Below are 111,690 nucleotides of genomic sequence, written 5' to 3'. Positions count from 1 at the left end.
GTGCGCGAACTCATCGATTTCGAGCGGCCCCTCGGCGTGATTTTCAGCGGCGTCCTGCACCACCTCAACGATTCCGAGCGGCCCGCCGATCCGGTGCGCTGGTGGGCCGACCGGGTGCCCGGCGGCAGCCTGTTCTACATCTCGCACTTCCGCTCCGGCGAAAACGGCGAGGCCCGGGTCCTGGAACAGAAGCTCCAGGCCAGCCTCGGCCGCGGACGCTGGCGCACCGACGAGGAGATCACCGCCCTGTTCGGCGGCCTCGACGTGCTGGAGCCGGGCCTGGTCCCCTGCTCGCTCTGGCGGCCGGACAACGCCGGACCGGACGGCGCCGGACGACCGGGCGCGGACGAGCGCGAGCTGACGGTGTGGGAGCAGCTGATCTCCTGCGCCCTGGCCCGCAAGGCCTGACGAGCTTGACGAGCTTGACGGGCCTGCCATGTGACGCATCGTCAGTGGACAGCGTTTCGAGCCGTCCGGCGGCGGGGATCGTGGGGCGCAGCGGGGGTGGTGACGCGGCGGCGCCCCGGGCGCCGAGGGAAGGGCGGGGCGATGCGGCGCTGGCTGATAACGGGATGTTCCTCGGGACTGGGGCGGGCACTGGCCCTCGCCGCGGCCGGGGCGGGCGACCAGGTGGCGGCCACCGCCCGGAAGCCGGCCGCACTTGAGGAGTTGGTCCGGGCCCATCCCGGGCGGATCACGCCGATCGCGCTGGACGTGCGCGACGCCGAGCAGTGCGAGCGGGCCGCGCGGACGGCCGCCGACCGGCTCGGCGGGATCGACGTGCTGGTCAACAACGCCGGCTCGGGGTTGTTCGGCGCGGTCGAGGAGGTCGGTGACGCCGAACTGCGCGAGCAGCTGGAGGTGTTGCTGGTGGGCCCGTGGCGGCTGGCCCGCCTGGTGCTGCCGCTGATGCGCGCGCAGCGCTCCGGACACATCGTCAACGTGTCCTCGTTGGCGGGGCGGATGGCCTTCCCGGGGCTGGCCGCCTACGTCACCGGCAAGTTCGCGCTGGAGGGCATGAGCCAGGCGCTGGCGGGCGAGGTCGCCGAGCACGGCATCCGGGTGACGGTGGTCGAGCCCGGCGGGTTCGCCACCGACTACGGCAACGCGCTGGTCGAGTCCGCGACCCGGCTGCCGGCGTACGCGGCCTCGACGGGCGCCGCGCTGGACGGCTTCCGGACCATGGCGGACAACCAGGAGCTGGGCCGTCCCGAGGAGTTCGCCGACGCGGTGCTGCGGGTGGTGCGGGACGGCGGGGCGTCCGGGCCGCTGCGGGTGCCGATCGGCCCGGACGCCTACACCTACCTGGCGGCCGCCGAGCGGGCCGCGCAGGAGGAACTCGCCGCGGCCCGCGCCCTGGTGCGGCCCGAGCCGTCGGCCTGATGCCGCAACTCCCGGCCTACCAGCTGTCGTTCAGTGTGCCGTTGCCCGAGGCGCCGGTGGTGAAGGAGTGGTTGTTGCCGGGCTCCCAGGTGATCGAGCCGTCCGCGTTCTTGACGAAGTACTTGTACTCGACGTAGGTGCCGGCCGGCAGCGTCACCGTGCCGCTCCACGCCGGGTAGCCGGCGGAGGAGAGCGGGACGGCCTGGCTGGTGTTCCAGCCGCCCAGCGCGGGGACCGAGCCGACCAGGTACACGTTCTGGCCCCAGCTGGTGGTCTCGTTCACGCTGAAGGCCTGCCCGACGGTGCCGGCGGCGGCGCTCGGCGCGTAGAGGGCGACGGCGTCCATCGCGGGGACGGTGACGGTCGCGGTGCCGTTGGTGCCCACGGTCACGGTCGCCCCGGAGCAGGCCCCGGTGCTCGGGGTGAGGTCGCCGTGGATGACGTCGCAGTAGCTGCCGGCCGCGAGGCCCGTCTCGACGGTGACGGTCTTGGCGCTGCTCTCGTTGTTGATGGCGATCCAGCCGCGGTTGCCGCGGCTGAAGGCGATCAGGTTGCTGCCGTCGTCGTACCAGTTGGCGACCTGCTGGCCCGCGGTCGCGTTGTGCCAACCGACCATGTTGGCGATGCCCTGGTTGCGGTCGGTGCAGAACCAGCCGTTCGAGCAGTCGGTGCCGGTGACGTAGCCGTTGGCGTCGGAGGGCGGGGAGTCGTCGCTGTTGGTCCAGGTGAAGCTGGCGTACACCTGCGGAACGTCGTAGCCCCAGGCGAGTTCGAAGAGGTTGGCCAGGATGTAGGGGGCGCCGCTCTTGTAGTTGAGCGTGCTGCCGTTGCGCTCGGTGTCGTGGTTGGTCACCATCGAGGTCGAGCTGGCCGGCGGTTCCAGGCCCCAACTGGAGCCGAAGGTCTTGAGGTTGGCGATGTTGCCGGTGAACTGGGCCTTGAGGTCCTGGGCGTAGGTGAACTCGATGACGCTGCCGTTGGACTCGAAGGCGCCCGGGGCCAGCGAGCCGGAGCTGCCCGGTATGACCTCCTGGTAGACGTAGGGCCGCGAGCCGGTCCAGGTGGTGGGGTTCACCTGGGCGAGGATGGCCGCCATGTCGGCCTGCGCGATGTGCTTGGCGGCGTCCATCCGGAAGCCGTCCACACCCAGCGAGACCAGGCTGTTGAGGTAGCCGGCCTCCTGCTGGCGCACGTGGGCGCCCTCCGTGTAGAGGTCCTCCAGGTTCGACAGGTCGCACTCCTGGACCTGCTGGACGCTGTTCCAGTCGCTGATCGACAGGTCGGAGTTGGGGCAGTTCGCCGGGTAGGCATGGAAGTCGGCCGAGGTGTAGCCGGGCTGGGAGTAGGAGTACGCCGAGGAGTTGAAGGCGTCGCCGCCGTAGGAGTCGGTGCTGGTGTTGTTGTTGCCGGCCATGTGGTTGAGCACGGCGTCCGCGTACACCTTGACGCCCGCGTTGTGGCAGGTCGTCACCATCGCGGCGAACTGGGCGCTGGTGCCCATCCGGGAGTTCAGGTCGTAGCCGATCGGCTGGTAGACCTCCCACCACGGGTGGCTGGTCTGGTTGAGCCGGATCGAGTCCTCGGGCGGGGCGACCTCGACCGCCCCGTAGCCCTTGGGGCCGAGCTCCGTGGTGCACTCGTTGGCCACCGACGGCCAGTTCCACTCGAAGAGGTTGGCGATCACGTCACCCGAGTTGGGGGCGCTCGCGTGGGCGACGCCCTGCGCGGTGAGCGGCAGGACGGCGGCGGTCAGCAGGGTGCCGACCGCCAACAGGGCGGTGCGGCCGCGCGGGTGGACACGCGTCATGTCGGGCTCTCTCCTGGCGATGCGGGCCCGACCACGGGCAGGCCGGCGCGCAGCGCAGGGCGGGCTGGTAGGCGCACCGTCGCGCGGGAGGTAACCGGGAGGCCGTGGGGAGCCGGCGGGTGGGGGGGTTGCGCCCCGGGCCGCTCGCGAGGCCGCCCGGAACACGGTGACCGCCCGGCGCCCCCGGGGTCCCGCCCGGAGGTGCCGGTGGCCGGGGAACCGGCCGGTGGCGAACCGCCCGGCTCCCGGATCGCGGCACCACCCGGGAACCCCGGGATCGGCCGCGCAGCAGACTTTCCCCCGGCTGGTGGCGCGCCGTCAAGACCATTGGCGCCATTCTTTCTGAAACTTGCAGCAAACCGTTACGTGCGACCGTACGTCAGGAGACGAGCACGTCAGGACGGCACGTCAGGAGGCGGGCACGTCCGCCGGGCTGTGGATGACCCGGTCGACCAGGCCGTACTCCGCCGCCTCGGCCGCCGAGAACCAGCGGTCCCGGTCGAAGTCCTCGGTGATCCGGTCCACGCTCTGCCCGCTGTGCGCCGCGATGAGTTCGGCGATCAGCCGCTTGCTGCGGACCAGCCGCTCGGCCTGCACCCGGATGTCGCTCGCGGAGCCGCCCAGGCCGGCGGAGGGCTGGTGCATCAGCACCTCGGCGTTCGGCAGCGCGTACCGCTTGCCCTTGGCGCCGGCGGTCAGCAGCACCTGGCCCATCGAGGCGGCCATGCCGCTGACGATCGTCACCACGTCGTTCTTGATGTACTGCATGGTGTCGTAGATCGCCATGCCCGCGGTGACCGATCCGCCCGGCGAGTTGATGTAGAGGTAGATGTCCTTCTCCGACTCCGCTGCCAGCAGCAGGAGTTGGGCGGTGATCCGGTTGGCGGAGTCGTCGTCGACCTCCTGGCCGAGGAAGACGATGCGCTCCCCCAGCAGTCGGTTGAAGACCAGCTCGCCGGCGCCGTCGTGTGCCGTCGTCATGAATCCACCCGTCGTCAGGTCGTGGTGAGGCCTTGGTGAGGCCGTGTCGAGGTTCGGCGGCGGTCCGCGCGGTGCCCGCCACTCGCCCGACAGTAGCCAGCGGTCGCGCCGGTTCCCCTCCCCTTTCCGGACGTTCAGCCGTCAGCTGGACCTGTTCGCTGTGAGCTCAGGGCAGGCCCAGCGCGTGCCCAGTGCAGGCTCAGGGCTCGCGCCGCAGGGCGAGCACGGCCGCGTCGTCGCCCAGCCCGCCCTCGGCCCACGACCGCACGTCGGCCAGCAGCTGGCCGAGCAGCACGTCGGGCTCCTGGGCGGTGATGGCGGTGGCCAGGCGGGCGGCGAGCGGGTAGAACTCGCCGGCCGCATTGCGCGCCTCGGCCACCCCGTCGGTGTAGAGCAGCAGCAGGTCGCCGCGGTCGAGCTCGAAGCTGCGCCCGCGGTAGGGCTCACCGGTCAAGTCCCGCAGTGCCAGCGGCGGCGCGAAGCCGGGCGGCTCCAGCGCCGTCACCCGCTGCGAGCGGTGGCGCAGCAGCGGCGGCGGGTGGCCGCAGTTGACCACCTCGGCCGGGCCGGCCCCGACGGGGAAGCCGAGCAGGACGGCGGTGACGAACCGCTCCCCCGCCGGCCGGTGCGCCAGCGCGGCGTCCAGGCGCTCGGCCAGCCGGGCCAGGTCCGGCTCGGTGCGGGCCGCCTCGCGGAAGGCGCCGAGCACGTCGGCGGCGGTCTCCACCGCCGCCAGCCCCTTGCCCTGGACGTCGCCGAGCAGGATCCGGATCCCGTGCTCGGTCTCCAGCACCTCGTACAGGTCCCCGCCGATCCGCGCCTCGGCGGCGGCGGCCACGTAGCGCACGGCGATCCGCAGCGGCCCGGCCCGCGCGGGGACGGGGCGCAGCAGCGCCCGCTGGGCGGCCTCGGCGACGGTGCGGACCTGGAGGAGTTCGCGTTCGCGGGCCCTGGCCAGCACCGCGTTGGCCATGCTGGCCAGGGTCACGGCGGCGATCGCCGTCAGGGTGGCCAGGTGGACGGCGAGCGGCACCTCCTGGTTGGCGAGCGCGAGCAGTCCGGCCCCGGCCGCGGCCAGCACCCCGGCGGTCGCCGGGACCTTCGGGGAGCGGCTACCCGCGCCGGCCAGCACCGGGACGCAGGCGAGCACCGGCGAGAGGGTGGTGTTCGGGCCGGTGGTCAGGTCGACCAGCACCGCGAGGGCGATCAGTGCGTAGGAGACGAGCACCAGGGTCCGCAGGCGGCCGGGCACGCCCCGGGGCAGCAGCCCGCGTCCGGTGTCCGGCTCGGACATGGTCGCCTCCCGGTGGCTGCGGCGGACCGCCTCCTTCTCACTCTGGTGCGCGGGACGGGCCGCGGCCACCGGACCGGCGCGGCCGTCCCGGAGGCCGTCCGATCAGCTGCGCCGGGCGCCCTCCGTCCGCCGTCCGGTCAGGGGAACAGCCGCCCCGCGCTGGGGTGGTCCTGGGCGGCGTCGACGCAGATGTTGGCGCCGTTGATGCCGCTGGCCCGGGGCGAGAGCAGGAAGCAGGCGACGTCGGTGACCTCGCGCAGCTCGACCAGGCGGCCGCGGGGGAAGTCCTCGCGGGCGAAGCGCTCGAACTTCTCGGGGTGGTTGTCCTGGAACCACTCCCAGCCGCCACCCTCGAAGAGCACCGAGCCGGGGCTGAGCGCGTTGACCCGGATGTTGCGCGGGCCGAGCTCCTGGCCGAGCGCGGCGGCCAGGTGGATCTCGGCGGCCTTGGCGGAGGCGTAGGACGACTTGGGGCCGGGCTTCCAGCCGGTGATCGAGGCGATCACCACCGCGCTGCCGCCGCCCTGGCGATCGAAGTGCGGCACGGCGGTGCGGATGGCGTGCGCCGCGTGCAGCACGTTGATCGCGTAGGTCTGCGCCCAGTCCTCCGGGGTCGAGTCGAGCAGGCCGCCGCCGTACGCGCCGCCGGCGTTGGCCACCAGCAGGTCGAGGCCGCCGAGCAGCTCGGCGGCCTGGTCGACGGCCCGGCCCAGCTGCTCGGGGTCGGTCACGTCGGCCTGGAAGCCGGGCACCCCGGCCGCTGCCAGCCGCTCCGCGTCCCGCCCGCAGACCGCCACCTGGGCGCCCTCCGCGACCAGTGCCCGGGCGACGGCGAGCCCGATTCCCTGCGTTCCACCGGTGATGAACGCCTTCTTGCCATTGAGTCCAAGATCCACAGTGCCAAGATCGCACCTGACAGGGGTTCAGGGCAATGGCCGTGGGCCGGGCAGCTCAGCCGGTCCGGGGCAGCGTCCAGGCCGGGGAGTGCGCAGGCGGGAGCGGGCGGGCCTCCCAGTCGGAGCGGTCGGCCAGCGGGCTCCACGACCGCACCTCGTCGTAGTACAGCTCCAGTGCCCAGTACCCGGGCGGCTCGTGGCAGACCAGGTCGGGGTACGGCTCGAACTCGACCTCGGCCCAGGCGTCGTTGATCCGGGCCACCGCTTCGGCCCGGTCGATGCCCAGGCGCTCGACCATCTCGTCGGCGATCCTGGCGAAGAACCGCAGCATGTCACCGTCGGCCTCCAGGACGAACTCCCCTGCCACCGTGCCACCTCACCTCGACGATCGGATCGTGCCGACATCATAGGGAGGCGGGGCCATGACGAGCGGGACCGCCGTCGACGACGTCCCGGCGTGCAACCACCTCGCCGGCCCGCCGCTTGGTGGGAAGAGGTGAACACCCCGAGGTAGCAGACCGCATGACGTCGCGTCAGAGAACGGCCGCGATCCGGGGGCGCGCGGGCTCGCCACTCGCGCGCCGGAGCCTTCCAGCGGCGCCGCCTGGACCGGTCCTTCGCTGACGGTCCATCAACCCTGCAGCCAGGGGCCACCGGGCCTCCGTAGAACGGACGGTGATCATCCTTCGACAGGTTCATGAAGACCTAATTCGCCGTTCCGCCACGATCTTGCCTAAATCCCCCTTAAGCTCGCCCGCAAGGCGGTTCTCCGCCATCTCGTGTAGTCCCTCAAGAAGTTGGGCCTCAAGAAGAAGTCGGGCATCGGCCCCTTCTGAACGATGAGAGCAGGGGATGACAGACACAAGTGATCAAGTAGCGGGCAGCGCGCGCGGACCGGGCCGGCGATGGCCGGGCAAGCCGGGCCTGCGCGCGACGGGCGGCGTCGCGGCGCTCGTCCTGGGGCTCGGCAGTTGCTCGTTGGTGTTGGCGCCGCAGGCGTACCCGCAGTCTGGGGACGGCTCGGTGACGGTCCGGGTGATCCGGGCCGTCGACACCAGCGGCAGCTGGACCCCCGGCCTCGAACCGGGCATCGGCGGTGTCACCGTGACCCTCACCGACGACGCCGGCACCAGCATCGACGGGGTCACGGCGGCCGACGGCACGGTCACCCTGGCGCCGGCCCAGAGCAAGGCCACCGGCGGCAAGTACCGTGTGCAGGTGGTGAATCCGCAGCCGGGGGTGCTGTTCCCGGCCTTCGCCTCGCCGCAGGGCCTGGACGGTGCGCCGACCACGCTGAGCAGCAACGAGGAGTTCGTCGACCTCTCCGGCAAGAAGTCCGTCTCCTACACCACCGGGCTGTGGAACCCCGGTGACTACTGCCAGAAGAACGCGCCGCTGGTGGCGAGCTGCCAGCCGCCCAACACCGCGGGCGGGGACCAGCGCACGCTGGTCTCCTTCCCGTACAGCGCGCGCGGCCAGGAGGGTCCCGGCGGCGACATCACCGCGACGACCCTGGCCACCAACGCCGACACCGGCACGGTGTACGGCCTCGCCTGGAACAAGGCCGACAAGCGGCTCTTCTCCTCGGCGGTGGCCAAGCGCGGCACCAAGTACGGCCCGGACGGCCCGGGCGCGGTCTACGTCACCGATCCCGCGACGCAGAAGACGACGCTGTTCACCACCGTGCCGGACGCGGGTAGCACCGTGCACGGCCCGGGGACGGACGACGCCTTCCTCGACGTGCCCGGGAAGGAGAGCCTCGGCGGCATCGAGACCACCGACGACGGCAAGGACCTCTTCGTCGTCAACCTCAACGACCGCAAGCTGTACCGGTACGACGCCTCGCTGCCGACGGCCTCGGCGCCGACCGCGGTCTACTCGATCCCGGACCCGGGCTGCCCGGCGGACGGGGACTGGCGGCCGTTCGGTCTCGGCATGCAGGACGGCACCGGCTACGTCGGCGGGGTCTGTTCCGGCCAGTCGACCGACAAGCTGACGGACATGCGCGCCGTGGTGCTGCCGTTCGACCTCGCCACGGGGACGTTCCACAAGGCGGTGCTGGACCAGCCGCTGGACTACCCGCGCAAGTCGTCGGTCGGCTCGGGTCCGTGCGACGGCGCGGGCTGGTTCCCGTGGACCAGCACGTACCCGACCACGCAGAACGGCAAGGCGTGCGGCACCTCGACCATGGCCAACCCCGAACCGGAGTTGGGCAAGGTCATCATCGAGACCGACGGCTCGATGGTGCTCGCCTTCCGCGACCGCTTCGCCGACCGGGAGCCGGGCGCACCCGCGCCGGGCTCGGTCTTCAACGTCATGTCCGGCGGTGACCTCAACAAGGCCTGCCTCGCCAACGGCATGTACGTGATGGACACCAACAACGGCTGCGGGGAGACCGTCCGGGGCACCAGGTTCTTCAACGTCGCCTGGGCCGCCGTGGGTCACAACAACACGGCGTTCGCCGGCATGGCGCTCTCGAAGGTCGAGAGCACCATCGCGGTCTCCTCCTTCGACCCCGACCACACCCCGGTCGGCTACGGCACCTCCTTCCTGGAGCGCGCGAACGGCGCCCAGGATCCGCAGTTCGGCCTGCGGCTGACCCCGAAGGGGACCAGCGCACCGTTCGGCAAGGGCGCCTCGATGGGCGACCTGGAGGTGCTCTGCGACCAGGCTCCGCTGCAGATCGGCAACCGGGTCTGGTACGACCCGCAGCGGACCGGCCTGCAGGATCCGGGCCAGCTCCCGGTGGTCGGGGTGACGATGCACCTGTACGACGGTTCGGGCAAGTTGGTCGGCACGACGAAGACGACGGCGCGCGGCGAGTACTACTTCGACGACTCCGACGTCACCGGCGGGCTCAAGCCGAAGACCGACTACACCATCAAGATCGACAACCCGGCCGACTACGCCAAGGGCGGTCCGCTCTACGAGTGGGTGCCGACCGACGCGAACGTCGGGACCAACCACTTCATCGACTCCAAGGGGACCGTGCCGCCCGGTACGGCCTACCCCGTGAAGGCGCTGACCACCGGTGGCCCCGGCGAGAACAACCACACCTACGACTTCGGCTTCCGGCAGCAGGAGGGCGTCCTGCGCGTGCTCAAGCACGACCAGGACGGCAACCCGCTGCCCGGCGCCCAGTTCCAACTGTGGAAGGAGACCAACGGCACCGACGGCCTGCAGACCGACGGGTCGAAGCCGGACACCAAGGTGGGTGACGTCTGCACCACCGGTGCCGACGGCGTCTGCCAGGGCAGCGGCACGGTCGGGACGTACTACTGGCAGGAGGTCAGCCCGCCCGCGGGCTACAGCGCGCCGGACACCACGGTCTTCGGACCGCTGGTGCTGACCGCCGACAACCTCGCCACCGGCGTCTCGGTGACGGCCGTCAACACGAAGATCCCCACCCCGACGCCGTCCCCCACGCCGACGCCGACGCCGAGCCAGTCTCCGGCGCCGACGCCCACGCCGGCTCCGGTCGCGCCGGGCCCGGGCACCCCGCCCGGCTCGCACCTGGCCTTCACCGGCATGGGCGAGGTGGTTCCGCTGGCCCTGGTCGGCGGCGCCGCGTTCACCGCGGTCGGCGCGACGATGCTCGTGCTGATGCGCAAGCGCAAGGCGGCACAGCACAGTTAGCCCCGTGAGGGGCGGCCGGCACCGGTGCTCCCGGAGCCGGATCGGGCGGGTTCGCCGGTCACTGGCCGGCGAACCCGCCCGACTGCGTGACCCGATCGACCGCGCCCCGCGGTCAACCCGACGAGAGAAGACGAGAGAAGGCGACGACCGCATGGCTCGCAGGACCAGGACCGACCGCCCCGCGCCGCGCCAGGACGGCCCCACCCCGCGCCGGACCCGCTGGCTCCGGGCCCTGGTCGCGCTCGCGGTGTGCGGCGCCGCGGTCGGCGGCGTGGCCGCCTACCGCGGTCTGTCCGGCGGCGGCGAGCGGCCGGTGACGATGGACGAGGCGTCCCGGCTGGCGCTCTCCCGGCTGAACCTCTACCAGGCCAGCCCCGTGGCGGTGACCCTGACGGCAGCCGAGGGCGGCGGCGTGGTGCTGCGGGTCAGCGGGGTGGTGGACTACCGGACCCACCACGCCGTCGGCAGCTACACGACCACCGGGGCCGGCTCCCCCGGCCCCGCCGCGGCCGCCGGCGCCAGCGCCGCCCCGCAGCTCGACCACGGCCTGATCGTCTGGGACGCCGACGGCCTCGGCCTCGCGCCCGCGCTGGACGGCACCCCGCCCTGGCAGCAGGCCGAGCACATCCCCCGCTCGGGCTGGTCGCCGCGCCCCTACACCACCGACCCGCTGGACGCCGGGCTGCAACTGCTCATCCAGCTCGCCGCGGACCGGCCCGACAACCCGCTGCTGCTCGCCCAGTCCGGCGCCCGCTGGCTGGGCCGCGCCCGGATCGACGGCCGCGAGTACGACGAGCTCTCCGGCCCGCGCGCCACCGGCACCACCCCGGGCACCGGCCCCGACGGCGGGAAGTCGCCGCTGACCTACTGGGTGGACGCCGACGGCGGGCTGCGCCGGGTGACGATGCGGATGCCGGGCCTGGGCACCCCGACCACCCTGGAGTTCACCGGGCACGACGCGGCCGCGAAGCTCCCGGACGCGCCGTGGGCCACCGACTGACGTTCGCGCGCAAAGATATGACGGTCCGTCAGTGCGCGGCCGGGACCGCACCGGCGTCCACCGGCAGCGGGTAGGCGTCCGGATCGACGGTCCCCGGCAGCCCGGTCGCCGGGGCGGCCGGGACCGTCGGATCGGGCATCGACGGCTGCGCGGGCGGCGCCGGCACCTGGCTGAACGGCACCCCGGGCGGCGCCTGCACCACGGCCGCCTCACCGCTCGGCAGACTGCCCCGACCGCCCGCCCCGCAGCCCGCGAGGCCCTCCAGCCCGGCCGGACTCTGGGTGGCCGGCTGGTTGCCGCTGAAGCAGTTGCTCGGGTCGGCGGCGGCCAGCACCAGGTCCGCTCCGTTGCCGGTGACCCGGTTCCCCTGCACCTGGTCGTCGCTCGCCGGGTGCCCGGGCGGGTCGGTGACGATCACGCCCGCCGCCGTGTTGCCCCGCACCAGGTTGCGCTGCACCCGGTCCCCGGTGCCGCCCCCGATGCCGATGCCGATCCCGAAGCCGCCGTCGGCCTGTTCGGGCGTGTCGGCGGCGTTGTTGTCGGCGACCACGTTGCCCGCCAGCACCGCGCCGTGCTGCGGGGCCAACGCCTCCTGGTCGTTGGAGTTGATGGTGATCCCGACCCGGTTGCCGGTGACCAGGTTGCCCAGCACCGAGACGCCCTCGGAGGCGTTGGTGATCTCGATGCCGACCGCGTTGCCCGCCATGGTGTTGCCGCGCACCAGGGTGTCGCAGGGCCGGCACTGGCCGACGTAGATGCCCGAGTCGGCCTGCCCGGAGGCGTAGGAGTCCTCGATCACGCCGCCGTGCGCGTCGAACGCGTAGATGCCGTAGAGCCCGTTGTCGTACGAGGTCACCCGGCTGGCCCGGAAGCCCTGCACGGCCGGGAAGCGGGTGGTGTCCAGCGGGTTGTAGGCCGAGCCGCCGGCCCCGCGCTGCTGGAGCTTCTGGTCGGTGACACCGGTGAACAGCACGCCGTTCGCCAGGTAGCCGTGCACGGTGAGGTTCTCCACCACCGAGCCGGCGCCGGTCACGGTGATGCCGTTGACCAGCCGCACGCCGCCGTCGAAGACCACGGCGTTGCGGTCGGTGCCGCGCAGCACCAGGTCGGGCTTGGCGACCTGCACGCTCTCCTTGTACACGCCCGGGCCGATCAGCACCGTGTCGCCCGACCTGGCGACGTCGACCGCCTGCTGCACCGTGCGGAAGTCCTGCGGCACCCGCAGCACCGTGCCGGCCGGATGCTTGGCGTCCGTGGAGGCCGACCCCGACGAGGAGCACCCGGCGGCCGCCAGGGCCACCGCCGCGACCAGTACGCCCACCGTTTGTGGACCCACCGGTCGGATCTTATGGCGACTCAACACACGCTCGGCAGACAGCATTTGCATGACAGGTGTTCTATCGTCTCCAATAGCCGTATGCCCACCGAACCGGAAAACGCGCAGGATCCGAGCCACCCCGCGGCCGCCGGATTCGGGCGGCGCGGCGCCCTGCTCGCCGCCGGCGCGGCGCTCGCCGCCGGCCTCGGTGCGGCGGCGGACGACCTGGCGCGCAAGGAGTTGACGGGCCGTCACCACCCCACCCCGGCCGCCCCGCCCGCCGAGGCCGCGGCCCCCTTCCACGGGCCCCGCCAGGCCGGTGTGACGGCGCCCCAGCAGCCGGCCACCCAGTTGCTCGCCTTCGACCTCCCGCAGACCTCCGCCGCCGCCGACCGGCAGACCCTGCGCACCGTCCTCGACGCGCTGACCCGCACCCTCGCCGCGGCCGCCTCCGACGCCCCGTCAGATGCCCGCCTCCAGAGCCTCGGCACCACCCGGCTGACCTCGCTGGTCGGCGTCGGCCCCGGCCTGGCCACCCGGCTCGGCCTCGACGTCCCCGCCGCGCTCGCCGACCTGCCGACCTTCCCCGGCGACCGGCTCGACCCGGCCCGCAGCGGCGGCGACCTGCTGCTCCAGCTCTGCGCCGCCGACCGCTGGACGCTGACCGTGGTCGCCGAACTCGTCGCCACGGCCGCCGGGTCCGCCGGCGCGACCCCGCGCTGGAGCCAGTCCGGCTTCCTGCCCGTGACCACCCCGGGCACCACCCCGCGCAACCTGTTCGGCTTCAAGGACGGCACCTCCAACCCCGCCCCGGCCGAGGACGAGCAGTTCGTCTGGGGCCCGCCCGGCGCCCACCACGACGGCACGGTGCTGGTCTACCGCCGGATCCGGATGGACGTCGCCGGGTTCGCCGGCCTGCCGGCCGACCAGCGCGAGCGGACCATCGGCCGCCGCCAGGGCGACGGCGTCCCGCTCACCGGCACCGCCGAGCACGACGACCCGGACATCTACGCCAAGAACCCCGACGGCTCCTACGTCATCCCCGCCAACGCCCACGTCCGCCTCACCAGCCCCCGCCTCGACGGCGGCACCCGCATGCTGCGCCGCGGCTACAGCTACGACGACGCCCCGACCGACCGCGGCCTCCTGTTCTGCGCCTTCATGCGCGACCCCGCCCAGTTCACCCGCGTCCAGAACCGCCTGGCCACCCGCGACGCCCTCACCCCCTACCTCCAGCACCAGGCCTCAGCCGTCGCCTACGTCCTCCCGGGCTGCGCCCCCGGCGGCAGCCTCGGCGAACGGCTCTGGACCTGACGCTCCCTCAGCCCCGACGGAGGACATCGTGCAACCGATCCTGGTGACCGGAGCCGCGGGCCGGGTCGGCGCCGTCGGCCGTCTGGTGGTCGAGGAGCTGCGCCGCCGCGACCTGCCGGTGCGGGCCATGGTGCGCCGCGCGGACGACCGCGCCGAGGCGCTGCGGGCCACCGGCGCCCAGGTCCTGGTCGGCGACCTGACCCGCACCGACGACATCGCCGCCGCGCTCGACGGCTGCACGCGGGTGTACTTCGGCATGGCCGTCTCGGACCAGTACCTCCAGGCCGCCGTCACCACCGCGGCCGTGGCCCGGCAGGCCGGGCAGCTGGAGGCGTTGGTGAACATGTCCCAGCTGACCGTCTCCGAGCTGGGCGTGGCGAGCACCGGCGAGTCGCACCAGCACCGCCAGCAGTGGCTGGTGGAACAGGTGCTCGGCTGGTCGGGCCTGCCGGTGGTCGAGATCAGGCCCACCGTCTTCCAGCAGAACCCGCTCTTCCGGGTCGGCCTGTCCACCGTCGCGGCCCACGGCACCCTCCGACTGCCGCTCGGCCGGGCGAGGACCTCCCCGGTCGCCGCCGAGGACGTCGCCGCCGTGGTGGCCCAGGTACTGGCCGACCCGGCCCCGCACCTCGGCCGGGTGCACGAACTGACCGGCCCGCGCTCTCAGGACGGCCCCGCCCTGGCCGCCGAGCTGTCGGCAGCACTCGGCCGACCCGTCGAGTACACCGACGTCCCGCTCCAGGACTGGCTCGACCACGACCTCGCACCACTGCGGCTACCAGAGCACGTCGCTCAGCACATCACCACAATGGCCCAGTTGCACGCGGCCAACCGCTACGACCGCCACACCGACGGCGTCCGCCAGGTGCTCGGCCGCGCCCCACTGGGCATCGGCGAGCTGGCCCGCCGCCACCCGGAGCTCCTGACCGGAGGGTAGGCGCGGGGCCTACACCTGGTGCAGGGGCATGACGTACACCCCCTGGTCGAGATGCGAGAAGCCGTGCCGCTCCCACGCTCGGCGAAGCCTCTCGACGGCCTCCTCGTCCGGGCGCCGGACCTCGGGGTCGTCGGACTCGTAGGCGCAGGGTTCATCCGGCCCGTGGTCGTGGATCGGTGCCGGGTAGCAGACGGCCAGCGTCCGGGGCACAGCGAGCCGCCGCAGAGCCTCGACGGCCAGCCGCATCCCCACGCCCTTCCCGCGCCAGTCGTCCTTCACCTCCACCGACTCCAGCAGGAAGGTAGGAACCCAGCGGACCACCTGGCGAGCACGTTGCACGGCCTTGCACGGATTCACCCGAGGGCGGCTATTGCCGATGTGATGAGCGCACGCGCCTGGGCACCGTAGACCGCGAGGCGCTGCAACTCGCCGAACGCCCGGACGTAGTCAGCGATCTCACGGGGTTGCGTGACGTTGACCTCAGCCGTCAGTGTCTCCACGACGGCATGCCGGTCGTCGTACAGATAGAACGCCTCCAAGGGCCACATGCCGCGCTGTGCGGTGGATGGGATGACCCCGAGCGACAGCGAGGCCAGCGGCATCACTGCCAGGAGGTGGCCGAGCTGACCGGCCATGGTCTCCGCATCGCCGATCCGGGAGCGGAGCACCCATTCCTCCATCAGCACCGCGAACCTGTGCCTGCCCTCGTGCAGCAGCCGCCCCCGCGCCACTCGTGCGGCGACGGCGTCGGCCACGTCATCAGGAGTGCCCTGGAACTCCGTGATGGAGCGCATCAGGGCAGTCGCGTACTCGGGTGTCTGGAGGAAGCCGGGAACGACGTTGGACACGTAGGTCCGGGACAACCGCGCTCGTTCGTGGAGCAGGTAGAAGTCCTCTTGCACCTGGCGCATCCCCGCGCGGTGCAGCCGACGCCACTCCAGGTACATCGATTCGACCGCCCTCGATGCGGCGATCAGGTCGTCCGCCTGGTCGGCCGCTGAGCACGCAGCGCACCACGCCCGAATGTCGGAGTCGGCCGGCGGGGTCCGTGCGCTCTGGATCCGGGACACCTTCGAAGGGTTCCACCCGCACCGGAACGCCAGCTGTTTGCCCGTCAGGCCGGCGTCTTTGCGCAGATCGACGAGGCGGTTGGCAAGGGCAAGACGCGCCGCATGCGCGCTTGATGACGGAGACGTCGGCATATGTCTAGCGGTCCGGTGCTCGCAGGGTAGGGGCGGGTCAGACGCTGTACTTGTCGTGCGGAGTGCCCCGCTCCCAGACGGTTTCGAACGCGGAGGAGACGAGGCGAACCGTCGCGGGATCCTCGGAGAAGGCGAACCCCGGCTCGGCCCAGTCTCCGTACCCCGTGAAGAAGTGGAACAGGACCAGCCTGTCGTCGATCAGCCAGAAGTCGTTGCCGGGCAGCGCGATGTCCGACGCCTGGCTCCTCGGCAGCCAGCGGACCAGCTCTCCGGCTGCCAGGTTCATCGGGGTGACCGCGTGCTCCCACCGGATGTAGTCGGTCACCGGCTCGGACACGATCCTGGCCCGGCGCACGACCACGCCACGGTCGATCGTCTCGCGGACGAGGCCCAACCACTCGGGCCACCACGACGCTTCGGGATCCAACTCGATCTCGCCGGTGCGGGCGAAGCGGTCGATCTCCTCGGCCTCATCACCCACCGCGTAGGCGTCACGCATCTCCAGGTGTACGGCGCTCCGCTGAGCGCTCCTCAGCAGTGCGGCGAAGTCGGGCACGTTCGACACGTTCGATTGCCTCCTTCAGGATCGGCACCATGCGTGCCGGGATACGGATCACGGACTCGTGAGCGGGGATCCCGACCGCGTGCCCGGGAACCCACTCGGTCCCCGCGATCTTCTCGCAGAGCGCGGCGTCGGCCGTCTGGCTCTGCACGATGATCTCCTCCTCCTCGTCCTCGACCCACACGGTGGGCGAGCCTCCGCCACCGGTGGTCGGGTCGATGCCCACGAAACCTAGTGCCACGACGATCTCCAACGTCTAGGGAGTTGCGGGGACATGCATCACCGTCAGCCCTGCGAATGAGAAGCACAACCCCGCGTGCACGGAATTGCGCGAACCCGAGCTGAGTCGCCCCGAAAACCATTGGCACACAACCCCGCCACCCCCCACCATGGTGCGCATGACCCAGTACGCCATCGCCGAGAACCCCGCAGTCGCGGGGGCGGTGGCTGCTGCCCAGGCATTCGCTCCGGCATTCGCAGCCGCCGCAATCGACGGCGCACGAAGCTGACCTTCCCCGGGTTCGTCCATCCCGGGACCTCGTCCGGGGAAGGTGGCTCGTGGCTGAGGTCCCGTCAGCAGGCTGACGAATCACGGAGAATGGGAACATGGCCAAGCAGGCCTTCGTGCGCACCAAGCCGCACCTGAACATCGGCACCATGGGTCACGTCGACCACGGCAAGACCACCCTCACCGCCGCCATCACCAAGGTGCTGGCCGATCGCGGGACGGGTGCCTTCGTGCCGTTCGACCGGATCGACCGGGCCCCGGAGGAGAGTGCCCGCGGCATCACCATCAACATCTCGCACGTCGAGTACGAGACGGCCACCCGGCACTACGCGCACGTGGACATGCCCGGGCACGCCGACTTCGTGAAGAACATGATCACCGGCGCCGCCCAGCTGGACGGCGCGATCCTGGTGGTCTCCGCGCAGGACGGTGTGATGCCGCAGACCGCCGAGCACGTGCTGCTGGCCCGTCAGGTCGGCGTCGAGCACGTGGTGGTGGCGCTCAACAAGGCGGACGGCGCCGACCCGGAGCTGCTGGAGCTGATCGAGTTGGAGGTGCGCGAGTTGCTCTCCGCTCACGGCTACGACGGCGCCGGTCTGCCCGTGGTGCCGGTCTCCGGGCTGCGCGCGCTGAACGGCGACGGGTTCTGGGCCGACGCCCTGCTCCGCCTGCTGGACGAGATCGACGCGTACGTGCCGACCCCGGTGCGCTACACCGAGGCCCCGTTCCTGCTCCCGATCGAGAACGTGCTCACCATCACCGGCCGCGGCACCGTGGTGACCGGCGCGGTCGAGCGCGGGCGGGTCAGGCTCGGCGACAAGGTGACGGTGCTCGGCTACGACTCGCAGCTGGAGTCGACGGTCACCGGGGTGGAGACCTTCGGGCGCACCATGGACTCGGCGGAGGCCGGCGACAACGTCGCGCTGCTGCTGCGCGGGGTGCAGCGCGCCGAGGTGCGCCGCGGGCAGGTGGTGGCGGCGCCGGGCACCGTCGAGGTGCACACCCGCTTCACGGCCCGGCTGCACCTGCTGGACACCGCTCAGGGCGGGCGCCGCACCGGGATCACCGGCGGGTACCGTCCGCAGTTCTACCTGCGCACCGGTGACGTGGTCGGCGAGGTCGAACTGCCGGAGGGCACCGGCCTGGTGCTCCCCGGCGAGACGGTCGAGGCCACGGTGACGCTCGGTCAGGCGGTCCCGCTGGAGCGCGGACTGACCTTCGCCGTGCGCGAGGGCGGGCGCACGGTCGCGGCGGGGGCGGTGCGCGAGGTCCTCAACTAGCAGCGCCGGGGTCGACGGCGGCCCAGTCGATGAACGAGCCGCCGTCGAGCACCCGCAGCGCGGTCCGGGCCGCCGTCCCGTCGGCGGTCCGGGCCAGCGCCTCCAGGGCCGGCCGGTCGGCCTGCGCGCACAGGGCGCGCAGGTCCCCGGTCGGGTCCAGGCCGATCTGCTCCCAGATCCAGTCGGCGATCACCACCGCGTCCGCGACCACCGCCGGGTCGGCGGCGATCTCCGGGCCGAGGTGCTCCAGGCCGCCGTCGTTGGCGCCCAGCGCGAGCGCCAGCGCCACCATGCTCCAGCGCGCCGCCCGGTCGCCCGGATCACGCCGCAGGCGTTCGGCGGCGTGGCAGTGCAGGTTGTACGGCGAGACCTGGCGGTCCGGCCGGTCGCGCCAGAACCCGTCGTCGTCGGGCAGTGCGGCCAGCGCCGTCGCGGCCTCGGTCAGCGCCCGCACCATGCGGGCGGCGAACTCGGTGTGGCCGGTGTCGGCGCCGGACTGCCGGAGCTGGTCGAGCTGGGTCTGGAGCATCCGGTCATCATGCCGGGACCGCGCACGGTCCGTCGAACGGGTTGTCCGGCCTCGGGCCGGCGTACGACACGGCTGACGGTCCGTCACCCGTCCGAGTGCAGTTGGGGCCCGGCCCACGGCGGTGCCGGGATACCGGCCCGGCGGCCCGGGAATCCTGGCGCCATCCGGCCCGGGGCCGCACCGCCCGGCGGCCGCCCGAGACCCGAGGCCCGACACCGGGATGGTGGCATGACCGTTCAGGACACCTCGACCGCCGGCCGCACCCGGCACGGCGACTTCGCCGAACTCCACCGGCGGGTCTCCCGAGCCCGTCTGCTGCGCGACCGACCGCTCTCCTACGCGGCCCGCAGCGCGGCGCTGCCGGCCGTGCTGGGACTGCTGCTGGCCGGCTTCGACCGGCGCGGCGCCGGCTGGGCGGCGGTCGGCGGCCTGCTGATCGGGCACTACCGGGCCGTCGCGGGGGTGCTCCGATGACTGACGGTCAACCGATGTACAACGGACGAGTTCTGACGGACAGCCTCGCCACCGTCTTCGTGCCCGGCACCGAACCCGGCGCCGAGACCGCCGTGTTCCTGCACGGGCTGGGCGGCTGGACCCAGAACTGGGCCGCGCTGATCGAGCGGCTGCACGGCTCGGTGCACTGCCTGGCCCTGGACCTGCCGGGGTTCGGGCGATCGGCGCCCCCGCCCGACGGCCGGGTCACCGTCGGGAGTCAGGCCGCCGCCGTCGCCGACCACCTCGACCGGGGCGGGCACCGACCGGTGCACCTGGTCGGCAACTCGCTGGGCGGCCTGGCCGCGCTCCGCCTCGCCGCCGAACGCCCGGACCTGGTGCGGACGTTGACCCTGGTCTCGCCCGTGCTGCCGACCCTGCCGGCCGCGCCGGCGCTGGGCGTCGCCCTGCTCGGACTGCCCGGGGCACCGCGCCTGTACGCACGGGTGATGGCGGCGCAGAGCCCCGAGCGGCAGGTGGACGACGTCTACCGGGTGATCTACGGCGACCCCGCGCTGGTCCGCCCCGAGCAGCGTGCGACGGAGGCCCGCGAGCGCCGACGCCGCGCCGAACTGCCCCACAGCGTGCAGATGCTGGCCGGCGGTGTGCGGGCCGTGGTGCGCTCCTTCGTGGCCACCGACGAGTCCTCGGCCTGGCGCCAGGCCCGCGGGGTCGCCGCGCCGGTCCTGCTCGTCTACGGCGAGCGGGACCGGCTGGTCCCGCTCCGCACCGCGCCCCGGGCGTACTCCGCCTTCCGCGACGCCCGGCTGCTCACCCTCCCGGGGGTCGGCCACGTCGCCATGCAGGAGCGCCCCGGTCCGGTGGCCGAGGCCCTGCTCGCGCTGATCGAGGAGGCACGCAGTCCGACCTGACACCCAGTCAGTCGAAGTACCCGCTCGGCGTGCTCCCCAGCGCGCGGCGGAACATCGCGCTGAACGCGCTGGGCGTGGCGTAGCCCAGCTCCCCGGCGACGGCGGTCACCGGCCGGCCGCGGGCCAGCAGGATCACCGCGTGCAGCAGCCGGGCCTGCTGCACCCAGTGCGCCAGGGTCATCCCGGTGGCCGCCGGGAAGCGGCGCTGCAGGGTGCGCGGGCTCAGGTGGGTGCGGGCCGCCGCGTCGGCGGTGCTCCACGGTGCGCCCGGGTCGGCCTGGATCGCGGCGCACAGTGCGGCGAGCTCCGGGTCGGCGGGCACGGGCAGGTGCAGCGCGGGCACCCGGTGCGGCTCCAGTTCGAGCAGCAGCAGGTCCATCAGCCGGCCGTCCCGCCCGTCCAGCGCGTACTCCAGCGGGATCCGGGTGGCGGCCTCGATCAGCTCGCGCAGCAGCGGGGAGACCGAGACGACGGTGGGTTCGTCGGTGAGCCCGGGCGCGGCGCTCGGTTCGACGTACAGGGTGCGCATCCGCACCTCGCCCGTGCAGGTCATCGCGTGCACGGTGCGCGGCGGCACCCAGACGCCCCGGGTCGCGGGCACCACCCAGCTGCCCCGGTCGGTGACGACCGTGATGGCGCCGCTGGTGCCGTAGATCAGCTGGGCCCGGCGGTGCTGGTGGGGCGGGATGTGGTGGCCGTCGGGCAGGTCGCGCGCCATCGCGGCCAGCGGCCTGGGCACGTGCTGGTAGTCCTCGCGGTTCTCGCTCTTGCCATGCATGGCGCTCTCTCGACAGTCGACGGCGTTCGCGCGACAGCATGCCAGGCCGGGGCTGCCTAGCGTGGACCCACGTGATCGACTCCGCTCCCGCACTCCCCCGGTCCGGCCCGGCCGCCGCCGCCCCGGACCGCCCGCCGACCCTGCTGCTGGCCGCCGCCAGCGCGGTGACCGCCGCCAACGTCTACCTCAGCCAGCCGCTGCTCGGCGCCGCCGCCCACTCGCTGCACACCGCGCCCGCCGAGCTGGGCGCCGTCCCCACCGCCACCCAGCTCGGCTACGCCGCCGGGATCGCGCTGCTGGTCCCGGCGGGCGACTGCGCCGACCGGCGGCGGCTGATCTGCGCGCTCGGCGCGGCCTCCGCACTCGCGCTCGCCGCCTGCGCGCTGGCGCCCGGCACGGGCTGGCTGGTCGCCGCCGGGTTCCTGCTCGGCCTGGTCTCCCCCGTGCCGCAGCTGGTCGCGCCGCTGGCGGTGGCGCTGGCCGGCGGGCAGCGGGCCGGGCGCACGGTGGGCCTGGTGCAGACCGGGCTGCTGGTCGGCGTGCTGGGGGCCCGGGCCTACTCGGGCGCGCTGGCCGCCGCGGCCGGGTGGCGGACGGTCTTCTGGTGCTCCTGCGGGCTGACCGTGCTGCTCACCCTGGTGCTCCGGCGGGCGCTGCCCGCGCTGCCGCCGACCGGGGGGATCCGCTACCGCGCGGCGCTGGCCTCGCTGCCCCGGCTCTTCGCCGACCAGCCGCTGGTCCGGCGGGTGACCCTCTCCGGCGCCCTCGTCGGGGTCTCGTTCGGCGCGTTCTGGACGGCGCTGACCTTCCTGCTCGACCAGCACTACCGGTTCGGCTCCACCGTGGTCGGCCTGTTCGGGCTGGTCGCGGCTGCGAGCGCGCTGCTGTCGCCGGCCGCGGGCCGGCTCGCGGACGCGCTCGGCGCCCGGCGGGGACCGGCGGTGCTCGTCGCGGCCGTGCTCGCGGGGTGGGCGCTGCTGCTGGCCGGCGGCACCTCGCTCGGCTGGCTGACGGCCGGCGTGGTGCTGCTGGACGTGGCCACCTGGTCCAACCAAGTCGCCTGCCAGGGCGCCCTGTTCACCTTGGACCCGGGCGCCCACAGCCGGCTCAACACCTGCTACTTCACGCTGCGCTTCGCCGGCATCGCCGTCGGCTCCACGCTCGGCTCGATCGCCTGGGCCACCGGCGGCTGGCCCGCCGTGACCGCCGTGGGCGCGACGGCGACGGCCGGCGCCCTGCTGCTGACGCTCCGTCGGACGGCCTGAACCCCCGTCACACCCGTCGCCCCTTTCACCCCCGTCAGCCCCGCCAACCCCGTCAGACCGCAGCGCCCCCGTTCAGGTCCCGCCCGGCGACGGAGCGCACGTGCTCCTCGAAGAACCACCGCGGGTCCCCGCCCATCCGGGCCAGCATCACCAGCGCCGACAGCGCCACGTCGCAGGTCTCCTTGCGCACGTCGTCCCACCCGTGCGAGAACCCCTTGCGCGGGTTCGCCCCCAGCGCGCCGATCACCGCCTCGGCAACCTCCCCCGCCTCCTCCTGGAGCTTCAGCGCCTGCACCGTCCAGCGTTCCTCGTCGCTCCGCTGGAAGTGCGAATCGAGCTTGCCCGCAAGAGAGTTGACCGTCTCCCAGATCTGATCCATGGCTGAGGATCCTGCCCCTGTTCGAGTCGCTCGATCAAGCCACGGCGGTTCTCGGCGGTTCTCGGCGAGCCCGGGTCGAAGCCGCCGTTTTCGATTCCCCCGGCCACCCGCGACCCGTCCCACCCCGCTGTCGGACCCGTCCACTACGGTCACGCCATGCCCGATGCCTTCACCGTCCTGTGGACCCACGACACCTGCCGCGCCCTGCGCAACGGCGGCCGGGTGGGCGAGCGCCCCACCGTCGCCTTCAGCGGCAGCCACACCTCGCTGCCCGCCTGGACGGCCGCCCGCCCCGGCGACGAGGTGTACGCCCTGCACGTCAACCGGTGCGAGGTCTTCGTGGTGAGCCGGATGCGCGTGCTCGACCTGGAACGCGGCGCGTGCTGCCGCGCCGCGCCCGACAGTTGGCAGGACCCGGAGATCCCCGGCCACAACGACTGGGCGATGCTCGGCGCCGGTGGCTGCGGCGCGGAGCCCGTCCACGTGGACGGCACCCCCGTCCGCTTCGACCTCCCGGTCCCCGGCGACCTGCTGGCCGGGCTCACCTGGCGCAACCAGCGGGGCCGGACCCGCGGCCTGAAGTACGTCGTCGACGGCCGCCTCGAACGCGCGGTGAGCCTCCAGGGGTTCTACCGCCTGACCCCCGAATCGGCGGCCGAGCTGGCGCAACTCGTCGACGGCGCCGCGCCCGCCCCCGCCCGACCCGAACCCGTCACCGCGCTGCGGTAGGGTGCCGCCGGCCGTTGATCGACGGTCGCCGTCGTCCGAAAGTGCAGGTCATGCGAGCCGAGGAACTCACGCGCCGACTGGGCGTGTTCGACGCCGTCGTCATCGGGCTCGGCTCGATGGTCGGGGCGGGGATCTTCGCCGCGCTCGCGCCCGCCGCCGCGGCGGCCGGCTCCGGCCTGCTGGTGGCGCTGGCGCTCGCGGCCGTGGTGGCCTACTGCAACGCGACCTCCTCGGCCCGGCTCGCGGCCCGCTACCCGCAGTCGGGCGGCACCTACGTGTACGGACGCGAGCGGCTCGGGGAGTTCTGGGGGTACCTGGCCGGGTGGGGGTTCGTGGTCGGCAAGACCGCCTCCTGCGCGGCGATGGCGCTCACCGTCGGGTCGTACGTCTGGCCCGGGCAGGCGCACGCGGTGGCGGTCGCCGCCGTGGTGGCGCTGACGGCGGTCAACTACGTCGGCGTGCAGAAGGCCGCCCGGCTGACCCGGGCGATCGTGGCCGTGGTGCTGGCCGTGCTGGCGGCCGTGGCGACGGCCTGCCTGACCAGCCCGTCCGCCGACACCGGCCACTGGTCGGTGGGCGCGGACGCCACCCCGCACGGCATCCTCCAGGCGGCCGGCCTGCTGTTCTTCGCCTTCGCCGGGTACGCCCGGATCGCCACCCTCGGCGAGGAGGTGCGCGACCCGGCCCGCACCATCCCGCGCGCGATCCCCCTCGCGCTCGGCATCACCCTGGTCCTCTACGCGGTGGTCGCGCTCGCCGTGCTGGCCGTGCTCGGGCCGGACCGGCTGGCCCACACCGCGGCGCCGCTGGCCGAGGCGGTCCGCGCGGCCGGCGTGCCCGCGCTGGCCCCCGTGGTGCGCGTCGGTGCGGCGGTGGCCGCGACCGGCTCGCTGCTCGCGCTGATCCTCGGCGTCTCGCGGACCACCCTGGCGATGGCCCGCGACCGCCACCTGCCGCACGCGCTCGCCGCCGTGCACCCGAGGTTCGCCGTGCCGCACCGCGCCGAGCTCGCCGTCGGCGCGGTGGTCGCCGTGCTGGCCGCCACCGCCGACGTGCGCGGTGCGATCGGCTTCTCCTCCTTCGGCGTGCTCGCCTACTACGCCGTGGCCAACGCCTCGGCCTGGACCCTCACCCCCGCCGAGGGCCGCCCGCCGCGCCTCGTGCCGCTGCTCGGCGCGGCCGGCTGCGCGGCGCTGGCCTTCGCCCTGCCCGCCGCCTCGGTGCTGTGGGGCGCGGCGGTACTCGCGGTCGGCGCCGCCGCCTACGGGGCGCGTCGGCGTGGTTGACTGTCGACCGGGGCGCGGAACCGTCCGGGTCGCGTCCACCGAGGAGAGGGCGGCGCTCTGATGGACGATCAGCTGGATCTGCCACCGGTGACCATGCCGGTCGACCACGTCGAGGCGGTGCCCCGGCGGGTGCGCGCGGCGCTGGGCGGCGAGACGGTGCTGGACACCGTCCGGGCCCGCTACGTGTGGGAGAAGCCGTACTTCCCGCAGTTCTACGTCCCGCTGACCGATGTGCGGGCGGAGCTGCTGGTGCCGGACGAGGAGGCCGGCGCCGAGGAGACCTCGCGCGGGACGGCGCGCTGGTTCGGGCTGCGGGTCGGCGAGCTGCTGCGCCCCCGGGCGGCCCGGGTGCTGACCGAGTCGCCGGTCCCCGGCCTGAGCGGCACCGTGCGCTTCGAGTGGGCCGCGCTGGACGCCTGGTACGAGGAGGACGAGCAGGTCTTCGTGCACCCCCGCAACCCGTACGTGCGGGTGGACGCGCTGCGCTCGACCCGCACGGTGCGGGTGGAGCGCGAGGGCGTGGTGCTGGCCGAGTCCTCGTCCCCGGTGCTGCTCTTCGAGACCGGGCTGCCGACCCGCTACTACCTCAACCGCACCGACTGCGACTTCACCAAGCTGGAGCCCAGCGACACCGTCACCGCCTGCCCCTACAAGGGCACCACCAGCGGCTACTGGTCGGCCCGGATCAACGGCCGACTGCACCCCGACCTCGCCTGGTACTACGACTTCCCCACCCGCGAGGTCCAGCCGATCGCCGGCCTGGTCGCCTTCTACAACGAGCGCGTCGACCTGTTCGTCGACGGCGAGCGGGTGGAGCGGCCGAAGCGTCACTGACAGCCGCCGCCCGCCGCGATTTGGTACCGGACAGGTACCAGCTGGCATGATCGACCCATGGTGGATCGAGTCATCGCGGCGTGCGACGGAGCAGCCAAGGGCAACCCCGGACCGGCGGGCTGGGCTTACGTGGTCGCGGACGGTGCGGCGGTGCCGCAGCGCTGGGAGTCCGGGGCGTTGGGCCACAGCACCAACAACATCGGGGAGCTGACGGCGCTTCAGCAGCTGCTGACCGCGACCGATCCGGGCGTGCCGCTGGAGGTGCGCCTGGACAGCACGTACACCCGGGACGCCGTCACCAAGTGGCTGGCCGGGTGGAAGCGCAACGGCTGGAAGACGGCCGCGGGCAAGCCGGTCGCCAACCAGGAGCTGATCCAGCGGATCGACGCGCTGCTGGACGGCCGGGACGTCACCTTCGTCTACGTGCCGGCCCACCAGGTGGACGGCGACCCGCTGAACGCGATCGCCGACAAGGCCGCCAGCGACGCCGCGCGCACCCAGCAGGGCGCCGCCGGCACGGCCGCCGACCTGCCCGAGCCGGACCCGCAGAGCGCCGCGGCCGCCCCGGCGAAGGCCCGCCGCCCGGCCCGTACCGCGACCAAGCCGGCCGGCGGCTCCTCGCGCACCCTGGCCGCCCGCTTCGCCGGCACCTGCCCGTGCGGTCGCGCCTACCCGAAGGGCGAGACGATCACCAAGGTCGGCTCCGGCTGGGGCCACCCGGAGTGCGCCAAGGGCTGAGCCACTGCTACCGGTGCCGGAGGACCTTGAACAGGTTCCCGGTCGCCACCCGGACGGCCTGCCGCACCTCGCCCGGCACGCCCGGGCAGTCGTCCGTGCGCAGCGCGCAGATCCAGTTCTCCGTCCCGGCGTCGAAGACGGTCGCCCCGCCGGCGGCCGTGTAGACGGTCGCGTTCGCCGTCCGGGCCGGGCCGGCGGCGCAGGCGACGTCGGCGTGGCCGAGCACGGTCACCTGCGGGGCGTGCCCGGAGTCGTCGAGCCGGTCCGACTCCGGGCCGACCAGGCCGGCCAGTTGCCGCCCGTCCCGCAGGCCGGTGCCGGCCCACAGCCAGTTCGTCGAACCGTCCACCACCAGCGCCGAGTTGGTGCGGCTGTCGCAGGAGTAGGCCTGGCCGGTGAGCGAGCTCTGCGGGTCGGCGTCGGGCGGGCTCGGCCAGTCCCCGGTGACGGCCGCGTCGTCCTTTCCGTAGAGCGGATCCTCCTGCGGCACCTTGTAGTTGACCTCCACCCGGTCCGCCGACTCGAAGCGGATCCGGCGGTAGACGGCGTTCGCGCCCAGGAAGGCGAGGTTGCTCCCGGTGTCGCGCGCGGCCGTCACGGTCGCCCGCATCGCCGGTGACCAGTACTCGTCGTGCCCCTCGCTGACCACGCCGGCCGCGCCGTCCAGCGCGTGCGGGTCCTGGTCCAGGTCGATGCTCGTCCGGTAGGCCAGCGGCGTGCCCGCGCGCTCGGCGAAGAGCACCAGCGGCTCCTCCAGTTGGAAGAAGTCGGCGGCGCCGTCCTCGTCCTGGTAGGGCCGGTCGAAGCTGACGGCCCGGGCGCGGGTGGCGAAGCTGCCGTCCGCGCCGAAGTAGAGGTTCTTCCCGCCCCAGGTGTTGTACGCCTGGTAGGAGGTCACCGCCTGGACCAGCACCACCCGGCCCGCCACCGAGGGCGACTCCACGGTCAGCGGCACCCAGCGCTTCCCGCCGGAGGCCGCGTCCAGGCGCAGCAGGTAGGCGCCGGGCGGCCAGCCGTCGGTCGGCACGGTCAGGCTCGGCCGCCAGCCGGCGACCACCGTGCCGCGCGCGTCGGTGGTCGGGGCCGCCTGCCGCGCCCCGGCGACCGGCGCCGACTCCCAGATCACGGCGGCCGGCGCGTCCGGGTACGCGCCGAACCGGTAGGCCCGCACCCGGAAGGTCGCCGCGGTGGTGGACACCATCAGCGCCACGGGGGTGCCCGGCCTGACCCCCGGCCGGTCGGTGTAGCCCTGGATCTCCTCGGGTGCGCCGGGCCGGGTGATCGCCCAGTCCGGGTCGCCCCGCAGCGGTGTCGGCGAGGCCGTGCCCGTGCCGTGCTTCGGCCCGCCTCCCCCGCACCCGGCCGCCAGCAGCAGCCCGACCCCGACCACCCACGTCCAGCCACGCGCCGCCATCCCCCGACGGTAGCGCCCGGCCCGCCCGGGCCCCGCGCTGACGCGCGGTCACCGCGCGCGGGGCCGAGGCCGCACAGGGAAACCGCCGGAGCCGACCATCCGGCTGAATCGAGTGCTGGGGCGTTCGCGCCTCACCGCGATGCCGACGCACCGTCAGTACGCTGGTGAGAAATCTGGCAGATGATCCCGACCGAACCCCCGACCGGGCAGGAGCCGACATGCGGGACGGTTCGCACGTTCCCGTTCTCCTCATCGCCTTCAACCGCCCCGACCTGACGAGCATCGCCCTCGACCGCCTGCGGCAGATCCGTCCGCGCCGGGTGTACCTCGCGGTCGACGGTCCACGGCCGGGCACCCCCGGGGACGAGCGCCTCGTCACCGAGGTGCGGCGGCGGTTGGAGTCCGGAATCGACTGGCCGTCAGATGTCGTGTCGCGCTTCGCGGAGCGGAACCAGGGATGCATGCTCGGGGTGTCGAACGCGATCGACTGGTTCTTCCGGCACGTCGACCAGGGGATCATCCTGGAGGACGACTGCCTCCCCGATCCCTCGTTCTTCCCTTACGCCGCAGAGCTGTTGGAGCGCTACGCGGCCGATGACGACGTGATGCACATCGGCGGGACCAACCCCCTGCCGCCCGGGCTGCGGCCGCACTCGTACTACTTCTCGAAGTACAACCACATCTGGGGCTGGGCCACTTGGCGGCGGGCCTGGCAACACTACGACGTGTCGCTCGCCGACTGGCCGGACGTGAAGGCCCGCAGGACGCACCACGCCTTCTTCCCCGACGACACCGAGCGTCGGATGTGGGAGAGGCGCTGGGACGCGGTGCGCGCAGGGGAGAGCCGCGACAACTGGGACTACCAGTGGTTCTTCGCACGCCTCCTGCGGGGCATGGCGATCGTTCCCGCGGTCAACCTGGTGTCCAACATCGGCTTTCGCCGGGATGCGACCCACACCAGGAACACCGGGGACGAGGAGGCCGCACTCCCCTGTCTGACGATGCGTCAACCGCTCGTCCACCCCGCCGGCAAGGAGATCGACACCGAGCTCGACACCAGGTACTTCGAGCGACACGTGTACCCGGACGCCCGGAAGTACCGGCTCCACGACAGCCCGGAGGCGACGTGAGGATCGTTTGTCGTACGGAGGCGTATCCGCCGTCGTACTGCGCCGGATCGGAACTGACCATGCACGTCCTGCTCCGCTCGCTGGCGGTGCGCGGCCATGACGTGCGCGTCTGGACCGCCCGGTGCATGCCCGGTGACGCGCCCCGTGTCATCGACGGCGTGCGGGCGGCTCCGATCACGGAGGCCGCCGCCTTCGAGGCCGACGTCCGGGAGGCCGATGTCGTCGTCTCGCAGAACGACGAGGTTCCCGCGGCGGCGGAGTCCGCCCGTCGTCACGGAAAGCCGTTCGTCGTGACGTGCCACCTGCCTGCCGTCCGCTCGCGGCAGTTCACGGACCTGCCCGGGCACACGGCGTTGGCCGTGGTCAACAGCTACCACATGCTCGAAGTCGCCCAGGAGCACTTCGCCCGCCGAGGCGGTCCGGACCAGGTGGTCGTGGTGCGCGGTCCGGTCTTCGCCGAGCAGTACGCGACGGTGCCGGGCGACCGCGTCACGCTCGTCAACCTCAACGCCGGCAAGGGTGGTGAGCTCTTCTGGGCGCTGGCCGAGCGGCTGCCCGCCGTCCGCTTCCTCGGGGTGCGCGGCGCCTACGGCACGCAGGTGGTGCGCGAGGCGCCCAACGTCGAGGTGCTCGACCACATGCCGTCGCAGCTCATGCGGGACCACGTCTACGCGCGCACCCGGGTGCTGCTCGTGCCGACCGACCACGAAGCCTGGAGTCGCTCCGGCGTCGAAGCGATGGCATCGGGCATTCCGGTGCTCGCCCATCCGTCGCCCGGCGTCCGCGAATCGCTCGGCGGCGCGGGCGTCTTCGCGGATCGGCAGGACCTCGGCGCCTGGGAGCGGGCGCTGGTCGAGCTGCTGGCTCCCGAGAACTGGCAGCGCGCCTCGCACAAGGCCCGCGAGCGGTCAGCGGAGCTCGACCCCGCCGCCGAACTCGCCGGTTGGGTGGCGGCGGTCGAGCGCCTCGCGGGTTGAGCGGAACCACTGGATCGTCCGGTGCAGGCCTTCGCGCAGCGCCGTCGGCTGGACTTCGGGAAAGATCGAGCGCAGCAGGCTGCCGCACGCGGACGAGTGCTCGACATCACCGGTCCGCGGCGCGCCATGGTGCACGAGGGCCGGCTTCCCGGTCGCCGATTCCAACTCGGCGATCAAGGTCAGGAGTGACGTGCGGGTGCCGAAGGCGAGGTTCACCGGATCCGCGTGCACCACCCGGCGCACCGCGGCCTCGGCCAGTACCTGGCTGACGGTGCCGACGTAGGTGAAGTCACGGCTCTGCGTCCCGTCGCCGTGCACCGCCACCGGCTCCCCGTCGAGGATCGCGGTGGTCCAGGTGGGGATCACCGCGGCGTAGGAGTGGCCCACCGACTGTCCGGGCCCGTAGACGTTGAACAGTCGGAACGGGAGAACCGGCAGGTCGTAGCAGTGGTGGTAGGCCGACAGGTACGCCTCGGTCGCCAGTTTGGTCACGGCGTAGGGGCTCAGCGGCGCTGCGCGAAGGCCTTCGTGCTTCGGCGAGACGGGGTTCGCCCCGTACACGGAGGAGGAGGACGCCGCGATCACGTGCAGGTTGCCCGCCCGCCGCGCGGCTTCCAGGACCTGCAGGGTGCCGGTGACGTTGGCGTGGTGGTTGGCGACGGGATCGCGCACCGACCGCGGGACCGACGGCAGCGCGGCCAGGTGCACCACGGCGTCGGCGCCGTGGAAGACCTCGTCGAGCAGGTCCGGGTCCAGGATGCTGCCTTCGTGGAAGTCCAGGGCGAGCCCGTCGAGGTTGGCCTTGAAGCCGGTCGACAAGTCGTCGACCACGCGCACCTCGGAGACGTCCTGACGCTGGATCAGGGTTCGCGCGAGGTTGCTGCCGATGAATCCGGCTCCCCCGGTGACGACGATCTTCATTGGATACCTCCAAGGAGACCCCGGCCTTCAGGCCGGGGAGGAGTTGGATCGCCCGTGATCGGGGTGCCCCGGGCGGGAGGCTGGGGGAGGGGCCGGTGTCGCGGAAGGCGACGGCCCGTCACATGAACGCGAGCGTTACTGTTAGCATTTGAGCCATGACAGTCAGCCACGTGAGGCGGGCGTTCAAGTACCGCTTCTACCCGACCGATGCGCAGGCCGCTGAGCTGTCGCGCACGTTCGGGTGTGTGCGCAAGGTCTACAACATGGCGTTGCAGGCCCGCAGCGAGGCGTGGACGCTGCGTCGGGAGCGGGTGGACTACAACGCCACCTCCGCGATGCTGACGGCGTGGAAGAGGACCGAGGAACTGGCCTACCTGTGCGAGGTGTCCAGCGTTCCGCTGCAGCAGGCGCTGCGGCACCTGCAGGGGGCGTTCGTCAACTTCTGGCACAAGCGGGCGAAGTACCCGACGTTCAAGTCCCGGAAGAAGTCCCGCAGGTCCGCCGAGTACACCAGATCGGCGTTCCGCTTCCGGGACGGCTCGCTGACCCTGGCGAAGATGACCGAGCCGCTGGCCGTCGTGTGGTCCCGGCCGCTGCCGGCGGGCGCGCGGCCGTCCACGGTGACCGTGTCGCAGGACGCGGCCGGGCGCTGGTTCGTCTCTCTGCTGTGCCAGGACCGGCCCACGATGCCCGAGCCCGTGAACGCGGCGGTCGGGATCGACGCCGGTATCACCAGCCTGGTGACGCTCTCCACCGGAGAGAAGATCGCCAACCCCCGCCACGAGCGCAGGGACCGGGAACGCCTTGCAAAGGCGCAGCGCATCCTCGCCCGCAAGGCCAAGGGTTCCAACAACCGGGCGAAGGCCCGGCTCAAGGTCGCCCGGGCTTATGCGAAGGTCGCCGACCGGCGCAGGGACTTCCTGCACAAGCTCACCACTCGACTCGTTCGTGAGACCCAAACGATCGTGGCCGAGGATCTGGCCGTGCGGAACATGCTCAGGAACCGGACGCTGGCTCGTGCCGTCTCCGACGCTTCGTGGTCGGAGATGCGGTCCATGCTGGAGTACAAGGCGGGATGGTACGGGCGGGAGCTGGTGGTCGTGGACCGCTGGTTCCCCTCCTCGAAGCTGTGCTCGGCCTGCGGTGTCGTGCAGTCCGAGATGCCGCTGAACGTCCGTGTGTGGACGTGCGGTTGCGGTGCGACCCATGACCGGGACGTGAACGCGGCCGTCAACATTCTGGCCGCCGGGCTGGCGGTTGCCGCCTGTGGAGACGGTGTAAGACCTCAACGGAGCACTCCGGGCGGGCAGTCGTCGGTGAAGCAGGAAGTCGTCCCACCGCAGCGCACACGCGCAGCGGCTCGGCCGCGAGGCTGAGGGGAACCCCAGGCGTTCACGCCAGGGAGGATGTCAATGGGGTTCCTTCACAGCGCCTCGATGTTGGCCCCGGCGAGTCGCCGCCGGCAGTCGAGGACGTACGTCGCATGGGCCGCGATCTCGGCGTAGTCGAACCCGTCGTGGTCGGCGAGCAGGACCACCGCGTCGGCCCCGGCGAGTTCCTGCGCGGTCGCGTGGACCATTCTCATGTCCGGGAGATCGCCGCACGAGCCGTGGTTCGCCTCCAGCACGTGCGGGTCGGCCCAGCGCACGTCGGCGCCGAGCCGGGCGAGGATGCGCCCGACCTCGAAGGCCGGCGTCTCCCGCATGTCGGCGGTGTTCGCCTTGTACGACAGGCCGAGCAGCAGCACGCACGAGCCGTTGATCGCGCGCTTTCGCACATTGAGCGCCGCGACGAGCCGGCGCACCACGTACTCCGGCATCTGACCGTTGATGTCCTGTGCGAGTTCCACGCACCGGAAGCGGCGGCCGAGGACGCGTTCGATGTGCCAGGACAGGTAGCTGGAATCGACCGGCAGGCAGTGTCCGCCGACGCCGGGCCCGGGGACGAAGCGCAGATATCCGTAGGGCTTGGTGTCGGCGGCTTCGATCGCCTCCCACACGTCGATGTGCAATTCGTGTGCGAACATTGCGATCTCATTGATCAGCGCGATGTTGACGAAGCGGAAGGTGTTCTCCAGGAGCTTGGTGAGCTCCGCCGTCTCGCAGCTGCTGACCGGGACCACCCTGTCAACGACGGAGGCGTAGAACTCCCGCACCTTCTCCAAGGACCCCGAGTCGATTCCGGAGACCACCTTCGGGGTGTTGTCGAGGTGCCAGCGGGCGTTCCCCGGGTCGATGCGCTCGGGGCTGTAGCCGAGGTGGAAGTCCTCCCCCGCCACCAGGCCGGAGGCGGACTCCAGGATCGGACGGACCACTTCACCGGTCGTTCCGGGGTACGAGGTCGACTCCAGCACCACGGTCGCTCCTGGCCGGAGGAACCGGCCCAGCATCCGGGCGGACTCCTCGACGCAGCCGAGGTCGGGCACACCGTCCCGCAGCGGCGTGGGCACGGCGATCACCGCGACGTCGAACGACGCGCAGTCCGCCGGATCGGTGCTGGCCCGGTAGGCACCGGAGCTGATGAGCGAGCCGAGCCGCTCGGACGCGATGTCCTCGACGTAGGACTCGGCGATGACCAGCCGTTTCACCCGGGCCACGTCCACGTCGTAGCCGATGACCCGGTGCCCCACCTCCGCGGCACGGACCGCCAGCGGCAGTCCCACGTAGCCCTGGCCGACGACCACGACCTTCAGGGGTGACCACGGCTGCCGGCCGCTGACGGCCGGTTCGCGCTGAGAGTGCTTCACAAGGCCTCCCTGGAGTGCGGTCCACCACTTGCTGACCGGGCATCAGCATAGGAGGAGGACGAACGAAGTGACGCGGCATCGGGTGCCGGAAGCCGCTGGAATGCGCGCACCACCGGGAGGCCAGTAGTAACTTCGACTACGAATGTTCAGCAAGGGGAATGCTCCGAACGGGTGGGCGAGGGAGATCAGAGCCGACCCGCGAACATCTCGTCAGATGTCATTTCGTGTCCGAACGGCAATGCGGGGGTACTCTGGCAGCCTTCTGCCCCGAGCACTCCGCCAGGGAGCGAATTCCTGTGGAAAATCCCGGCCGACACCCCGCGGACACCGCACACTTCGAGACGATCTATGCACGGCACGAGGACCCGTGGGGCACCCTGCAGCGCCCCTACGAACGCGAGAAGTTCGCCGACACCCTCGCGATGATTCCGACCGAGCGGGTGAGCTCGGCCTTCGAAGTCGGCTGTGGGGTCGGAGCGCTGACCGAGCTGCTCGCGCCCAGGTGCGAGTCGCTCCTGGCGGTCGACTGCTCCCCCTCGGCCGTGCGCCGCGCCCGGATCCGCTGCGGAAGCCTCCCCCAGGTGGATCTCCAGGTCATGCGCGTGCCGGAGGACCTGCCGGACCGGGCGCAGTTCGACCTGGTCGTCCTCTCCGAGGTCTGCTACTACCTCTCGCCCGCCGAGCTGTCCACGACGATCGCGACCGTCACCTGCAGCCTGCGCCCCGGCGGACACGTCCTCCTCGTCCACTGGCAGCACGGCAGTGCGGAGCACAAGCTGTCGGGCGAGGAGGTCCACGAGGCCTTCATCGCCGCTCCCGGCCTGCGGCGGATCGAGGGCCGCACGGTGACGCGGTACGGCAACACCTACCGCACCGACCTGCTCCAGCGCCGCGCCCGACCACCCCTGAGGTGACGCCCGTGATCGACGAACCTCCCCCGCAGGCCGCCCTCGTGGCCGTCGCCGCCCGGTACGGCGTCCCCCCGCACGAGGTGGCCCAGGTGCCCGGAGGGGTGGCCAACCACTCCTTCCGGCTCGGGCCGCACCTCTTCCTGCGCGTTCCACGCCGCGGCGAGGAGTTCCTCGCGGACCTGCGCAAGGAGGCCATGGTGATCCCGCTGGCCCGACAGGCAGGTGTCCGGACGCCGGCGATCGTCGACTTCGACGAGAGCCGCACCTTGGTCGACTCGCCCTACATGGTGCTCGAACGCGTGCCCGCCCCCGACCTGGCCCAGCTCGACCTGCGGGGAGACGCCAGGGCCAAGGCCCTGCGCGAACTCGGGCGCGAACTCGCCCTGCTGCACCGCATCCGCCGGGACTCGGCGGGCGTGCCGGACGGCCTGCCCGAGGACGACCTCGGCGACCCCTTCGGCGAGGTCGACCGGATGGCGCGGGACGGATACCTGGACCGCGGGACGGCCGACTGGCTCACGGACTGGTTCGGGAGACTGGGCCGCCGGTTCCCGACCGAACCGGAGAAGGTCCTCCTGCACGGTGACGTCGCCCCGCAGAACATGCTGGTGGACCCCGCCGACGGAACGCTGCGCGGTGTCGTCGACTGGGGCGACGCCTGCTGGGCCGAGCCCGGAATGGAGTTCGCCAAGCTCTCCCTCTTCGACGTCGTGACCGTGCTGGAGGGCTACCGCGAACAGTCGGCCTCCTGGACTGACGACGGGCTCGAAGCCCGGATCCTCTGGTACCACCTCAGCTGGGGCCTGGCCAGCGCGGTCAGGGGCCGGCCGCAACCCGACGCCCGGCACTGGACCGCGCCCCCGGTCAGCCGCCTGCTGAACGTGCTGCGCTTCTTCGCGGCCTCGCCGCCACCCCGGTGGGCGGCCCTGTCCTGACGCGGTGACCCGTTCAGCGCCGTGCTGCTTGCGTGTCTGTTCCGCACGGAGCAAATTCAGTACGTAAACTGACGACCTTTCCGAAGCGCCGTCCTACCTGCGATGCACGGGGAGCCGGATGTTCGTCACACTCATGTACCACTTGGTGGACGATCGCATCAGTCACCCGATGTCCGTCCCCCAGGACCGGTTCGAGCGCCAGATCACCTGGCTCGCCGCCAGCGGAGCCCGCCTGTTGACGGCGGATCAGGCCGACGGCCTGCTCGACACCCCCGTGCCCGACAGCTCCTCGCCGGACACCCCCTTGCCCGACACCCCCCTGCCCGACACCCTGGAGTGCGGCCGCGGTTCGTCCTCGGACGCCGTCTTCGTCACCTTCGACGACGGCTACCTCAACACCGTCGACACCGCGCTGCCGGTCCTGCGGCACCACGGGGTCCCCGCGATGATGGCGGTCTGCGGAAGCTACCTGGACGCCGCGACGATGCCGGCCGAAACCCCGCACGCCAGCGACGTGTTCGCCCGCGCCCGTGACGTCCAGCGCTGGTTGGACTGCGGCTACGACATCGCCGCCCACGGTTACCGGCACCGGAAACTGACGGACCTTCCCGAGGACGACCTGCGTGCCGAGGTGGGGCTCGACCACGCGGCCATCACGGCGGCCTTCGGCTTCGCGCCGCGCTCGTTCTGCTACCCGTTCGGCTCGTCGAACCGAGCGGTCAGGTCCGTGGTCGGCGAGTACTACCGCACCGCCTATTCCACCGACGGCGGGCACTGGCCCGGCACCGGCCCCCGGCTGACCGTGCGCCGGCTCCAGGTGCGCCCGGAGTGGTCCGTGGTCGATTTCGCGAACGCTCTCGCGGCCGCCCGGCAAGCGTGCACGCGATCGTTGGAGAGGCAGCCATGAAAGTCGCCATGTACTGGCACAACGGGCGCAGTCTGGGGCACACCGCGGAGTCGGCGAAGGTCGCGCACGCACTGGTCGACGGCCTGCCCGACGTGCACATCGCCGGGCTCACCGGTGCCTACCGGGGGCTCGACCTGCTCCCCGCCGAGGTCGACGTGATCCGGCTGCCCGGCTTCGCCAACTACGACTCGCCCGCGGGTTGGGGCCTGCGCAGCAAACTCGGCCTGGCGCCCGAGAAGCACTTCGGTCTGCGTCAGGAGCTCGCCGAGGTGCTCCTGCGCCACTACCGGCCCGATGTCTTCCTGGTGAACCACCTGCCCCAGGGCGAGGAGGCCGAACTCGTGCCGGCCCTGCGCGGCCGGCACGCGAGGCGCTCCGTGCTCACCCTGCGCGGCGTGCTGTTCGACCGGGAGAAGACCAACCGGAAGTACTTCCTGGAGCCGATGGCCTCGTGGATCGCCGAACACTTCGACGCCGTGACGGTCCACATGCCCAGTGAGGTGTTCCAGCTGGAGCAGCACTACGACGTCCCGGCGTACCTGCTGGACCGCGTGCGCTACCTCGGGTACCTGACGGATCCCCACCCGACGGACCGGCAGACGGTCCGGGAACGGCTCGGGTGGCACGCCCAGGACCGCTGGGCCGTGGCCAGCATGGGCGGCGGCCAAGGGGCGCTGGAGCTCTGGCGCCGCATCGTCACCGCCCTGGTCGCCAACCGCCGCTCGCTGGACCGGGCGCTCCTGGTCACCGGCCCTTACCTGGAGCCCGAGGCGGCGGCCGAGCTGCGGCGCCTGGCCGAAGCCCACCCGTGGATCTCGGTGGTCGAGTTCAGCCCCGGGATGCCGGACCTCATGCGGGCCTGCGACGTCTTCATCGGCGCGGCCGGATCCAACATGATCGCCGAGGCGCTGTCGGCCGGCAGCAACACGGTGCTGATCCCCCGTCAGGTGCGCGAGGTGGAGCAGCAGGTCCACGCACGGCTGGTCCGCGACCGGGGGTTCGCGCGGATGTGCGATCGCGCCGAGGTCCTGGCCGGCGACCTCGACGAGGTCCTCGGCGAGGCCCTGCGCGCTCCCCTCCAGCCGGAGGCCGCCGGACTGCTGGGCGGTGCCAGGCGCTATCCGAAGCTGGTGCGCGCCCTGCACGAGGGAAGTGCGTGGTGACCGCGGAGCAGCCGTCCGTGATCGCCGGAACGCTGGTGCTCGCCGAACGAGTCGGCCCGGGCGCCGTGGTGGTGCGCGACGGGCTCGTCGAGGAGGTGGTCCACGGGTCCCGACGGGTGGCCGACCTCCAGTGGCCGGGTTTCATCGCGCCCGGCCTGGTCGACATCCACGTCCACGGCGCCCGCGGCCGGAGCTTCAACGAACCCGACTCCCGGGCCTGGCACAGCGTCACCGAGGCGCACCGCGAGCACGGCACGACGACCACCCTGGCAACCCTGGGGACCAGCGCGTTGCCCCAGCTGCGCGAGGCCATCGCGATCGGCACGGCAGAGCTCGCCACCGGCCACGGCGGACTCGCCGGCCTGCACCTGGAGGGCCCGTACCTGGCCGACGGCTACCGCGGCGCCCATCCACCCGACCTGCTGCGGCAACCGACCGACGGCCACTGGCGGGAGTTCACCGACCACGGCACCGTCCGCATGGTCACCTTGGCGCCGGAACTCGCCGGGGCGAAGGAGGCGATCACCGGGCTCAGCGGGCGGGGCGTCGTCGTCAGCGCGGGCCACAGCGCGGCCAACGCCGACCAGGTGCGGGAGGCCGTGGCGCACGGCGTGCGCCACGCCGCGCACCTGTGGAGCGGTCACACCGAACTGCGCAGGCACGGTCCGGTCCGGGAGCCCGGACTGCTGGAGGCGGTGCTCGGGTCCGAGGAGCTGACGGCGGAACTCATCGCGGACGGGCACCACGTCACGGCCGACATGACCCGGGTCGCCTACCGGTGCCTCGGGCCCGACCGGTTGTGCCTGGTCTCGGACGCCTCACCCGGCACGGGCCTGCCCACGGGTGCGCGTTTCGGCATGGGAGCCATCGAAGGCACGGTGGCACAGGGCGTCGCGATCAGCCGGGACGGACGGTCGTTCTGCGGGAGCGTCAGTTTTCTGGCCGACGTCCTGCGGTTCGCCGTCCGGCAGGCGGCCGTCCCGCTGGTGGACGCGGTCCGGATGGCCACGGCGACGCCGGCCCGCGCGGCCGGCCTGGCGGACGGAGTGGGGCGGCTGAAGGCCGGCGGCAGGGCCGATCTCCTTTTGCTGGACCGGGCGCTGAAGGTCGGGGCGGTGCTGGCCGCCGGCCGCTGGGTCCGTCCCCCCGCACACGCGCAGGCTCGGTCATGAACGTCAGAGGGCCGGAAGGGCGCAGCTACGTGCTCAGCGGACTGGGCCGCCGCGCCGAGACCACCTACCTGCCGATGTTCGCGACGCGGGACGGGCTCCCGGCGGGCGACGGCCTGGTCGCGGTCGTCGACGCGGACCCCGAACGGCTGAAGGCCGTCGGGGACGGGTGGAGCACGCCGCTCGACCTCTACGCGGCACAGGACTTCGACCGGATGCTCACCGAGGCCCGCCCGGACGAGGTGATCATCGCGGGCCCGGACCACACCCACGTGGACCAGATCCTGGCGGCCCTCGGCCGGGACGTGTCGGTGTTCGTGGAGAAGCCCATGGTCGTCTCCGCGGCGGACGCCCTCCGGGTGCTGCGCGGTGAGCAGAGGAGTTCGGGAAGCGTCCGGGTCGGCCACAACCTCCGCTACCTGAACCTGGCGCGGCAGATCAAGGAGTGCCTCGCCCGGGGAGACATCGGCACCGTCCGCGCGGCCCGGTTCGACTACCACCTCAAGGAGGGGCACGGCGCGAGCTACTTCCGCCGCTGGCACCGCCTTCGCCGCCTGTCGGGCGGGCTTGAGGTGACCAAGGCCTGCCACCACCTCGACCTGCTGAACTGGTGGCTGGACGAGCCCGCCCTGCGGGTGCAGGCCCAGTCGAGCCGCGGCTTCTACACGTCGGCCGAACCGTATTCGGTGCCGCTGGACGCGGACATCGACGACACGGTGCACGCCCTGATCCAGTACGCCGGCGGAGCCCTCGTCAGCTACACGCTCACCGGCTGTGCGCCCTGGGAGGGCTTCGAGCTGGCCGTCCACGGCGACGGCGGGGCGCTGCGGGTGAGCTACTGCGTGGCCGCCCCGGGCACCCGAACGCCGCCCTCGTTCCACCGGTTGACGATCACCAGCCTGCACGGCGCCGTCCGACACGTCGACGTACCGCGCGAGTCCGGCAGGCACGGCGGCGCCGACGCGCGCATGACGGCCGCCGCCTTCGGCGCGAGCGGGGCGCCGGGGACCCACCGGTGCGCCACCGGCCGGGACGGGGCCGCCGCGGTCCTGCTCGGCGAGGCGATCACCCGGTCCGCTCGCACGGGGCGCTCCGCTGACGTCACCTTGCTGCCGGTCCTCGACGGCGACGCTCGTGGAAAGGAACGCTCCGACGATGACATCCCCGTCTGAACAGGTCGGCCTCGACGTGCACCGGATCGGCGTCCCGATCCGGGTCGGCGGAGCACCGGACGTCGAGGCGGCCGTTGTGGTGCTGACCGGCTCGTGCACCGTCCGACTGGCTGACGGCACGTCATACCGCGACCTCGGCGGGCGGGCCGACGTCTTCGACGGGCCGGCGACCGCCGTCTACCTGCCTCCCGGCACTTCGGCCACGCTCAGCGCCGACGCCCCCGCGACGGTCGCGGTGATCACCACCGCCGTCCCGCCCGGGGCCGAGCCCGCGACCGCCTACGCCGTCGCGCCGGAGCAGGTCCGGGTGGAGCACCGGGGCAGCGGCAGCTGGCGCAGGCAGGTGCACGAGATCATCGGCCCCGAGCGGCCCGCCCGGCGGCTGCTGGTCGGCGAGACGTACAGCGACACGGGCGTGTGGTCCAGCTTCCCGCCGCACCGGCACGACCGGCACGACCCGCCCCACGAACACCGGCTGGCCGAGACCTTCCTGGTCCGCCTGCACCCGGCGACGGGCTTCGCGGTCATGCTGCACTACGACGACGCCGACCGACCCGAGCAGTCCCGGGTGCTGCACGACGGCGACGTGGTCAGCGTGCTCCACGGATTCCACAGCTTCGCGGCCGGCGCGGGCTACCAGCTCTACTACCTGTGGGCGCTCGCCGGTGAACCCCGCGAGCTGTGCTTCCGCACCGACCCCCGGCACGAATGGCTCCTGAACGACCACCAGCACCAGTGAAGGAAGCTGACCATGGCAGACCAGACCTACAGTGACACCCCCGCGCCGCGCGGTTTGGCCGTCGTCACCGGCGCCAGCGCCGGCATCGGCATGGCGACCGCCGTGGCCCTGCGCAAGGCAGGGTTCCTCGTCATCGCCGCGGCCCGGCGCCTCGACGAGGGAAGCCGGCACGAGGTGGTCCAGGACGGCATCGTCCCCGTGCACCTGGACGTGACCGACGACGGCTCCGTCGCGGCGCTGGCCAGGACCGTGGCAGCCACCGGGGTCCCGCTGACCCTGCTGGTGAACAACGCCGGGGTGGCCCTGGGCGCGGACCTCATCGTCGAGAGCGACCTGACCCACTGGCAGCGCATGTACGACGTCAACGTCTTCGGCGTGCTCCGGGTGACGAAGGCCCTGCTGCCGCAGTTGATCGAGAACGGCGGCCACGTCGTGGTCCTCGGCTCGACCGTGGGCCACGTCGCGTACGAGCGGGGCGGCGGCTACGCCTCCAGCAAGCACGCCGTCTCCGCGTTCGCCTCGACGCTGCGGCTCGAACTGTCCGGCACGCCGGTGCGGGTGACCGAACTCGCCCCGGGCATGGTGCGCTCCGAGGAGTTCATGGTCAACCGGTTCCTCGGGGACAGCGACGCGGCGGCGGCGGTGTACCGCGGAGTCGACGAGCCCCTCAGCCCCGAGGACATCGCGGAGTGCGTCGCCTGGTGCGTCACCCGGCCGCCGCACGTCGACGTGGACCTGCTGATGGTGCGGCCCGTCGCCCAGGCGGCCCAGCACAAGGTCCACCGGACCGAACCGGGGGCCGGGAGCCGGATCCCGAGATGAACAAGCGGCTCGTCCTGATCCTCAGGTACTTCACCGTGGGCGGGCTGGAGCGCGTCGTGCTCTCCCACGTGCGGCTGTTCAAGGAGCAGGGCTACGACGTGACGGTCTGCGTCCTGGAGCCGGGCCGCGACAACGCGCTCGTCAGCGAGCTGGATCCGGCGATCCGGCTGGTCGTCCTGCCCCGTCGACGGATCAGCCGGATCCGGGCGCTGCGCCAGGTCGTGGACGGCGCCGTCGTGCTCATCCACTTCGGCGACGGGCGCCTCTACCCGTCGCTGCGTCCGGGGCTGACCACCGCCCGCACGGTGGTGCGGTTCTGCCACTCGGACTACTCGCACCTGCGGTTCGCGCTCAAGAACCGGCTCGACCGGGTGCTGGCACGGCAGGAGGACCTCGTCGTCGCGGTCGGGGGCCGGTCGACCCACTTCCTCACCGAGGACGTCCACGTGCCGGCGGAGAAGGTGACGACCCTGGTCAACGCCGTGGACACCTCGGTACCGCCGAGCCGCTGCCCGGCGCCCTGGCCGTGGGCCGAGGAACCGTACCTGGTGGCCGTGCAGAGCCTGTACCCGCACAAGGGCCACGACAGCCTGCTCCAGGGCTTCGCCGCGGTGGTCGGCCAATTGCCGAACGCTCGGCTCGTGGTCGTGGGCGACGGGTCCGAGACGATCAACCTGTTCCGGCAGGCGGCACGGCTCGGCATCCAGGACCGGATCACCTGGCTCGGCGCGCTCTGGCAGCGGGACATCATGGACACGGTGCTGGGATCCGCGGCCGCCTTCGTGTCCATGAGCCGCTTCGAGGGCGTGCCCATCTCGGTCCTGGAGGCCAGGCGCCACGGCCTGCCGCTCCTGTTGAGCGACATCCCGGGCCACCGGGACGCCGCGGGCAGCAACACCACGTTCGTCCCGGTGGACGACACGGACGCGTTCGCCAGGCACGCCGTGACCCTGCTGCGCGGCCCGTCCGCCCGCACCGAGCAGGCCGACCTCGCGGACCTCGGCGGGAGCTGGGAGGAGTACCGGCGCGGCCTCCTGGGCATCGTCGAACGCGCCTGGACGCTCCGTCAGCCGGTCGGCCCCGGGCGTCCCCGATGAGGTGCGCGCGCCCACGACGGAGGGCCGGGAACCGCCCCCACGGCGTTCCCGGCCCTCCGATCGAGCCCGGCGGGCCCCCACGCCCACCGGTACTCCACGCGGCCAACTCGTCCGCCCGTCGGGCGGTCTGACCGGTCGTCGCCAGTCTGCCCCGGACCCGCCGCCGACCCCAGGGTCGAAGGTCCTCAGTAGGTCCTCAGTCGTCCAGGCCCCGGGTGGTGACCAGGTGGGCGGCGCCGTCGGCGAGCCGGTAGGACAGGCCCACCACGGCGGTGCGCCCGGCCGCGACGGCCTCGGCCACCACCCGGGAGCGCTCCAGCAGCAGGTCCACCGTGTGCTGTATGTGGACGTCGATGTAGTCGGAGTTGTCCGTGTACCCGGCCGCGCGGGCCGCCAGCACGCTCGGGGTGACCTTCTCGATCACGTCCCGCACGTAGCCGCCGGCGCTGGTGCCCTCGGCCACGGCCGTCCGGGTGGCGGCGACGGCGCCGCAGGCGTCGTGCCCGAGGACGACCACCAGCGGCGCGCCCAGCAGGTCGACGCCGTACTCGACGCTGCCGAGCACCTCCGGTCCCATCACGTGGCCCGCGGTGCGGATCACGAAGAGGTCGCCCAGGCCCCGGTCGAAGATGATCTCGGCGGCCAGCCGGCTGTCGGAGCAGCCGAAGAGCACCGCGAACGGGTTCTGCTCCGGGGCGATCGCGGCCCGCCGGGCGGCATCCTGGTTCGGGTGCTCGGGGCCGCCGGAGATGAACCGCTGGTTGCCGGCCATCAGCAGGTCGAGGGCCGCGCGGGGAGTCATTCGATCACCGTTCATGCCCCGCACCCTACGACCTCCACCCGCTCTGAGCTGCGCCGGGGCCCGGCACGGAACAGCGGGCGCAGCCGGGACGGCTCAGCGGCGGGCCAGGCGGCGCTCGCCGCCCGCCCCGCGCACGTACTCCATCTGGTAGTGCGCGAAGACCGCGGGCTCCTCCTCGGCGGGCAGCACGCCGTCGGTGTCGATCGCGGGCGCGGCCCGCACCAGCGCCTTCGGGAACGCCACCATGAGGTAGCCCGGGCCGACCCTCGCGCCGTCCAGCGGCACGAACACCAGCCGGTGCCGGCTGAGCACGCCCACCCGCACGGTGGCGAAGGACGGCTCGTCGGTGGCCGTGTCCACGTACACCGACTCCAGCGCGCCGATCTTCTTGCCGTCGGGGTCGACGACGTCGTGCTCGCGCCATTCGCGGATGTCGGCCGTCTCGATCATGCGCGCTCTCCGTCCGGTCGTAGGACTCCCATCCTGCGGGCCGTCGTCCCGGCCCGCCTCCCGGGCGCGCCTCGCAGCGCCTCGCAGCACCGCTGCGGCGCCGGTTGAGGCACCGTCACCCCGACGGCCCGTCACCTGCCCGGCCGCCCCGCGGGGCCGGCCAGCTGGCGAGGGCCGCCACCAGGCAGGCCAGCCCGCGCGGGATCGTCCGCGGCAGCGTCCGGATCGCCCGCACCGCGTCACCCCCGGCGCCGCGGCGCGGCGCTCCCGCTCCGGTCTCGCACCGAGACTCCTCCTCCATGGTCACCGGCTCCCTGGTCGTGCGGCACGGCTCTCGGCGGTGCCCCGTCAGGTTCCTCTTCCTCAGGTGGACAGCAGCTCGCTGATGCAGCGGTCCCAGTCGACGTGCGCGGATTCCGCGCCGATCGGCACCACCGCCTCGGTCGCGGCGAGGAAGCCGGCCAGCCGGACCCTCGGGGCGGTCAGCAGGGCGACCCCGGCGGTGCCGCTCAGCGCGATCAGCACCCCGCCGCGGTCGTCGGGCTCCAGGTGCACGTCGCCGTGCCCGGCCGGCTCCCGCAGCCCCGCGGCCAGCAGCTCGCGCGACAGCGTCCAGACCGCGCCCTCCTGCGGGCCGAAGTCCAGCGCGACCGCCCAGGGGTCGTCCGCCTCGTAGCGGCACTCCAGGACCAGCTCCCGCCCCTGCGCCGCACCGGTGATCAGACGCACCGTCATGCACGTGGACGCACCCACCATCATCCGCTCCGCCCTCCCGGCTCCTCATCGCCGCTTCCCGGCCACCCCCCGGCTGCCCCGGTTGCGCGGATGCATGCCTCCGGGCGTGAAAACCGGCGCACGGGAAAAGCGAGGGCGGACGAAGGACCGGTCCGCGACCACGGAGGAGAACGACGGTGTGGTGGAACCTCGCACGCCTGGCGGCGGCCGGCGCGGTCATCGCGCTGGGCACCTACGCCCTGAACCGGACGGCCGAGTGGGCGGCCCGCGGGCTGGCCGACCGCGGGCTCACCCGCGGCCTGCCCAGGATCCTGCGTAGCTCCCGGCACCCGATGGCGGCGCTGCTCGCCTCGCTGCTGGCGCTGTCGGTGCAGCCGTGGATCGGGGCGCCGCCGTCCGCCGGCTCGGCGGTGCGCCACCTGCTGGTGCTGCTGGCGATCGCCGCCGGCGGCTGGCTGGGCGTGCGGGTGGTGGGGCTGCTGGTGGACGGCGCGGTCCGGCTGGCGGTGCTGCGCCGCGACGCGGCCTGGGCCGGGCGCGCCCGCACCCAGGCCAGCCTGGTCGGCCGGCTCTGCCAGGCGATCGTGGGGCTGGCCGCGCTGGGCGCGGCACTGATGACCTTCCCGGCCGTGCGCGGGGTCGGCACCAGCCTGCTGGCCTCGGCCGGACTGGTCGGCCTGGTCGCCGGCGTCGCGGCGCAGAGCACCCTGGCCAACCTGGTCGCCGGCATCCAGATGGCCTTCGGGGACCTGGCCCGGATCGGCGACGTGGTGGTGGTCGCCGGCGAGTGGGGAACCGTCGAGGAGATCACCCTGACCTGCGTGGTGATCGCCACCTGGGACCAGCGGCGGCTGGTGATGCCGATGTCGTACTTCGTCAGCCGTCCGTTCGAGAACTGGTCGCGGCGGTCGAGCCGGATCACCGGCACCGCGCTGCTGCACCTGGACCACCGCACGCCGGTCGCGCCGCTGCGCGCCGAGTTCGACGCGTTCCTGGCCGGGCACCCGCTGTGGGACGGCGAGGGCAGCGCGCTCCAGGTGGTGGACACCACGCCGACCAGCATCGTGGTCCGGGTGCTGGCGACCGCCGCGAACGGCGCCGACGCGTTCGAGCTGCGCTGCCAGCTGCGCGAGCACCTGCTGGCGTTCCTGTGCGAGAAGCACCCCCAGGCGCTGCCCCGGGTGGCCGTGATGGACGTCTCCGGCCCCCGGCCGGAGCCGGCGGATGCGCCGTTCGGACACAATCCCCCGCCGAACCTTCACGGGCACCGACCGCATCGGATCCCCGATCGGGGGTAGCGGGGTACGGACTCCAGTTCACCTAGAAAGGACCGACATGGCCGTGACCAGTGACGAACTCCTCCTCCAGGTGACACCTCCCGCGCAACGCCCGGCTCCCGCACGGGACGCCCGGCCCGCGGCAGCCCCCGCCGCACCGCACGCCGCCGTCCCGGAGCTCGACGGCATCGGGGACGCCCGCGACGTCACCCCGGCCGACGCGCGCGCCCTGACCCCGGTGCTGCTGGCCCGGCTCGCCACCCTGGAGGAGGGGACCCGGGAGTACTCGTACGTGCGGGCCACCCTGATCGAGATCAACACCTCGCTGGTGCGCTACGCGATCCGGCGCTTCAGCGGCCACCAGCGGGAGAGCCAGGAGGACCTGTTCCAGGTCGGCGCGGTCGGCCTGATCAAGGCGATCGACCGCTTCGAGCCGGACCGCGGGGTGGAGTTCACCACCTTCGCGCTGCCGACCATCCTCGGCGAGATCCGCCGGCACTTCCGGGACACCACCTGGGCCGTGCACGTCCCCCGGCGGCTCCAGGAGCTGCGGATCAGCCTGGCCAAGGCCCAGGACGCGCTGGCCCAGAGCCTGGACCGGGCCCCGACCGTGGCCGAACTCGCCGCCCACCTGGAGCTCGCCGAGGAGGAGGTGGTCGAGGGCCTCGCCGCCGCCAACGCCCACACCGCCGGCTCGCTGGACCTGCCCGCCGACACCGAGGAGTCGGGCAGCGTCCCGTTCGCGGAGCGGCTCGGCGCGGAGGACGGCCGGCTCGCCACGGTCGAGAGCCTGGTCGCGCTGAAGCCGCTGATCGCGCGGCTGTCGGAGCGCGAGCGGCGGATCCTGTCCATGCGGTTCACCGAGGACCTGACCCAGCGTCAGATCGGCACCCGGCTGGGCCTGTCGCAGATGCACGTCTCCCGACTGCTCGGCCGCACCCTCGCCCGACTGCGGGACGGCCTCGCCGACGAGTGAGTCCCGCCGTCCGCAGGGCGTCCCGACGGCGCGGCTTGGTCGGACCGCCGTGCCGTGCGTATGGTCGTACCGAACTTCCGTCGAGGGGACGCCAGCAATGCCCACCCAGAACGATCCCGTCACCGCCCCGCCCACCGGCGCCCTGCCGGTGGGCGGCACCCTGGCCGCGGAACTGCGGTACCCGGACGCCGAATCCGCCCTCTGCGTGCTCGTCGGCGAGCTCGACATCGAGTCGCTCGCCCCGGCCCAACGGGCCCTCGACCAGGCACTGGCCCGGTCGCCCCGGGTCGTGGTGGTCGACCTCTCGCAGGTCGGGTTCTGCGACTCCTCCGGGCTGAACCTGCTGCTGAAGGCGCGGATGACGGCGGTCGCGGCCGGCATCGAGTTCCGGCTCGCCGCCCCCTCGCCGACGGTGCGCCGGGTCCTGGAGCTCACCCGCACGGACACCGTGCTGTCGCTGCACCCCTCCGCCGAGGCCGCGCTCGCCGCGACGGCCTGAGCACGGCCCGCTCCCGCACCGCGAAGCAGCCCGAAGTACCGCGAAGCACCACAGCGAACCGCAGTGCACTTCTGACACCACGCATGCAATGGCGCCGGCCGGGAACGCGACATGCGAACCGCGCATCGAGACCGAAGGGGAACCCCGCATGACGACGAGCCGGGAGGCCCTGGACCCGGATCTGGCCGGTCCCGTCCCGACGCTGCCGCCGGGCGGACAGCGCCGGCGGCTGACACTGGCGGGCCAGCCCAAGCCGGTCGCCCGGGCCAGAGCCTTCACCAGCGCCGCGCTGGTGGACTGGTCGTGGCCGGCGCCGGACCAGGGGCAGGACATCGTGCTGCTGGTCGCCGAGCTCGTCGCCAACGCCATGCTGCACGCCGGCGGGCCGCTGGAACTGGTGCTCGACGCCTCCGCGACCCGCCTGCGGATCGAGGTCAGCGACGGCTCCACCGCCCTGCCCGAGCCGCGCCGCCCGCACCGGCCCGGCCTGCCCGGCGGCCACGGGCTCTTCATCGTCGAGCAGACCGCGGACCGCTGGGGGGCCGAGGCGCACCGGCAGGGCAAGACGATCTGGGCCGAGATCGCGCCCTCGTCCTGATCGGCTCAGCCACCGGCCGGCGGGTGCTCACCGTCCTCGGGCCCGGCGTCCGGCTCGGGCTCTGACTCGGGCTCGGGCTCGGGCTCGGGCTCGGGCTCGGGTTTCGGCGCGGGCTGCGGCTGCGGCTCGTCGAAGGCGACCTCGACGTGCTGCTCCGGGCGGCGCTCCTGCTGGCGGGCGATGGCCGCCAGCACCTGCTCGTCCTGCCGGGTCAGCGGGGGCTGGAGCAGCGAGCGCGGCCACAGCCGGCGGGCCAGCACCACGTTGGCCTCGGCCGCGTAGACGGTGATCTGGGCGGCCAGGAAGAGCCAGGAGAGCAGGCCGATCACGGTGGCGAAGAAGCCGTAGATCTGGGTGGCGTGCCGCAGTTGATGGGTGACCAGGACGGCGCCGAAGGCCTGCAGCACGGTGAACAGCGGCCCGGCCAGCAGGCTGCCGGGCAGCAGCGAGCGCTGCGGCACCGTCCCCGGGGTCAGGATGCGCAGGCAGGCCAGGAAGAGCGCGGTGTTCAGCACCGCGGAGAGCAGCAGCGCGCCGATCCGCGCGGGCCAGCCGGCGGGCGCGGCACCGACCAGGCTCGCGGCGGCGGTGGTCACCAGCAGCCCGGTGCCCAGCGTGGCGAACAGCGCCAGGCCCCGGAGCAGGCGCGGCCAGTAGCCGGGGCGCCGGACACCGGGCACGTTCCACACCTCGGCCATGGCGTGCTGCAGCACCTGGGCGATGCCGAGGGCGCCGTAGAGCAGGCCGAGCGCGCCGATCGCCAGGGCCAGGCCGTTGCCCCGCACCGAGTGCACGTTCTGCCGCAGCTGGTCACCGATGATCGGGAAGTCGGCAAGGGCCGAGTTCAGCACCGCCTGCTGCGCTCCCGGATGCCCCTGGAGCACGAAGCCCAGCACGGTGGACAGCAGGAGCAGCAGCGGGATCAGCGCCACGAAGCCGTAGTAGGTGATGAGTGCGGCCAGCAGTCCGCCGCGGTCGTCGCCGTACTTCCTGACCACTCCCACGACCACCGCGGGCCCGGTGTGCCGCTGCTGCGCGCGGTCCACGCTGCGAAGTGCCCGTTCGACGACGTTCATGCCACGCTCCGGAGGTACCGCGGCCGGCTCCCGCCGGGCCGCTCGGGTGCTGCTACCAGGCGTCTGCCCCGCACGCACTCGATCTACCGCCGCCACGGCTCAGCGGTTGCCCCCGTCCGCCCCGACCAGGCCGGTCCGGTGGGCGATGATCACCAGCTGCACCCGGTCGCGCGCGTCGAGCTTGGTGAGCAGGCGGGAGACGTAGGTCTTGGTGGTCGCCTGGGTGAGGGAGAGCTCGGCCGCGATCTCGGCGTTGGAACGGCCGAGTCCGACCAGGGTGAGGACCTCGCGCTCGCGGCCGGTGATCGCGGTGAGCCGCTCCGCCGCGGGCCCGGCCGAGGTGGGCGCGGTCGGGACGGGGTCCTGGCGGGCGAAGTGGCCGATCAGCCGCCGGGTCACGGTCGGGGCGATCAGGGCGTTGCCGGCGGCGACCACCCGGATCGCGGCGAGTATCTCGTCGAGCTCCATGTCCTTGACCAGGAACCCGGAGGCGCCGGCCCGCAGCGCGCCGTAGACGTGTTCGTCCTGGTCGAAGGTGGTCAGTACGAGCACCCGCGGCAGCTGGTCCCCGCGCTCGGCGGCCGCGGTGGTGATCAGCCGGGTGGCCGCGATCCCGTCCGCCACCGGGGGCTCCGCCCGCTCGCCGGGCCGGGGGCGCATGCGGATGTCCATCACGACGACGTCGGGCCGCAGTTCGGCGGCCAGCCGCACGGCCTCCGCGCCGGTGCCGGCCTCGCCGACCACGGTGAGGTCGGGGGCGTCCGTGATGATCATGTCGAGGGAGGCGCGGACCAGCGGCTGGTCGTCGACGAGCAGGACGCGGACCGGGGCCTCCCCCTCGGGCGCGGTCATCGGGTCGCCTCCAGGACGGGGCGCGGTTCGCTCGGGCGGCTGGTGCGCGCCGCCTCCGGGGGCAGCGGCAGCCGGGCGCTCACCCGGAAACCGCCGTCGGGCAGCGGTCCGACCCGGAGCTCCCCGTGCAGCAGCCCGACCCGCTCCCGCATCCCGACGATGCCGTACCCGTGGCCGGCGACCGGGCCGCCCCCGCTCCCCCGGGAGCCGGTTCCGGTGGCCGCCGGCCCGGGGTTGACCACGCCGACGGTCAACTCCGCCTCCTCGTAGTGGACCGAGACCCGGCAGGACCGCACCTCGGCGTGCCGGGTCACGTTGGTCACCGCCTCCTGGACGATCCGGTAGGCCGACAGCTCGATCTCCGGCGGCAGCCGCCGGCGCGGGCCGGACCAGGCCAGCTCCACCCGCACCCCGGCCGCACTGGTGGTCGCGGCCAGGCCGGCGAGGTCGTCCAGGCCGGGCATCGGCGCCGACTGCTCGTCGGCGAGGTCGGCGGCTTCGGTGGGATTGGCGGCTTCGGCGGAGTCCGCCTCGCGCAGCGCACCCAGGAGTCGGCGCAGGCCGGCCAGCGTCTCCCGGCCGGCCGTCTCCACCTCCCCGAGGGCGGCCTTGGCGCGGACCGGCTGGGTGTCGAAGACCCGGCGCGCGGCGCCGGCCTGCAGCGCCACGATCCCGATGTTGTGGGCCACCAGGTCGTGCAACTCCCGGGCGATGCGCAGCCGTTCCGAGGTGATCGCCTGCTCGGTCGCCTTCTCGCGCAGCGCCTCGGAGTGCCGGTGGTCCTGCCGGACGGCGTGCCCGATCAACCAGGCGATGACCGTGGCCAGCGCCGCCGTCACCGTGGTGCTGCCGTAGTCGGGCATGCCGGAGAGCGCCCGCAGCCCCGAGTAGCCCAGCAGGGTGCCGAGCGCGAGGGCCCCGGCGGTGACCGAGGTCCGGGCCGGCCGGGTCGCCGCGAGGTAGCAGAGCGCCACGTCCACCACGAGGTACTGCAGCAGCGGGATGTCGGCGACGGCCATCGCCATCACCGACAGCACCGTCCCGAACAGCAGCAGGGCGAGCGCCGTCAGGGGCCGACGGCGACGGCGGCCGGCCGCGAGCACGGCCAGGACCGCGACGACCTCGTTCACCTTGTCGCCGAACGGCAGCGTGAGGACGGAGATCCCGTGCCGGGTCTGGGTCTGCTCGAAGACCGTGTACGCCGTGACCGCGAACCAGAGCAGCACCATCCAGCTGCCCGGCGACACGCGGGCGAGGTAGGCGGGACGTGCCCGGGAGATCCACATGCCGCGAGCGTAGCGACTGACGCCCGGTCAGCGCAGTCCTCCGCAGTAGTCATCCCATGGTTGACGCAGGATCAGCCGTCGGTGTCATCCGTCGGCCGATGTGCCGGGCGGGCCGGTCGCGGCACCGTGGATCCCGTGATCGAAATCAACCACCTCACCAAGCGCTACGGCCGCGTCGCCGCCGTCAGCGACCTCTCCTTCACCGTGCGGGCCGGCCACGTCACCGGCTTCCTAGGCCCCAACGGCGCGGGCAAGAGCACCACCCTGCGGATGCTGCTCGGGCTGCACGCCCCCACCAGCGGCACGGCGACGGTCGCCGGGCGGGACTGCCGGAGCCTGCGCCGGGCGCTGCGCCAGGTCGGCGCGCTGCTCGACGCGGGCGACGTGCACGGCGGCCGGACCGCCCGCGACCACCTGCGCTTCCTGGCCCGCAGCAACGCGATCGCGGTCGGCCGGGTGACGGAGGTGCTGAACGAGGTCGGGCTGGCCGGCGCCGCCGACCGCCGGATCGGCGGCTACTCGCTGGGCATGCGCCAGCGCCTGGGGATCGCCGGGGCGCTGCTCGGTGATCCGCCGGTGCTGCTCTTCGACGAGCCGTTGAACGGGCTGGACCCGGAGGGCGTGCTCTTCGTCCGCGGGCTGTTCCGGCGGCTGGCCGCCGAGGGCCGCACGGTCTTCGTGAGCAGCCACCTGATGGGCGAGATGGAGCACACCGCCGACCGCCTGATCGTGGTCGGGCGCGGCCGGCTGCTCGCGGACGAGACGGTGGCGCAGTTCGCGGCCCGCGGCTCCCGGCAGTGCGTCGAGGTCCGGGCGGACGATCCGTCCGGCCTGGTGGCCGTCCTGACCGCCGCGGGCGCGCAGGTGGTCCAGTCGCCCGACGGGCTGCTCAGGGTGACGGCGCTCGACGCGGTGGAGATCGCCCGGGCGGCCGCCGAGCGCGGCATCCTGCTCCACGAACTGGCCACCCGGACCGGCTCGTTGGAACAGGCCTTCATGGAACTGACCGGAAGCAGTATCGAGTACGCGGCAGGAGCGGGCGCATGACCAGCCAGACGGACACCCGGCCCCGGGCGGGCAGGAGCGAGCGGTCGGCCGCCGAGCCGCCGGCCAGGTTCACCGACCTGCTGGCGGCGGAGTGGATCAAGCTGCGCTCGCTGCGGTCGATCCCGTGGTTCTTCCTGCTCACCGCGCTGACCGTGATCGGCATGAACGCCAACGGCGCGCGCACCTCCCGCGCCGACTGGGCCACCCTGACGCTGAGTCAGCAGGCCTACTACGCGAAGTTCGGGGCCCTGCACGACGCCTTCTCCCGGCCGTCCGCGAGCCTGCTGCTGCTGGCGATGAGCGCGGTGGGGGCGATCGCGATCCTCAGCGAGCAGACCACCGGCCTGCTGCGGACCACCTTCACGGCGGCGCCGGCCCGCCGCGAGGTGGTGGCCGCCAAGGTGGTGCTGACCACCGCGGTCGCGGGCGGGTTCGGCGCGCTGCTGGCGGCGGTCTCGTTCTGGCTGGACGAGGCGATGCTGGCCGGGAAGTACGGCGGCGTCCCGATCAACCACCCGGGCGCGCTGCGACTGGTGGTGGCCTCCGCGTTGCTCGCGCCGGTCGGCGCGCTGGTCGGGCTGGCGCTCGGCGCGGTGGTGCGGCACAGCGTCGCGACCATGGTGACGCTGTTCCTGCTGCTGGAACTGATCCCGCTGTTCGCCCACGACGACACCTACTGGGGTGCGGTGGTCGGCAACGCGCTGCCGTACAACGCGTGGAGCCGGCTGCTGTTGCCCGAGCATGTCGCCGGCACCCCGTTCCCGTCGACGCTCGGCGGCGCCTGGACGGTGTACGCGGTCTGGTCGGCGGTGGGGGTGGTGCTCGCCATGACCACGGTGCACCAGCGGGACCAGTAGCCGCCCGGGCCAGTTCGGTGCCGGCACCCGCCGGGGGGAGGTGGGCGGGCGCCGGCAGCCGACGGGTCGGGTCCGGGGAGGATGCCGACCCGTCCAGCCTCCCGCGCGGCCGGGTTCGCCCGCTTCGGCCGTTCGGGTGCATTCTGTCGGTCGGGGCCCCTGGCGGTCCGTCAGCAACCCGGTCCCGGGGATCTCCACGGGGGACGACCGACCGGCCGGCCACCTCAGCCCCGCAGCTCGGCCAGGTCCTGCTCGGTGAGCACGAGGTCGCCGGCCGCCTGGTTCTCGGCCAGGTGGTCGAGCGACCCGGTGCCCGGGATCGCCAGCACCGCCGGGGAGCTCGCCAGCAGCGCGGCGAGCGCGACCTGCGCGGCGGTGGCGCCGTGCCGGGCCGCGACCTTGCCCAGGCGCTCGGTGTCCAGCGGGTCACCGCCGCCGCCGATCGGGAAGTACGGCACGAAGGCGATGCCGGCCCGCTCGCACTCCGTCAGCAGGCCGGTGTCGGCGCCCTGGCGGTTCTGCACGGCGGCGACGGGCGCGATCGCCCGGGCCTCGGCGAGCTGGGCGGCGTCCACGTTGCTGACGCCCAGGTGGCGGATCAGCCCTTCGGCGCGCAACTCGGCCAGCACCGCGAAGCGTTCGGCGATCGACGTGCCGCCCACCGGGCCCATGCCGCCGACCCGCAGGTAGACCAGGTCGAGCCGGTCCAGCCTGAGGTCGCGCAGGTCGGCCTCGACCAGGGCGCGCAGTTGACCCGGCGTCGCCTCCCCGCTCGGCACGCCGTCCGGGCCGCGCAGCGGGCCCACCTTGGTGGCGATCACCAGGCCGTCCCGGTAGGGCGCCAGGGCGGTGCGGATCAGCTCGTTGGCCCGCACCTCGCCGCGCCCGTAGAAGCCGGCCGTGTCGATGTGGTCCACGCCGAGCTCGACGGCGCGCCGCAGCACCGCGATGCCGGTCTCCGGCGCCCGTGTCGGACCGTCAAAGGTGCTCATCGCCAACCGCATCGCGCCGAAGCCGAGCCGGTTGACGGTCAGGTCGCCGCCGAGCGGGAAGGTCGTGGGAGAGGAGTTCGAGATCGTCATGGGTCCATGGTGTCCGCGACCGCCGGGGGCCGGCGAGCAGCTGGCCACTTGCTGCCAGACTGGCGGGATGCAGAAGGAAGAAGTGTTCTCCGTCCGCGGCGACGCGGAGCTGATGGCCCGGGCCGGCCACCTCTTCGCCTCGGTGCGCACCGAATTCGCCTGCGCCGCGCGGGACCTGCGGACCTGGTCGCAGCCGCAGGCCCGGGCCGCGGTCGGCCGCCAGGTGCAGGCCGCGGGCACGGGGAGCCTCAGCACCCGCAAGCTGCTCAGCCCGGTCGCGCTGGCCGACGAGGAGGACCGCGCGCACCTGCGCCGGGTGCGCGGCCTGGGCGCCCAGGTGCGGATCAGCGCTTCGCGGCTGCCGCACGAGACGATCCTGATCGACCGTCGGGTGATGATCCTGGCCGGGGAGCACACCCCCGCCGGCCGCGAGTACACCGTGACCACCTCGCCGCTCCTGGTGGAGGGCGTCCGCTCGCTCTTCGAGGCGGTCTGGGACACCGCCGCCGACCTGGAGGACTACCTGCGCGACGAGGTCCCGCAACTGGACGAGGACGGCCGCAGCGTCCTGCGGGCGCTCTCCGCCGGCCTCACCGACGCCGCCGCGGCCAAGCGCCTCGGCCTCTCGCTGCGCACCTACCGCCGACGGGTCGCCGAGCTGATGGACGCGCTGGAGGCCGGCTCCCGCTTCCAGGCCGGCCTGCGCGCCGGTGAGCTGGGCATTCCGCGCTGATCCCGAGGGGGACGGCCGCCTCCGACGTCCCACTCCCCCGGCGCGCGCCGCTCACCCGGCTGGCCGCGCTGGGCCAGCCGACACGGCGTGGCGTGCGCTATCAACGGCAGTGACGCCGTTTTCTGGTGTCGCCACCGCCCACACCCTGGAGGCATCCCATGTCGGATGCGCAGACGTCCCCCGCGCCCGCTCCCGAGGCGGAGCAGAGCCCGATCCACATCCTCTGGATCAACGCCGGGCTCAGCTGTGACGGCGACTCCGTGTCGCTGACGGCCGCGACCCAGCCCAGCATCGAGGAGATCGCGCTGCGGGCCCTGCCCGGGCTGCCCCCGATCGCGGTGCACTGGCCCCTGATCGACTTCGAGTGCGGGCCGGTGCAGGGCGCGGACAACTTCATCGAGTGGTTCTTCAAGGCCGACCGGGGCGAGCTCGAACCGTTCGTGCTGGTGGTCGAGGGCTCGATCCCGAACGAGTCGATCAAGCCGGAGGGCTACTGGTGCGGCTTCGGCAACGACCCGGCGACCGGGCAGCCGATCACCACCAGCGAGTGGCTGGACCGGCTGGCGCCCAAGGCGCTGGCGGTGGTGGCGATCGGCACCTGCGCCACCTACGGCGGCATCCACGCGATGGAGGGCAACCCCACCGGTGCGATGGGCGTCCCGGACTACCTGGGCTGGAGCTGGAAGTCCAAGGCGGGCATCCCGATCGTCTGCGTGCCGGGCTGCCCGATCCAGCCCGACAACTTCGCCGAGACCCTGACCTACCTGCTGTACCAGGCCGCGGGTTCGGCGCCGATGATCCCGCTGGACGACAAGCTCCGGCCTACCTGGCTGTTCGGCGCCACCGTGCACGAGGGCTGCGACCGCGGCGGCTACTACGAGCAGGGCGAGTTCGCCACCGAGTACGGCCAGCCGACCTGCCTGGTGAAGCTGGGCTGCTGGGGCCCGGTGGTCAAGTGCAACGTGCCCAAGCGCGGTTGGATGGACGGGATCGGCGGCTGCCCCAACGTCGGCGGCATCTGCATCGCCTGCACCATGCCGGGTTTCCCGGACAAGTTCATGCCGTTCATGGACGAGCCGCCCGGCGGCAAGGTGTCCAGCACCGCCAGCGGGATCTACGGCGCCGCCGTGCGCCGGCTGCGCGCGTTCACCCTCAAGACGGTGGACCAGGAGCCGAAGTGGCGGCACACCGGCGACGAGCTGACCACGGGCTACCGCCCCCCTTGGTGACCAGTCGCCGCACACAAGGCAGTTGACGGACCATCACCCCACCACGATCCGAAGGGCTCCGGACGACGATGAGCGCACCCACGGCCAGGCCTGGCGCAGACGGCCTGATGGAGATGTCCTGGGATCCGATCACCCGGATCGTGGGCAGCCTCGGCATCCACACGAAGATCGACTTCAAGCAGAAGCGGGTCGCGGAGTGCTACAGCACCTCCTCGGTCTTCCGCGGCTACAGCGTCTTCATGCGGGGCAAGGACCCGCGCGACGCGCACTTCATCACCAGCCGGATCTGCGGCATCTGCGGTGACAACCACGCGACTTGCTCGGTGTACGCGCAGAACATGGCCTACGGGGTGAAGCCGCCACACCTCGGCGAGTGGATCATCAACCTCGGCGAGGCCGCCGAGTACATGTTCGACCACAACATCTTCCAGGAGAACCTGGTCGGGGTGGACTACTGCGAGAAGATGGTCCGCGAGACCAACCCCGGCGTGCTGGAGCTGGCCGAGCGGACCGAGGCCCCGCACGCGGGCGAGCACGGCTTCAAGACCATCGCCGACATCATGCGCTCGCTCAACCCGCTGGAGGGCGAGTTCTACCGCGAGGCGCTCCAGGTCAGCCGCTACACCCGGGAGATGTTCTGCCTGATGGAGGGGCGCCACGTGCACCCCTCCACGCTCTACCCGGGCGGCACCGGCACAGTGGCCTCGGTGCAGCTGTTCACCGACTACCTCAGCCGGCTGATGCGCTACGTGGAGTTCATGAAGCGGGTCGTGCCGCTGCACGACGACCTGTTCGACTTCTTCTACCAGGCCCTGCCGGGCTACGAGGAGGTCGGCCGGCGCCGGGTGCTGCTGGGCTGCTGGGGTTCGCTCAACGACCCCGAGTACTGCGACTTCACCTACCGGAACATGACCGACTGGGGCCGGCGGATGTTCGTCACCCCCGGCGTGGTGGTGGACGGCAAGCTGGTCACCAACGACCTGACCCAGATCAACCTGGGCATCCGGATCCTGCTGGGCAGCTCCTACTACCAGGACTGGGAGGGCCAGGAGCTGTTCGTCACCCACGACCCGCTGGGCAACCCCGTGGACCCCCGGCACCCGTGGAACCAGCACACCATCCCGGCCCCGCAGAAGCGCGACTTCGACGACAAGTACAGCTGGGTGATGTCGCCGCGCTGGTTCGACGGCAAGGAGCACCTGGCGCTGGACACCGGCGGCGGCCCGATCGCCCGGCTCTGGTCCACCGCGCTGTCCGGACTGGTGGACGTCGGCTACGTCAAGGCCACCGGCCACAGCGTCGTGATCAACCTGCCGCGCACCCTCACCAAGCCGGAGACCACCTTCGAGTGGAAGATCCCGCAGTGGAGCAACGCGCTCGAACGCAACCGCGCCCGCACCTACTTCCAGGCCTACGCGGCGGCGCTGGCCCTGCACTTCGCCGAGCAGGCGCTCGGTGAGGTGCGGGCCGGACGCACCCAGACCTGGGAGAAGTTCGAGGTGCCGGACCAGAGCATCGGCTGCGGCTTCACCGAGGCGGTGCGCGGGGTGCTCTCGCACCACATGGTGATCCGGGACGGGAAGATCGCCAACTACCACCCGTACCCGCCCACTCCGTGGAACGCCAGCGTGCGCGACACCTACGGCACGCCCGGCCCCTACGAGGACGCGGTGCAGAACACCCCGATCTTCGAGGAGAACCCGCCTGAGAGGTTCAAGGGCATCGACATCATGCGGGCGGTGCGCAGCTTCGACCCGTGCCTGCCCTGCGGCGTGCACATGTACGTGGGCGGCGGGAAGACCGTCAAGAACCTGCACGTGCCGACCGGGCTGAGCGGGCTCGCCGGATGAGCGTGGAGGCGGCGGGGCGCCGCGTCGACGAGCTGCTGGAGCGGCTGTCCGCCACCGCCGACCCGCGCACCCGGGAGAGCGTCGAGGAGCTGGTGCGGGCGCTGATGGCGCTGTACGGCGAGGGGCTCACCCGGATGGTGTCGCTGCTCTCCGGGCGCTCCGGCGCGCCGCTGGAGGCGCTGCTCGGCGACGAGCTGGCGGCCGGCCTGCTGGTGCTGCACGACCTGCACCCGGAGGACGTGCACGCCCGGATCGGGCGGGCGCTGGCGGCCGCCGACGCCACCTCCTACGAGGTGGCGGGCTTCGATCCGGCCACCGGTGGGCTGCGGTTGACCGCCGGCGCGGCGCAGGGCTGCGGGTGCGGGTCCGGCGACGCGGTGCGGGCCCGGATCGAGTCGGCGCTGTCCTGCTTCGCCCCCGAGGTGTCGGCGGTCGAGCTGGGCGAGGCGCCCCGCGAGCCGGTGCTGCTGCAGATCGGCGCCCGGCCGGCGGCGCAGCGGTGAGCGCGCCGGCCGCGAGCGGGCTGCGCCGGTTCCTCACCGCGCCCGCGCCGCCGGTCGAGCGGTGCGAGCTGTGCGGGCTGGCGCTGGCCGGGGAGCACCGGCACCTGGTGGACGTCGAGCGGCGCTCGCTGGCCTGCGCCTGTCCGCCCTGCACGCTGCTACTGGACCGCGACGGCGCCGGGGAGGGGCGGTTCCGCGCCGTCCCACAACGGTATCTGACGGACCCTCAGGTTCAACTGGGCGCCGGGCTGTGGGAGTCGCTGGGCATTCCGGTGGGTGTGGCGTTCCTGCTGCACAACTCGGTGTCCGGCCGGCCGCTGGCCGTCTACCCGAGCCCGGCCGGGCCGACCGAGAGCGACCTCGGACCGGGCTCCTGGGAGACGCTGGAGCAGGCCACCGCCCTGGCCGGCCTGCTGCTGCCGGACGTCGAGGCGCTGCTGCTGGTGCGGGTGGACGGCGAGGAGCTGTGCGCGCTGGTGCCGGTGGACACGGCCTACGGGCTGGTCGGGCAGCTGCGCCAGCACTGGCACGGGTTCGACGGCGGCCCCGAAGTGCGCGCCCGGCTGCGCGAGTTCCTCGCCGGGCTGCGCGGGCGGGCCGGCGTGGCCGAGCGGAGGCCGGCGTGAGCGGGGTCGGGTTCGCCTGCACCGGGGTGCGGGCCGAGCGGTACGCGGTGGGGCCGACCCTGCAGTTCGGCCTGCGGATCACCGCCGAGACGCCGGACACCCGGGTGCACGCGATGGCGCTGCGCTGCCAGTTGCGCGTCGAGCCGGGGCGGCGGCGCTACGGCCCGGCGGAGGAGGCCCGGCTGGCCGACCTGTTCGGCACCCGGGACCGCTGGCCGCACACCATGCACCCGCTGCAGTTCGCCCAAGTCTCCACCGTGGTACCGGGATTCACCGGCTCGACCGAGATCGAGCTGGCGGTGCCGTGCAGTTACGACATGGACGTCGCCGCCGCGCGCTACTTCGCGGCGCTGGCCGAGGGCGGGATCCCGCTGCTGCTGCTCTTCTCCGGGACGGTGTTCAGCGGGCCGCAGGGCTTCGCCGTCCACCCGGTGCCGTGGGACCGGGAGGCCAACTGCCTGCTGCCCGTGGACACCTGGCGCGAGATGGTGGAGCAGCACTTCCCCGGCTGCGGGTGGCTGCGGCTGCCCGGGGCCGCGATGGACGCGCTGCTGGAGTACCGCTCCCGGCACGCCCTGCCGTCCTGGGAGGCGACCGTCGCCGCCCTGCTCGCCCACGCCGAGACCCCCGAGGTGGCAGCCCCGTGACCCACACCGACACCGGCGCCGGCACGGCGCTCGACGCCCGGTTCGCGACGGCCCGTCAGGTGGCCGACGCGGTGCTCTACGAGGGCTACGTGCTCTACCCCTACCGGGCCTCGGCCGCCAAGAACCGGATGCGCTGGCAGTTCGGGGTGCTGATGCCCGAGGGCTGGTGCGAGGACAGCGGCGAGCACTGCGTGCAGCGCACCGAGTGCCTGCTGGAGCCGCGCCCGGGCGCCGAGTTGCGCATCTGCCTGCGGTTCCTGCGGGCCCAGCGCCGGACGGTGCAGGCCGCGCTGCCGGAGGGCGGCTGGGCGCAGGCCGACCGGTTGGAGCTCGCGGACCGGGTGCTGGTGCCGTGGGACGAGGGCGTCGAGGAGCAGGTGCAGCTGACCGTGCCGGTCGACGCGCTGTTCGACGGCGGGGTCGAGCTGCCCTTCACCCGCGCGGCCGCCGAGCTGACCGAGCCGGTCACCGAGGACGGTGCCGTGGTGGGCCGGCTGGTGCGGCAGCTGGGCCGGGTGGACGGGGTGCTGCGGCTGACGGCCGTGGAACTCCCCGGGCCGTACGGGCTGGTGCGGCTGGTCGCCGAGACCGCCAACGGGTACCGGCAGGACCGGCCGGTGCCGGACGGGCGGGAGGCCGCGCTGCCGCACGCCCTGGTCGCCGTCCACCTGCTGCTGGGCCTGACGGCGGGTCGGTTCCTGTCAATGACCGACCCGCCCGAGTGGGCCCGCCCGGCCGCCGTGGAGTGCCGCAACGAGCGCGGCTGGCCGGTGCTGGCGGGCAACGACGGCGGTGACGACGTGCTGCTCTGCTCGCCGATCATCCTGGAGGACCACCCGAGGATCGCGCCGGAGAGCCCGGGCGCGCTGTACGACTCGCTGGAGATCGACGAGATCCTGGCGCTGCGCACGGCCACCCTCACCGAGCAGGAGAAGCGCGAGGCCCGGGGCACCGACGACCGCGCGGCCGCCGTGATCGACCTCGCCGACTCGCTGCCGCCGGAGATCATGGAGCGGCTGCACGGCGCGGTGCGCGGCCTGCGCGAGGTGACGGCCCCGCCGGACTCGCCGCTGGAGACCGCGACGCCCTGGTGGAACCCGGAGGCCGACAGCTCGGTGGACCCGGCCACGGACCACGTGCTGGTGGACGGCGTGGCGGTCGCGGCCGGCTCCCGGGTGGTGCTCAAGCCCGGGCTGCGGCGCACCGACGCGCAGGACCTCTTCCTGATCGGACGGCGGGCCACGGTGGAGGCGGTGATCCAGGACGTGGACGGCGGGGTGCACGTGGCGGTCACCCTGGAGGACGACCCCGGCACCGAACTGCGGCGGTTGCAGGGCCGGTTCTGGTACTTCCAGCCCGACGAGCTGGCGCTGCTGGAGGAGTCGTGAGCACGCCGGAGGCCGGGCGGGTGCTGGTCGCCGGGATCGGCAACATCTTCCTCGGCGACGACGGGTTCGGCGTCGAGGCGGTGCAGCGGCTGGCCCGGCTGCCGCTGCCGCCCGACGTGACCACGGTGGACACCGGCGTGCGCGGGGTCCACCTCGCCTACCAGATCCTCGACGGCTACGACACCGTGGTGCTGCTGGACGCGATGCAGCGCGGCGCTCCCCCTGGCACCGTGCACGTGATCGACGCCTCGCAGGAGCGGGCGGCCGGGCCCGTGGCGGTGGACGGCCACCGGATGACGCCGGACGCCGTGCTCGCCCTGCTGGACACCCTCAGCGCCGGCACCGGCGGCCGGCGGCCGGCCCGGATCCTGGTGGTCGGCTGCGAGCCCGCCGACGTCGAGGAGGGCATCGGACTGAGCGCCCCGGTCAGTGCGGCGATCGACGAGGCGCTCGCCACGGTGCTCGCCCTGGTCGGCGTACCCACCCCCGGCTGAACCGTCAACCAATCCTCCCGGAAGGAGAGTTCGCCCATGCTGAAGTTCCTCGGACTGGCCGTCGTGGCGGCCGCCGTCGGCGTCGCCGCCGCCAATCTGCCCGACCTCAAGCGCTACCTGCGGATGCGCTCGATGTAGCGGCCGAACGGCTGACGGCCGACTGGAGCAGCGGCGTGGCGCGGACCGGGTTCCGCGCCACCGCCCTTTAATGAACCGGGCTGTAATGAACCGGGCCGCAATGAACCGGGCCGCCGGAAAGTCCCCGGCAAGGTGAGGGAGTTGTCCCGTGCACGAGATGTCGCTGGCGCTCGCGGTGGTCGAGCAGGTCGCGGACGCCGCCCGCGCGCGTGGGATCGGCGCGGTGCGGCGGGTGGTGCTGCGGGTCGGCGAGTTGGCCGGCGTGGTGCCGGACGCGCTTGCCTTCTGCTTCGAACTCGCCTGTGAGGGAACGGTGTTGGCGGGCGCCGAGCTGGCCACCGAGTGGCTGGCAGGCCGGGCCCGGTGCCGGGCCTGCGGGCACGACTGGGCGACCGGACTGCCGCCACAACTCGCCTGCCCGGCCTGCGATTCGGCCGACACGGTGCTGCTGAGCGGCCGGGAGTTGGAGATCGGCTCGGTGCACTGGGCCGAGCCCGAAGCGGCGACGGCCGCCACCGCAGCCATCGAGGAGGAGTGAGCCCATGTGCGACAGCGTCACCGATCTGCAGCAGGCGGTACTCGCCAAGAACGACCACCGCGCCCAGCACCTGCGGGACGAGCTGGCGGCGCGCGGGACCGTGGTGGTGAACCTGCTCTCCAGCCCCGGCAGCGGCAAGACCGCGCTGCTGGAGGCCGAGTTGACGCTGGCCGCCGAGCGCGGCATCCCGGTCGCGGCGCTGACCGCCGACCTGGCCACCGAGAACGACGCGGTCCGGCTGGCCCGCTCCGGGGTGCCGGTGCGCCAGGTGCTCACCGACGGGCTCTGCCACCTGGAGGCGGACATGCTCCGCCGGCACGTGGCGGAGTGGCTGCCCGAGCGGACCCGGCTGCTCTTCGTGGAGAACGTCGGCAACCTGGTCTGCCCCGCCGGCTACGACCTCGGTGAGACCCTGCGGGTGGCACTGGCCTCGGTGACCGAGGGTGAGGACAAGCCGCTCAAGTACCCGTCGGCGTTCGGGCTGGCGCACCTGGTGCTGGTGACCAAGACCGACCTGGCGGCGGCGGTGGAGTTCGACGAGGCGGGGTTCCTCGCCAACGTGCAGCGGGTGAACCCCGGGGTGGAGGTGCTGTTCACCTCCGCGCGGCGGGGGGACGGCGTCGGGCTGCTGCTGGAGCGGGCGCTGGCGGCCGCCGAAGCCGGGCCGGCGCACCAGCCGGTGATGGCCCGTCAGGCGCACGACCACGATCGCGACCACGAACACGACCACGAACACGGCCATGACCACGGGCACTCGCACGCGCACGGCGCGGGTCACAGCCACCGTCCGGTGGCGCCTCGGTGACCGAGCTGACCAGCGCGCCCGTGGCGGCCGAGCGCCGCCGGGTGCAGGTGCGCGGCGTCGTCCAGGGGGTGGGCTTCCGGCCGTTCGTCTTCGCGCTCGCCCGGGACCTGGAGCTCGCGGGCTGGGTGACCAACACCGCCGAGGGCGTGCTGGCCGAGGTCGAGGGCGGCCCGGGCGCCGTGGCCGCGTTCTGCCGCCGGGTCGCCGCCGACGCGCCGCCGCTGGCCGTGGTCGAGGGCGTCGAGCACCAGGTGCTGCCGGCCGCCGGCGGCACGGGGTTCACCATCCGCGCCTCCCGCGGCGGCGGGGCTGCGCGCACCCTGGTCTCCCCCGACACCGCGACCTGCCGGGACTGCCTGGCCGAGTTGACGGATCCTCAGGACCGGCGCCACCGCCACCCGTTCATCACCTGCACGCACTGCGGTCCGCGCTTCACCATCGTCACGGGGCTGCCCTACGACCGGGCGAACACCACGATGTCCCGGTTCCCGATGTGCGGGCGGTGCGCCGCCGAGTACGCCGATCCGGCCGACCGGCGCTTCCACGCCCAGCCGGTGGCCTGCCACGACTGCGGGCCGGTGCTGCGGCTGCTGGTCCGGGCCGTCTCGGGCATCTCGGGCGTCTCGGGCGTCGAGGAGCGGCCGGAACCGCTGGCCGAAGCACGGCGGATGCTGGGTGCGGGCCGCATCCTCGCCGTCAAGGGCCTGGGCGGCTACCACCTGGCCTGCGACGCGGGAAACACCGCGGCCGTCGCCGAGCTGCGGCGGCGCAAGGCGCGCGGGCGCAAGCCGTTCGCGCTGATGGTGCGCGACCTCGCGGTGGTCGAGCCACTGGTGCACCTGGGCGACGCCGAGCGGGAGTTGCTGACCGGGAACCGGCGGCCGATCGTGCTGCTGCGCCGCAGGGCGCAGGGCGGCGACCAAGTCTGCGCCGAGGTCGCGCCCGGCAGCCCCGACCTGGGCGTCATGCTCCCCTACACCCCGCTGCACCACCTGCTGCTCGGCCTGCCCGGCGATCCGCCCGGCCCGTCGGCGCTGGTGATGACCAGCGGCAACCTGTCCGGCGAGCCCATCGTCACCGACGACCGGGAGGCGCTGGAGCGGCTCGGCGAACTGGCGGATGCCTGGCTCACCCACGACCGGGCGATCCACGTGCCGTGCGACGACTCGGTGCTGCGGGTGGTGGCGGGCGAGGTGCTGCCGGTGCGCCGCTCGCGCGGCTACGCCCCGCTGCCGCTCACCCTGCCGGTGGCCGTCGACCCGGTGCTGGCGACCGGTGGGGACCTGAAGAACGCGTTCTGCCTGGCCGCCGGCCGGCAGGCCTGGCTGTCCGCGCACATCGGCGACATGGACGACCTGGCCACCCAGAGCGCGTTCGAGCGGGCCGAGGCCCAGCTGGAGGCGATCACCGGCACCGTGCCGCAGGTGCTCGCCACCGACCGGCACCCCGGCTACCGGTCCACCGGGTGGGCCCGGCGCAACGCGGGCGGCAGGCCGGTGCGCACCGTGCAGCACCACCACGCGCACATCGCCGCCGTGCTGGCCGAGAACGGCGCGGACGGCTCCCGCCCGGTGCTCGGCGTGGCCTTCGACGGCACCGGGTTCGGCGAGGACGGGGCCGTCTGGGGCGGGGAGTTGCTGCTCGCCGACTACGACGGCTTCCGCCGCCTGGCGCACCTGGCGTACGTGCCGCTGCCGGGCGGGGACGCCACCGTGCACCTCCCCTACCGGATGGCGCTGGCCCACCTGCACGCCGCCCGGCTGCCCTGGGACCCGGCGCTGCCCTGCACCACCGCCTGCCCGGACACCGAACGCGCGGTGCTGGCCCGCCAGTTGGAGCGCGGGCTGAACTGCGTGCCGACCTCCAGCATGGGCCGGCTGTTCGACGCCGCCGCCTCGCTGGCCGGCGTCTGCCACCGGGCCGAGTACGAGGCCCAGGCCGCGATCGAGCTGGAGGCGGCCGCCGCGAGCTGGGCGGGCCCGCTCGGCGAGCGCTGGAGCTTCGCCGTGCACCCCGGCGGCGACGGCCCCGACCGGATCGACGCCGCCCCGGTGCTCGCCGCGCTGGCGGCCGGCCTGCGGGCCGGCACGCCGCCGGCCCTGCTCGCCGCCCGCTTCCACGACGCCGTCGCCATGACGGTCCGTCAGATCTGCGGCCGGGCACGGGAAGAGCACGCGGTGGACACCGTGGCGCTCAGCGGCGGGGTGTTCGCCAACGCGGTGCTCGCCACCGCCTGCCTCGACGGCCTGCGCGCCGACGGGTTCACCGTGCTGCGCCACCGACTCGTCCCGCCCAACGACGGGGGGCTGGCGCTCGGCCAGGCCGTCGTGGCGGCCCGCCACCGATCATCCGCCCAGCCAGGAGGAACAAACCCATGTGTCTGGCCGTACCCGGCAGAGTGCTGACCGTCGAGGAACGCGACGGTACCCGGATGGCCACCGTCGACTTCGGCGGCGTGGTCAAGGACGTGTGCCTGGAGTACCTGCCCGACCTGCGGGTCGGTGAGTACACCATCGTGCACGTGGGCTTCGCGCTGCAGCGCCTGGACGAGGAGTCGGCCCGGCAGACGCTGGCCCTGTTCAACGGACTCGGCCTGCTGGAGGAGGAGTTCGGCGACGCCTGGGAACGGGCCGCCGAGGAGGCCGCCGCCGGGCCCGTGACCGAGGAGGTCGACCGGTGAAGTACCTCGACGAGTTCCAGGACCCGGAGCTGGCGCGGCGGCTCTTCGACGACATCCGGGCCACCGTCACCCGCCCGTGGGCGCTGATGGAGGTGTGCGGCGGGCAGACGCACTCCATCATCCGCCACGGCATCGACCAACTCCTGCCCGAAGAGATCGAGTTGATCCACGGGCCGGGCTGCCCGGTGTGCGTCACCCCGCTGGAGATGATCGACAAGGCGCTGGAGATCGCCTCCCGGCCCGGCGTGATCTTCTGCTCCTTCGGCGACATGCTGCGGGTGCCCGGCACCGGCCGGGACCTGTTCACCGTGCGCGGCGAGGGCGGGGACGTACGGGTGGTGTACTCCCCGCTGGACGCGCTGCGGATCGCCCGGGAGAACCCGGACAAGCAGGTCGTCTTCTTCGGCATCGGCTTCGAGACCACCGCCCCGCCCAACGCCATGACGGTCTACCAGGCGCGCCGGCTCGGCATCCGCAACTTCAGCCTGCTGGTCTCCCACGTGCGGGTGCCGCCCGCGATCGAGGGGCTGATGACCTCGCCGGACTGCCGGGTGCAGGCCTTCCTGGCCGCCGGGCACGTGTGCAGCGTGATGGGCACCGAGGAGTACCCGCAGCTGGCCGAGCGCTTCCGGGTGCCGATCGTGGTCACCGGGTTCGAGCCGCTGGACATCCTGGAGGGGGTGCGCCGGGCGGTGCGCCAACTGGAGCGCGGTGAGCACCGGGTGGAGAACGCCTACCCCCGGGCGGTCCGCCCCGAGGGCAACCCGGCGGCCCGCCGGATGCTGGCGGACGTCTTCGAGGTCACCGACCGGGCCTGGCGCGGCATCGGCACCATCCCCGCCAGCGGCTGGCGACTGTCCGAGGCCTACCGGGAGTTCGACGCCGAGCAGCGCTTCGAGGTCGGCGACCTGACCACCGTCGAGCCCGCCGCCTGCCGCAGCGGCGACGTGCTGCAGGGCCTGCTCAAGCCGCACGAGTGCGAGGCCTTCGGCACGGTCTGCACCCCGCGCACCCCGCTGGGCGCGACCATGGTGTCCAGCGAGGGCGCCTGCGCCGCCTACTACCTCTACCGCCGGCTGGCCGGCGCCCCGACTCCCGTGGAGGTGGCTCCCGTTGGCTGAGCTGCTCGCACCCGCGCCGGACTTCTCCGGCTGGACCTGCCCGGCGCCGCTGCGCGACCAGCCCCGGATCGTGATGGGCCACGGGGGCGGGGGCACGCTCTCCTCCGAACTGGTCGAGCACGTCTTCGCGCCGGCCTTCGGCAGCCCAGAGTTGTCCGGGTTCCCGGACTCCGCCGTGCTGCGGCTCGGCGGGGCCCGACTGGCCTTCTCCACCGACTCGTTCGTGGTCCGCCCGCTCTTCTTCCCCGGCGGCAGCATCGGCGACCTCGCGGTCAACGGCACCGTCAACGACCTCGCGATGAGCGGCGCCGTGCCGGCCTTCCTGTCCTGCGCCTTCCTGCTGGAGGAGGGCGTCGAGCTGGAAACCGTGGCCAGGGTGGCCGAGGCGATCGGCGCGGCGGCCCGGGCGGCGGGGGTCCGGGTCGCCACCGGGGACACCAAGGTGGTCGAGTCGGGGCACGGTGACGGGGTGTATGTGAACACCGCCGGCATCGGCCTGGTGCCGGACGGGGTGGACATCCGCCCCGACCGGGCGGTCCCGGGCGACGTGGTGATCGTCAGCGGCCCGATCGGCCTGCACGGCGTGGCCGTGATGAGCGTGCGCGAGGGCCTGGAGTTCGGGGTGCGGATCGAGAGCGACTGCGCGCCCCTGGGTGGGCTGGTCGCGGCGATGCTCGCGGTCACGCCCGACCTGCACGTGCTGCGCGACCCCACCCGCGGCGGGGTCGCCGCCGCGCTCAACGAGATCGCCGCCTCCTCCTCGGTCGGCGTGCTGCTGCAGGAGCGGGCGCTGCCGGTGCCGCCGGAGGTCGCCAACGCCTGCGCGCTGCTCGGCCTCGACCCGCTCTACGTGGCGAACGAGGGCAAGCTGGTCGCCTTCGTGCCGCGCGAGCACGCCGACGCCGTGCTCGCGGCCATGCTGGCCCACCCGCTGGGCGCCGGGGCGCGGATCATCGGCGAGTGCGTGGACGCCCACCCCGGCATGGTGGTGGCCCGCACCGCCTTCGGCGCCACCCGGGTGGTGGACCGGCCGCTGGGCGAGCAGCTGCCGCGGATCTGCTGATCAGCCTTCGGCGGCGAGGCGTTCCAGCCACTCCCCCAGCAGGTGCCGCTCGGCGGCGCTGAGCACCGTCTGCTCGGGCAGCGCGGCACGCAGGGCGCGGGCGGCGCCGGCCGGTCCGGGGCCCTGCACGGCCGGCCGCTGGGTGGTGACGGCGCTGACCATGGCCTCGCGCAGCGTACTGAACAGGGCCGGGTCGCGCTGCTCCTCGGGCAGCGAGAGCCAGGTGAGCACCGCGCCGCGGGCGGTGGCGTGGATGGTCTGCGCCGCGAGCTCCTCGTCGACCAGCAGCCAGCCGCCGGCCGCGAGCCGGCGGACCCGGCCCATCAGGATCGCCATGCCGGCCTTGAAGGCGGCCGAGTGGGCCCTGGTGGGCTCGGTGTACATGAGGGTGAACAGGGCCGGGTTCGCCAGGCCGAACTCGATCGAGGCGTTCCAGCCCGCCCGCAGGTCCTCGATCGGGTCGGCCGGGTCGGGGTCGATGTGCTTGCTGGCGATGAACGTGCTGAAACCGTGCTCGGCCACCGCGTCGAGCAGCCCGTCCTTGTCGCCGAACAGCCGGTAGATGGCGGGTGCTTGGAGCCCCGCCGCGTCGGCGACCGCGCGGGTGGTGACCGCGTCGCGGCCCCCCTGGGCGAGCAGGCCGATGGCGGCCTCGATGACGCGCAGCCTGGTCTGCTCGCGGGCGGCGGACGCGGGGTCGGTCGCGGCGGGGCCGGTACCGCTGGTGTTCGGGCTGCTTGCGGACGGTGCCATGGATCGATGATATCTCAGCTGTGATTCCATCGTTAATATCAGTGCTACCGTTGAAGTGTTTCCACCGGAAACAGTCATTCCCGTACCGCACTGGAGCGCATCATGATCATCGTGACCGGAGCCACCGGACTGCTGGGGCGCCAGATCGTCGAGCGGCTGCTCGCCCGGATACCGGCGCAGCGGGTCGGCGTCAGCGTCCGCGACCCGCGCAAGGCGCAGGAGCTCGCCGACCGCGGCGTGCGGGTGCGACAGGGCGGCTTCGAGGACGCCGCCTCGCTCGCCCACGCCTTCGAGGGGGCCACGCAGGTGCTCGTCGTCTCCGTCGACAAGATGGGCGAGGAGTGCGTCACGCAGCACCGCACCGCGATCGGGGCGGCCGTCGCGGCGGGCGCCCGCCGCGTGCTGTACACCAGTCAGATGGGGGCCGGCCCGGACTCGCACTTCCAGGCCTGCCGCGACCACGCCGCCACCGAGGAGCTGCTGCGCGCCTGCGGCGTGCCGTTCACCGCGCTGCGCAACGGCTTCTACGCCGCCAGCGCCGCGCACTTCCTCGGCCAGGCGCGGTCCGGCCGGGTGGCGCTGCCCGCGGACGGGCCGGTCGCCTGGACCGCGCACGCCGACCTCGCCGACGCCACCGCCGCGATCCTGGCCGACGAGGGCCGCTTCGAGGGGCCCACGCCGCCGCTGACGGGCAGTCAGGCGCTCACCTTCGAGGAGCTGGCCGCGATCGCCGGCGAGGTCACCGGCCGGGCCTGGAGCAGGACCACCGTGCCCGACCAGCGGTTCCGGGAGGAGCTGGTGGGCCACGGCGTCCCCGAGCAGTTGGCGGGCCAGCTGCTCGGGATCTTCGTCGCCGCCCGGGCCGGCGAGTTCGCCACCGTCGACCCGACGCTGGCCACCCTGCTCGGGCGTGAGCCCACGCCCGTGGGGGCGGTGCTGCGCGAGTCGCTCGGCTGAGTCGAACTCGGGCACCAGACCCGTCCGCCGACGCACCGCGGGTGTAGCGTCGAGTCAGGGAAGTTTGCAGCAGGGGGGATTCCATGCGTCACACCCGTACTCTCGCCGCCACCACCGCGGTGCTCGCCGTGGCCGGGCTGGCCGCGTGCGGCACCAAGTCCGCTTCCACCGCCACCGGCACCGCGAGCGCCGGCTCCGTGCAGCTGGCCACCGTGGCCGACGCCATGGCGCAGAGCACCAAGGCCACCTCGCAGTACACCTCGGTCAAGGTCAAGATGGCCGAGCACATCCAGGCCCAGGGCCAGGACATCAGCACCACCGGCTCCGGTGCCCTGTCCTGGAAGCCGATCGCGATGGACATGACGATGAGCATGCCCGCGCTCGCCGCGCAGGTCGGCGGCGACGGCTCGATCCGCATGATGATGAGCGGCACCACCATGTACATGAATATGGGCGACGTCGCGGCCGCCAAGAACGACGGCAAGCACTGGATGAAGATCGACCTCACCGCGATGGGCGCCTCGGGCCAGGCGCTGGCCGACCAGATGAACAACAGCGCCAGCAACGACCCGTCGACCCAACTGAAGCTCTTCACCTCCTCCCCCGACATCCAGCGCGTCGGCCAGGAGACCGTGGACGGCGTCCAGACCACGCACTACTCCGGCACGGTCGACCTCACCAAGCTCGCGGCCGCGCAGGACCCGGCGCTCAAGGCCGCGCTCGCGCAGTCCACCAAGCTCGGCCTCACCACGATGAACGTCGACCTGTGGGTCAACGACCAGAACCTCCCGATCCGCATCCACGAGTCCACCCCGCCGACCGCCACCACGCAGCTGGACCTGACGGGCGACTACTCCGACTACTCCACCACCCAGGTCACCGTCACCCCGCCGCCGGACAGCGACACCACCGACCTCAGCACCGCGCTGCAGGGCGCAACCAACTGATCTCCAGTCGGAAAGCGACACCGAGCGGGCAGCGTTCGCCGAGCGGCCGGCGCCTCCTGCTCGGTGTCGTCCGGGACATCGCGGTCGGTAGGATCCCAACCGGCAGTGCACAAACCTGCACTGCGGCAGCAGAACCGGGGGCGGGCGGACCGACCCCCTGCATGAACGGGGGCGTCATCATGCACAAGACCACCAGGCGGGCCGTGCGAGGCGCCGCGGCTCTGGCGATCGCGCTGGGGGGCGTCGCTGCGGCGAGCTCCCCGGCTGCCGCCTACGGCAACACCGACACCTTTTCCTGGCCGCACCACTACCGGATCGGCGGGAACAACAACACCGGCCGCTGCGTGGACGACTCCTTCGACTCGAACGCCGTCAGCGGCAACCTGCTGCGCGGCTTCCCCTGCCTCGCGAACAGCTACAGCGGCGGCTGGCAGGAGTGGACCGTGGTGGAGGTCAGCTCCGGTGGCGCCTCCCTGCAGAACGCCGCCACCGGGCTGTGCCTGGACGACTCCGACGCCGGTCCCAACGGCTCGGACCTGCTGCGCGGCTTCCCCTGCAACGGGCTGAGCTGGCAGCACTGGAGGATCGTCAACCGCTACACCGGCACGAGCCCTTCCTATCCCCAGCAGGTGCTCCAGAACGAGGCAACCGGCCGCTGCCTGGACGACTCCGATGCCGGCCCCGGCGGCTCGGACCTGCTGCGCGGCTACCCCTGCAACGGACCGTCGCAGGACGGCGGCTGGCAGGGTTGGGACCTGTACCAGATGGGGTGAGCGGGGGAACGGCTGACCCCGCCCCGGCGGCACGGGCAATCGCAAGCGTTCCAACGGAGGCAGTCGTGCAGGATGTCCAACTTCCGGCCGGTGTCGTCGAGTACGACGAAACGGGTGCCGGGCCGCCGGTCGTCCTGCTGCACGGACTGATGATGGACCACAGTCTCTGGGACCGCGTCCTGCCCTTGCTTCCGGCCGGGTTCCGCTACCTGCGCCCGGTGCTCCCGCTGGGCGCCCACCGGCGGCCCATGCGGCCGGACGCCGACCTGACGCTGGGTGGACTGGTCGGCCTGGTCGCCGACTTCCTCGACGCGCTCGACCTGCGCGACGTCACCCTGGTGCACAGCGACTGGGGCGGGGCGCTCTTCCTCACCGCCCGCGGCCGCGACCAGCGGGTGGCCCGGCAGGTGATCCTGCCCTGCGAGGCGTTCGACAACTTCCCGCCCGGGCTGCCCGGCAAGCTCGCGGTGCGCTCCGCCAGGGTGCCCGGCGGGCTGTGGCTGGCCGCCCGCCAGCTGCGGATCGGCGCACTGCGCCGACTGCCGCCGCTGTTCGGGCAGATGACCCGCGACCCGGTGCCGGACGAGTTGGTCCGCGGCTGGACCGCGCCCCTGCTCCGCGATCCGGCGATCCGGCGCGACCTGCGCGCCTACCTCACCGGGCCGCTCGACAAGGCCCGGCTCGTCCGCGACACCGAGGCGCTGCGCGACTTCGCCGGGCCCGCCCTGGTGCTCTGGTCGCCCGACAACCGGTTGATGCCGCCCGAGCACGGCCACCGGCTCGCCGAGCTGCTGCCGGCCGGGGAGTACGCCGAGGTGCCCGGCGCGTACGTGCTCTCGATGCTGGACGAGCCCGACGCCGTGGCGCGGGAGATCAGCCGGTTCCTGACGGCGGGTCAGCCCGGTGGCGGGGGCGGCGTGACCCAGCCGGCCTGACGGTGCCCCTGGTGATGTGAGCTGCCCGTCAGGCCGAGCCCCGGTCAGGCGAGGTGCGGCATGACCTCGGTGGCGATCAGTTCGAGGTGGTCCAGGTCGTCCAGGTCGAGGATCTGCAGGTAGATCCGGCGGCTGCCGACCGCGCGGAAGCGCTCGATCCGCTCCAGCACCTCGGCCGGGGTGCCGGCCAGGCCGTTGGCCCGCAGCTCGACCGGCTCGCGGCCGATCGCCGCGGCGCGGCGGTTGACCTCGGCCTCGGTGCGGCCGACGCAGGCCACCAGGGCGTTCGAGTAGACCAGGTCGTCGGCCGGGCGGCCGATCTCCTCGGCGGCGGCGCGGACCCGGGCGAACTGCTCGACGGTCTGCTCGACCGAGGCGAACGGCAGGTTGAACTCGGTGGCGTAACGGGCGGCCAGCGCCGGGGTGCGGGTGGGGCCGAGGCCGCCGAGCAGCACCGGCACCCGGCTCTGCACCGGCTTGGGCAGCGCGGGCGAGTCGGCGAGCTGGTAGTGGCGGCCGGTGAAGTCGAAGGTCTTGCCGACCTCGGTGGCCCACAGGCCGGTGACGATCGCCAGCTGCTCCTCCAGCCGGTCGAACTTGGCCTTCGGGAACGGGATCCCGTAGGCCCGGTGCTCCTGCTCGTACCAGCCGGCGCCGAGGCCGAGCTCGACCCGGCCGCCGCTCATCGCGTCGACCTGGGCCACCTGGATGGCCAGCACGCCGGGCAGCCGGAAGGTGGCGGCGGTCATCAGCGTGCCGAGCCGGATCCGCTCGGTCTCCCGGGCCAGGCCGGCCAGCGTGATCCAGGCGTCGGTCGGTCCGGGCAGGCCGCTGGCCGAGCCCATCTTCAGGTAGTGGTCGGAACGGAAGAAGCCGTCGTAGCCGAGCTGCTCGGCGGTCTTGGCGACGCGCAGCAGCGTCTCGTAGTCGGCGCCCTGCTGGGGCTCGGTGAAGATTCGAAGGTCCACGACCGCCATCATGCCCGCTGGGCCGACGCCGCGTCAGGCGGCCCGGCGCCTGACGGTCATTCGGCTGCTGCGGCGGCGACCTCGGCGGTGTCGGCGGCGGCCTTGGCGCGCACGGCGGCCAGGGTCTCGGCGGGCACGCCGCAGTGGGCGAGCAGGCCGGCGGCGGAGCCGTAGCGGGTGTGCACCAGGTCGAGGAAGGCGGTCATCGCCTCGGCGGGCGCGGCCAGCAGCGGGGCGGGGAGCTTGACCCTGCTGCGCTCCAGGTCGTTGAGGGCGGCCCGGTGACGGTCCGCCAGCCCCGCCCAGATCTGCGGCAGCGCCTCGGTGGTGCGCGCGTAGTCGGCGGTGATCTCCTCGCCGGCGACGCCGAGCAGGTCGAGCAGCAGGGCGATCAGCAGACCGGTGCGGTCCTTGCCGGCGGCGCAGTGCACCAGCACGCCGCCGGGGCGGGCGGCCGCGTCGACGGCGGCGCGTATCGCCTCCGGGGCGGACTCGGCCACCGCCAGGTAGAAGGCGCCGAGGTCGTCGCTGGTCTCCATGCCCCACAGCACCGCGTCGAGCGCCCCGCCGGAGGACTCCATCGGGACGCGCAGCACCTCGATGCCGGCCGCGACGGCGGCGGCCCAGTCCTCCTCGCGGACCTCGGCGCCGCCGCGCAGGTCGACCACGGTGCGGATGTCGTGCTCGGCCAGCTCGGCGACGGTGCGCGGGTCGGCGGCCGGGAACGGCTGGGCGGAGCGGAAGAACGCGCCGCGGCGGACCAGTCGGCCGGCCGGGTCGGCGAGGACGGCGGGGTCGCGGAAGTTGACCAGGGAGGACATGCGGGGCCTTTCGGGCGGGGCGGGGCGAGGGGCAGGGTGACGGTGGTTCAGGATCTGAGCACCGCCCGGTAGGCCTCCGCCCAGGAGGGCAGCGGGTCGGTGTCCCGGCCGCCGTCCAGCACGTGCCCGCGGACGATCCCGGCGAACAGCGTGGCGAAGGCCGTGGGGCGAAGGTCCGCGCCCGGGTCCACGCCGAGCCGGTCGGCGGCCAGTTCGGCGGTGCGCTGGGTGAGGGTGTCGATGACGATCAGCGCGTAGTTGCGCACCGACTGCACCGGGAGGTACTCGCCGCGCAGCCGGCGGCGCCGGGCGGCGTGCTCGGCCGACTCCTCCCACTGGCCGTCGGTGCTGGTCAGCGCGTGCTCCATCGCGGCCCACAGGTCGAGCCCGGCGGGTGCCCCGGCGAAGGCGTCCAGCAGCAGCCGGCCGAAGTCCCAGCCGAAGAGCAGCGCCTCCTTGGTCGGGTAGTAGCGGAAGAAGGTGCGGTGCGCGACGTCGGCCCGGCGGCAGATCTGCTGCACGGTGGTCCGCTCGAAGCCCTGCTCCTCGAACAGGTCGAAGGCGGCGGTGCGGATGCCGTCCCGGGTGCGCGCCTTCTTGCGGTCGCGCATGCCGGGTTCGATCTCCTCGTCCTCGCCCCGCATGGGTGGCCCACTCCCGTCCGATCGGAATCCTGCACTACTGCCTTTTGACACTAGTGCCACTTTGGCGTCCTTGTCCACGAGCGAGGACGTGCCGCCCGACCAGGGCATAAGGTGTTGCGGACCTTGGGGGAGGTGGAGGGCGTGCCGGCGCAGTTCCAGCAAGCACCGGATCGACGGGGTGTGGTGGGGCGGCTGCTGCTCCCCGTGCTGTTCACCGGTCCGCTGCTGACACCGGCGCAGGGCGCGATCGAGGGCGACGGTGGCGCCCTGTACTACGTGTGGGCGGTGGCGTTCGCCGCCGTGGCCGTCGTGCTGGCCGAGTGGGCCCGCCGGGCGCAGCGCTCCCCCGCCGGCTCGCACCGCAGGCACCCGGCCTGGCTGGCCGCGACGGTCGGACTCGCCGCGGTGGCCTGGCTGCTCCCCGACGCCTGGTTCCTGCCCACCAGCGGGTCGCCCGACCAGACCGCGCTGGTCAAGGCCGCCCTGGGCAGCGCCTTCGGGCTCGCCGTCGCCGGCGCGCTGCTCTGGCCGCGCCTGCTGCGCCCGGGCGCGGCGGCGGCCGTGGCACTGCTGGCCTGCTGGCCGCTGCTCCGGCCGACGATCGTGCACCACGAGGTGGCCGCCGGGGTGGCCCGGACCGGCCACCCGCCGCGGGACCTGTTCGTCGCCGGCACGCTCCACGGCTCCGACCCGACCGGCTACCAGTTCACGGACGGCGCGGTCTCGCTGGGCTTCATCCCGTTCGACGCCGCCTTCGACGACGGCCCGGTCGCCTACCTCTCCGCGCGCCGCCGCACCGGCGCGCCCTGCGACGTGCTGCTCGCCGCCGCCGGACCGCACGCGACCTGCACCGACGACGGCCACGGCACCTGGCACGTGACCGCCCCGGACTTCGGCTCCGGTTTCGCCCGGGTCGAGGGCACCGTCCTGGTCACGGTGGACAACGACGGCGGCAGCCTCCCCGACGCCCAGCTGCTGGCCCTGCTCGACAGCGCCCACCCGGCCTCCGACGCCGAGCTGGTCAGCCACACCTGAGGGGGCGCCGGGGACGGCGGCCCAGTCGCGCCGGGAGTCAGGCGCGCCGGTAGTACGCCTCGATCGGGTCGCGGGCCGTCTCGAACAGGGCCGGGCCGTCCTGACGGACCGTCGGCCAGTCGCCGGCGGCCGGGACCAGCTCCACCAACTGGTCGGTGGAGAGCGCGAAGACCACCCGGCCGATGCCCGAGCGGACCAGGGCCCCGGCGCACATGCCGCAGGGCTGGCAGCTGGTGTACATGGTGACGCCGGCGGCGGCCTGCGGGGTGAGCTCGCGGGCCGCCCAGCGGGCCAGCTTCAGCTCGGGGTGGGCCGTGATGTCGTCGTCGCGGCGCACGGTGTTGTGGTCCTCGGCCAGCACCGTGCCGTCCGGGTCGGCCAGCAGCGAGCCGAACGGGGCGTCGCCCTGGACCACGGCGGCGGCCGCGATGGCGATCGCGCGGCGCAGCAGCGTCTCGTCGGCTGGGGTGATCATGGGGTGCTCCTCCGGTGGGTGGCGATCTCGGCGAGTGCCCGCCAGGCCGTTTCGGGGTGGCGGGTCTGCTCCGGGTCCCCGTGGTAGGGGTCGAGGACGACCGTACCGGCGCCGAGCCGGCGCAATTGGTCGAGGTCGTCGAGCACCTGCTCCAGGGTGCCGACGCCGGCGAGCCGCTCGGGGTCGGTCACCGGGGCGTCGGTGAGCCGCAGGGCGATCCTGGGCGCGAAGCCGGGCAGCGGACGGTCCGTCAGGAGCGCGCGCATCCGGTCCACCGGGAGCCGCAGCGGGTGCCAGGCGTCGCCGAACCTGACGGTGCGCCGCAGCGCGGCCGGGCTCTGGCCGCCGACCCAGACCGGCACCCCGGGGACGGTCTCGCGCAGCACGGTGAGCGCCTCGTCGGTCAGCCGGCCGCGCGCGGTGAACGGCACGCCGAGCGCCTCGAACTCCTGGCGGGCCCAGCCGACGCCGACCCCGAGCACCAGCCGGCCCTCGCTGAGCTGGTCGAGGTTGGCGGCCATCCGGGCCAGCAGTCGCGGGTGCCGGTAGGGCAGGATCAGCACGGTGGTGCCCAGCCGCAGGCGGGTGCCGGTGCCGGCCAGCCAGGAGAGCGCGGTGAACGGCTCGAAGAACGGCTCGGGGTAGCGCTCGGCCACGTCCGGGGTGATCGCGACGTGGTCCGAGAGCATCAGCAGGTCGAAGCCGAGCCCCTCGGTGGTGCGGGCCCATTCGCGCAGCACGCCGGGGTCGGTGCCCGGCCCGAAGTTCGGTACGTTGACGCCAAGTTGCATGCTTCGAGGTTATCTGGGCGATCACGGCCAGCGGAACCGGCTCCTCCCGGCATAGGCGGCTCTTCGCCGTGGATCCACCGGCGTTGCGGCGCATCGGCCGCGAATCCCTGACCCTGCGCCCGGCGGCGGTGCCGCCGCCGGGCGCAGGGTCGATGACGGGGTGTCAGGGACCGGCGGTGAGGTAGCCGACCGTCGGGTTGCCCGAGACCTGCCCGCCGGAGCCGTTGATCACGTGGCTGATGGTGCCCTCGCCGCCGAGCGAGACGGTGACCATGTCCGCGAAGGTCGAGCCGCTGCCGGGCACCTCGATGGCGCGGTCCGCCACGACCCCCGGGTTCGCGCTGAAGTAGCAGTACACGCCGAGCCCCCAGGCCTGGTGCGAGGTGACCGAGTCGGCCACCTTGTAGGAGGGGTAGCCGTTCTGGCCGCCGCCCGGGGTCCAGCTCGCGTTGTCGGGGACGTCGTAGGGCATCTCGGACTGGTAGAAGTAGGTGCGGCCGCCGTTGCCGTTCCACAGCGTCTGGTACTGCTGGTAGTGCTCGACGGCCAGGCCGTACATGGTGACGTCGGCGCCGTTGACCACCAGGCCGTTGGCGGCGGTGTTGGTGGTCCAGCCGACCGTGCCGTCGTTGCCGTGGTCGGCCCGCCAGATCCACAGGTCGTCGCCGATGGTGTCGGCGCTGTTGACCACCAGCGACTGGGTCGCCCGGCCCGCCACGTCGCCGCCGACCCGGAAGAACACGTCCTGCAGGACGGTCGGGTCGCCGGAGTGGTCGGCGGTGGCGCCGGCCGGGCCGATCCGGACCAGCGCGGAGCTGTTGGTGGTGCCGGCGCTGACGATCAGTCCGGCGATGTCGATGCCGTCCACGTCGGCCGTGGTGATCGCGGTGACCCCGTTGTCCGGCACCAGGGTGGCCATGCCGAGGCCGAGCACCACGGTGTCCGGGCGGGTGATGTCCAGCGGCTGGTCCAGGTGGTAGACGCCCGGGGTGACCAGCAGGTCGAGGCCGGAGGCGAGGGCGGCGTTGATGGTCTGCGCCGTGTCGCCCGCCTTCACCACGTAGAAACTGCTGATCGGGAGCGAGCTGCCGGGCGTGCTGCCGCCGGTCCAGTCCGGGCCGGCGGCGTCGGTGCGCAGGCCGGGGACCATGACGTGGTAGAGGCCGGTGGAGTCCGCGTACAGGTAGGGCTTCTCCCGCACGGTGGGGCTCTGCGGCACGGTGGTGTAGGTCGGGAAGGACTGGGCGGGGGCGCCGTTGTCGCCGACGAAGACCATGTTCCAGTTGGAGCCGGCCCAGCTGCCCATGGCGGTGTCCTGGGTCAGGTACTGCTGCTGGGAGCCGGAGTTGATCTGGCCGGAGATCCGCGAGTCGCCGATGTAGCCGCCGGAGGACCAGTTGCTGGTGGTGTTGCCCGAGGTGTAGTCGTCCAGGGTCAGGTTCCCGTGCACGTCGACCCGGCGGAACGGGTCGGCCTGCGAGACGGCGTACTCCAGGGTGCCGGAGGACGGCGTGTCGGAGAGGTTCTCGACGTCGCGCCAGAAGTTCTGGGTGGCGTTCCCACCGGACCAGGCGGCGTCGACGTGCACGCCGCCGCCGTTCAGCGAGACGTCGTCGGGGGACGCGCCGAGGCCGGCCACCTGGGTGTAGAAGCCGACCGGCACGTCGACGTCGTAGCTGCCCGGCGAGAACAGCAGGGCGTACCGGTTGGTGCCGAACTGGTCGGACTGCTGGGAGGCGTAGACCGAGTTGACGGTGGCCTGGATGCTCGCGGCGGACATCGACGGGTCGAAGACCTTGACGTTCGGACCCAGGTCCGGGTTGTTCGGGTTGCCGGAGGGCGGGGTGCCGCCGCCGGCCGGGTCGAGCGCGAAGGACTGCGCGCCGGTGCCGTTGCAGGTGTACTGCTGGAGCTGCACCGAGTCGGCGGTCGAGGCGGACGGCACGTCGAGGCAGAGCCCGCTGTAGTGGTTGACGAAGTGGTAGCCGCCGCCGGACTCGGCGACCGGCTGCCACTCCTGGCTGCTCCACCCGCCGTCGGACCAGAGGTGCAGCAGCGCGCCGGTGGCCGTGGAGGGGCCGCTGACGTCGATCGCGGGCTGGGCGCCGTTGGCGTTGACGATCACGTAGTACCCGGCGTCGGCGGCCGGGCGCAGCTGCCACTGCTGGGCGGTGGTGCCGTTGCAGGTGTACTGCTGGACGGCGGTGCCGTTGGCGGTGGCGGCCGCGGCGGCGTCCACGCACTTGCCGCTGTTGGCGTTCACCAGGGTGTACCAGGTGGTGGTGGAGACGTCGGCGTGCGCGGCGCCGGCTCCGGCGACGGTCAGGGCGGCGGCGAGCAGTGCGGCGGCGGTGACGGGGACGGTCGCGCGGCGGGCGGACCGGGTCGGTTCCAGGTGGTGCCTCATGACGGTTCCCTTCACGGGTGGGTGCCTGAGGGAGCGCTCTCTGTGCAACATGTGTACCCGGAAGAACACCAGGGTGGTCTACACCTGTCAAGACTTGAAGACAAAACTGCCCGTCAACTCGCACCCCCGGCGCACCGGCTGACAACGCGCCGACTGACCGCACGTCGGCTGGCAACGCGCCGGCCGCGGCCCCGGGCTGCTCGCCGGGACCGCGGCCGGGAACGCCGCGCGCTGCTGGCTACCGGACGGCAGCCGCCGCGGGGCGCCGCTCGGGCGCGGCGGGCAGGGCCGCCAGGATCGCCTCCACGCTCTGCTTCGCGTCGCCGAACAGCATGCTGCTGTTCTCCCGGAAGAACAGCGGGTTCTGCACGCCCGCGTAGCCGGAGGCCATCGAACGCTTGAAGACGACCACCTGGTCGGCCTCCCAGACCTTGAGCACCGGCATGCCGGCGATCGGGCTGGACGGGTCGTCGGTGGCGGCCGGGTTGACGGTGTCGTTGGCGCCGATGACCAGCACCACCGAGGTGTCGGCGAAGTCGTCGTTGATCTCGTCCATCTCCAGGACGATGTCGTAGGGCACCTTCGCCTCGGCCAGCAGCACGTTCATGTGGCCGGGCAGCCGGCCGGCCACCGGGTGCACGCCGAAGCGCACCCGCACGCCGCGCTCGCGCAGCCGCCGGGTCAGCTCGGCGACCGGGTGCTGGGCCTGGGCCACCGCCATGCCGTAGCCCGGGGTGATCACCACGGAGGTGGCGGCGGCCAGCAGTTCGGCCGTCTCCTCGGCCCGGATCTCCCGGTGCTCGCCCTCCTCCTCGGCCCCGCCGGTGGGCGCCTCGATGCCGAAGCCGCCGGCGATCACCGAGATGAAGGAGCGGTTCATCGCCTTGCACATGATGAACGAGAGGTAGGCACCCGAGGAGCCGACCAGGGCGCCGGTGACGATCAGCAGGTTGTTGTCGAGCAGGAAGCCGGCGGCAGCCGCGGCCCAGCCGGAGTAGCTGTTCAGCATCGAGACGACGACCGGCATGTCGCCGCCGCCGATCGAGGCGACCAGGTGCCAGCCCAGCGCGAGCGCCAGCAGGGTGACCACGATCATCAGCGGCAGGTTCGGGCTGACGGTGAACCAGACGGTCAGCCCGACGAAGGCGGCCAGCGCGCCCAGGTTCAGCGCGTTCTTGCCCGGCAGGGTCAGCGGGCGGGAGTTGATCCGCGCGGAGAGCTTGAGGAAGGCGACGATCGAGCCGGTGAAGGTGACCGCGCCGATGAAGATGCCGATGAAGACCTCGGCGTGGTGGATGCGCAGCAGGTCGGCGGCGATCCTGGTCTGGGCCGAGCCGTGCGACTCGACCTCCAGGTAGCTGTCCCAGCCGACCAGCACCGCGGCGAGGCCGACGAAGCTGTGCAGGACGGCGATGAGTTCGGGCATCTGGGTCATCTCGACCTTGCGGGCCCGCCAGAGGCCCGCCGCGCCGCCCAGCACCATCGCCAGCAGGATCAGCGCGACGGCGCCGGCCGAGATGCTGTCGGCGGCCAGCACCACCGTGGCGACCAGGGCCAGGGCCATGCCGGCGATGCCGTAGACCACGCCGGCCCGGGAGGTGCGGTGCTGGGAGAGTCCCGCGAGGCTGAAGATGAACAGCAGGGCCGCGACCAGGTCCGCGGCGTGCGAGGCCGTGGTGGATGTCATCGGGCTCAGTGCCTTTCGGGTGAGGTCGAGAACATGGAGAGCATCCGGCGGGTGACGGCGAAGCCACCGAAGATGTTGACGCTGGTCAGCAGGATCGCCACGAAGGACAGCACGGTGACCAGCGCGCTCTCGTGGCCGATCTGCAGCAGCGCGCCGATCACCACGATCCCGGAGATCGCGTTGGTGACCGACATCAGCGGGGTGTGCAGCGCGTGGTGCACCTTGCCGATCACGTAGTAGCCGATCACCACCGCGAGCGCGAAGACCGTGAAGTTCTCGGCCAGTTGGGCGGGGGCGAAGCCGACGACGCCGAAGGTGGCGAGCATCCCGGCGCCGATCAGGCCGAACCGGACGGCCGGGGTGAGCCTGGTCCGGGCCGGCTCGGCGGCGGCGGGGGCGGCGGCGGGCCCCGCGGCAGCGGCGGGCGCGGCGGAGACGGCGACCGGGGGCGGCGGCCAGGTGGTCTCGCCGTCGCGCACCACCGTCACCGCACGCTGCACCACGTCCTCGAAGTCCAGCACCAGCTGCCCGTCCTTGCCGGGGGTCAGCAGCTTGAGCAGGTTCACCAGGTTGGTGCCGAAGAGCTGGGAGGCCTGGGCGGGCAGCCGGGCGGCCAGGTCGGTGTAGCCGATGATGGTGACGCCGTTCTCGGTGACCACGGCCCGGCCGGGCACGGTGCCCTCGACGTTGCCGCCCTGCACGGCGGCCATGTCGACGATCACGCTGCCGGGCTTCATCACCGCCACGTCCTCGGCGGTGAGCAGGCGCGGCGCCGGGCGGCCGGGGATCAGCGCGGTGGTGACCACGATGTCCACGTCGGCGGCCTGCTCGTGGTAGAGCTCGGCGGCGGCCCGGTCGTAGTCGGCCGAGGTGGCCTTCGCGTAGCCGTCGGTGCTCGCCTCCTGGGCGACCTCGACGGCCAGGTACTCGCCACCCAACGAGCGCACCTGGTCGGCGACTTCGGGGCGCGGGTCGGTGGCCCGGACGATCGCGCCCAGGCTGCTGGCGGCGCCGATCGCGGCCAGCCCGGCCACCCCGGCGCCGGCCACCAGCACCTTGGCCGGGGGCACCTTGCCGGCGGCCGTCACCTGGCCGGTGAAGAACCGCCCGAACACGTGGGCCGCCTCGATCACCGCCCGGTAGCCGGCGATGTTGGCCATCGAGCTGAGCACGTCCATCGACTGGGCCCGGGAGATGCGCGGCACGGCGTCCAGCGCGAGGGCGGTGATCGGACGGGTCGACAGCGCCGCGAGCAGCTCCGGCCGTTGCGCCGGGGCCAGCAGGCCGACCACGGTGGCGCCGTCGGCCAACCGAGCGATCTCGGTCTCGGTGGGCGCGTTGACCTTGAGCACGGTGTCGGCCGACCAGGCGTCGCCGATCCGCGCGCCGGCGTCGAGGTAGGCCTGGTCGGTGAACCCGGAGGCCTCGCCGGCGCCGGACTCGACGACGACCTGGTAGCCGAGCGCGAGCAGGCCGCGCACGGTCGCTGGGGTGGCCGCGACCCGGGTCTCGCCGGGGGCGGATTCGGCGACCACACCGATGCACTGAGGGGGGTGGTGCGTGGAGCCGTCTGCAGACATCTCTCCTGGCTCTCTCTTCGTCGCGGGAGCTGTTGACGGGGGATCTGCGGTACCGGGGGAAGTGACTCTCCCCTTGGCCGCAGGAACCTACACGCCCTGGCCTGCTCCGGCGCAGGGGTCCACGCCGTGACGTGTTTCACCACCAACGTGTCGACTCACGCACATGTTTCGCCGAGTCAAGCCGTTCGGCCCCGGACCGGCCGCCGCCCGGCGGCCGTACACTGCGGCCACGCCGCGCGCGGGACGTTCCGCGCACCGCCCTTGGGAGGTCGGACCATGCAACCGTTTCCACCGCTGCCCCCGCACACCGTCTGGTACGACACCGGCACGAACGTGTTCCGCTTCGCGGCCCGGGCCGACGGGCAGTGGTGGGTGCTGCGGCTCAACGGCTTCCCGGACCACCCGCTGTACACGCTCTTCATCGGCGGGCGGGTGGTCGGCGACCTCTACGAGCCCCCGGCCTCCTGGGGGCTGGACGAGCAGCAGGCGCCCCTGCTCGGGGCGGTGGAGCGGGCCGAGATGCTCGGGGAGCTGGCGGGCCTGGGCCCGTACGGCGCCGAGGTCGGCCGGCCGTGCGACGGCGACTACTGCACCTGCCAGGCGCTCACCGACGAGTTCGCGGCCCAGGTCACCGAGAAGCGGTAACCGGGCCGCGGTGGTCGTGGTGCCGGGCGGGTCAGGCCTCGCGCACGGCGATCAGGTGGAGCAGGGCGGCGACCTGGCGGTACGGGTCGGTGCGGCCGGCCCGCTCCTCGTGGTCGAGGATCGCGTCGAGCGTGGCCCCGTCGGGCAGCGGCGCCCCGTCGGGGGCCACGTCGGTGAACACCCGCACGCCGTACCAGTGCGGCACCGTCAGCCGACGCGCCGTCAGCTGGGCGGTCAGCTCGGCCAGCCGGTCGGCGCGGGCGTCCACGCCGATCCGGTTGTGGTAGCCCGCCCCGTCGAAGGCCGCGCCGACCGCGTCCCAGTCGCCGAGCAGCCCGGGCCGCATCGCCAGCGCGTCGCCGTTGCGGACCAGCAGGGACAGGGTGCCGCCGGGGGCCAGCACCTCGGCGATGGCGTCCAGCAGCGGGGCGGGGTCGGCGAAGTACATCAGCACGCCCTGACAGAGCACCAGGTCGAAGGCGCCCGGCTCGAACAGCTCCGCGAGCGCGGTGGCCTCGCCGTGCACCAGGCGGACCCGCTCGGCGACCTCGGCGGGCTCGGCCGCCAGCTCGGCGCGGAAGTCGGCGAGCAGTTGCTCCGAGGCGTCCAGCCCCGTCACCAGGTGGCCGCGCCGGGCCAGCCGCAGGGCCTGGGTGCCCTGGCCGCAGCCGATGTCGAGCACCCGGCGGGCCGGCAGGTCCGGCACGTGCGCGGCCAGCTGACGGGCCACCAGTTCCTGGCGCACCACCTGCCGCAGCGCTCCCAGCCCCGACCGCCACTTGTCCTCGCCGACGGCAAAACCCATGGTCACTCCCCTTCAGCCGCTTCGATCCGGCGGGAGCCTACGCGACCGGTGCCCGGCGCGGCCCCGCATTTTCGGCGGCCCCGGCGTCCGCCAGCCGCTTCAGCAGCTGCTCCCCCTCCATGTCCACCTCGGGCAGCACCTTGCGCAGCGGCTCCGGCAGCCACCAGGCGGCCCGGCCGAACAGGGCCATCGCCGCCGGCACCAGGGCCATCCGGACCACGAACGCGTCGACCAGGACGCCCACGGCCAGGGCGAAGCCGATGGGTTGGACGATCGGGTCGTGGCCGGTGACGAAGCTGCCGAAGACCGAGATCATGATCAGCGCGGCGGCGGTGACCACCCGGGCGCCGTTCCTGGTGCCGGCCACCACGGCCTCCTTCGCGGCGGCGCCGTGGGCGTGCGCCTCCTTCATGCCGGAGACCAGGAAGAGCTCGTAGTCCATGGCCAGCCCGAAGAGCACGCCGATCAGCAGGATCGGCACGAAGCTGACGACGGGTCCGACCCGCGGCACGTCGATCAGGCCGGACAGCCAGCCCCACTGGTAGACGGCGACCACCGCGCCGAGCGAGGCGAGGACGCTGAGCAGGAAGCCGAGCACCGCCTTCAGCGGGACCAGCAGCGAGCGGAAGGCGACGGTGAGCAGGAGCAGCGCGATGCCGGCGATCACCGCGACGAACGGGACGAGGGCGTCGTCGAGCTTGCGGGAGACGTCGATGTTGGCGGCGGTGGTGCCGGTGACGTCGATCCGCGCGGCCGTCCCGGCCTCGATCGCGCCGCGCTGGGCCCGGATCCCGCCGACCAGGGCGCGGGTGGCGTCGGTGTCGGGGCCGCTGCGCGGGATCACCCCGACCAGGGCGGTGCGGCTGGGCTGGTCGAGCCGCGGCGGCAGCAGGGTGGCCACGTCCGGCAGTGCGGAGAGGCGCTGGGCGACCTGCTGGACGGCGGCCGCCGGGTCGGGCGACTTCGCGGCGTCGACCACGACCACCAGCGGGGCGTTGAAGCCGGGCCCGAAGTTGTCGCTGACCAGGTCGTAGGCCTTGCGCGCGTCGGTGTCGGCGGCCTGCGAGCCGGCGCCCGGCAGGCCGAGCGACAGGCTCGCCGCGGGCACCGCGAGCGCGCCGAGCACCAGCAGCCCGCCGACCAGCACGGCCACCGGCCGCCGCACCACGAACCGGGCCCACCGCTCCCCCATGGCGGTGCCGGCCGGCGGGCGCAGGGCGCGCCGCCACAGCGGCAGCCGGTCGATGGAGCGCCCGGCGAACCCGAGCAGGGCGGGCAGCAGGGTGATCGCCACCAGGACGGCGGCGGCGACCGCGCCGGAGGCGGCCAGGCCCATCTGGGTGAGGAAGGGGACGCCGGCGACGGCCAGGCCGGCCAGCGCGACCACCACGGTGAGTCCGGCGAAGACCACCGCGCTGCCCGCCGTGGCGTTGGCCCGGGCGGCGGCCTCGGCCGGGGGCAGTCCCTCGGCGAGGTTTCGGCGGTAGCGGGAGACGATGAAGAGCGCGTAGTCGATGCCCACGGCCAGGCCCACCATCAGCGCGAGCACCGGCGCGGTGGCGATGACGCTGAACGGTCCGGTGAGGGCGAGCAGCCCGGCCATCGCGATGCCGATGCCGAACAGGGCGGAGAGCAGCGGGAGTCCGGCGGCGACCAGGCTGCCGAGCGCGATCACCAGGGTGAGCGCGGCGACCAGCAGTCCGGCGACCTCGTTGCTGTCGACCTGGGCGAGCTTGGTGTAGGCGTCGCCGCCGAACTCGACGGTCAGCCCGGCGGCGCCCGCCGGTTCGGCGGCGGCCTTGACGGCCTGGCGCTGCTGGTCGGTGACCCCGGCGAGCGGGGTGGCGAAGGAGACCAGGCCGAGCGCGACCCGGCCGTTGGGCGAGAGTGCGCCGGTGGCGTACGGGTCGGGGACGGCGGACACGCCCGGGACCTGGGCGATCCGGGCGACCGCCTGGCTGACGGCGGCCTTGGCCTGCGCGGCGTCGATGCCGCCGTCGGCCGGGGCGGCGAACACCACTTGGGCGGAGCCGTGGCCCTGGTCGGGGAAGGTGCCCTTGATCCGGTCGAGGGTGCTCTGCGCCTCGGTGCCGGGGACGCGGAACTCGTTGCTGGTGGTGCCGTGGAAGGCGGCCGCCAGGCCGACGGCCGCGATCAGCAGGGCGAGCCAGCCGGCGAGCACGGACTTGCGGGCGCGGAAGCAGAGGTGGGCCAGGCGGTGGAGGCAGGTGGCCATTGACGACCTTCGTTTCTGACGGGCCGGTATCAGGGCAGGCGCGGCCGTCGCGGGCGGCGCCGCCGGCGTCTGCGGTCAGCCTAGGCTCAAGTTGTTCAGCTGACAAAGTCGCTCGACTGGATCGCCTGGAACGGCTCGGCGATACGCTGGTGGGATGGCTCACGTACCCGCCTCCGAACGACGCCCGCAGCTGGTCCGGGCCGCCATCGACCTGATGACCCGTGAAGGGGTGGGCGCGGGCAGCACCCGGGCGATCGCCGCCGAACTCGGCGTCGCGCAGGCCACGGTGCACTACACCTTCGGGACCAAGAAGGACCTCTACCGGGCCGTGGTGGAGGAGCTGACCGCCCAGGTCGTCTGCCAGGTCGCCGCGGCCGCCCCCGACCACGGCCCGTTCGCCGAGCAGGTGCGCACCCTCGGCTACGCGCTCTGGCAGGCCCTGACCAGCGCCCCCGACCGGTTCGCCCTGTGCCAGGAGCTCACCTCGCTGTCCCTGCGCGACCCCGAGCTGCGGGAGATCATGCGCGAGCTGCAGTACGACCTGGAGCGGACCGCCACCGGGATGATCACCTCGCTGGCCGAGCAGCACGGCGTCGAGCTGGCGATGCCCGCCGAGCAGGTGGCCCCGCTCTTCCTGGCCGGCATCGACGGGCTGATGACCCGTTACCTGGTGCTCCGCCAGGACGGCCAGGACCCCGGCGAGGAGACGCTGCCCCTGCTGGACGCCCTGGTGAACGGGGTCATGAGCGTCTGCCTGGGCGTGTAGCGCCGAAGCGATCGGCCGGGCGCGCGGCGCCGGATATCGAACAGATTCCAACAGGCATGCGCTGCCGCGAGCGGTGCCATGGGCAGTGCCGTAGGCAGAATTCTAGGTAGTCGCAGCACGAGTGACGCTCGGTCAGCAAGAGCCCTGCCGCCGACCACTGTGTGACATCTTGATGGAATCTGGTTGACGGTGTTTGATATGGCGATCGCCATCGTTCATCTCGGCTCCGCCTTGTATATACAGCTTCTGAGTTGGCTCTGCGGTTGTCCGGACCGACCGGACCGCGTGACCACCTCACCGAAGGGCTCCCCATGCCTCGCCCCTTCCCGCTGCGCCGACCGCCCGCGGCCGCCCTGGCCGGCGCGCTGCTCGCGCTCGCCGTCCCGCTGCTCGCCGGGCCCGCACAGCCGGCCGCCGCAGCCACCCAGAGCGCCAACCTGCTGCTCAACGGCAATGCCGAGACCTCCCAGTGCAGCCCCGGCGGCTGGGAGGAGACCACCGTTCCCGGCTGGCAGATCACCAGCGGCGACCCGGTGATCAACTGCTACGGCGTGCCCACCGGCGCCGCCACCAGCACCCCCGGCTCGCCCACCAAGGGCACCGCCTACTTCCAGGGCGGCTCGCGCGGGTCCTCGGAGATGACCCAGACGGTCGACCTCTCCTCCGCCGCCACCGCCATCGACGCCGGCACCGCCCACTCGACCCTGTCCGGCTGGCTCGGCGGTGTCGGCGCCTCCACCGACGCCACCACGGTGACGCTGACCTACCGCGACGCGAACGGCAACCCGCTCGGCACCTCCGCCATCGGCCCGGTGACGGCCGCCGACCGCGGCAACACCACCGAGTTCCTGCAGCGCGCCTCGACCACCGGCGTCCCGGCGGGCACCCGGTCCGCCGTCGCCACGGTCGACTTCGGCCTCACCGGCAGCGCCAACAGCAGCGCGCTGGCCGACGACCTGTCACTCACCCTGGACACCCCCGTCACCGTGCCGACCCTGGCGGTGCCGCCCTCCACCGTCCCCGGGTTCGACCACGTCTTCGTCGTGATGATGGAGAACAACAACTTCTCCCGCGGCTCCAACACCGTGGACGGCGGCGCCGGGGTGATCGGCAACGCGGCCGCGCCGTACCTCAACAACACCCTGGTCCCGATGGGCAGCCTGCTGACGAACTACCACGCGGGCACCCACAACTCCGACCCGAACTACGAGCAGATCGCCTTCGGCAACTCCTACGGCCGCAGCCTGGAGACCGGCAACGCCAACTGCATCACCGACCCGGCCTGCACCGCGACCAACAACGGCCTCGGCGACAACCTGGACGCGGCCGGCAAGAGCTGGAAGCAGTACACCCAGTCGCAGACCAGCAACTGCCAGACCACCGGCAGCGGCGAGTACGGCCCCGACGACGTGCCGTTCTACTACGCGGCCAAGATGAAGAACGACAACGCCTACTGCCAGGCGCACTGGCAGCCGCTGCCCCAACTCCTCGGCACCGACCTGCAGTCCACCGCCACCACCCCGGCCTTCGTCTGGGCCGACGCCGACTCCTGCTACGACATGGAGGACTGCGGCGTCGGCGCCGGCGACACCTGGCTCAGCCAGACCCTGCCCACGCTGTTCGCCTCCCCCGCCTGGACCCAGCAGCGCTCCCTGCTGCTGCTCACCTTCGACGAGGACGGCGACGCCGCCCCCGGCGGCTTCGGCCCGGGCCAGACCAACCAGGTGATGACGCTGGCCATCGGCTCCCAGGGCAGCGTCAAGCCCGGCTACCTGGACGCCAACCGCTACGACCACTACAGCACCGCCCGCACCATCGAGGGCGCGCTCGGCCTCACCGCCACCATGACCAACAACGACAAGTGGGCCACCCCCTACAACGAGGTCTTCACCCACGGCCCGGCCCCGACCAACGACTTCGGCCTCACCGACGCCCCGTACGCCGGTCCGCTCGACCAGGGCGCGACCAGCACCGCCACCGTCACCACCACCGCCGCGACCGGCACGCCGGAGCCCGTCACGCTCACGGCCGGTGGGCTGCCCGCCGGGGTGACCGCGAGCTTCAACCCGCCGGTGGTCACCGCGGGCGGCACCGCCACCATGACCCTGCGGGCCACGGCCGGCGCGACGACCGGCGAGGCCGTCATCACGGTCACCGGCACCGCGCCCTCGGCCGTGCACAGCGTGCCCTACACCCTGGCCGTCAACCCGGCCGGCAGCGGCGGCTCGCTGGTCAGCGGCGGGGTCTACGAGATCGTCCAGGGCACCCGGGCGATGGACGACCCGGGATCCTCCACCAGCACCGGCACCCAGCTGATCGCCTGGACCCTGCACGGCGGCAGCAACCAGCGCTGGACCCTGACCCAGAACACGGACGGCAGCTTCCAGCTGCGCAACCAGGTCTCCGGGCTCTGCGCGGACGACTCCGGCGGCTCCCCCGACGCCGGCTCGCCGATCATCCAGTGGACCTGCACCGGCAACGCCAACCAGCACTGGTCGGTGCTGCCGAGCGGCGGCTCCTACGCCCTCGTCAACGGCCGCAGCGCACTGGCGATCACCGCGAGCGCAGCCTCCGACGGCGCCACCCTCAGCCAGCAGCCGAACACCGGCGGCGCGCTCCAGACCTGGAGCTTCACCAAGGTCGGCTGACCCGCCGACCGCGCACCACCGGCCCGGCGCCCGCACCCGCGGGCGCCGGGCCGCCCGGCTGCCCCTGCGACCGGGCGATCCGACAGCGGCGTACCGTGGAGCCACAGGGGTGGCCGATCCCACGGGCAGGAACCAGGAGCCCCCATGACGGCATTCGACCAGAGCGACGACCGACTCCCCCGGGGCGCCCGGGGCTTCGCCTTCGCCGGGCGCGACCGCGAACTCGCCGCGCTCCTCGACGCGCTCACCGAGCGGCCGGCCGTGGTGCTGGTCGAGGGCGAGGCCGGGATCGGCAAGTCCCGCCTGGTCGCCGAGACCGCCGCCGTGCTGCGCGGGCGCGGCGTCGGCGTGGGCACCGGCGGCTGCCACCCGCTGCGCGAGCCGCTGGCCTACGGGCCGGTGATCGACGCGCTGCGCCGGCTCGGCGACCGGCTGCCCGCGGAACCCGGCCTGATCGACCCGGCGGCGGGCGTGCTCGCCCCGGCGCTGCCCGCACTCGCCGACCGGCTGCCCGCGCCGCCGCCCGAGCAGCCGGCCGCGGCCGCGCAGCGCTACCGCACCGCCGAGGGGGTACGCGCCGTGCTGCGCGCGGTCGCGCCCGCCGTACTGGTGGTGGAGGACGTGCACTGGGCCGACGAGGTCACCCGCGAACTGCTCCTGGTGCTCGCCCAGGACCTGCCCGCCGACACCGCGCTGCTGCTCACCTACCGCACCGAGGAGCAGCGCGGCCCGCTGCTCGGCAGCGCCTTCCGCCGCCCGCCCGGCACCGGCGGCACCGACCTGCTGCTGGGCCGCCTGGCCCCCGGCGCGCTGGCCCGGATCGCCGGGTCCGCGCTCGGCGCCGGTGCCACCCCCGCCCTGGTGCGGGCGCTGTACGAACGCAGCGCGGGCCTGCCGCTGATCATCGAGGAGGACCTGATCACGCTGGCGGAGCCGGGCGGCGCCGCCCACCCGGAGCTGCTCGGGGTGCCGCGCAGCCTGCGCGAGGTGCTGACCGAGCGGACCGGGCGGCTCTCGGCGCAGGGCAGCGCGCTGGTCGGCGCGGCCGCGGTGCTGGCGGTGCCGGCCGGCGAGGAACTCCTGGGCGCGGCGGCCGGGCTGACGGAGCAGCAGACCGAGGCGGCGCTGCTGGAGGTGCTGGCCGCCTCGGTGCTGGTCGAGCACGGCCCCGACGCCTACGGCTTCTCGCACGCGCTGGCCCGCCGGGCCGTCTACGACGACCTGCCGGGGCCCACCCGGACCCGGCTGCACCGGAGGGTGCTGGGCCTGCTGGCGGACCGTCAGCCGCCGGCGCTGGTGCAGATCGCCCACCACACCCGGGCGCTCGGCGACCTGGACGCCTGGCTGGCGCCCGCCCAGGCCGCGGTCGACCACTCGCTCGCCGTCGGCGACCTGGGCACCGCGGCCGGCCTGCTCCGGCAGATCCTCGACCACCCCCGGCTGCCCGCCGACCGGCTCGGCACCGATGCGCTCGCCCTGGCGGGGATCCTGCGCGACAGCGCCGAGGCCCGCGAGGCCGTGGAGGAGCTGCGCCGGCTCAGCGCGATCCCCGGCCTGCCGGCAGCCCAGCGCGGGGAGATCCGGGCCCACCTGGCCGAGGTGCTGATCAACAAGGTCGGCGACCCCAACGGCTGGACCGCCGCCGAACTGGCGGCCCAGGACCTGGAGGAGGCCAATCCGGCCAAGGCGGCCCGGATCCTCGCCACCCTGGCGATCGCGGACACCGGCGAGGCGAGCGCCGCCGAGCAGCGGGACTGGATGACCCGGGCCCAGGCCGCCGTGGCGCGGACCACCGACCCGGTCGCCCAGGCCGTGGTCAGCGCCAACCAGCTGACCAGGCTGGTCTACGACGCCGATCCGGCGCTGCCCGCGGCGCTCGCCCGGCTGCCCCGCGAGCCCGACCGGCAGCCGGACGTGCTGCGCGCCACCGCCGTCACGCTCTACAACGCCACCGAGGGCGCGATCTGCGTGGGACTCGACCGCCGCGCCCTCCAGCTGGACGAGGAGGCGCTGGCGCTCAGCACCGGCTCCAACGTGCCGGTGCTGGTGATGTACTGCCGGGCCTACCAGCTGCTGCTCGGCTGGCTCGCCGGCCGATGGACCGACTGGGACCGCGAATTGACGGCCTACCGGACCCGCTACCCGGACAGTCCGCTGACCGGCGGCGGGCTGCTCGGCACCGCCCAGGGCGTCACGGCCGCCGCCCGCGGGCGCACCGCCGCGGCCGCGGCCTGCTTCACCCAGGTGATCGAGCGGGACGCCCGGCACATGCTCTCGGTCGGCGCGGCCGCCGGGCTGGCCCGGCTGCGGCTGGCCCGCCACGACGACGAGGGCGCCTGGGAGGCGCTCACCGAGGCGCTGGCGGTGGTCGAGCGCAAGGAGAGCTGGCCGTACGCGCTGAGCCTGCTGCCGACGGCGGTGGAGACCCTGCTGCGGCGCGGCGATGCGGCCGCCGCCGAGCGGCTGGCAGCGCGGCACGCGGCGGGCGTCGAGGGCCGGGAGTGCCCGGCCGCCGATGCCGAGCAGCTGCTCTGCCAGGGGCTGTTGCTGCGCCAGGAGGCGCCCGAGCTCGCCGCAGCGGCGTTCTCCCGGGCGGCCGCCGCCTGGCGGGCGATCGGGCGCCCGTACCCGGCGGCGCTGGCGCAGGAGAGCGCGGCGCGCTGCCTGGCCGATCCGCAGCGCGCCGTGACGGCGCTGGAGGCCGCCGCGACCGCGCTGGAGGAGCTGGGCGCCGTCGCGGACGCCGGCCGCTGCCGGCACCGGCAGCGCGAGCTCGGCCGGACCAGCCCCAACCCGCGCGGCCGCTCCGGCTACGGCGGCGAGCTCTCCCCGAGGGAGCGTCAGGTGGCCGAGCTGCTGGCCCGGGGCGCGGCCAACAAGGAGATCGCGGAGGCGCTCTTCGTCTCCCCCCGCACCGCCGAGCACCACGTCGCGGCCGTGCTGCGCAAGCTCGGCACCACCCGCGAGCGGCTCCGGGCGGACGGGCGGCCGGCGGAGTAGCCCGCACGCGCACGCCGAAGGGGCGGTCCGGTGCGGACCGCCCCTCCGTTCGGGCCTCTTGGGGTCAGTGGCAGCTCAGCTGCGCGTTCGCCCAGTCGGCGTGGTCCTCCGAGGGACCGTCACCGCCGTCGCCGACGACCAGTTCGACGTTCTTCGCGCCGGTCAGGTCCACGGTCAGGTCGGTGGGGCCGGTGGCGTGGGTGAGCACCGGGGTGGTGGTCAGGGTGCGGCCGTCGGCGCGCACCGAGAAGGTCACCGAACCGTGCGTCACCTCGTCGTCCACGCCGACCGTGGCGGTCAGCTTGGTGCAGTGGCCGGCCAGGTTCAGGCCCACCACGCTGGTGGCGTTGGTGCCCAGGCCCGTGGCGAAGGTCTTGCCGTTGAGCGAGATGGTCCGCCCGTCGCCGGAGCCGGAGCCGCCGTTGCTCTGGTTGCGCTCGACCGGGCCCCAGCCGTTCGCCGAGTAGGCGAAGGGCAGCGCGCTGACCTGGGTGTCGGCGGTGGGCGGTGCGGTCTGCTGGGCCGGCAGCACCTCGCGGGTGTCGGTCAGCTGCTGGGCGCCGCTCTGGCGGTAGGCCGCGTGTGCGGTCAGCCGGCTCTGCGCGGGCTGCTGGGCACCGGCGGGTGCGGTCACCTGCCAGCTGGCGGTCACCGAACTGCCGGGCTTCACCTTGGCGTTGGTCACCGGGGTGGTGGGGGTGACGGTCCAGCCGGCCGGGGCCTGGAGGTCCAGTGCGGCGGCCGTGGCCTCGGGGTTGCCGGCCGGGACGGCGAGGGTCGCCGTGACCTGGGTCGGGGTGGCCGGGGCCAGGTGCTCGGGCGCGTTCAGGGTCAGGCCGGCCCGGTGGGTGGTGGACGGGTAGTCGGCGGCCCGGTAGCGCGGGCTGTTGACGGTGGCGACCTTCAGCGGGGACGCCTGGGTGCCGTAGGAGACCAGCTGCACCGCGCCCAGGCCGCCCGTGGCGGCGTCGGCGTTCCACACCGCGATCGCGATGGAGTTGGTGCCGTTCGGGTTGAGCACGCCGTTCGGGATCGGGAAGCTGTGCTGCGGGCCCAGGTCGTTGATGTAGCGGCCCAGCTGCCAGCCGTTGACGTAGATCAGCGCCCGGTAGTGGTGGGAGGGGTCGTCGGTGATGCTGAGGCCGACCGAGGTGTCCTGGCCCTTGGGCAGGTTGAGGGCGGCCGAGGTGCGGTACCAGGTGATGCCGGGGGTGGTGTTGGCGGCCGGCAGGCTCGCCGGGGCCCAGGAGCTGTCCGGGTATCCGGGCAGCGACCAGCCGGAGCGCTCGCCGTAGAGGCCGCCGGTGTTCATTGGGCCGCGCACCGGGTCGACCAGGCTCTCGCCGCCGAGGGCGCCCTGGATCTTCCAGGTGACCGCGGTGGTCGGCGCACCGATCAGGGTGGCGCCGGTGAGTCCGCGGGCCTCCTTGTGGGAGTCGTCCGCGCTCCAGTCCTCGTTGTGCCCGGCATCCTCCAGCAGCACCGAGACCACGTTGTCGGCGCCGTCCTTGAGCGCGCCGGCGGGGAAGGCGAAGGTGTGCCGGCCGTCACCGGTGGTGCCGAGGAAGGTGCCGTTGAGCCAGACCGAGTACTGGCCGGAGTTGCCGGTGATCGCGGACAGGTCGATCCCGCTGGTGCCGACCAGGCCCTGGAAGTGCGCCCGGTACCAGACGTCGCCGTGATGGAAGCCGTAGTCGTCGGCGAACAGCACGGGTTCGGTGACCGGGGTGGTGGTGCTGTTGGACTGGGTCTTGTCGGCCACCGCCCAACTGGAGTCGTCGAAGCCGGGCTGGGCCTCGGGGGTCTCGGACTGCTGCTTCCAGCCGGTCAGTTGGGGCAGCGTCACGGCCTGCGGTCCGGGGAGCTGACCGAGCGTCGAACCGCTGGTCGTGGCCTGGGTCTTGAGCGCCCGGCCGTTCCAGGTGACCTTGCCGGGGTTGGCGGCGAACACCTCCAGCGGGCTGGCGGTGGAGTTGTCACCGGTCAGCTGCAGGGTGGAGCCGGCCACGGCCGCGCTGCGCAGCAGCGAGGAGCCGCGCACCAGCACCGGGCCGTTGGCGCTCTGCGTCTGCCAGAACTGCTCGGCGGTGGCGGTGTCGCCGATCAGCAGCAGCAGCGGCCGCTGCCCGCCGGTGATCAGCACCCGGGCCAGACCCTGGTGCTGGTAGTTCAGCCGCAGGTCGCCGGTGCTCTGGTCCCAGGTGCTCTGCACGCTGCCGTCGAGCACGCTCACCGTCGGCCGGTTCGGGTAGTTGAGCACGGTCTCACCGGCCTGGCCCGCGTCGCCGTAGAGCACCGCGACGTCCCGGTTGCCGATGGTCGCGTTGGTCATCAACTCCGAGGTGGAGTACTGGAGTCGGCTCGCACCGAGCTGGTAGCGGGCCAGGATGGTCTTGGACTCGCGGCCGGCCAGGGTGATCTCGGTGCCGGGCTGCTGCGGGATCGAGGCGTAGGCGCGGTCGGCCGGGCTGGGCTGGTCGATCGCGTCGATGCCGACGAAGGTGCCGGTGGCCGCGGCGTCCTTCTGCCCGGTGGCGACGATCCGCAGGGTGTGCGGTCCGGCCGCCAGGTTGTCGGCGCGGTACTGTACCTGCTGGGGCACGGTGTTGGCGGAGTAGCCGTCCACGGTGGCGACCTTGGCGCCGTCCAGGTAGACGTCGGCGAGGCCGTGGTTGGGGGCGGTGGAGGCGATCCAGCGCACGGCGGTGCCGGTGAACGGCACGGTCACGTCGGAGCCGGCGGTGTCGGTCCAGGACTCGGTGTGGTGGAACTCGCCCGCGGTGTACGACTGGTCGGCGCCGACGTGGGTCCAGCCGGCCGAGTAGGCGAGGTGGCTGTCCTGGTCGTCGTAGGTGTAGCTGCCGGCGGTCAGGTCGATCGCCAGGTGGGTGCCGACGGTCCCGTTGGAGGAGGTCGTGGCCTGCCGCAGGAAGTGGAACTGGGTTCCGTCGTCCGGGTTCTGACGGACCGTCTCGACGACGCCGGAGGAGCTGGGGGCGGCGCTGGAGACCTGGTCGGTCTCGGTGAGCGGCTGGGCGGCCTGGGCGAAGTAGCCGATCAGCTTGTCCTGCTGGTACTTGTCGGTGAGTTGGCGGGTCTCGCTGATCGGGGCGCCGTAGTCGTAGGAGCTGTAGACCACGCCCGGGTCGCCCTGCCAGCCCCAGGAGGTGCCGCCCACCGTCATGTAGAGGTTCTGCATGGTGGCGCCGACGGCCATGTTGTTCTTGTAGAACACGTTGGCGAAGTCGGCCCCGGTGAGCTGGCGGCACTTGTCGTAGCCCGGGCCGCCCCAGGGGTCGAAGGAGCCGCCCTGGAACTCCGCGGTGAAGATCGGCTGGTTGGCGGCGCGGTGGTACTGGGAGACGTTCGGCAGGTTGTTCCAGTTCTGCGGGTTGGAGCAGTTGAAGCCCTGCGGGTAGGAGTCGATGCCGTCGATGTCCACCGCGCCGGTGCCGGTGGCGAAGGCGCCGTTGTGGTTGCCGGTGAACGGGACGGTGATGCCGTGGGCCCGGGCCGAGCTCTCCAGGTGGCTCATGTAGGCGCGGCCGTCGTCGTTGTTGTTGTAGTACTCGTTCTCCACCTGGTAGAGGATCACCGAGCCGGTGCCGTTGGTGAGTTGGTGCCGGGCCAGGATCGGGTCGATGTGGCTGGTCCACTCGTCCACGGCGGCCAGGTAGGCCGGGTCGGTGCTGCGGGCCTTGCCCGGCAGCGCGCTGACCCAGGACGGGAAGCCGCCGCCGTCCACCTCCGCGTTGATGTACGGCCCGGGCCGGGCGATCACGTAGACGCCGGCCTCGGCGGCCATGTCGAGCAGCTTGTCCACGTCCCGCACGCCGGAGAAGTCGTAGACGCCCTGCTTGGGCGAGTGGTAGGCCCAGTCGAAGTAGATGGAGGCGGTGTTGAAGCCGGCCGCCTTCATCTTCTGCAGCTCGTCGCGCCACAGGTCGGGGCTGGGCAACCGGTTGTACTGGAACTCGCCGCTCCAGATGTAGCTGCGCTTGCCGTCGATCAGCAGCGAGTAGCCGTCGTAGCCGACGGTGTGGCTGCCGGTGATCGCCCCCTGGGCGGCGGGGGCGGGCGGCGGCGTGGCGGCGGCCGCCGCCGCAGCGGCCGAGCCGAGGGCGGCGGTGCCGCTCGCGGCGAGGGCCAGCGCGGCGGTGACGGCGAGCAGGGTGTGCCGCAGGCGGGGGCGGTGGCTGCGGGGGCGTCTCGGGAGGTCGGACTGGTCGGGCAGGTCAGGGGACATGGCGCGGCTCCGCGTCGGATGGGTGGGTGGGGGTGGGTGGGTGGTGCGGATGGTGCGTGAGGGTGGTGCGGGGGGTGGCCTTTTGGGGGTTCGGGTGGCGGGTCAGGCGGGCAGGCCGACCGCCCGCTCGCCGCTGCGGCGCTGCTGGATCACCACGGCGACCACCAGCAGGGAGCCCTGTGCCACGTTCTGCCAGAACGAGTTGATCCCCTGCACGGTGAGCCCGTTCTGCAGGGCGCCGAGCAGCGCGACGGCCAGCAGCGTGCCGCCGATGCCGCCCTTGCCGCCCTTGAGCGCGCAGCCGCCCAGCGCCGCCGCGGTGATCGACTGCAGCTCCAGGCCCTCGCTGCCGGAGACCGGCTGGCCGGAGCCGGTGCGCGCGGTCAGCAGGATGCCCGCCACCGCGGCCACCGTGCCGGCCAGCGCGTAGGCCGAGATCAGGTACTTGTTCAGGTTGATGCCGGCCAGGCGCGCGGCGGTGTCGTTGCCGCCGATCGCGAACACGTTGCGGCCGATGTCGGTGTACTTGAGCATCAGGTGCACGCCGAGGGCGACCACGATCAGCAGCCAGACCATCACCGGCAGCCCGGCGATCTTGCCGCGGCTGAGGAAGATGAAGACCGGGTCGTTGAGCACGTAGCCCTGCGCCGCGCCGTTGGAGACCAGGTCCGCGACGCCCTTGTAGGCCGCCAGGCCCGCCAGGGTGGCGATGGTCGGGTTGACCCGGCCGTAGACGATGATCACACCGTTCAGGATGCCGATCACCAGCCCGACCCCGATCGCGGCGGCCATGCCCGCCCACGGGTTGGCACCCGAGGAGGTGAAGGCCATCGCGCTGATCACCGACGCCAGGCCGGCCTGCGAGCCGACCGAGATGTCCAGCGCGCCGCAGATGATCACCACGGTCTGCACCACGGCCAGCAGGCCGCTGATGGTCACCGCCTCGGCGATCACCTGGATGTTCGCCCAGGACAGGTAGTTGTCGTTCAACGAGCCGAACAGCGCCAGCAGCACGACCAGCCCGCCGGCCAGGCTGAGGTTCTGCCCGCCGACCGCGGCCAGCGGGCCGGACAGCCGGCGCCGCGCCGGTCGCGTTCGGTGCGACGTGGTGGTGGTCGCGGTCATGCCGCCCTCCGGTCAGTCTTGGTGTCGTCGGGGTCGGTGTCGTCGGTTTCGGTGCCGGCGGGTTCGGTGCCGTCGGTCATGGCGAGCGCGAGGATCCGCTCCTCGGTCGCCTCGGTGCGGTCCAGTTCCCCGGTGATCCGGCCGTCCCGCAGCACCAGCACGCGGTCGGCCAGCGCGAGCACCTCGGGCAGTTCGGAGGAGATCAGCAGCACGGCGGTGCCGGTGCGGGCCAGGTCGGCGACGATCCGGTGGATCTCGGTCTTGGCCCCGATGTCCACCCCCCGGGTCGGCTCGTCGAGGATCAGCAGAGCCGGCTTGCGGGCCAGCCAGCGGGCCAGCACCACCTTCTGCTGGTTGCCGCCGGACAGCGCACTGACCGGCTGCTCGATCGAGTGGGCGCGCACCCGCAGCAGGTCGGCGTACTCCCGGGCGAGCGCCTTCTCCCGGCCTGCCCTGACGAACCGCCAGCGCCGCAGCGTGCGGTGGCTGACCAGGGCGGTGTTGGCCCGGATGCTGCGGGTCAGCAGCAGGGCCTGGGCCTTGCGCTCCTCCGGGGCGAGCCCGATCCCGGCCGCGATCGCGTCGCGCGGGCTGCGCAGCCGCAGGGCCCGGCCGGCCAGGGCGAGGGTGCCGGAGCGGATCGGCCGGTCCCCGGCCAGGGCGAGGGCCAGTTCGGAGCGGCCGGCCCCGACCAGTCCGGCGAGCGCAACCACCTCGCCGGCCCGGACCTGGAGGCCGATGTCGTGGACGTCGTCGGTGGTCACTCCGCGCACGTCGAGCACCACCGGCCCCGGCGCGGTGCGCTGACGGGTGCTCAGTCCGGAGAGGTCGCGGCCGACCATCAGGCGGACGACCTCGCGCTCGGTGGCCCCGGCCCCGTCCAGCAGGCCGACCAGGCCGCCGTCGCGCAGCACCGCGATCCGGTCGGCGAGCCGGAACACCTCCCGCATCCGGTGCGAGACGTAGACCACCGCGACGCCCTGGTCACGCAGCCGGCCGATCAGCGCGAAGAGCGCAGCCGACTCCTGTTCGGAGAGCGAGCTGGTGGGCTCGTCGAAGGCGATCACCTTCGGCTCGCCGGTCAGCGCGCGCAGGATCTCCACCAGCTGGCGCTGGGCCGGCGTCAGGTGCCGGCCCATCAGGTCCGGGTCGAGCGCCCGGTCGAAGCCGATCCGCGCCAGGTCGGCGGCGGTCCGGCGGCGCAGCTCGGCCCGGTCCAGCCGGCGTCCGGCCCCGTGGGGCAGGGCGCCGGCGTACACGTTCTCGGCGACCGAGACGTGTGGGATGATCTCCGGCTCCTGCGGGATCAGCCGGATGCCGGAGCGCCGGGCCTCGGTCGGCGAGGGGAGGGCGAGCGGGCGGCCGTCGAGCAGCAGCCGGCCGGCGGTGGGGCGGCGGTCGCCGGTGAGGACGCGCAGCAGGGTGGACTTGCCGGCGCCGTTCTCCCCCAGCAGGGCGGTCACCTGGCCGGGCGGAAAGGTGAGGGTGACCTCGGAGAGGGCCGTCACGGGGCCGTAGCGGACGCTGATCCGCTCGGCCGTCAGACCCGGGACGGGGGGTGGGGTGGGTGGAGTCATGGTGCTCAACTCGGTTTCGCTGGTGGCGCCCGGCGTCAGCTGCAACTGATGCCGGCGGACTGCCAGTTGGTGGCGTCGACCATCTGGGTGGGGGCGAAGGCCTCCTGCGGGAAGGGCTTGCCGTCCTTGAGCTTGTCGTACATGGTCTGCACGGCCAGCGCGCCCACGTCACTGCCGTTGATGAACAGCGCGGCCTTCATGCCGGACGGCTTGCCGCTGCCCCAGTCCTTGCAGGCCAGGTAGGCGCCCAGGCCGACACCGTCGATGTTGTCCGGGCTGATGCCCGCGTTCTGCATCGCGGTGATGCCGCCCTGCACGTTCTCGTCGTTGCAGCCCCAGACCACCCAGTGCTTCACACCCGGGTTCGCGGTCAGCGTCGCCGCGACCTTGTCCTGCGCGCCGGTCGGCGTGTTGTCGGTGGCCACATCGATGTTCTGCACGCCCGGAACCACCTGCCCGAACGCGTCCTTGGCCGCCTTCACCCGGTCACCGCAGACCGTCACGTCCTGCTGCCAGGCCGAGATGATCCGGGTGTCGGCCGCGCTCCAACCCGCCTTCTGGAACTCCTGCGCGGCGCGCTGGCCGACCTGCTGACCCATCTGCTGACCCGAGAAGCCGATCCGCGGCACCAGGTCCGACGCCGGACAGTTCGCCGGGTTCGGCCCCGACGAACAGACCTGGTCGTCCGAGGTCAGCAGCGGGATCCCGCTGTCCTTGGCCATCTGGACCACCTGCGGGCCCACCGCCGGGTCCGGCGGAACGATGATCAGACCGTTGGTCTTCTGCGCAATGGCCGACTGCACGTCGCTGACCGTCTGGTTGGCGTCGTTGCCCAGGTTGACCACCTTCAGGTCGACGCCCAGCTGCGCCGCCTTCGCCTTCGCACCGGCGGCCTCGCCGATGAAGTACTGCTGGTCCCCCTGCTTCTGCAGGTAGGTCATGCTGATCTTGCCGGTCACCGGCGCCGCTTGGGCGTTGCCGCCCCCGCTGGTCCGGCCGGTCGAGCAGGCGGTCATGCCGAGCGCGACGAGCAGGCCGACGGCCGCCGCGACGCCCCGAGAAAATGGAGTGTGGTGCATGGAATTCTCCTGGGAACCGAATTCCGGATGATTTCCGGTACTGCGGGGAGATGGGTGGGATCAGCGGACCAGGGCGCAGGTGCGGGACCGCTCGACGACCTGGCACCCCGCCGCTTCGAGCCGGCGCACGGATTCCCGCGCGGCGTCGTCGTCGAGCGCGAAGACGAACGGACCGGGCACCACGACGACCTCGAACCAGCCCGCCGCCACCGCCTTGGTCAGCCTGGCCAGCGCGGGCAGCGGGCCGCCGGTGCGGCCGCCGTTGTCCATGAAGACCACCGGGTCGCCGAGCCCGCGCTCGACCGCGTACTTCGCCAGGTCGAGCCGCACGTCCAGCAGCTCGCCCGAGTCGTACGGATAGCGGCGCAGGTACATCGCCGTGCGGCGCACCGCGCCGGAATCTGCTGCGAGCATTTCCACTCACCCCTCACCGAAGTGTCTGGGAAATCACCGGACCCGGTACAAGAAGGGCTTTCCTGAAGATCCGCTGGCTCCAGTCAAATTCAGCCGGACGATCAGGTCCAGGGACCTTGCTACGCATTCATGAGGCTTTTATGAGAATGACTTCGGTCGTTTTCGGAATTGGTGGGTAGTGCCGTGGGTAGTGGTCGGCCGGCCTGGGTGTTCCGCTACCCGCAGCACCCGGGCGGGCTCGCACCGTGCTCGATCGGCGCGGACCCGGCGAAATCCGGTTGGCCCGCCACCGGCGCGCTGCGAGGATGCCGTTGACGGTATGACGGGGGGCCTTTGTTCGTTTTCGCCTGCGCCGGGTGCGGCGCCGAACTGACCGCGGCGCTGTCCCGGGTGGAGCTGCCGGTGCACACCTACCAGTCGTACGGGGACGGGCTGCGCCTCCCGGTGCTGATGGAGCCGGGCACCTTCGCCGTGGAGCCGGAGCGCTCGGGGCCGCCCTGGCGCGCGTGGGCGGAGCTCGGAGCCGAGGAGGCGGCGGCCCGCGGCATCTTCGCCCCGGTCGTCTACTCGCTCCCCGACGGTGCGCCGGACGCGGTCGTGATCGCGCCCGGCGACGTCCGGAACACCCGGCTGGTGCCGGAGCGCGGCGGCGGCTTCTGCTGCGGGCTCGACGGGGCGGAGGGGCCCAACATGGCCTGCGCCGCGTGCGGCCTGCTGGTGGCGAGCCGGATCGACGACTGCTCGCGCTGGCAGGCGGTCTGGCTCGCCCCGGAGGCCGTGCGCCGGTGCGCCGTCGGCCCGGAGGTGGCGCCGCTCTCCTGGCCGGAGCTGCTGGCCGAGGGGCGGCGCACGCCACCGTTCGAGCCGATCTCCTCCTGGGACTCGGTGGTCGGGACGCGCCGCGACTGGGACTGGAGTCCGCGGTGGCAGGCGGCGGTCGGCCGGGCGCTCGCCCTTCTGCTGGTCGTCTCCCGGGGGCGGCCGCTGACGGTGCCGGACGGCCTGGTCGGGGAGGTGTTCCGGCGCGCCCTCGACGCCCTGCTGCCGCCGGGTCCGCCCGCCCGGCCCGCCGTCCTGGCCGGTCCGGGCCTGCCCGTGCCGGACCCGGAGGACGCGGTCCTGCTGGTCCCGACCCACCCGCAGACCGGGGAGCTCTGGACTCCGGCCGGCCCGGCCGCCGGGGCCGACCTGGTGCCGCTGCCGTTCGGGGTGTGGCTGGAGCTGGTCTCCCCCGAGCCGCGACTGCCGCGGCCCGCGTCCGGCCGCCTCGCGGGGGACCTGCTGCGCGACTACCCGCTCGTGCCGCGCACCCCCTACCCGTTCCGGGCCGACCGGCAGGTGTTCCTGCGCACCCTGGTCCGGCTGCCGGCCGTGCGCAGCCCGTGGCTGCGCGGGATCGTCGACGACTACTGGCTGCACTACGCCGCCGGGATCCGCTGACCCGGGGTCAGGCGCGGTGGCTCGTGCGGACGAGTGCCGATCGTCTGCCCGATCGGCCCTGGACGAACGACCCGGCGCGCTGCATGATCACCTGATGACCGCTCCGGAGAGCGTGGTCGAGCGTCAGCTCGCCGCGTACAACAGCCATGACCTGGACGCCTTCGCGGCGACCTACGCCGCCGACGTCGTGATCAACCGGCGCTCGGGCAGCCAGTTGCTCGGCCGCGAGGCCCTGCGGGAGGCGTACGCGGGGATGTTCGCCGAGGGGCGCTGCCGGGCCGAGATCAGCGGCCGGCTGACCGAGGGCGACTGGGTGGTGGACCACGAGGTCGCCCACGGCATCACCGCGGAGCCGCTGCGGGTGCTGGTCGCCTACCGGGTGCGCGGCGGGCTGATCGACCGGGTGGACTTCCTCGGCTGACGGTGTGACAGCGCGACCTCGGGACGCCGTCAGCCGTCGTGGCGCACCGGCCCGGTGCTCCCCCGCACCACCAGCGCGGGCGGCAGCAGGCGGGTCGGGCCCGCCGGGGCGGCCTTGGTGACGGCGCCGAGCAGCAGTTCGACCGCCTGCTGGGCCATCTCGCGCTTGGGGAGCGCGACGGTGGTGAGGGCGGGGCTGGAGATCCGGGCTTCCAGGGTGTCGTCGTGGCCGATCAGCGACAGGTCTCCGGGGACGCTGCGGCCGGCCGCGCGGGCGGCCTCCAGGGCGCCGACGGCGAGCACGTCGTGGGTGGCGAACAGGGCGGTCGGCGCGGGGTGGGCGGCGAGCGCGGCGGCGGCGCAGGCGTAGCCGCCCGCGGGGGTGGGCTCGGCGGCGTGGTGCACGACGGCGTCCGGCAGCGCGCGGCGGAAGCCGGCGACGCGGACGCCGTGCGCGGGGCTGGCGAGCACGGCGACCCGGCGGTGGCCGAGTTCGCGCAGGTGGCGGCCCGCCAGGTAGCCGGCCTGCTCGTAGTCGACGGTGACCACGGGGTACCGCTCGGGCGGGTCGATCTCCCAGGCGCAGAGCACCACCGGGAAGCGGGCGTCGGCGAGCAGCGGCAGGTGGTCGATCAGGTCGTTGTCGCCGGCGATCAGCAGGCCGTCCACGCCCCGGCTGACCAGGCCGGCCAGGTGGCGGCGGGCCCGTTCGCCGTCCAGCCGGGTGGTGCGCAGCAGCAGGTGGTAGCCGTGGGCGTCGAGGACGTCCTCGACCTGCTCGACCAGTTCGGCGTAGAAGTACGAGGTCACGCCGGGGACGAGGAGGCCGACGGTGCGGGTGCTGCCGGTGGCGAGCGAGCGGGCGACCAGGTTGGGGGTGTAGCCGAGTTCGGCGATCGCGGCGTGCACCCGGGCCGCGGTGGCGGGGCGGACGGCGACCCGGCCGGAGAGCACGTTGGACACCGTCTGCTTGGTGACGCCGGCCCGCTCGGCCACGTCCTGCATGGTCACCATGGTTCGCGCCCTCGGCTTTACCGGTCCAGAAGTTGATCGACCGTAACCCCGGCCTGACAGGGCGTCAAGCGACCGCGTCAGATGATCGTCGCAGACCGATGCGTCATTACTCTTGTTTTACCGGTCAAACGCGCCCTATCTTACAGGCCAGCCCCCACACTCCGACGTGCGAAGGAGTCACCCCGTGTCAACTCCCCGACAGCGCCTGGGCGGTGCGCTTGCCGCCCTCGCGCTGGCCGTGACCGGTCCGGTGCTCGCGACCCCCGCGAACGCCGCCACCCCCGCCGCTGCCCCCGCCTTCAGCGTCACCGTCGGCTCCTCCGGCAGCTACGCGTACCCCGACGACACCCCCGCCTTCCCGTTCACGGACAAGGACGGCAGCTTCCACGTCCAGGAGTCGGACTCGCTCTACGGCGCCACCGACCCGCGCCAGTGGAGCTTCTACACCGGCTCGAACTTCGACACCGCCACCCCCGACAACGCGTTGGACAACGCCGTCAACCCGGCGAACAGCAACGACCGCAACAACGACACCACCTGGCGCTGCGACAACAGCCCCACCGGCCTGTCGGCCACCAACGCACCGGCCGGCTCCGGCTACGCGCAGCGCAACTACTGCGACCTGTCCAGCGTCTGGGTCGACCCGGACACCGGCGACTGGTACGGCCTGGTGCACAACGAGTTCACCCCGCAGCCGTTCGGCGACGGCATCCACTTCGACGCCATCGACTACGCCAAGTCCACCGACCAGGGCCGCACCTGGACCATCGAGGACCACGTCATCACCTCGCCCTACAGCACCACCCGGGGCGACGCCAACGCCTTCCCGCAGCAGACCTACTACTACGGCGACGGCGACCAGCGGCTCTTCGTGGACACCGCCTCCGGCTACTTCTACGTCTTCTACGGCTCCCGGATCGTGGACAAGAACGGCAGCTGGGGCGACTTCCTCTCGCACGTGGCCCGCGCCCCCATCTCCGGCAAGATGGCGCCCGGCACCTGGCAGAAGTGGTACGACGGCGCCTGGTCGCAGCCGGGCGTCGGCGGGCAGGAGAGCGACCTGGTCCCGGCCGACGCGGCCAACCCGAACGGCTACCTGGCGCCGTCGGCCGAGTACAACCCCGCCAACCCCGGCACGGTCAGCCAGCAGCTGTCCGCCGGGACGCTGCAGCCGACCTCGCCGCTGTTCGTCATGAACATCACCTACGACGCCTACCTGGGCCTGTACCTGGGCACCCCGCAGGCCGTCGACCAGAGCGGCAACGCGCCGCAGCAGGTCTACGCCACCAGCGACCTGGCGAGCGAGAAGTGGACGCTGCTCGGCGACACCGGCAGCTACCACACCGCCTCCTGGTACCGCTGGTTCCTGGACAGCGCGAACCGCACCGGCACCGGGATCGTCGGCAAGCAGTTCCGGCTGTACTGCGCGTACGGGTGCTCCAACGGCTCCTCCGGCGAGTACGCGAACCTCACCGTGGACGCCGCGTCACCCGCGCCCGCGCCGTTCGACCCGGCGAAGACGTACCAGATCGGCAGCGGCGGCCAGCTGCTCACGCAGGCCGGTAAGCGGGCCGCCGCCGCGAAGGCGGCCTCGACCTCGGCCGCCTGGTCCTTCTCGGCGGTCGGCGACGGCTCGTACCTGATCACCAACGCGGCCAGCGGCGGGCACCTGGGCGTGGACGCCAGCGGCAACGCCGGGCGGGCCTGGGGCGCCGCGACGACCGTCACCACCGCGACCGGGGTCGGCCAGCAGTGGTTCGTGATCCCGGCCGGCGGGTCGTACCGGCTGGTCAACCGCTACAGCGGCCTGGTGCTCGCGCTGAACGGCTCGGCCTCCGAGACCACTCCGCTGCGCACCTGGACCGACACCACCGGCTCCGCCGTCGGCGGTGGCCGCACGGCCGCCCAGCAGACCCTCGCGATCACTGCGGTGGGCGGCACCGGCGGCGGTTCGATCACCGGCGCCCACCCGCTGACCGCCGCCGGCAAGGCGCTGGACGACCCCAACCACAGCACCACCGCCGGCACCCAGCTGATCACCTGGACGCCGAACGGCGGCGCCAACCAGTCCTGGCAGTTCGCCCAGCAGGCGGACGGCAGCTACCAGCTGACGAACGCCCAGTCCGGCCTCTGCGCCGACGTCTCCGGCGGCTCGACGGCGGCCGGGGCCCAGGTGATCCAGTGGAGCTGCACCGGCGCGGCCAACCAGCACTGGAGGCTGAGCCGCAACGCCGACGGCAGCTACACCGTCAGCTCGGTGCGCAGCGGGCTGCTGCTGACCACCGCGAGCGGCAACGACGGCGCGCTGGTCACCCAGCAGGCGGACAGCGGATCGGCGTCGCAGCACTGGACGATCGGCTGACATCCTGATCCCCCGGGGCCTGAGGTTCCGGGCCCCTGACGCACCCTCGGGTGCCCGCCCCGCCCGCGCGGGGTGGGCACCCGTGTCGGTGCCGGCCCGTACGGTCGCAGTAGCGACCGGTGGCGGACCGGACCTGCGGAGGGATCCCGATGGCGACGTACGTACTCATCCACGGCGGGGCGGCCGACGCCTGGTACTGGGGGCCGCTGGCCGCCGAGCTGCACGGGCGGGGCCACGACGTGGTCGCGCCCGACCTGCCGTGTGACGACGAGTCGGCCGGGCTGGCCGAGTACGCGGACGCGGTGGTCGAGGCGATCGGTGCGCGGACCGGTCTGGTGGTCGTGGCGCACTCGTTCGGCGGGTTCACCGCTCCGCTGGTCTGCGAGCGGGTGCCGGTGGAGCTGCTGGTGCTGGTCCAGGCCCAGGTGCCGGCCCCGGGCGAGGCGCCCGGGCAGTGGTGGGAGAACACCGGCTACCCCGCCGCCCGGCAGGCGGACGACCGCCGCCGGGGCGTGCCGGAGGGCGCGGCGCAGGACCCGGTGGCGTTCTTCCTGCACGACACCCCGGCCGAGCTGGCCGCCGAGCTGCTGACGGAGCACCAGCGCGCGCAGTCGGCCACCCCGTTCGGCGCGCCGTGGCCACTGTCCGCCTGGCCGCAGGTGCCGACCAGGTTCCTGCTGGCCCGCGACGACCGCTTCTTCCCCGCCGACTTCCTGCGCCGAACGGTCGTCGACCGCCTCGGCTTCGAGCCGGACGAGATGCCGGGCGACCACCTCCCGATGCTCGGCCACCCCCAGGAGCTCGCCGACCGCCTGGAGGCCTACCGCGCCGCGCTCTGACCGGGGGACCGAAACCCGCTGGGCCCGGCGGGGCCCGGACAGTAGGCTCCCGGGATCATGGAGCAGCTACCCGAGGGCGTCGACCACGACATCCTGGAGAACCGGATCGTCTACGCCCTCAAGGCGATCATCGAAGCCCGCGGCTGCACGCTCCCCGAGGCGCAGGACGTGTTCCTCGCCCGCTACGAGGAGCTCCGGCGCGACCGCCCGGACGACTTCCTGCTGCCGCGCGAGGAGTACGGCCGGAACTCCTACTCCTGAGGTCAAGTCAGCCGCCGTCGTGCCCTGCCCTGCCCTGCAACCGGTCGCCCGTGCCGAGTCGTCACAGCCGATGCCGTGACAACGGGAACGGGGGCGTCTGATGGCGGATCAGGGATCGGGCTGCGGCGGGGTGCTGATCGTGGTGGTGCTGGGGCTGCTGCTCGGCGGGCTGTTCGTCGCGGACTACGACGGCAGCGCGAACGGGACCGGGCACGATCCGGCCGCCATCGACCTGCCGAGGACGGTGGAGCACCAGCGCCGGTTGAGCATGAGCGACGCGGGCCTGAACGACGTGGACGCCACCACGGTCGGGCTCTCCCCCACCGGGCTCTCCGGCGACAGCCAGGGCGTCTACGGCGAGGCCCCGGGCACGGCCGGCCTCTGGGTCGTCGACACCGGGGACAACCGGAACGGCGTCGCGGGCCGCTGGCTGGCCGCCGACCCCCCGAAGAACACCCTCACCACCCATCCCCAACTCTCCATCGGCGGCAGCACCACCTGCTACCAGGACCAGCACGCGGGCCGTGCCATGTGCATCTGGCACGATGCGAACTTCGTGCTCCAGGTGAGCGGCCCCACCGACCCGGCCGGCATCGAGCGGGTGCTGCTGCGGGTCTACGACGGCACGGAACAATGATGGCGCGCAAGGCGAGGCGGGGCGGCGGCCCTGTCCTGATCGGCGGCTGCATCGTCGGCGCGCTGGCGGTGCTGCTCACGGTGCTGTTCCTCGCGGACCACGACGGCAGCGCCCGGGGCACCGGACACGACCCGGGGAACATCGCGCTGCCGAAGACCGTGGAGCAGCAGCCGCGGCAGGGCGCGCCGCTCGTCGCGGACACCGCGGACCAGGGCATGCCGCGACGCGCCCAGGGTGTGGTGACCACGGTCGTCCAGGGGGTCTACGCGGATGCCCCGGCCGCCCCGGACCGGTGGGTGGTGACCACTGCCCGGAACACCGGCGGCCAGCTCGGGCCCCTGCTGGCGGGAGTTGACGCGCCGTCGAAGGACGTCGTGGTCAGCCGTCCCGCGCTGCGGATCGCCGGCAGCACCACCTGCTCCCAGAACCGGGCCACGGGCCGGACCACCTGCCTCTGGTACGACGAGAACCTGTTCCTGCAGATCGGTGGACCGGCCGGCCCGGCGGACGTCCAGCAGGTGCTGCTGCGGGTCTACGACGGCACGGAGCGCTGAATCGTGATCGCGGGCCGGCCGCACGCCTCTTGCGGACCGGCCGGGCGGCGTGTTCTCTTCTGCTCGACGGAGGCGGGTCGCCGACGGAGACGGGGGCTGTTGTGACGTGTCTCGGAATCGTGCTCTGGTTCGTCGGGCTCGGGGTCGCGACGTCGATGAACGAGAACCTGGGCACGCTGTACTTCTTCGGCAGCCTGGTCTGCCTGGGTGCGTGGCTCTGGAAGCGCAGCGAACCGGAGCGGGAGCGGCTGGCGTCGCAGGCCCGGCACCGTGCGCACGCGCAGGAGGCGGCGGAGCTGAGGCAGCGCCAGGAGCGCGAGCGGGCCGAGGTGGAGCGCTGGCGGGCCGCGCACACCCGGGCCGCGGCGCCGGAGGCGGGCGGCCGTTTCCGCCCCGGGCCGGTCGGCCTCCCCGCGGGCCTGGGCGGCGCCCTGATGGTCAGTCCGGCCGAGCTCCCGACCGGGCAGTTGCTGGCCCTGCCCGACGTGGACCAGGCCCGCCGGGTGTTCAGGGGGACGGTCACGGCGGTGGTCCGCTCGATCGACGACGAAGCCCGCGGCTTCGTCCGGGAGTTGGACGGCCTGCCCGACGGCGGGTGCGAGCCGGGCCGGCTCCGCGAGCAGGGCGGCGAGCTGGGCTGGAAGCCGGCGCAGAACGGCTCGCGGCTCACCGGCGCCGCGGCGGACCTGGTGTCCGAGGTGCTCGCCTGGGCGGACGTGCGGCGGCGGCTGCTGAAGGACTTCTGGCCCGACCCGGCGGTCGCGCTGGGCCAGGTCGAGGAGCTGATCGAGGAGAACGGCGACCGGGTGCGGGTCTGGGGGCGTAAGGCGGACTGGAACGGGCCGGGGCCCGCGGTCCTGCCCGGCAGCGCCTGGCCGGATTTCCTGACGGACCTTCGCGACCGGCTCACCCGGGTGTCCACCGCGCTGGGCGACCTGTCCGCGTTCCCGCTGCCGCCCGCGCTGAGCCCGCCCCCGGACGCCAAGTTCGCGGAGCACGTGTCGGCGTCCGCCGCCACCGACACGCTCAGCGCCTTCCTGGTGGAGGCGGCCGCCCGCTCCGCCGCGCTGAGCGGCGGCCCGATGCCGCCGCAGGCAACGGACTGGGGCCTCGGCGCCTACACCCTGAACGGCTTCCTGACCGAGGAGATCCGCGACCGGTTCCACCGCGCGGTCGCCGGCAGCCCGGCGGTCGCCGAGTGGGCGCCGGAGCTCGCGTCGCCGCAGCTCCGGCACCGGCTGCACCTCTGCTACCTGGCTTTCGCACTCGGCTACCTGACGGAGGTATCGAAGGGGATGCAGGACTACACCGAACGCTCCGGCTCGGGGAAACCCGCGGCGAACCTCACCGTGATGGGCTCCATCGGCTCGGTGCAGATCGCCGAGAGCATCCAGATCATCGGATCGAACCTGGCCGCCATCATGGACCGGGGCAGCGCCCGGACAGCGGAGGCGATCCGCGCGCTGAGCCAGGCGATCCAGCAGGAGCCCGCGCTCTCCGACGATCAGCGGGTGGACCTGCTGCACCACCTCGCCGACGTGGCGGAGGCGGTCAGCCACCCGGAGGACGGCCGTCGCCGGTCCCGCGTCCGGCCGGCGCTGACGGCGATCGCCGAAGCGGGTGCGGCCGTCGGCGCAGGCTCCCCGATCTCCCGGGCCGTCACCGACTGGCAGCACGTGCTGTCGGCGCTGTCCTGACGGGCTGTCCTGAGGCCGTGTCCGCTACCGCGCAGGCGCGGGGACCGGGCGGGCGGCGCGCAGAGTGGCGACGGCGAGCAGGATCAGCACGACCTCGACCGCCACGCTGACCAGGCCGAGCGGCTCGGTCCAGTTGCCCTTGTCGTCGGCGTAGTCGGGCAGGCCGGGCCCTCGGGAGAGGATGAAGCCGACCAGCGGGCCGAGCCCGACGCCGGCCGCGAGCAGCCAGGTGGGGGCGGCAGCGGCAGCGTTGCGGCGGGCCAGCGTGAGCAGCAGCAGCGCGGCCACGACGCCCGCTGCCTCCAGCAGGTAGTAGCCGAGGCCGACGTATCCGGGGGTCTTGTTGCCGGGGAAGCCGCCCTGGTCCTGGACGTGGATCCAGGAGACGGCCAGGCAGAGCAGGGCGGCCGAGGCAGCGCGGAGCGTGGGCATGGGGTCTCCAACGGTGGAGGGGTGGGGGGAAGCGCGGCACGCGACGCGTGCCGACCGCCCCAGGATGCCGCCCACCGGAGTTGACTGACCATCGCCAAGAGCTCTGAATAGCTTCTGAGTTTCCGTCAGCTCCGCTCCGTCAGCGACGGGTCGTCATTTCCAGGCGGGCGGCCAGGTCCTCGGCCAGCCGGGCGGACGGGCCGCGCCGGCGGCGGGAGAGCGCCAGGCCGAGGTGGCGGCGCGGGCCGGGCTCGGCGAGCGGGCGGTCGACCAGGTCGGGGTGGCGGGTCAGGCCGATCTCGGGGATCAGCGCGATCCCGGCGCCTGCGTGCACCAGGGACTGGGCGAACTCGTAGTCGGTGGCGGTGCAGCAGACCCGCAGCTCCACGCCGGCCAGCGCGGCGTACCCGGCGAACTGCGCGGCGGACTTGCGGCAGCCCAGGATCCAGCGCTCCCCCGCGAGTTCGGCCAGGTGCAGCGGCCCGCGACCGGTGGCGGCGGGATGCGCGCGCGGCAGCACCACCCGCAGCGGATCGGTACCGAGCGGCGTCCAGTCCAGGCCGGAGCGGTCGCCGGGCCGGGCGGGCGGCGGCCCGTCGAAGTGGTAGGCGAGCGCCAGGTCGGCCCGGCCCGCGCGGACGGCCGGCAGGCTCTCCTCCGGCTCGTCCTCCAGGACGGTCAGCTCCACCTCCGGGTGCTCGGCCAGGAAGCCGGCCAGCGCGCCGGGCAGCAGCCGCCGGCCGGCGCTGGCGAAGGTGGCGACGGTCAGTGCGGTCCGGGCGGCGGCCAGCCGGTCGATCCGCTGCTGGGTGTCGGCCAGTTCGGCGGCGATCGCGTCGGCGGCCTCCACCAGCAGGCGGCCGGCCTCGGTGAGGGTGACCCCCCGGGTGGAGCGCTCGACGGCGGGCGCGCCGAGGCCGCGCTCCAGGGCGGCGACCTGCTGGGAGACGGCGGAGGGCGTGCAGTGCAGCACCTGGGCGGCCTGGTTGAAGCTGCCAAGCCGGGCCACCTCGCGCAGCACGGCCAGCCGCTGGACGTCGATCAACAGTTCTCCTGGGGATGTGGGATCGAGATGCAGACTACTGCTGTCGATCACCGCCGACCAGACTGGGCCCCTGGAACGAGAGAGGGCTGGGCACATGGATGTCTGCGTGATCGGCGGGAGCCGGTACTTCGGGCGGCGGCTGATCGGGCACCTGCGGGACGCCGGGGTGCGGGTGACGGTGCTGAACCGGGGGTCGACGG

Annotated in this window: 108 protein-coding genes (2 of these 108 only partly in view); 65 read left to right on the top strand and 43 right to left on the bottom strand. The window is 73.3% G+C overall.

Translation table 11 applies throughout. The features are described 5' to 3' along the window. Both FHX73_RS40355 and FHX73_RS40350 read left to right on the top strand, forming a co-directional pair. Positions 1-408, top strand: the 3' portion of a protein-coding gene (locus FHX73_RS40355) for an SAM-dependent methyltransferase (protein ID WP_145911050.1). The gene continues 417 nt to the left of window position 1, outside the view; 408 of the gene's 825 nt are visible here — the last part of the coding sequence; the start codon falls outside the window, past its left edge; it ends in the stop codon at positions 406-408. 141 nt (positions 409-549) lie between these two features. Beyond that, positions 550-1,383 (top strand): SDR family oxidoreductase, encoded by an 834-nt coding sequence (locus FHX73_RS40350; protein WP_145911049.1) that lies wholly within the window; start codon positions 550-552, stop codon positions 1,381-1,383. Between the two features lie 16 nt (positions 1,384-1,399). Here the strand turns inward: FHX73_RS40350 and FHX73_RS40345 are convergent, their stop codons facing one another. From FHX73_RS40345 to FHX73_RS40325, 5 genes are all read right to left on the bottom strand, one after another. Continuing rightward, on the bottom strand, positions 1,400-3,190 hold the full coding sequence (locus FHX73_RS40345; protein ID WP_145911048.1) for a carbohydrate-binding module family 20 domain-containing protein: 1,791 nt from the start codon (positions 3,188-3,190) through the stop codon (positions 1,400-1,402). 408 nt (positions 3,191-3,598) lie between these two features. Next, the gene (locus FHX73_RS40340; protein WP_145911047.1) at positions 3,599-4,171 is read right to left on the bottom strand and encodes an ATP-dependent Clp protease proteolytic subunit; all 573 of its coding nucleotides are present in this window, start codon (positions 4,169-4,171) and stop codon (positions 3,599-3,601) included. A gap of 199 nt (positions 4,172-4,370) precedes the next feature. Next, positions 4,371-5,465 (bottom strand): PP2C family protein-serine/threonine phosphatase, encoded by a 1,095-nt coding sequence (locus FHX73_RS40335; protein WP_145911046.1) that lies wholly within the window; start codon positions 5,463-5,465, stop codon positions 4,371-4,373. 137 nt (positions 5,466-5,602) lie between these two features. Continuing rightward, complete coding sequence (locus tag FHX73_RS40330; RefSeq protein ID WP_145911045.1) at positions 5,603-6,361, bottom strand: SDR family NAD(P)-dependent oxidoreductase; 759 nt, start codon at positions 6,359-6,361, stop codon at positions 5,603-5,605. 55 nt (positions 6,362-6,416) lie between these two features. Further along, positions 6,417-6,728 (bottom strand): hypothetical protein, encoded by a 312-nt coding sequence (locus FHX73_RS40325; protein ID WP_246214187.1) that lies wholly within the window; start codon positions 6,726-6,728, stop codon positions 6,417-6,419. 485 nt (positions 6,729-7,213) lie between these two features. Between FHX73_RS40325 and FHX73_RS40320 the strand changes: the two genes are divergently transcribed. Both FHX73_RS40320 and FHX73_RS40315 read left to right on the top strand, forming a co-directional pair. Further along, positions 7,214-9,997, top strand: a complete 2,784-nt coding sequence (locus FHX73_RS40320; protein ID WP_145911044.1) for an SdrD B-like domain-containing protein — start codon at positions 7,214-7,216, stop codon at positions 9,995-9,997. Between the two features lie 151 nt (positions 9,998-10,148). After that, positions 10,149-10,997 carry a hypothetical protein gene (locus tag FHX73_RS40315; RefSeq protein WP_145911043.1) on the top strand — a complete coding sequence of 283 codons (849 nt, stop codon included), beginning with the start codon at positions 10,149-10,151 and terminating at the stop codon, positions 10,995-10,997. Between the two features lie 28 nt (positions 10,998-11,025). On the opposite strand, the gene FHX73_RS40310 is transcribed toward FHX73_RS40315, so the two are convergent. After that, on the bottom strand, positions 11,026-12,333 hold the full coding sequence (locus FHX73_RS40310) for a right-handed parallel beta-helix repeat-containing protein (protein WP_246214186.1): 1,308 nt from the start codon (positions 12,331-12,333) through the stop codon (positions 11,026-11,028). 81 nt (positions 12,334-12,414) lie between these two features. Between FHX73_RS40310 and FHX73_RS40305 the strand changes: the two genes are divergently transcribed. After that, positions 12,415-13,629, top strand: coding sequence for a Dyp-type peroxidase (locus FHX73_RS40305; RefSeq protein ID WP_145911042.1), 1,215 nt, complete (start codon positions 12,415-12,417; stop codon positions 13,627-13,629). A 28-nt stretch (positions 13,630-13,657) separates the two neighbouring features. After that, positions 13,658-14,566 carry an NmrA family NAD(P)-binding protein gene (locus FHX73_RS47445; protein WP_281292785.1) on the top strand — a complete coding sequence of 303 codons (909 nt, stop codon included), beginning with the start codon at positions 13,658-13,660 and terminating at the stop codon, positions 14,564-14,566. Between the two features lie 9 nt (positions 14,567-14,575). On the opposite strand, the gene FHX73_RS40295 is transcribed toward FHX73_RS47445, so the two are convergent. Genes FHX73_RS40295 through FHX73_RS40280 form a run of 4 tightly spaced genes read right to left on the bottom strand, consistent with a single transcriptional unit; the run spans position 14,576 to position 16,583 of the window. Further along, positions 14,576-14,905 (bottom strand): hypothetical protein, encoded by a 330-nt coding sequence (locus FHX73_RS40295; RefSeq protein ID WP_145911040.1) that lies wholly within the window; start codon positions 14,903-14,905, stop codon positions 14,576-14,578. Between the two features lie 14 nt (positions 14,906-14,919). Then, on the bottom strand, positions 14,920-15,768 hold the full coding sequence (locus FHX73_RS40290) for a helix-turn-helix domain-containing protein (RefSeq protein WP_145911039.1): 849 nt from the start codon (positions 15,766-15,768) through the stop codon (positions 14,920-14,922). A 37-nt stretch (positions 15,769-15,805) separates the two neighbouring features. Then, positions 15,806-16,333, bottom strand: a complete 528-nt coding sequence (locus tag FHX73_RS40285) for a DUF6879 family protein (protein ID WP_145911038.1) — start codon at positions 16,331-16,333, stop codon at positions 15,806-15,808. Then, positions 16,260-16,583 (bottom strand): hypothetical protein, encoded by a 324-nt coding sequence (locus FHX73_RS40280; protein WP_425461480.1) that lies wholly within the window; start codon positions 16,581-16,583, stop codon positions 16,260-16,262. The genes FHX73_RS40285 and FHX73_RS40280 overlap by 74 nt, the downstream gene beginning before the upstream one ends. 353 nt (positions 16,584-16,936) lie before the next feature. On the opposite strand from FHX73_RS40280, the gene tuf reads away from it, so the two are divergent. Beyond that, positions 16,937-18,118, top strand: coding sequence for an elongation factor Tu (tuf, locus tag FHX73_RS40275; RefSeq protein WP_145911037.1), 1,182 nt, complete (start codon positions 16,937-16,939; stop codon positions 18,116-18,118). Here tuf and FHX73_RS40270 read toward each other — a convergent pair. Beyond that, positions 18,111-18,647 carry a hypothetical protein gene (locus tag FHX73_RS40270; protein ID WP_145911036.1) on the bottom strand — a complete coding sequence of 179 codons (537 nt, stop codon included), beginning with the start codon at positions 18,645-18,647 and terminating at the stop codon, positions 18,111-18,113. The genes tuf and FHX73_RS40270 overlap by 8 nt on opposite strands. A 228-nt stretch (positions 18,648-18,875) precedes the next feature. On the opposite strand from FHX73_RS40270, the gene FHX73_RS40265 reads away from it, so the two are divergent. Both FHX73_RS40265 and FHX73_RS40260 read left to right on the top strand, forming a co-directional pair. Continuing rightward, a complete protein-coding gene (locus FHX73_RS40265) occupies positions 18,876-19,121 on the top strand; it encodes a hypothetical protein (protein WP_145911035.1) in 246 nt (81 codons plus the stop codon). Then, complete coding sequence (locus FHX73_RS40260) at positions 19,118-20,011, top strand: alpha/beta fold hydrolase (protein ID WP_145911034.1); 894 nt, start codon at positions 19,118-19,120, stop codon at positions 20,009-20,011. The genes FHX73_RS40265 and FHX73_RS40260 overlap by 4 nt, the downstream gene beginning before the upstream one ends. Before the next feature lie 7 nt (positions 20,012-20,018). Here the strand turns inward: FHX73_RS40260 and FHX73_RS40255 are convergent, their stop codons facing one another. Beyond that, on the bottom strand, positions 20,019-20,789 hold the full coding sequence (locus FHX73_RS40255) for an AraC family transcriptional regulator (RefSeq protein ID WP_145911033.1): 771 nt from the start codon (positions 20,787-20,789) through the stop codon (positions 20,019-20,021). 71 nt (positions 20,790-20,860) lie between these two features. Between FHX73_RS40255 and FHX73_RS40250 the strand changes: the two genes are divergently transcribed. Next, positions 20,861-22,054, top strand: coding sequence for an MFS transporter (locus tag FHX73_RS40250; protein WP_246214185.1), 1,194 nt, complete (start codon positions 20,861-20,863; stop codon positions 22,052-22,054). 52 nt (positions 22,055-22,106) lie between these two features. On the opposite strand, the gene FHX73_RS40245 is transcribed toward FHX73_RS40250, so the two are convergent. Continuing rightward, complete coding sequence (locus FHX73_RS40245) at positions 22,107-22,433, bottom strand: MazG-like family protein (protein ID WP_145911031.1); 327 nt, start codon at positions 22,431-22,433, stop codon at positions 22,107-22,109. A 156-nt stretch (positions 22,434-22,589) separates the two neighbouring features. Here FHX73_RS40245 and FHX73_RS40240 point away from each other — a divergent pair, with 156 nt between their 5' ends. The 4 genes from FHX73_RS40240 to FHX73_RS40225 are packed head-to-tail and all read left to right on the top strand — an operon-like array spanning position 22,590 to position 26,020. Further along, entirely contained in the window at positions 22,590-23,162 is a 573-nt protein-coding gene (locus FHX73_RS40240; RefSeq protein WP_145911030.1) for a hypothetical protein, read from the top strand. Positions 23,163-23,212: 50 nt separating this feature from the next. After that, the gene (locus tag FHX73_RS40235; RefSeq protein WP_145911029.1) at positions 23,213-24,448 is read left to right on the top strand and encodes an APC family permease; all 1,236 of its coding nucleotides are present in this window, start codon (positions 23,213-23,215) and stop codon (positions 24,446-24,448) included. 60 nt (positions 24,449-24,508) lie between these two features. Continuing rightward, positions 24,509-25,282 (top strand): DUF427 domain-containing protein, encoded by a 774-nt coding sequence (locus FHX73_RS40230; RefSeq protein WP_145911028.1) that lies wholly within the window; start codon positions 24,509-24,511, stop codon positions 25,280-25,282. A 57-nt stretch (positions 25,283-25,339) separates the two neighbouring features. Beyond that, positions 25,340-26,020, top strand: coding sequence for a ribonuclease H family protein (locus FHX73_RS40225; RefSeq protein WP_145911027.1), 681 nt, complete (start codon positions 25,340-25,342; stop codon positions 26,018-26,020). 7 nt (positions 26,021-26,027) lie between these two features. Here the strand turns inward: FHX73_RS40225 and FHX73_RS40220 are convergent, their stop codons facing one another. Beyond that, positions 26,028-27,434 carry a N,N-dimethylformamidase beta subunit family domain-containing protein gene (locus tag FHX73_RS40220; RefSeq protein WP_145911026.1) on the bottom strand — a complete coding sequence of 469 codons (1,407 nt, stop codon included), beginning with the start codon at positions 27,432-27,434 and terminating at the stop codon, positions 26,028-26,030. Positions 27,435-27,652: 218 nt separating this feature from the next. Here FHX73_RS40220 and FHX73_RS40215 point away from each other — a divergent pair, with 218 nt between their 5' ends. Both FHX73_RS40215 and FHX73_RS40210 read left to right on the top strand, forming a co-directional pair. Then, positions 27,653-28,564 carry a hypothetical protein gene (locus tag FHX73_RS40215; RefSeq protein WP_145911025.1) on the top strand — a complete coding sequence of 304 codons (912 nt, stop codon included), beginning with the start codon at positions 27,653-27,655 and terminating at the stop codon, positions 28,562-28,564. 59 nt (positions 28,565-28,623) lie between these two features. Then, on the top strand, positions 28,624-29,541 hold the full coding sequence (locus FHX73_RS40210; protein ID WP_145911024.1) for a glycosyltransferase family 4 protein: 918 nt from the start codon (positions 28,624-28,626) through the stop codon (positions 29,539-29,541). On the opposite strand, the gene FHX73_RS40205 is transcribed toward FHX73_RS40210, so the two are convergent. Next, positions 29,473-30,462, bottom strand: a complete 990-nt coding sequence (locus tag FHX73_RS40205; RefSeq protein ID WP_145911023.1) for an NAD-dependent epimerase/dehydratase family protein — start codon at positions 30,460-30,462, stop codon at positions 29,473-29,475. The two genes, FHX73_RS40210 and FHX73_RS40205, sit on opposite strands and share 69 nt — an antisense overlap. 155 nt (positions 30,463-30,617) lie before the next feature. Here FHX73_RS40205 and FHX73_RS40200 point away from each other — a divergent pair, with 155 nt between their 5' ends. Next, complete coding sequence (locus FHX73_RS40200; protein ID WP_145911022.1) at positions 30,618-31,838, top strand: RNA-guided endonuclease InsQ/TnpB family protein; 1,221 nt, start codon at positions 30,618-30,620, stop codon at positions 31,836-31,838. Between the two features lie 47 nt (positions 31,839-31,885). Here the strand turns inward: FHX73_RS40200 and FHX73_RS40195 are convergent, their stop codons facing one another. Beyond that, complete coding sequence (locus tag FHX73_RS40195) at positions 31,886-33,154, bottom strand: nucleotide sugar dehydrogenase (RefSeq protein ID WP_145911340.1); 1,269 nt, start codon at positions 33,152-33,154, stop codon at positions 31,886-31,888. 350 nt (positions 33,155-33,504) lie between these two features. Here FHX73_RS40195 and FHX73_RS40190 point away from each other — a divergent pair, with 350 nt between their 5' ends. The 9 genes from FHX73_RS40190 to FHX73_RS40150 all read left to right on the top strand — a co-directional run bounded on the left by FHX73_RS40190 (position 33,505) and on the right by FHX73_RS40150 (position 42,123). Then, complete coding sequence (locus FHX73_RS40190; RefSeq protein WP_170305302.1) at positions 33,505-34,122, top strand: class I SAM-dependent DNA methyltransferase; 618 nt, start codon at positions 33,505-33,507, stop codon at positions 34,120-34,122. Between the two features lie 5 nt (positions 34,123-34,127). Beyond that, positions 34,128-35,054, top strand: a complete 927-nt coding sequence (locus tag FHX73_RS40185) for a phosphotransferase family protein (RefSeq protein WP_170305301.1) — start codon at positions 34,128-34,130, stop codon at positions 35,052-35,054. A gap of 118 nt (positions 35,055-35,172) precedes the next feature. After that, a complete protein-coding gene (locus FHX73_RS40180) occupies positions 35,173-35,961 on the top strand; it encodes a polysaccharide deacetylase family protein (RefSeq protein WP_145911020.1) in 789 nt (262 codons plus the stop codon). Continuing rightward, positions 35,958-37,124 (top strand): glycosyltransferase family protein, encoded by a 1,167-nt coding sequence (locus tag FHX73_RS40175; RefSeq protein WP_145911019.1) that lies wholly within the window; start codon positions 35,958-35,960, stop codon positions 37,122-37,124. The genes FHX73_RS40180 and FHX73_RS40175 overlap by 4 nt, the downstream gene beginning before the upstream one ends. Next, positions 37,121-38,296 carry an N-acetylglucosamine-6-phosphate deacetylase gene (locus tag FHX73_RS40170; RefSeq protein ID WP_170305300.1) on the top strand — a complete coding sequence of 392 codons (1,176 nt, stop codon included), beginning with the start codon at positions 37,121-37,123 and terminating at the stop codon, positions 38,294-38,296. Before FHX73_RS40175 ends, FHX73_RS40170 begins: the two co-directional genes overlap by 4 nt. Beyond that, positions 38,293-39,465, top strand: coding sequence for a Gfo/Idh/MocA family protein (locus FHX73_RS40165; protein WP_145911017.1), 1,173 nt, complete (start codon positions 38,293-38,295; stop codon positions 39,463-39,465). Before FHX73_RS40170 ends, FHX73_RS40165 begins: the two co-directional genes overlap by 4 nt. Beyond that, positions 39,449-40,204, top strand: coding sequence for a 5-deoxy-glucuronate isomerase (locus tag FHX73_RS40160; RefSeq protein WP_145911016.1), 756 nt, complete (start codon positions 39,449-39,451; stop codon positions 40,202-40,204). Before FHX73_RS40165 ends, FHX73_RS40160 begins: the two co-directional genes overlap by 17 nt. Positions 40,205-40,216: 12 nt before the next feature. Continuing rightward, positions 40,217-41,026, top strand: coding sequence for an SDR family NAD(P)-dependent oxidoreductase (locus FHX73_RS40155; protein ID WP_145911015.1), 810 nt, complete (start codon positions 40,217-40,219; stop codon positions 41,024-41,026). Beyond that, positions 41,023-42,123: a glycosyltransferase family 4 protein gene (locus FHX73_RS40150; protein ID WP_145911014.1), complete on the top strand. Its 1,101-nt coding sequence runs from the start codon at positions 41,023-41,025 to the stop codon at positions 42,121-42,123. Before FHX73_RS40155 ends, FHX73_RS40150 begins: the two co-directional genes overlap by 4 nt. Before the next feature lie 196 nt (positions 42,124-42,319). Here the strand turns inward: FHX73_RS40150 and FHX73_RS40145 are convergent, their stop codons facing one another. From FHX73_RS40145 to FHX73_RS40130, 4 genes are all read right to left on the bottom strand, one after another. Then, positions 42,320-42,940 carry a carbonic anhydrase gene (locus tag FHX73_RS40145; RefSeq protein WP_145911013.1) on the bottom strand — a complete coding sequence of 207 codons (621 nt, stop codon included), beginning with the start codon at positions 42,938-42,940 and terminating at the stop codon, positions 42,320-42,322. 78 nt (positions 42,941-43,018) lie between these two features. Further along, positions 43,019-43,375, bottom strand: coding sequence for a PRC-barrel domain-containing protein (locus tag FHX73_RS40140; RefSeq protein WP_145911012.1), 357 nt, complete (start codon positions 43,373-43,375; stop codon positions 43,019-43,021). Positions 43,376-43,490: 115 nt separating this feature from the next. After that, on the bottom strand, positions 43,491-43,676 hold the full coding sequence (locus FHX73_RS40135; RefSeq protein ID WP_145911011.1) for a hypothetical protein: 186 nt from the start codon (positions 43,674-43,676) through the stop codon (positions 43,491-43,493). A gap of 62 nt (positions 43,677-43,738) precedes the next feature. Next, entirely contained in the window at positions 43,739-44,110 is a 372-nt protein-coding gene (locus tag FHX73_RS40130; RefSeq protein WP_170305299.1) for an SsgA family sporulation/cell division regulator, read from the bottom strand. 176 nt (positions 44,111-44,286) lie between these two features. On the opposite strand from FHX73_RS40130, the gene FHX73_RS40125 reads away from it, so the two are divergent. The 4 genes from FHX73_RS40125 (at position 44,287) to FHX73_RS40110 (ending at position 47,460) form a co-directional block, all read left to right on the top strand. Beyond that, on the top strand, positions 44,287-45,408 hold the full coding sequence (locus FHX73_RS40125) for a mechanosensitive ion channel family protein (protein WP_145911009.1): 1,122 nt from the start codon (positions 44,287-44,289) through the stop codon (positions 45,406-45,408). Between the two features lie 37 nt (positions 45,409-45,445). Then, the gene (locus tag FHX73_RS40120; protein ID WP_145911008.1) at positions 45,446-46,363 is read left to right on the top strand and encodes a SigB/SigF/SigG family RNA polymerase sigma factor; all 918 of its coding nucleotides are present in this window, start codon (positions 45,446-45,448) and stop codon (positions 46,361-46,363) included. A 97-nt stretch (positions 46,364-46,460) separates the two neighbouring features. Beyond that, a complete protein-coding gene (locus tag FHX73_RS40115; RefSeq protein ID WP_145911007.1) occupies positions 46,461-46,862 on the top strand; it encodes an STAS domain-containing protein in 402 nt (133 codons plus the stop codon). A gap of 148 nt (positions 46,863-47,010) precedes the next feature. Further along, the gene (locus tag FHX73_RS40110) at positions 47,011-47,460 is read left to right on the top strand and encodes an ATP-binding protein (RefSeq protein WP_145911006.1); all 450 of its coding nucleotides are present in this window, start codon (positions 47,011-47,013) and stop codon (positions 47,458-47,460) included. A 5-nt stretch (positions 47,461-47,465) separates the two neighbouring features. Here FHX73_RS40110 and FHX73_RS40105 read toward each other — a convergent pair whose 3' ends face one another. From FHX73_RS40105 to FHX73_RS40095, 3 genes are all read right to left on the bottom strand, one after another. After that, positions 47,466-48,536 carry a YihY/virulence factor BrkB family protein gene (locus tag FHX73_RS40105; RefSeq protein WP_145911005.1) on the bottom strand — a complete coding sequence of 357 codons (1,071 nt, stop codon included), beginning with the start codon at positions 48,534-48,536 and terminating at the stop codon, positions 47,466-47,468. Between the two features lie 99 nt (positions 48,537-48,635). Further along, positions 48,636-49,388 carry a response regulator gene (locus FHX73_RS40100; protein WP_145911004.1) on the bottom strand — a complete coding sequence of 251 codons (753 nt, stop codon included), beginning with the start codon at positions 49,386-49,388 and terminating at the stop codon, positions 48,636-48,638. After that, a complete protein-coding gene (locus FHX73_RS40095) occupies positions 49,385-50,674 on the bottom strand; it encodes a sensor histidine kinase (protein ID WP_145911003.1) in 1,290 nt (429 codons plus the stop codon). Before FHX73_RS40095 ends, FHX73_RS40100 begins: the two co-directional genes overlap by 4 nt. A gap of 135 nt (positions 50,675-50,809) precedes the next feature. Here FHX73_RS40095 and FHX73_RS40090 point away from each other — a divergent pair, with 135 nt between their 5' ends. Next, positions 50,810-51,721, top strand: coding sequence for an ABC transporter ATP-binding protein (locus FHX73_RS40090; RefSeq protein ID WP_145911002.1), 912 nt, complete (start codon positions 50,810-50,812; stop codon positions 51,719-51,721). Beyond that, the gene (locus FHX73_RS40085; RefSeq protein WP_145911001.1) at positions 51,718-52,578 is read left to right on the top strand and encodes an ABC transporter permease; all 861 of its coding nucleotides are present in this window, start codon (positions 51,718-51,720) and stop codon (positions 52,576-52,578) included. Before FHX73_RS40090 ends, FHX73_RS40085 begins: the two co-directional genes overlap by 4 nt. Before the next feature lie 224 nt (positions 52,579-52,802). Here FHX73_RS40085 and FHX73_RS40080 read toward each other — a convergent pair whose 3' ends face one another. Continuing rightward, a complete protein-coding gene (locus tag FHX73_RS40080; protein WP_145911000.1) occupies positions 52,803-53,660 on the bottom strand; it encodes an aldo/keto reductase in 858 nt (285 codons plus the stop codon). A 67-nt stretch (positions 53,661-53,727) separates the two neighbouring features. Here FHX73_RS40080 and FHX73_RS40075 point away from each other — a divergent pair, with 67 nt between their 5' ends. From FHX73_RS40075 to hypE, 15 genes are all read left to right on the top strand, one after another. Further along, positions 53,728-54,393, top strand: coding sequence for a helix-turn-helix domain-containing protein (locus FHX73_RS40075; RefSeq protein ID WP_145910999.1), 666 nt, complete (start codon positions 53,728-53,730; stop codon positions 54,391-54,393). Between the two features lie 158 nt (positions 54,394-54,551). Further along, positions 54,552-55,622, top strand: coding sequence for an NADH-quinone oxidoreductase subunit B family protein (locus tag FHX73_RS40070; protein WP_145910998.1), 1,071 nt, complete (start codon positions 54,552-54,554; stop codon positions 55,620-55,622). 68 nt (positions 55,623-55,690) lie between these two features. Further along, positions 55,691-57,472 (top strand): nickel-dependent hydrogenase large subunit, encoded by a 1,782-nt coding sequence (locus tag FHX73_RS40065; protein WP_145910997.1) that lies wholly within the window; start codon positions 55,691-55,693, stop codon positions 57,470-57,472. Then, a complete protein-coding gene (locus FHX73_RS40060) occupies positions 57,469-57,975 on the top strand; it encodes a hypothetical protein (protein WP_145910996.1) in 507 nt (168 codons plus the stop codon). Before FHX73_RS40065 ends, FHX73_RS40060 begins: the two co-directional genes overlap by 4 nt. Further along, entirely contained in the window at positions 57,972-58,601 is a 630-nt protein-coding gene (locus FHX73_RS40055; protein WP_145910995.1) for a DUF5947 family protein, read from the top strand. Before FHX73_RS40060 ends, FHX73_RS40055 begins: the two co-directional genes overlap by 4 nt. Next, positions 58,598-59,248 (top strand): DUF6084 family protein, encoded by a 651-nt coding sequence (locus FHX73_RS40050; protein WP_145910994.1) that lies wholly within the window; start codon positions 58,598-58,600, stop codon positions 59,246-59,248. The genes FHX73_RS40055 and FHX73_RS40050 overlap by 4 nt, the downstream gene beginning before the upstream one ends. Further along, complete coding sequence (locus tag FHX73_RS40045) at positions 59,245-60,636, top strand: hypothetical protein (protein ID WP_145910993.1); 1,392 nt, start codon at positions 59,245-59,247, stop codon at positions 60,634-60,636. The genes FHX73_RS40050 and FHX73_RS40045 overlap by 4 nt, the downstream gene beginning before the upstream one ends. Continuing rightward, positions 60,633-61,130, top strand: a complete 498-nt coding sequence (locus FHX73_RS40040; protein ID WP_342795369.1) for a hydrogenase maturation protease — start codon at positions 60,633-60,635, stop codon at positions 61,128-61,130. The genes FHX73_RS40045 and FHX73_RS40040 overlap by 4 nt, the downstream gene beginning before the upstream one ends. A 36-nt stretch (positions 61,131-61,166) precedes the next feature. Then, positions 61,167-61,268 carry a DUF6893 family small protein gene (locus FHX73_RS47745; protein WP_425461479.1) on the top strand — a complete coding sequence of 34 codons (102 nt, stop codon included), beginning with the start codon at positions 61,167-61,169 and terminating at the stop codon, positions 61,266-61,268. A 148-nt stretch (positions 61,269-61,416) separates the two neighbouring features. Continuing rightward, complete coding sequence (gene hypA / locus FHX73_RS40035; protein ID WP_145910992.1) at positions 61,417-61,806, top strand: hydrogenase maturation nickel metallochaperone HypA; 390 nt, start codon at positions 61,417-61,419, stop codon at positions 61,804-61,806. Positions 61,807-61,810: 4 nt separating this feature from the next. Further along, positions 61,811-62,611: a hydrogenase nickel incorporation protein HypB gene (hypB, locus tag FHX73_RS40030; RefSeq protein WP_145910991.1), complete on the top strand. Its 801-nt coding sequence runs from the start codon at positions 61,811-61,813 to the stop codon at positions 62,609-62,611. Between the two features lie 5 nt (positions 62,612-62,616). Further along, positions 62,617-65,016, top strand: coding sequence for a carbamoyltransferase HypF (gene hypF / locus FHX73_RS40025; protein ID WP_145911337.1), 2,400 nt, complete (start codon positions 62,617-62,619; stop codon positions 65,014-65,016). Continuing rightward, positions 64,986-65,291: a HypC/HybG/HupF family hydrogenase formation chaperone gene (locus tag FHX73_RS40020; RefSeq protein WP_145910990.1), complete on the top strand. Its 306-nt coding sequence runs from the start codon at positions 64,986-64,988 to the stop codon at positions 65,289-65,291. The genes hypF and FHX73_RS40020 overlap by 31 nt, the downstream gene beginning before the upstream one ends. Next, positions 65,288-66,412 (top strand): hydrogenase formation protein HypD, encoded by a 1,125-nt coding sequence (gene hypD, locus FHX73_RS40015; protein WP_145910989.1) that lies wholly within the window; start codon positions 65,288-65,290, stop codon positions 66,410-66,412. Before FHX73_RS40020 ends, hypD begins: the two co-directional genes overlap by 4 nt. A 73-nt stretch (positions 66,413-66,485) precedes the next feature. Beyond that, positions 66,486-67,475 (top strand): hydrogenase expression/formation protein HypE, encoded by a 990-nt coding sequence (gene hypE, locus FHX73_RS40010; protein ID WP_145911336.1) that lies wholly within the window; start codon positions 66,486-66,488, stop codon positions 67,473-67,475. Here the strand turns inward: hypE and FHX73_RS40005 are convergent, their stop codons facing one another. Next, positions 67,476-68,228 carry a TetR/AcrR family transcriptional regulator gene (locus tag FHX73_RS40005; protein ID WP_246214184.1) on the bottom strand — a complete coding sequence of 251 codons (753 nt, stop codon included), beginning with the start codon at positions 68,226-68,228 and terminating at the stop codon, positions 67,476-67,478. Positions 68,229-68,330: 102 nt separating this feature from the next. Here FHX73_RS40005 and FHX73_RS40000 point away from each other — a divergent pair, with 102 nt between their 5' ends. The 4 genes from FHX73_RS40000 (at position 68,331) to FHX73_RS39985 (ending at position 71,840) form a co-directional block, all read left to right on the top strand. Beyond that, positions 68,331-69,185: an NmrA family NAD(P)-binding protein gene (locus tag FHX73_RS40000; RefSeq protein WP_145910987.1), complete on the top strand. Its 855-nt coding sequence runs from the start codon at positions 68,331-68,333 to the stop codon at positions 69,183-69,185. An 83-nt stretch (positions 69,186-69,268) separates the two neighbouring features. Then, positions 69,269-70,132, top strand: a complete 864-nt coding sequence (locus FHX73_RS39995; protein ID WP_145910986.1) for an SCO4651 family lipoprotein — start codon at positions 69,269-69,271, stop codon at positions 70,130-70,132. A 179-nt stretch (positions 70,133-70,311) separates the two neighbouring features. After that, positions 70,312-70,905, top strand: coding sequence for an RICIN domain-containing protein (locus tag FHX73_RS39990; RefSeq protein WP_170305297.1), 594 nt, complete (start codon positions 70,312-70,314; stop codon positions 70,903-70,905). Between the two features lie 65 nt (positions 70,906-70,970). Continuing rightward, positions 70,971-71,840 carry an alpha/beta fold hydrolase gene (locus FHX73_RS39985; RefSeq protein ID WP_145910984.1) on the top strand — a complete coding sequence of 290 codons (870 nt, stop codon included), beginning with the start codon at positions 70,971-70,973 and terminating at the stop codon, positions 71,838-71,840. A gap of 44 nt (positions 71,841-71,884) precedes the next feature. Here the strand turns inward: FHX73_RS39985 and FHX73_RS39980 are convergent, their stop codons facing one another. The 3 genes from FHX73_RS39980 to FHX73_RS39970 are packed head-to-tail and all read right to left on the bottom strand — an operon-like array spanning position 71,885 to position 74,273. After that, positions 71,885-72,808 (bottom strand): LLM class F420-dependent oxidoreductase, encoded by a 924-nt coding sequence (locus FHX73_RS39980; RefSeq protein WP_145910983.1) that lies wholly within the window; start codon positions 72,806-72,808, stop codon positions 71,885-71,887. Between the two features lie 56 nt (positions 72,809-72,864). Continuing rightward, entirely contained in the window at positions 72,865-73,629 is a 765-nt protein-coding gene (locus FHX73_RS39975; RefSeq protein ID WP_145910982.1) for a tyrosine-protein phosphatase, read from the bottom strand. A gap of 47 nt (positions 73,630-73,676) precedes the next feature. Beyond that, complete coding sequence (locus FHX73_RS39970; RefSeq protein WP_170305296.1) at positions 73,677-74,273, bottom strand: TetR family transcriptional regulator; 597 nt, start codon at positions 74,271-74,273, stop codon at positions 73,677-73,679. A gap of 123 nt (positions 74,274-74,396) precedes the next feature. On the opposite strand from FHX73_RS39970, the gene FHX73_RS39965 reads away from it, so the two are divergent. After that, positions 74,397-75,308 carry a hypothetical protein gene (locus FHX73_RS39965; protein ID WP_145910980.1) on the top strand — a complete coding sequence of 304 codons (912 nt, stop codon included), beginning with the start codon at positions 74,397-74,399 and terminating at the stop codon, positions 75,306-75,308. 37 nt (positions 75,309-75,345) lie between these two features. Here the strand turns inward: FHX73_RS39965 and FHX73_RS39960 are convergent, their stop codons facing one another. From FHX73_RS39960 to FHX73_RS39940, 5 genes are all read right to left on the bottom strand, one after another. Next, positions 75,346-75,783 (bottom strand): nucleoside deaminase, encoded by a 438-nt coding sequence (locus FHX73_RS39960; protein ID WP_145910979.1) that lies wholly within the window; start codon positions 75,781-75,783, stop codon positions 75,346-75,348. Further along, positions 75,780-76,574, bottom strand: a complete 795-nt coding sequence (locus tag FHX73_RS39955) for an LLM class flavin-dependent oxidoreductase (protein ID WP_145910978.1) — start codon at positions 76,572-76,574, stop codon at positions 75,780-75,782. The genes FHX73_RS39960 and FHX73_RS39955 overlap by 4 nt, the downstream gene beginning before the upstream one ends. A 163-nt stretch (positions 76,575-76,737) precedes the next feature. Beyond that, positions 76,738-78,981: an RICIN domain-containing protein gene (locus FHX73_RS39950; protein WP_145910977.1), complete on the bottom strand. Its 2,244-nt coding sequence runs from the start codon at positions 78,979-78,981 to the stop codon at positions 76,738-76,740. Positions 78,982-79,219: 238 nt separating this feature from the next. After that, on the bottom strand, positions 79,220-80,668 hold the full coding sequence (gene pntB, locus FHX73_RS39945; protein ID WP_145910976.1) for a Re/Si-specific NAD(P)(+) transhydrogenase subunit beta: 1,449 nt from the start codon (positions 80,666-80,668) through the stop codon (positions 79,220-79,222). Between the two features lie 5 nt (positions 80,669-80,673). Then, entirely contained in the window at positions 80,674-82,248 is a 1,575-nt protein-coding gene (locus tag FHX73_RS39940; RefSeq protein WP_145910975.1) for a Re/Si-specific NAD(P)(+) transhydrogenase subunit alpha, read from the bottom strand. A 276-nt stretch (positions 82,249-82,524) separates the two neighbouring features. Here FHX73_RS39940 and FHX73_RS39935 point away from each other — a divergent pair, with 276 nt between their 5' ends. After that, entirely contained in the window at positions 82,525-82,893 is a 369-nt protein-coding gene (locus FHX73_RS39935; RefSeq protein WP_145910974.1) for a hypothetical protein, read from the top strand. A gap of 31 nt (positions 82,894-82,924) precedes the next feature. On the opposite strand, the gene FHX73_RS39930 is transcribed toward FHX73_RS39935, so the two are convergent. Both FHX73_RS39930 and FHX73_RS39925 read right to left on the bottom strand, forming a co-directional pair. Continuing rightward, positions 82,925-83,698 carry a class I SAM-dependent methyltransferase gene (locus tag FHX73_RS39930; RefSeq protein WP_145910973.1) on the bottom strand — a complete coding sequence of 258 codons (774 nt, stop codon included), beginning with the start codon at positions 83,696-83,698 and terminating at the stop codon, positions 82,925-82,927. 37 nt (positions 83,699-83,735) lie between these two features. Then, positions 83,736-85,934 carry an MMPL family transporter gene (locus FHX73_RS39925; protein ID WP_145910972.1) on the bottom strand — a complete coding sequence of 733 codons (2,199 nt, stop codon included), beginning with the start codon at positions 85,932-85,934 and terminating at the stop codon, positions 83,736-83,738. 154 nt (positions 85,935-86,088) lie between these two features. Between FHX73_RS39925 and FHX73_RS39920 the strand changes: the two genes are divergently transcribed. The 3 genes from FHX73_RS39920 (at position 86,089) to FHX73_RS39910 (ending at position 92,348) form a co-directional block, all read left to right on the top strand. Further along, positions 86,089-86,700: a TetR/AcrR family transcriptional regulator gene (locus tag FHX73_RS39920; protein WP_145910971.1), complete on the top strand. Its 612-nt coding sequence runs from the start codon at positions 86,089-86,091 to the stop codon at positions 86,698-86,700. A gap of 311 nt (positions 86,701-87,011) precedes the next feature. Beyond that, positions 87,012-89,348 carry an RICIN domain-containing protein gene (locus tag FHX73_RS47440; protein WP_145910970.1) on the top strand — a complete coding sequence of 779 codons (2,337 nt, stop codon included), beginning with the start codon at positions 87,012-87,014 and terminating at the stop codon, positions 89,346-89,348. 144 nt (positions 89,349-89,492) lie between these two features. After that, a complete protein-coding gene (locus tag FHX73_RS39910; RefSeq protein WP_145910969.1) occupies positions 89,493-92,348 on the top strand; it encodes an ATP-binding protein in 2,856 nt (951 codons plus the stop codon). A 64-nt stretch (positions 92,349-92,412) separates the two neighbouring features. On the opposite strand, the gene FHX73_RS39905 is transcribed toward FHX73_RS39910, so the two are convergent. The 5 genes from FHX73_RS39905 to FHX73_RS39885 form a co-directional block, all read right to left on the bottom strand. Continuing rightward, positions 92,413-96,594 (bottom strand): beta-galactosidase, encoded by a 4,182-nt coding sequence (locus FHX73_RS39905; protein WP_145910968.1) that lies wholly within the window; start codon positions 96,592-96,594, stop codon positions 92,413-92,415. A gap of 102 nt (positions 96,595-96,696) precedes the next feature. Then, complete coding sequence (locus FHX73_RS39900) at positions 96,697-97,719, bottom strand: ABC transporter permease (protein WP_145910967.1); 1,023 nt, start codon at positions 97,717-97,719, stop codon at positions 96,697-96,699. Beyond that, entirely contained in the window at positions 97,716-99,296 is a 1,581-nt protein-coding gene (locus tag FHX73_RS39895) for a sugar ABC transporter ATP-binding protein (protein ID WP_145910966.1), read from the bottom strand. Before FHX73_RS39895 ends, FHX73_RS39900 begins: the two co-directional genes overlap by 4 nt. 35 nt (positions 99,297-99,331) lie before the next feature. After that, complete coding sequence (locus FHX73_RS39890) at positions 99,332-100,375, bottom strand: substrate-binding domain-containing protein (protein ID WP_211786490.1); 1,044 nt, start codon at positions 100,373-100,375, stop codon at positions 99,332-99,334. A gap of 60 nt (positions 100,376-100,435) precedes the next feature. Continuing rightward, positions 100,436-100,789, bottom strand: coding sequence for a hypothetical protein (locus tag FHX73_RS39885; RefSeq protein WP_145910965.1), 354 nt, complete (start codon positions 100,787-100,789; stop codon positions 100,436-100,438). 333 nt (positions 100,790-101,122) lie between these two features. Between FHX73_RS39885 and FHX73_RS39880 the strand changes: the two genes are divergently transcribed. Together FHX73_RS39880 and FHX73_RS39875 are read left to right on the top strand one after the other, a co-directional pair. Continuing rightward, positions 101,123-102,229, top strand: a complete 1,107-nt coding sequence (locus FHX73_RS39880; protein WP_145910964.1) for a hypothetical protein — start codon at positions 101,123-101,125, stop codon at positions 102,227-102,229. Between the two features lie 94 nt (positions 102,230-102,323). Then, entirely contained in the window at positions 102,324-102,650 is a 327-nt protein-coding gene (locus FHX73_RS39875) for a nuclear transport factor 2 family protein (RefSeq protein ID WP_145910963.1), read from the top strand. A 29-nt stretch (positions 102,651-102,679) separates the two neighbouring features. Here the strand turns inward: FHX73_RS39875 and FHX73_RS39870 are convergent, their stop codons facing one another. Further along, positions 102,680-103,663 (bottom strand): LacI family DNA-binding transcriptional regulator, encoded by a 984-nt coding sequence (locus FHX73_RS39870; RefSeq protein WP_145910962.1) that lies wholly within the window; start codon positions 103,661-103,663, stop codon positions 102,680-102,682. A 184-nt stretch (positions 103,664-103,847) separates the two neighbouring features. Between FHX73_RS39870 and FHX73_RS39865 the strand changes: the two genes are divergently transcribed. From FHX73_RS39865 to FHX73_RS39840, 6 genes are all read left to right on the top strand, one after another. Continuing rightward, on the top strand, positions 103,848-106,025 hold the full coding sequence (locus tag FHX73_RS39865) for an RICIN domain-containing protein (RefSeq protein ID WP_145910961.1): 2,178 nt from the start codon (positions 103,848-103,850) through the stop codon (positions 106,023-106,025). A 149-nt stretch (positions 106,026-106,174) separates the two neighbouring features. Then, entirely contained in the window at positions 106,175-106,864 is a 690-nt protein-coding gene (locus FHX73_RS39860; protein WP_145910960.1) for an alpha/beta fold hydrolase, read from the top strand. 57 nt (positions 106,865-106,921) lie between these two features. Further along, positions 106,922-107,125 (top strand): hypothetical protein, encoded by a 204-nt coding sequence (locus FHX73_RS39855; RefSeq protein ID WP_145910959.1) that lies wholly within the window; start codon positions 106,922-106,924, stop codon positions 107,123-107,125. A 100-nt stretch (positions 107,126-107,225) separates the two neighbouring features. Beyond that, positions 107,226-107,762, top strand: coding sequence for a hypothetical protein (locus tag FHX73_RS39850; RefSeq protein ID WP_145910958.1), 537 nt, complete (start codon positions 107,226-107,228; stop codon positions 107,760-107,762). Then, positions 107,762-108,316, top strand: a complete 555-nt coding sequence (locus FHX73_RS39845; protein ID WP_145910957.1) for a hypothetical protein — start codon at positions 107,762-107,764, stop codon at positions 108,314-108,316. The genes FHX73_RS39850 and FHX73_RS39845 overlap by 1 nt, the downstream gene beginning before the upstream one ends. 101 nt (positions 108,317-108,417) lie before the next feature. After that, positions 108,418-110,013, top strand: coding sequence for a hypothetical protein (locus tag FHX73_RS39840; protein WP_145910956.1), 1,596 nt, complete (start codon positions 108,418-108,420; stop codon positions 110,011-110,013). Positions 110,014-110,037: 24 nt separating this feature from the next. Here FHX73_RS39840 and FHX73_RS39835 read toward each other — a convergent pair whose 3' ends face one another. Both FHX73_RS39835 and FHX73_RS39830 read right to left on the bottom strand, forming a co-directional pair. Next, a complete protein-coding gene (locus tag FHX73_RS39835) occupies positions 110,038-110,445 on the bottom strand; it encodes a hypothetical protein (RefSeq protein ID WP_145910955.1) in 408 nt (135 codons plus the stop codon). Between the two features lie 139 nt (positions 110,446-110,584). Further along, positions 110,585-111,490, bottom strand: coding sequence for a LysR family transcriptional regulator (locus FHX73_RS39830; protein ID WP_145910954.1), 906 nt, complete (start codon positions 111,488-111,490; stop codon positions 110,585-110,587). 94 nt (positions 111,491-111,584) lie between these two features. Between FHX73_RS39830 and FHX73_RS39825 the strand changes: the two genes are divergently transcribed. After that, positions 111,585-111,690 carry the 5' portion of an NAD-dependent epimerase/dehydratase family protein gene (locus FHX73_RS39825; RefSeq protein WP_145910953.1) on the top strand. It continues 785 nt past the right edge of the window, so 106 of the gene's 891 nt are visible here — the first part of the coding sequence; its start codon is at positions 111,585-111,587; the stop codon falls past the right edge of the window.

Origin of the sequence: Kitasatospora viridis (genome assembly GCF_007829815.1) — a bacterium.
GTDB lineage: Bacteria > Actinomycetota > Actinomycetes > Streptomycetales > Streptomycetaceae > Kitasatospora > Kitasatospora viridis.
Note: the sequence above shows the minus strand (reverse complement) of the source record. Positions and strands in the feature narration are given on the sequence as shown.

Coding starts and splice junctions, on each gene's coding strand:
- FHX73_RS40350 (WP_145911049.1), top strand. CDS start 550: ATGCGGCGCTGGCTGATAACGGGATGTTCCTCGGGACTGGGGCGGGCA.
- FHX73_RS40345 (WP_145911048.1), bottom strand. CDS start 3,190: ATGACGCGTGTCCACCCGCGCGGCCGCACCGCCCTGTTGGCGGTCGGC.
- FHX73_RS40340 (WP_145911047.1), bottom strand. CDS start 4,171: ATGACGACGGCACACGACGGCGCCGGCGAGCTGGTCTTCAACCGACTG.
- FHX73_RS40335 (WP_145911046.1), bottom strand. CDS start 5,465: ATGTCCGAGCCGGACACCGGACGCGGGCTGCTGCCCCGGGGCGTGCCC.
- FHX73_RS40320 (WP_145911044.1), top strand. CDS start 7,214: ATGACAGACACAAGTGATCAAGTAGCGGGCAGCGCGCGCGGACCGGGC.
- FHX73_RS40315 (WP_145911043.1), top strand. CDS start 10,149: ATGGCTCGCAGGACCAGGACCGACCGCCCCGCGCCGCGCCAGGACGGC.
- FHX73_RS40305 (WP_145911042.1), top strand. CDS start 12,415: ATGCCCACCGAACCGGAAAACGCGCAGGATCCGAGCCACCCCGCGGCC.
- FHX73_RS40290 (WP_145911039.1), bottom strand. CDS start 15,768: ATGCCGACGTCTCCGTCATCAAGCGCGCATGCGGCGCGTCTTGCCCTT.
- tuf (WP_145911037.1), top strand. CDS start 16,937: ATGGCCAAGCAGGCCTTCGTGCGCACCAAGCCGCACCTGAACATCGGC.
- FHX73_RS40270 (WP_145911036.1), bottom strand. CDS start 18,647: ATGCTCCAGACCCAGCTCGACCAGCTCCGGCAGTCCGGCGCCGACACC.
- FHX73_RS40265 (WP_145911035.1), top strand. CDS start 18,876: ATGACCGTTCAGGACACCTCGACCGCCGGCCGCACCCGGCACGGCGAC.
- FHX73_RS40260 (WP_145911034.1), top strand. CDS start 19,118: ATGACTGACGGTCAACCGATGTACAACGGACGAGTTCTGACGGACAGC.
- FHX73_RS40255 (WP_145911033.1), bottom strand. CDS start 20,789: ATGCATGGCAAGAGCGAGAACCGCGAGGACTACCAGCACGTGCCCAGG.
- FHX73_RS40245 (WP_145911031.1), bottom strand. CDS start 22,433: ATGGATCAGATCTGGGAGACGGTCAACTCTCTTGCGGGCAAGCTCGAT.
- FHX73_RS40240 (WP_145911030.1), top strand. CDS start 22,590: ATGCCCGATGCCTTCACCGTCCTGTGGACCCACGACACCTGCCGCGCC.
- FHX73_RS40235 (WP_145911029.1), top strand. CDS start 23,213: ATGCGAGCCGAGGAACTCACGCGCCGACTGGGCGTGTTCGACGCCGTC.
- FHX73_RS40230 (WP_145911028.1), top strand. CDS start 24,509: ATGGACGATCAGCTGGATCTGCCACCGGTGACCATGCCGGTCGACCAC.
- FHX73_RS40225 (WP_145911027.1), top strand. CDS start 25,340: ATGGTGGATCGAGTCATCGCGGCGTGCGACGGAGCAGCCAAGGGCAAC.
- FHX73_RS40220 (WP_145911026.1), bottom strand. CDS start 27,434: ATGGCGGCGCGTGGCTGGACGTGGGTGGTCGGGGTCGGGCTGCTGCTG.
- FHX73_RS40215 (WP_145911025.1), top strand. CDS start 27,653: ATGCGGGACGGTTCGCACGTTCCCGTTCTCCTCATCGCCTTCAACCGC.
- FHX73_RS40210 (WP_145911024.1), top strand. CDS start 28,624: ATGCACGTCCTGCTCCGCTCGCTGGCGGTGCGCGGCCATGACGTGCGC.
- FHX73_RS40205 (WP_145911023.1), bottom strand. CDS start 30,462: ATGAAGATCGTCGTCACCGGGGGAGCCGGATTCATCGGCAGCAACCTC.
- FHX73_RS40200 (WP_145911022.1), top strand. CDS start 30,618: ATGACAGTCAGCCACGTGAGGCGGGCGTTCAAGTACCGCTTCTACCCG.
- FHX73_RS40180 (WP_145911020.1), top strand. CDS start 35,173: ATGTTCGTCACACTCATGTACCACTTGGTGGACGATCGCATCAGTCAC.
- FHX73_RS40175 (WP_145911019.1), top strand. CDS start 35,958: ATGAAAGTCGCCATGTACTGGCACAACGGGCGCAGTCTGGGGCACACC.
- FHX73_RS40165 (WP_145911017.1), top strand. CDS start 38,293: ATGAACGTCAGAGGGCCGGAAGGGCGCAGCTACGTGCTCAGCGGACTG.
- FHX73_RS40160 (WP_145911016.1), top strand. CDS start 39,449: ATGACATCCCCGTCTGAACAGGTCGGCCTCGACGTGCACCGGATCGGC.
- FHX73_RS40155 (WP_145911015.1), top strand. CDS start 40,217: ATGGCAGACCAGACCTACAGTGACACCCCCGCGCCGCGCGGTTTGGCC.
- FHX73_RS40150 (WP_145911014.1), top strand. CDS start 41,023: ATGAACAAGCGGCTCGTCCTGATCCTCAGGTACTTCACCGTGGGCGGG.
- FHX73_RS40145 (WP_145911013.1), bottom strand. CDS start 42,940: ATGAACGGTGATCGAATGACTCCCCGCGCGGCCCTCGACCTGCTGATG.
- FHX73_RS40140 (WP_145911012.1), bottom strand. CDS start 43,375: ATGATCGAGACGGCCGACATCCGCGAATGGCGCGAGCACGACGTCGTC.
- FHX73_RS40135 (WP_145911011.1), bottom strand. CDS start 43,676: ATGGAGGAGGAGTCTCGGTGCGAGACCGGAGCGGGAGCGCCGCGCCGC.
- FHX73_RS40130 (WP_170305299.1), bottom strand. CDS start 44,110: ATGACGGTGCGTCTGATCACCGGTGCGGCGCAGGGGCGGGAGCTGGTC.
- FHX73_RS40120 (WP_145911008.1), top strand. CDS start 45,446: ATGGCCGTGACCAGTGACGAACTCCTCCTCCAGGTGACACCTCCCGCG.
- FHX73_RS40115 (WP_145911007.1), top strand. CDS start 46,461: ATGCCCACCCAGAACGATCCCGTCACCGCCCCGCCCACCGGCGCCCTG.
- FHX73_RS40110 (WP_145911006.1), top strand. CDS start 47,011: ATGACGACGAGCCGGGAGGCCCTGGACCCGGATCTGGCCGGTCCCGTC.
- FHX73_RS40105 (WP_145911005.1), bottom strand. CDS start 48,536: ATGAACGTCGTCGAACGGGCACTTCGCAGCGTGGACCGCGCGCAGCAG.
- FHX73_RS40100 (WP_145911004.1), bottom strand. CDS start 49,388: ATGACCGCGCCCGAGGGGGAGGCCCCGGTCCGCGTCCTGCTCGTCGAC.
- FHX73_RS40095 (WP_145911003.1), bottom strand. CDS start 50,674: ATGTGGATCTCCCGGGCACGTCCCGCCTACCTCGCCCGCGTGTCGCCG.
- FHX73_RS40085 (WP_145911001.1), top strand. CDS start 51,718: ATGACCAGCCAGACGGACACCCGGCCCCGGGCGGGCAGGAGCGAGCGG.
- FHX73_RS40080 (WP_145911000.1), bottom strand. CDS start 53,660: ATGACGATCTCGAACTCCTCTCCCACGACCTTCCCGCTCGGCGGCGAC.
- FHX73_RS40075 (WP_145910999.1), top strand. CDS start 53,728: ATGCAGAAGGAAGAAGTGTTCTCCGTCCGCGGCGACGCGGAGCTGATG.
- FHX73_RS40070 (WP_145910998.1), top strand. CDS start 54,552: ATGTCGGATGCGCAGACGTCCCCCGCGCCCGCTCCCGAGGCGGAGCAG.
- FHX73_RS40065 (WP_145910997.1), top strand. CDS start 55,691: ATGAGCGCACCCACGGCCAGGCCTGGCGCAGACGGCCTGATGGAGATG.
- FHX73_RS40060 (WP_145910996.1), top strand. CDS start 57,469: ATGAGCGTGGAGGCGGCGGGGCGCCGCGTCGACGAGCTGCTGGAGCGG.
- FHX73_RS47745 (WP_425461479.1), top strand. CDS start 61,167: ATGCTGAAGTTCCTCGGACTGGCCGTCGTGGCGGCCGCCGTCGGCGTC.
- hypB (WP_145910991.1), top strand. CDS start 61,811: ATGTGCGACAGCGTCACCGATCTGCAGCAGGCGGTACTCGCCAAGAAC.
- FHX73_RS40020 (WP_145910990.1), top strand. CDS start 64,986: ATGTGTCTGGCCGTACCCGGCAGAGTGCTGACCGTCGAGGAACGCGAC.
- hypE (WP_145911336.1), top strand. CDS start 66,486: ATGGGCCACGGGGGCGGGGGCACGCTCTCCTCCGAACTGGTCGAGCAC.
- FHX73_RS40005 (WP_246214184.1), bottom strand. CDS start 68,228: ATGGCACCGTCCGCAAGCAGCCCGAACACCAGCGGTACCGGCCCCGCC.
- FHX73_RS40000 (WP_145910987.1), top strand. CDS start 68,331: ATGATCATCGTGACCGGAGCCACCGGACTGCTGGGGCGCCAGATCGTC.
- FHX73_RS39995 (WP_145910986.1), top strand. CDS start 69,269: ATGCGTCACACCCGTACTCTCGCCGCCACCACCGCGGTGCTCGCCGTG.
- FHX73_RS39990 (WP_170305297.1), top strand. CDS start 70,312: ATGCACAAGACCACCAGGCGGGCCGTGCGAGGCGCCGCGGCTCTGGCG.
- FHX73_RS39975 (WP_145910982.1), bottom strand. CDS start 73,629: ATGTCCTCCCTGGTCAACTTCCGCGACCCCGCCGTCCTCGCCGACCCG.
- FHX73_RS39970 (WP_170305296.1), bottom strand. CDS start 74,273: ATGCGGGGCGAGGACGAGGAGATCGAACCCGGCATGCGCGACCGCAAG.
- FHX73_RS39960 (WP_145910979.1), bottom strand. CDS start 75,783: ATGATCACCCCAGCCGACGAGACGCTGCTGCGCCGCGCGATCGCCATC.
- FHX73_RS39955 (WP_145910978.1), bottom strand. CDS start 76,574: ATGCAACTTGGCGTCAACGTACCGAACTTCGGGCCGGGCACCGACCCC.
- FHX73_RS39950 (WP_145910977.1), bottom strand. CDS start 78,981: ATGAGGCACCACCTGGAACCGACCCGGTCCGCCCGCCGCGCGACCGTC.
- pntB (WP_145910976.1), bottom strand. CDS start 80,668: ATGACATCCACCACGGCCTCGCACGCCGCGGACCTGGTCGCGGCCCTG.
- FHX73_RS39940 (WP_145910975.1), bottom strand. CDS start 82,248: ATGTCTGCAGACGGCTCCACGCACCACCCCCCTCAGTGCATCGGTGTG.
- FHX73_RS39935 (WP_145910974.1), top strand. CDS start 82,525: ATGCAACCGTTTCCACCGCTGCCCCCGCACACCGTCTGGTACGACACC.
- FHX73_RS39930 (WP_145910973.1), bottom strand. CDS start 83,698: ATGGGTTTTGCCGTCGGCGAGGACAAGTGGCGGTCGGGGCTGGGAGCG.
- FHX73_RS39925 (WP_145910972.1), bottom strand. CDS start 85,934: ATGGCCACCTGCCTCCACCGCCTGGCCCACCTCTGCTTCCGCGCCCGC.
- FHX73_RS39920 (WP_145910971.1), top strand. CDS start 86,089: ATGGCTCACGTACCCGCCTCCGAACGACGCCCGCAGCTGGTCCGGGCC.
- FHX73_RS47440 (WP_145910970.1), top strand. CDS start 87,012: ATGCCTCGCCCCTTCCCGCTGCGCCGACCGCCCGCGGCCGCCCTGGCC.
- FHX73_RS39910 (WP_145910969.1), top strand. CDS start 89,493: ATGACGGCATTCGACCAGAGCGACGACCGACTCCCCCGGGGCGCCCGG.
- FHX73_RS39905 (WP_145910968.1), bottom strand. CDS start 96,594: ATGTCCCCTGACCTGCCCGACCAGTCCGACCTCCCGAGACGCCCCCGC.
- FHX73_RS39900 (WP_145910967.1), bottom strand. CDS start 97,719: ATGACCGCGACCACCACCACGTCGCACCGAACGCGACCGGCGCGGCGC.
- FHX73_RS39895 (WP_145910966.1), bottom strand. CDS start 99,296: ATGACTCCACCCACCCCACCCCCCGTCCCGGGTCTGACGGCCGAGCGG.
- FHX73_RS39890 (WP_211786490.1), bottom strand. CDS start 100,375: ATGCACCACACTCCATTTTCTCGGGGCGTCGCGGCGGCCGTCGGCCTG.
- FHX73_RS39885 (WP_145910965.1), bottom strand. CDS start 100,789: ATGCTCGCAGCAGATTCCGGCGCGGTGCGCCGCACGGCGATGTACCTG.
- FHX73_RS39875 (WP_145910963.1), top strand. CDS start 102,324: ATGACCGCTCCGGAGAGCGTGGTCGAGCGTCAGCTCGCCGCGTACAAC.
- FHX73_RS39870 (WP_145910962.1), bottom strand. CDS start 103,663: ATGGTGACCATGCAGGACGTGGCCGAGCGGGCCGGCGTCACCAAGCAG.
- FHX73_RS39860 (WP_145910960.1), top strand. CDS start 106,175: ATGGCGACGTACGTACTCATCCACGGCGGGGCGGCCGACGCCTGGTAC.
- FHX73_RS39855 (WP_145910959.1), top strand. CDS start 106,922: ATGGAGCAGCTACCCGAGGGCGTCGACCACGACATCCTGGAGAACCGG.
- FHX73_RS39850 (WP_145910958.1), top strand. CDS start 107,226: ATGGCGGATCAGGGATCGGGCTGCGGCGGGGTGCTGATCGTGGTGGTG.
- FHX73_RS39845 (WP_145910957.1), top strand. CDS start 107,762: ATGGCGCGCAAGGCGAGGCGGGGCGGCGGCCCTGTCCTGATCGGCGGC.
- FHX73_RS39835 (WP_145910955.1), bottom strand. CDS start 110,445: ATGCCCACGCTCCGCGCTGCCTCGGCCGCCCTGCTCTGCCTGGCCGTC.